General features: G+C 64.1%; 101 protein-coding genes, 3 tRNA genes, 1 rRNA gene and 1 pseudogene (1 of these 106 only partly in view). 49 read left to right on the plus strand and 57 right to left on the minus strand.

Annotated elements, in window-relative coordinates:
• Positions 1–399 (minus strand): 16S ribosomal RNA (locus Q7J44_RS03680); the annotation flags it as partial.
• Positions 400–1,364: 965 nt separating this feature from the next.
• Between Q7J44_RS03680 and Q7J44_RS03685 the strand changes: the two genes are divergently transcribed.
• The 6 genes from Q7J44_RS03685 (at position 1,365) to Q7J44_RS03710 (ending at position 7,642) form a co-directional block, all read left to right on the plus strand.
• Positions 1,365–2,381, plus strand: coding sequence for an ABC transporter ATP-binding protein (locus Q7J44_RS03685; RefSeq protein WP_304878011.1), 1,017 nt, complete (start codon positions 1,365–1,367; stop codon positions 2,379–2,381).
• Entirely contained in the window at positions 2,374–3,438 is a 1,065-nt protein-coding gene (locus Q7J44_RS03690) for an ABC transporter ATP-binding protein (RefSeq protein ID WP_304877088.1), read from the plus strand. The genes Q7J44_RS03685 and Q7J44_RS03690 overlap by 8 nt, the downstream gene beginning before the upstream one ends.
• Positions 3,435–5,135, plus strand: a complete 1,701-nt coding sequence (locus Q7J44_RS03695; protein ID WP_304877090.1) for a peptide ABC transporter substrate-binding protein — start codon at positions 3,435–3,437, stop codon at positions 5,133–5,135. Before Q7J44_RS03690 ends, Q7J44_RS03695 begins: the two co-directional genes overlap by 4 nt.
• A gap of 153 nt (positions 5,136–5,288) precedes the next feature.
• A complete protein-coding gene (locus Q7J44_RS03700) occupies positions 5,289–6,296 on the plus strand; it encodes an ABC transporter permease (protein WP_304877092.1) in 1,008 nt (335 codons plus the stop codon).
• Positions 6,289–7,209, plus strand: a complete 921-nt coding sequence (locus tag Q7J44_RS03705; RefSeq protein WP_304877093.1) for an ABC transporter permease — start codon at positions 6,289–6,291, stop codon at positions 7,207–7,209. Before Q7J44_RS03700 ends, Q7J44_RS03705 begins: the two co-directional genes overlap by 8 nt.
• Before the next feature lie 91 nt (positions 7,210–7,300).
• Positions 7,301–7,642, plus strand: coding sequence for a helix-turn-helix transcriptional regulator (locus tag Q7J44_RS03710; RefSeq protein ID WP_304877094.1), 342 nt, complete (start codon positions 7,301–7,303; stop codon positions 7,640–7,642).
• A gap of 8 nt (positions 7,643–7,650) precedes the next feature.
• Here Q7J44_RS03710 and Q7J44_RS03715 read toward each other — a convergent pair whose 3' ends face one another.
• Positions 7,651–8,388 (minus strand): SDR family oxidoreductase, encoded by a 738-nt coding sequence (locus Q7J44_RS03715; protein ID WP_304877095.1) that lies wholly within the window; start codon positions 8,386–8,388, stop codon positions 7,651–7,653.
• Positions 8,389–8,451: 63 nt separating this feature from the next.
• A complete protein-coding gene (locus tag Q7J44_RS03720; RefSeq protein ID WP_304877097.1) occupies positions 8,452–8,721 on the minus strand; it encodes an usg protein in 270 nt (89 codons plus the stop codon).
• A 193-nt stretch (positions 8,722–8,914) separates the two neighbouring features.
• On the opposite strand from Q7J44_RS03720, the gene gyrA reads away from it, so the two are divergent.
• From gyrA to gluQRS, 5 genes are read left to right on the plus strand one after another with little or no spacing between them, the layout of a single operon-like run.
• The gene (gene gyrA, locus Q7J44_RS03725; protein ID WP_304877099.1) at positions 8,915–11,623 is read left to right on the plus strand and encodes a DNA gyrase subunit A; all 2,709 of its coding nucleotides are present in this window, start codon (positions 8,915–8,917) and stop codon (positions 11,621–11,623) included.
• Complete coding sequence (locus tag Q7J44_RS03730) at positions 11,616–11,915, plus strand: hypothetical protein (RefSeq protein WP_304877101.1); 300 nt, start codon at positions 11,616–11,618, stop codon at positions 11,913–11,915. The genes gyrA and Q7J44_RS03730 overlap by 8 nt, the downstream gene beginning before the upstream one ends.
• A 51-nt stretch (positions 11,916–11,966) precedes the next feature.
• Positions 11,967–12,317 (plus strand): DUF6614 family protein, encoded by a 351-nt coding sequence (locus tag Q7J44_RS03735; RefSeq protein ID WP_304877103.1) that lies wholly within the window; start codon positions 11,967–11,969, stop codon positions 12,315–12,317.
• 44 nt (positions 12,318–12,361) lie between these two features.
• On the plus strand, positions 12,362–13,693 hold the full coding sequence (trmFO, locus tag Q7J44_RS03740; RefSeq protein WP_304877105.1) for a methylenetetrahydrofolate--tRNA-(uracil(54)-C(5))-methyltransferase (FADH(2)-oxidizing) TrmFO: 1,332 nt from the start codon (positions 12,362–12,364) through the stop codon (positions 13,691–13,693).
• Positions 13,681–14,559 carry a tRNA glutamyl-Q(34) synthetase GluQRS gene (gluQRS, locus tag Q7J44_RS03745; protein WP_304877107.1) on the plus strand — a complete coding sequence of 293 codons (879 nt, stop codon included), beginning with the start codon at positions 13,681–13,683 and terminating at the stop codon, positions 14,557–14,559. The genes trmFO and gluQRS overlap by 13 nt, the downstream gene beginning before the upstream one ends.
• Positions 14,560–14,624: 65 nt before the next feature.
• Here gluQRS and Q7J44_RS03750 read toward each other — a convergent pair whose 3' ends face one another.
• The 5 genes from Q7J44_RS03750 to Q7J44_RS03770 all read right to left on the minus strand — a co-directional run bounded on the left by Q7J44_RS03750 (position 14,625) and on the right by Q7J44_RS03770 (position 20,364).
• Positions 14,625–15,173 (minus strand): sarcosine oxidase subunit gamma, encoded by a 549-nt coding sequence (locus Q7J44_RS03750; RefSeq protein WP_304877109.1) that lies wholly within the window; start codon positions 15,171–15,173, stop codon positions 14,625–14,627.
• Positions 15,166–18,174: a sarcosine oxidase subunit alpha family protein gene (locus Q7J44_RS03755; protein WP_304877111.1), complete on the minus strand. Its 3,009-nt coding sequence runs from the start codon at positions 18,172–18,174 to the stop codon at positions 15,166–15,168. The genes Q7J44_RS03750 and Q7J44_RS03755 overlap by 8 nt, the downstream gene beginning before the upstream one ends.
• Positions 18,171–18,494, minus strand: a complete 324-nt coding sequence (locus tag Q7J44_RS03760) for a sarcosine oxidase subunit delta (protein ID WP_304877113.1) — start codon at positions 18,492–18,494, stop codon at positions 18,171–18,173. Before Q7J44_RS03760 ends, Q7J44_RS03755 begins: the two co-directional genes overlap by 4 nt.
• Positions 18,495–18,569: 75 nt before the next feature.
• A complete protein-coding gene (locus tag Q7J44_RS03765) occupies positions 18,570–19,034 on the minus strand; it encodes a hypothetical protein (RefSeq protein ID WP_304877114.1) in 465 nt (154 codons plus the stop codon).
• 82 nt (positions 19,035–19,116) lie between these two features.
• Complete coding sequence (locus Q7J44_RS03770; RefSeq protein WP_304877115.1) at positions 19,117–20,364, minus strand: sarcosine oxidase subunit beta family protein; 1,248 nt, start codon at positions 20,362–20,364, stop codon at positions 19,117–19,119.
• Between the two features lie 227 nt (positions 20,365–20,591).
• On the opposite strand from Q7J44_RS03770, the gene ccmI reads away from it, so the two are divergent.
• The 3 genes from ccmI to Q7J44_RS03785 are packed head-to-tail and all read left to right on the plus strand — an operon-like array spanning position 20,592 to position 22,527.
• Positions 20,592–21,821, plus strand: a complete 1,230-nt coding sequence (ccmI, locus tag Q7J44_RS03775; RefSeq protein WP_304877116.1) for a c-type cytochrome biogenesis protein CcmI — start codon at positions 20,592–20,594, stop codon at positions 21,819–21,821.
• Positions 21,818–22,300 carry a Holliday junction resolvase RuvX gene (gene ruvX, locus Q7J44_RS03780; RefSeq protein WP_304877118.1) on the plus strand — a complete coding sequence of 161 codons (483 nt, stop codon included), beginning with the start codon at positions 21,818–21,820 and terminating at the stop codon, positions 22,298–22,300. The genes ccmI and ruvX overlap by 4 nt, the downstream gene beginning before the upstream one ends.
• Positions 22,297–22,527 (plus strand): DUF1289 domain-containing protein, encoded by a 231-nt coding sequence (locus Q7J44_RS03785; protein ID WP_304877120.1) that lies wholly within the window; start codon positions 22,297–22,299, stop codon positions 22,525–22,527. Before ruvX ends, Q7J44_RS03785 begins: the two co-directional genes overlap by 4 nt.
• A 14-nt stretch (positions 22,528–22,541) precedes the next feature.
• Here the strand turns inward: Q7J44_RS03785 and Q7J44_RS03790 are convergent, their stop codons facing one another.
• Positions 22,542–23,000, minus strand: a complete 459-nt coding sequence (locus Q7J44_RS03790; RefSeq protein WP_304877121.1) for a DNA polymerase III subunit chi — start codon at positions 22,998–23,000, stop codon at positions 22,542–22,544.
• 6 nt (positions 23,001–23,006) lie between these two features.
• Entirely contained in the window at positions 23,007–24,479 is a 1,473-nt protein-coding gene (locus Q7J44_RS03795; protein WP_304877123.1) for a leucyl aminopeptidase, read from the minus strand.
• Between the two features lie 162 nt (positions 24,480–24,641).
• Between Q7J44_RS03795 and lptF the strand changes: the two genes are divergently transcribed.
• From lptF to rsmA, 6 genes are all read left to right on the plus strand, one after another.
• Positions 24,642–25,787, plus strand: coding sequence for an LPS export ABC transporter permease LptF (lptF, locus tag Q7J44_RS03800; protein ID WP_304877125.1), 1,146 nt, complete (start codon positions 24,642–24,644; stop codon positions 25,785–25,787).
• Positions 25,784–26,881 (plus strand): LPS export ABC transporter permease LptG, encoded by a 1,098-nt coding sequence (gene lptG / locus Q7J44_RS03805; RefSeq protein ID WP_304877127.1) that lies wholly within the window; start codon positions 25,784–25,786, stop codon positions 26,879–26,881. Before lptF ends, lptG begins: the two co-directional genes overlap by 4 nt.
• A 29-nt stretch (positions 26,882–26,910) precedes the next feature.
• The gene (locus Q7J44_RS03810; protein ID WP_304877129.1) at positions 26,911–29,064 is read left to right on the plus strand and encodes an LPS-assembly protein LptD; all 2,154 of its coding nucleotides are present in this window, start codon (positions 26,911–26,913) and stop codon (positions 29,062–29,064) included.
• Between the two features lie 86 nt (positions 29,065–29,150).
• A complete protein-coding gene (locus tag Q7J44_RS03815; RefSeq protein WP_304877132.1) occupies positions 29,151–30,383 on the plus strand; it encodes a peptidylprolyl isomerase in 1,233 nt (410 codons plus the stop codon).
• Positions 30,380–31,354 carry a 4-hydroxythreonine-4-phosphate dehydrogenase PdxA gene (gene pdxA, locus Q7J44_RS03820; RefSeq protein ID WP_304877133.1) on the plus strand — a complete coding sequence of 325 codons (975 nt, stop codon included), beginning with the start codon at positions 30,380–30,382 and terminating at the stop codon, positions 31,352–31,354. Before Q7J44_RS03815 ends, pdxA begins: the two co-directional genes overlap by 4 nt.
• A 70-nt stretch (positions 31,355–31,424) precedes the next feature.
• Complete coding sequence (rsmA, locus tag Q7J44_RS03825; protein WP_304877135.1) at positions 31,425–32,267, plus strand: 16S rRNA (adenine(1518)-N(6)/adenine(1519)-N(6))-dimethyltransferase RsmA; 843 nt, start codon at positions 31,425–31,427, stop codon at positions 32,265–32,267.
• 874 nt (positions 32,268–33,141) lie between these two features.
• On the opposite strand, the pseudogene Q7J44_RS03830 reads toward rsmA, so the two are convergent.
• The 3 genes and pseudogenes from Q7J44_RS03830 to prfA all read right to left on the minus strand — a co-directional run.
• A pseudogene (locus Q7J44_RS03830) lies at positions 33,142–33,397 on the minus strand (DUF4167 domain-containing protein); the annotation flags it as partial.
• 270 nt (positions 33,398–33,667) lie between these two features.
• Positions 33,668–34,519 (minus strand): peptide chain release factor N(5)-glutamine methyltransferase, encoded by an 852-nt coding sequence (gene prmC / locus Q7J44_RS03835; protein WP_304877137.1) that lies wholly within the window; start codon positions 34,517–34,519, stop codon positions 33,668–33,670.
• Complete coding sequence (gene prfA, locus Q7J44_RS03840) at positions 34,516–35,571, minus strand: peptide chain release factor 1 (RefSeq protein WP_304878013.1); 1,056 nt, start codon at positions 35,569–35,571, stop codon at positions 34,516–34,518. The genes prmC and prfA overlap by 4 nt, the downstream gene beginning before the upstream one ends.
• Before the next feature lie 164 nt (positions 35,572–35,735).
• Here prfA and Q7J44_RS03845 point away from each other — a divergent pair, with 164 nt between their 5' ends.
• On the plus strand, positions 35,736–36,896 hold the full coding sequence (locus Q7J44_RS03845; protein WP_304877139.1) for an AI-2E family transporter: 1,161 nt from the start codon (positions 35,736–35,738) through the stop codon (positions 36,894–36,896).
• 9 nt (positions 36,897–36,905) lie between these two features.
• On the opposite strand, the gene Q7J44_RS03850 is transcribed toward Q7J44_RS03845, so the two are convergent.
• The 6 genes from Q7J44_RS03850 to Q7J44_RS03875 form a co-directional block, all read right to left on the minus strand.
• Positions 36,906–37,343 carry an NUDIX hydrolase gene (locus Q7J44_RS03850; protein WP_304877141.1) on the minus strand — a complete coding sequence of 146 codons (438 nt, stop codon included), beginning with the start codon at positions 37,341–37,343 and terminating at the stop codon, positions 36,906–36,908.
• A 31-nt stretch (positions 37,344–37,374) separates the two neighbouring features.
• Complete coding sequence (locus Q7J44_RS03855; RefSeq protein WP_304877144.1) at positions 37,375–37,836, minus strand: GNAT family N-acetyltransferase; 462 nt, start codon at positions 37,834–37,836, stop codon at positions 37,375–37,377.
• 10 nt (positions 37,837–37,846) lie between these two features.
• Positions 37,847–38,290, minus strand: a complete 444-nt coding sequence (locus tag Q7J44_RS03860) for a DUF1499 domain-containing protein (RefSeq protein ID WP_304877146.1) — start codon at positions 38,288–38,290, stop codon at positions 37,847–37,849.
• An 8-nt stretch (positions 38,291–38,298) separates the two neighbouring features.
• Complete coding sequence (gene speB / locus Q7J44_RS03865) at positions 38,299–39,264, minus strand: agmatinase (RefSeq protein WP_304877148.1); 966 nt, start codon at positions 39,262–39,264, stop codon at positions 38,299–38,301.
• Between the two features lie 141 nt (positions 39,265–39,405).
• Positions 39,406–40,557: a glycosyltransferase family 2 protein gene (locus Q7J44_RS03870; protein ID WP_304877150.1), complete on the minus strand. Its 1,152-nt coding sequence runs from the start codon at positions 40,555–40,557 to the stop codon at positions 39,406–39,408.
• Between the two features lie 292 nt (positions 40,558–40,849).
• Entirely contained in the window at positions 40,850–42,013 is a 1,164-nt protein-coding gene (locus Q7J44_RS03875) for an amidohydrolase (RefSeq protein WP_304877152.1), read from the minus strand.
• Positions 42,014–42,070: 57 nt separating this feature from the next.
• Here Q7J44_RS03875 and mazG point away from each other — a divergent pair, with 57 nt between their 5' ends.
• From mazG to Q7J44_RS03890, 3 genes are all read left to right on the plus strand, one after another.
• On the plus strand, positions 42,071–42,901 hold the full coding sequence (gene mazG, locus Q7J44_RS03880) for a nucleoside triphosphate pyrophosphohydrolase (protein ID WP_304877155.1): 831 nt from the start codon (positions 42,071–42,073) through the stop codon (positions 42,899–42,901).
• 82 nt (positions 42,902–42,983) lie between these two features.
• A complete protein-coding gene (locus Q7J44_RS03885) occupies positions 42,984–43,991 on the plus strand; it encodes a Fe(3+) ABC transporter substrate-binding protein (protein WP_304877157.1) in 1,008 nt (335 codons plus the stop codon).
• A gap of 299 nt (positions 43,992–44,290) precedes the next feature.
• Positions 44,291–45,238 (plus strand): nucleoside hydrolase, encoded by a 948-nt coding sequence (locus Q7J44_RS03890; protein WP_304877159.1) that lies wholly within the window; start codon positions 44,291–44,293, stop codon positions 45,236–45,238.
• Positions 45,239–45,245: 7 nt separating this feature from the next.
• Here the strand turns inward: Q7J44_RS03890 and Q7J44_RS03895 are convergent, their stop codons facing one another.
• Positions 45,246–46,265 (minus strand): ATP-binding protein, encoded by a 1,020-nt coding sequence (locus Q7J44_RS03895; protein ID WP_304877163.1) that lies wholly within the window; start codon positions 46,263–46,265, stop codon positions 45,246–45,248.
• A gap of 181 nt (positions 46,266–46,446) precedes the next feature.
• On the opposite strand from Q7J44_RS03895, the gene Q7J44_RS03900 reads away from it, so the two are divergent.
• Positions 46,447–46,812: a hypothetical protein gene (locus tag Q7J44_RS03900; protein WP_304877165.1), complete on the plus strand. Its 366-nt coding sequence runs from the start codon at positions 46,447–46,449 to the stop codon at positions 46,810–46,812.
• Here the strand turns inward: Q7J44_RS03900 and Q7J44_RS03905 are convergent.
• From Q7J44_RS03905 to Q7J44_RS03915, 3 genes are read right to left on the minus strand one after another with little or no spacing between them, the layout of a single operon-like run.
• Positions 46,809–47,330, minus strand: a complete 522-nt coding sequence (locus Q7J44_RS03905) for a gamma carbonic anhydrase family protein (protein ID WP_304877168.1) — start codon at positions 47,328–47,330, stop codon at positions 46,809–46,811. The two genes, Q7J44_RS03900 and Q7J44_RS03905, sit on opposite strands and share 4 nt — an antisense overlap.
• A complete protein-coding gene (gmk, locus tag Q7J44_RS03910; RefSeq protein WP_304877170.1) occupies positions 47,327–47,962 on the minus strand; it encodes a guanylate kinase in 636 nt (211 codons plus the stop codon). Before gmk ends, Q7J44_RS03905 begins: the two co-directional genes overlap by 4 nt.
• Before the next feature lie 2 nt (positions 47,963–47,964).
• Positions 47,965–48,861: a YicC/YloC family endoribonuclease gene (locus Q7J44_RS03915; protein WP_304877172.1), complete on the minus strand. Its 897-nt coding sequence runs from the start codon at positions 48,859–48,861 to the stop codon at positions 47,965–47,967.
• Between the two features lie 220 nt (positions 48,862–49,081).
• Between Q7J44_RS03915 and Q7J44_RS03920 the strand changes: the two genes are divergently transcribed.
• Positions 49,082–49,702 (plus strand): PAS domain-containing protein, encoded by a 621-nt coding sequence (locus Q7J44_RS03920; RefSeq protein ID WP_304877174.1) that lies wholly within the window; start codon positions 49,082–49,084, stop codon positions 49,700–49,702.
• A gap of 69 nt (positions 49,703–49,771) precedes the next feature.
• On the opposite strand, the gene Q7J44_RS03925 is transcribed toward Q7J44_RS03920, so the two are convergent.
• On the minus strand, positions 49,772–51,142 hold the full coding sequence (locus Q7J44_RS03925; protein ID WP_304877176.1) for a class II 3-deoxy-7-phosphoheptulonate synthase: 1,371 nt from the start codon (positions 51,140–51,142) through the stop codon (positions 49,772–49,774).
• 157 nt (positions 51,143–51,299) lie between these two features.
• Here Q7J44_RS03925 and Q7J44_RS03930 point away from each other — a divergent pair, with 157 nt between their 5' ends.
• From Q7J44_RS03930 to Q7J44_RS03965, 8 genes are all read left to right on the plus strand, one after another.
• The gene (locus Q7J44_RS03930; RefSeq protein ID WP_304877178.1) at positions 51,300–52,316 is read left to right on the plus strand and encodes a GlxA family transcriptional regulator; all 1,017 of its coding nucleotides are present in this window, start codon (positions 51,300–51,302) and stop codon (positions 52,314–52,316) included.
• 144 nt (positions 52,317–52,460) lie between these two features.
• Positions 52,461–53,642, plus strand: a complete 1,182-nt coding sequence (locus tag Q7J44_RS03935) for an ABC transporter substrate-binding protein (RefSeq protein WP_304877180.1) — start codon at positions 52,461–52,463, stop codon at positions 53,640–53,642.
• Between the two features lie 113 nt (positions 53,643–53,755).
• Entirely contained in the window at positions 53,756–54,538 is a 783-nt protein-coding gene (locus tag Q7J44_RS03940; protein ID WP_304877183.1) for an ABC transporter ATP-binding protein, read from the plus strand.
• Positions 54,531–55,241 carry an ABC transporter ATP-binding protein gene (locus Q7J44_RS03945; protein WP_304877185.1) on the plus strand — a complete coding sequence of 237 codons (711 nt, stop codon included), beginning with the start codon at positions 54,531–54,533 and terminating at the stop codon, positions 55,239–55,241. The genes Q7J44_RS03940 and Q7J44_RS03945 overlap by 8 nt, the downstream gene beginning before the upstream one ends.
• Positions 55,242–55,244: 3 nt before the next feature.
• Positions 55,245–56,255: a branched-chain amino acid ABC transporter permease gene (locus tag Q7J44_RS03950; RefSeq protein WP_304877186.1), complete on the plus strand. Its 1,011-nt coding sequence runs from the start codon at positions 55,245–55,247 to the stop codon at positions 56,253–56,255.
• On the plus strand, positions 56,252–57,586 hold the full coding sequence (locus tag Q7J44_RS03955) for a branched-chain amino acid ABC transporter permease (protein ID WP_304877189.1): 1,335 nt from the start codon (positions 56,252–56,254) through the stop codon (positions 57,584–57,586). Before Q7J44_RS03950 ends, Q7J44_RS03955 begins: the two co-directional genes overlap by 4 nt.
• A 253-nt stretch (positions 57,587–57,839) precedes the next feature.
• Positions 57,840–58,682 (plus strand): PhzF family phenazine biosynthesis protein, encoded by an 843-nt coding sequence (locus tag Q7J44_RS03960; RefSeq protein WP_304877191.1) that lies wholly within the window; start codon positions 57,840–57,842, stop codon positions 58,680–58,682.
• Between the two features lie 182 nt (positions 58,683–58,864).
• Positions 58,865–61,285: an FAD-dependent oxidoreductase gene (locus Q7J44_RS03965; protein WP_304877194.1), complete on the plus strand. Its 2,421-nt coding sequence runs from the start codon at positions 58,865–58,867 to the stop codon at positions 61,283–61,285.
• A 177-nt stretch (positions 61,286–61,462) separates the two neighbouring features.
• Here Q7J44_RS03965 and Q7J44_RS03970 read toward each other — a convergent pair whose 3' ends face one another.
• A complete protein-coding gene (locus tag Q7J44_RS03970; RefSeq protein ID WP_304877196.1) occupies positions 61,463–62,500 on the minus strand; it encodes a DUF2332 domain-containing protein in 1,038 nt (345 codons plus the stop codon).
• Positions 62,501–62,811: 311 nt separating this feature from the next.
• Here Q7J44_RS03970 and Q7J44_RS03975 point away from each other — a divergent pair, with 311 nt between their 5' ends.
• Complete coding sequence (locus Q7J44_RS03975) at positions 62,812–63,396, plus strand: nucleotidyltransferase family protein (RefSeq protein ID WP_304877199.1); 585 nt, start codon at positions 62,812–62,814, stop codon at positions 63,394–63,396.
• On the opposite strand, the gene Q7J44_RS03980 is transcribed toward Q7J44_RS03975, so the two are convergent.
• From Q7J44_RS03980 to Q7J44_RS03995, 4 genes are all read right to left on the minus strand, one after another.
• A complete protein-coding gene (locus tag Q7J44_RS03980; RefSeq protein ID WP_304877202.1) occupies positions 63,382–65,943 on the minus strand; it encodes a Hint domain-containing protein in 2,562 nt (853 codons plus the stop codon). The two genes, Q7J44_RS03975 and Q7J44_RS03980, sit on opposite strands and share 15 nt — an antisense overlap.
• 213 nt (positions 65,944–66,156) lie before the next feature.
• Complete coding sequence (locus Q7J44_RS03985) at positions 66,157–68,829, minus strand: Hint domain-containing protein (protein WP_304877205.1); 2,673 nt, start codon at positions 68,827–68,829, stop codon at positions 66,157–66,159.
• A 758-nt stretch (positions 68,830–69,587) separates the two neighbouring features.
• Positions 69,588–69,672 (minus strand) — tRNA-Leu (locus Q7J44_RS03990).
• Positions 69,673–69,752: 80 nt separating this feature from the next.
• Complete coding sequence (locus Q7J44_RS03995; protein ID WP_304877207.1) at positions 69,753–70,595, minus strand: neutral zinc metallopeptidase; 843 nt, start codon at positions 70,593–70,595, stop codon at positions 69,753–69,755.
• Positions 70,596–70,718: 123 nt separating this feature from the next.
• Here Q7J44_RS03995 and Q7J44_RS04000 point away from each other — a divergent pair, with 123 nt between their 5' ends.
• Both Q7J44_RS04000 and Q7J44_RS04005 read left to right on the plus strand, forming a co-directional pair.
• A complete protein-coding gene (locus Q7J44_RS04000; RefSeq protein ID WP_304877209.1) occupies positions 70,719–71,297 on the plus strand; it encodes a YqaA family protein in 579 nt (192 codons plus the stop codon).
• A complete protein-coding gene (locus Q7J44_RS04005; RefSeq protein ID WP_304877210.1) occupies positions 71,297–71,770 on the plus strand; it encodes a disulfide bond formation protein B in 474 nt (157 codons plus the stop codon). The genes Q7J44_RS04000 and Q7J44_RS04005 overlap by 1 nt, the downstream gene beginning before the upstream one ends.
• A 4-nt stretch (positions 71,771–71,774) precedes the next feature.
• Here Q7J44_RS04005 and Q7J44_RS04010 read toward each other — a convergent pair whose 3' ends face one another.
• Entirely contained in the window at positions 71,775–72,980 is a 1,206-nt protein-coding gene (locus Q7J44_RS04010) for a deoxyguanosinetriphosphate triphosphohydrolase (protein ID WP_304877212.1), read from the minus strand.
• 75 nt (positions 72,981–73,055) lie between these two features.
• Here Q7J44_RS04010 and Q7J44_RS04015 point away from each other — a divergent pair, with 75 nt between their 5' ends.
• The gene (locus Q7J44_RS04015) at positions 73,056–73,388 is read left to right on the plus strand and encodes an iron-sulfur cluster assembly accessory protein (protein ID WP_304877214.1); all 333 of its coding nucleotides are present in this window, start codon (positions 73,056–73,058) and stop codon (positions 73,386–73,388) included.
• A gap of 87 nt (positions 73,389–73,475) precedes the next feature.
• A complete protein-coding gene (gene xth / locus Q7J44_RS04020; RefSeq protein ID WP_304877216.1) occupies positions 73,476–74,255 on the plus strand; it encodes an exodeoxyribonuclease III in 780 nt (259 codons plus the stop codon).
• Here the strand turns inward: xth and rarD are convergent.
• The 5 genes from rarD to Q7J44_RS04045 all read right to left on the minus strand — a co-directional run bounded on the left by rarD (position 74,239) and on the right by Q7J44_RS04045 (position 78,392).
• Positions 74,239–75,201, minus strand: a complete 963-nt coding sequence (rarD, locus tag Q7J44_RS04025; protein ID WP_304877218.1) for an EamA family transporter RarD — start codon at positions 75,199–75,201, stop codon at positions 74,239–74,241. The two genes, xth and rarD, sit on opposite strands and share 17 nt — an antisense overlap.
• Before the next feature lie 58 nt (positions 75,202–75,259).
• Positions 75,260–75,676, minus strand: coding sequence for a cupin domain-containing protein (locus tag Q7J44_RS04030; protein ID WP_304877220.1), 417 nt, complete (start codon positions 75,674–75,676; stop codon positions 75,260–75,262).
• 83 nt (positions 75,677–75,759) lie between these two features.
• Entirely contained in the window at positions 75,760–77,037 is a 1,278-nt protein-coding gene (gene eno / locus Q7J44_RS04035; RefSeq protein ID WP_304877222.1) for a phosphopyruvate hydratase, read from the minus strand.
• Positions 77,038–77,076: 39 nt separating this feature from the next.
• Positions 77,077–77,976, minus strand: a complete 900-nt coding sequence (locus Q7J44_RS04040) for a DMT family transporter (protein WP_304877224.1) — start codon at positions 77,974–77,976, stop codon at positions 77,077–77,079.
• Positions 77,973–78,392, minus strand: a complete 420-nt coding sequence (locus tag Q7J44_RS04045) for a Fur family transcriptional regulator (protein ID WP_304877227.1) — start codon at positions 78,390–78,392, stop codon at positions 77,973–77,975. The genes Q7J44_RS04040 and Q7J44_RS04045 overlap by 4 nt, the downstream gene beginning before the upstream one ends.
• A 589-nt stretch (positions 78,393–78,981) precedes the next feature.
• Here Q7J44_RS04045 and Q7J44_RS04050 point away from each other — a divergent pair.
• Complete coding sequence (locus tag Q7J44_RS04050) at positions 78,982–82,677, plus strand: vitamin B12-dependent ribonucleotide reductase (RefSeq protein WP_304877230.1); 3,696 nt, start codon at positions 78,982–78,984, stop codon at positions 82,675–82,677.
• A 69-nt stretch (positions 82,678–82,746) separates the two neighbouring features.
• Here Q7J44_RS04050 and Q7J44_RS04055 read toward each other — a convergent pair whose 3' ends face one another.
• The 4 genes from Q7J44_RS04055 to Q7J44_RS04070 all read right to left on the minus strand — a co-directional run bounded on the left by Q7J44_RS04055 (position 82,747) and on the right by Q7J44_RS04070 (position 88,888).
• Positions 82,747–84,582, minus strand: a complete 1,836-nt coding sequence (locus Q7J44_RS04055) for a response regulator (RefSeq protein WP_304877232.1) — start codon at positions 84,580–84,582, stop codon at positions 82,747–82,749.
• The gene (locus tag Q7J44_RS04060; RefSeq protein ID WP_304877234.1) at positions 84,572–85,435 is read right to left on the minus strand and encodes a protein-glutamate O-methyltransferase CheR; all 864 of its coding nucleotides are present in this window, start codon (positions 85,433–85,435) and stop codon (positions 84,572–84,574) included. The genes Q7J44_RS04055 and Q7J44_RS04060 overlap by 11 nt, the downstream gene beginning before the upstream one ends.
• Complete coding sequence (locus Q7J44_RS04065) at positions 85,432–88,575, minus strand: response regulator (RefSeq protein ID WP_304877236.1); 3,144 nt, start codon at positions 88,573–88,575, stop codon at positions 85,432–85,434. Before Q7J44_RS04065 ends, Q7J44_RS04060 begins: the two co-directional genes overlap by 4 nt.
• Before the next feature lie 223 nt (positions 88,576–88,798).
• Positions 88,799–88,888 (minus strand) — tRNA-Ser (locus Q7J44_RS04070).
• A gap of 272 nt (positions 88,889–89,160) precedes the next feature.
• Here Q7J44_RS04070 and Q7J44_RS04075 point away from each other — a divergent pair.
• Genes Q7J44_RS04075 through Q7J44_RS04105 form a run of 7 tightly spaced genes read left to right on the plus strand, consistent with a single transcriptional unit; the run spans position 89,161 to position 95,535 of the window.
• Positions 89,161–89,967: an SPOR domain-containing protein gene (locus tag Q7J44_RS04075; protein ID WP_304877238.1), complete on the plus strand. Its 807-nt coding sequence runs from the start codon at positions 89,161–89,163 to the stop codon at positions 89,965–89,967.
• Between the two features lie 15 nt (positions 89,968–89,982).
• A complete protein-coding gene (locus Q7J44_RS04080) occupies positions 89,983–91,149 on the plus strand; it encodes a D-alanyl-D-alanine carboxypeptidase family protein (RefSeq protein ID WP_304877248.1) in 1,167 nt (388 codons plus the stop codon).
• A gap of 12 nt (positions 91,150–91,161) precedes the next feature.
• A complete protein-coding gene (tmk, locus tag Q7J44_RS04085) occupies positions 91,162–91,785 on the plus strand; it encodes a dTMP kinase (protein ID WP_304877249.1) in 624 nt (207 codons plus the stop codon).
• The gene (locus tag Q7J44_RS04090; protein WP_304877250.1) at positions 91,785–92,912 is read left to right on the plus strand and encodes a DNA polymerase III subunit delta'; all 1,128 of its coding nucleotides are present in this window, start codon (positions 91,785–91,787) and stop codon (positions 92,910–92,912) included. Before tmk ends, Q7J44_RS04090 begins: the two co-directional genes overlap by 1 nt.
• Before the next feature lie 7 nt (positions 92,913–92,919).
• Positions 92,920–93,732 (plus strand): TatD family hydrolase, encoded by an 813-nt coding sequence (locus Q7J44_RS04095; protein WP_304877251.1) that lies wholly within the window; start codon positions 92,920–92,922, stop codon positions 93,730–93,732.
• A complete protein-coding gene (locus Q7J44_RS04100; protein ID WP_304877252.1) occupies positions 93,729–94,544 on the plus strand; it encodes an MBL fold metallo-hydrolase in 816 nt (271 codons plus the stop codon). The genes Q7J44_RS04095 and Q7J44_RS04100 overlap by 4 nt, the downstream gene beginning before the upstream one ends.
• A 52-nt stretch (positions 94,545–94,596) precedes the next feature.
• Positions 94,597–95,535 carry an AEC family transporter gene (locus tag Q7J44_RS04105; RefSeq protein ID WP_304877253.1) on the plus strand — a complete coding sequence of 313 codons (939 nt, stop codon included), beginning with the start codon at positions 94,597–94,599 and terminating at the stop codon, positions 95,533–95,535.
• A 22-nt stretch (positions 95,536–95,557) separates the two neighbouring features.
• On the opposite strand, the gene Q7J44_RS04110 is transcribed toward Q7J44_RS04105, so the two are convergent.
• The 6 genes from Q7J44_RS04110 to Q7J44_RS04135 form a co-directional block, all read right to left on the minus strand.
• Complete coding sequence (locus tag Q7J44_RS04110; protein ID WP_304877254.1) at positions 95,558–96,511, minus strand: ABC transporter permease; 954 nt, start codon at positions 96,509–96,511, stop codon at positions 95,558–95,560.
• A 5-nt stretch (positions 96,512–96,516) separates the two neighbouring features.
• The gene (locus Q7J44_RS04115; RefSeq protein ID WP_304877257.1) at positions 96,517–97,779 is read right to left on the minus strand and encodes an ABC transporter permease; all 1,263 of its coding nucleotides are present in this window, start codon (positions 97,777–97,779) and stop codon (positions 96,517–96,519) included.
• Positions 97,780–97,836: 57 nt separating this feature from the next.
• Positions 97,837–98,913 carry an ABC transporter substrate-binding protein gene (locus Q7J44_RS04120; protein ID WP_304877259.1) on the minus strand — a complete coding sequence of 359 codons (1,077 nt, stop codon included), beginning with the start codon at positions 98,911–98,913 and terminating at the stop codon, positions 97,837–97,839.
• A gap of 73 nt (positions 98,914–98,986) precedes the next feature.
• Positions 98,987–100,162, minus strand: a complete 1,176-nt coding sequence (locus Q7J44_RS04125) for an ABC transporter ATP-binding protein (RefSeq protein ID WP_370692947.1) — start codon at positions 100,160–100,162, stop codon at positions 98,987–98,989.
• Between the two features lie 205 nt (positions 100,163–100,367).
• A tRNA-Leu gene (locus Q7J44_RS04130) sits at positions 100,368–100,454 on the minus strand.
• Between the two features lie 109 nt (positions 100,455–100,563).
• A complete protein-coding gene (locus Q7J44_RS04135; RefSeq protein ID WP_304877263.1) occupies positions 100,564–102,036 on the minus strand; it encodes a peptidoglycan-binding domain-containing protein in 1,473 nt (490 codons plus the stop codon).
• Between the two features lie 100 nt (positions 102,037–102,136).
• Here Q7J44_RS04135 and lipB point away from each other — a divergent pair, with 100 nt between their 5' ends.
• On the plus strand, positions 102,137–102,829 hold the full coding sequence (lipB, locus tag Q7J44_RS04140; protein ID WP_304877265.1) for a lipoyl(octanoyl) transferase LipB: 693 nt from the start codon (positions 102,137–102,139) through the stop codon (positions 102,827–102,829).
• A gap of 106 nt (positions 102,830–102,935) precedes the next feature.
• Here lipB and urtE read toward each other — a convergent pair whose 3' ends face one another.
• The 8 genes from urtE to Q7J44_RS04180 all read right to left on the minus strand — a co-directional run bounded on the left by urtE (position 102,936) and on the right by Q7J44_RS04180 (position 111,338).
• Entirely contained in the window at positions 102,936–103,631 is a 696-nt protein-coding gene (gene urtE / locus Q7J44_RS04145; RefSeq protein WP_304877267.1) for an urea ABC transporter ATP-binding subunit UrtE, read from the minus strand.
• Positions 103,628–104,377 carry an urea ABC transporter ATP-binding protein UrtD gene (gene urtD / locus Q7J44_RS04150; protein ID WP_304877269.1) on the minus strand — a complete coding sequence of 250 codons (750 nt, stop codon included), beginning with the start codon at positions 104,375–104,377 and terminating at the stop codon, positions 103,628–103,630. The genes urtE and urtD overlap by 4 nt, the downstream gene beginning before the upstream one ends.
• On the minus strand, positions 104,374–105,606 hold the full coding sequence (gene urtC / locus Q7J44_RS04155; RefSeq protein ID WP_304877271.1) for an urea ABC transporter permease subunit UrtC: 1,233 nt from the start codon (positions 105,604–105,606) through the stop codon (positions 104,374–104,376). The genes urtD and urtC overlap by 4 nt, the downstream gene beginning before the upstream one ends.
• 121 nt (positions 105,607–105,727) lie before the next feature.
• Entirely contained in the window at positions 105,728–107,701 is a 1,974-nt protein-coding gene (urtB, locus tag Q7J44_RS04160; RefSeq protein ID WP_304877273.1) for an urea ABC transporter permease subunit UrtB, read from the minus strand.
• Between the two features lie 73 nt (positions 107,702–107,774).
• Positions 107,775–109,052: an urea ABC transporter substrate-binding protein gene (urtA, locus tag Q7J44_RS04165; protein ID WP_304877277.1), complete on the minus strand. Its 1,278-nt coding sequence runs from the start codon at positions 109,050–109,052 to the stop codon at positions 107,775–107,777.
• 409 nt (positions 109,053–109,461) lie between these two features.
• A complete protein-coding gene (gene ureG / locus Q7J44_RS04170) occupies positions 109,462–110,106 on the minus strand; it encodes an urease accessory protein UreG (RefSeq protein ID WP_304877279.1) in 645 nt (214 codons plus the stop codon).
• A complete protein-coding gene (locus Q7J44_RS04175) occupies positions 110,103–110,738 on the minus strand; it encodes an urease accessory protein UreF (RefSeq protein WP_304877281.1) in 636 nt (211 codons plus the stop codon). The genes ureG and Q7J44_RS04175 overlap by 4 nt, the downstream gene beginning before the upstream one ends.
• A 6-nt stretch (positions 110,739–110,744) precedes the next feature.
• Positions 110,745–111,338 (minus strand): urease accessory protein UreE, encoded by a 594-nt coding sequence (locus Q7J44_RS04180; protein ID WP_304877283.1) that lies wholly within the window; start codon positions 111,336–111,338, stop codon positions 110,745–110,747.
• Between the two features lie 109 nt (positions 111,339–111,447).
• Between Q7J44_RS04180 and Q7J44_RS04185 the strand changes: the two genes are divergently transcribed.
• Entirely contained in the window at positions 111,448–111,627 is a 180-nt protein-coding gene (locus Q7J44_RS04185) for a hypothetical protein (RefSeq protein WP_304877285.1), read from the plus strand.
• A 7-nt stretch (positions 111,628–111,634) separates the two neighbouring features.
• On the opposite strand, the gene ureC is transcribed toward Q7J44_RS04185, so the two are convergent.
• The 4 genes in view from ureC to Q7J44_RS04205 are tightly spaced (at most 16 nt apart) and all read right to left on the minus strand, a layout consistent with a single transcriptional unit that may run on beyond the window.
• A complete protein-coding gene (gene ureC, locus Q7J44_RS04190) occupies positions 111,635–113,386 on the minus strand; it encodes an urease subunit alpha (protein ID WP_304877287.1) in 1,752 nt (583 codons plus the stop codon).
• A 16-nt stretch (positions 113,387–113,402) separates the two neighbouring features.
• Positions 113,403–113,717 (minus strand): antifreeze protein, encoded by a 315-nt coding sequence (locus Q7J44_RS04195; protein ID WP_304877289.1) that lies wholly within the window; start codon positions 113,715–113,717, stop codon positions 113,403–113,405.
• A gap of 11 nt (positions 113,718–113,728) precedes the next feature.
• On the minus strand, positions 113,729–114,034 hold the full coding sequence (locus Q7J44_RS04200; RefSeq protein ID WP_304877291.1) for an urease subunit beta: 306 nt from the start codon (positions 114,032–114,034) through the stop codon (positions 113,729–113,731).
• Positions 114,035–114,044: 10 nt separating this feature from the next.
• Positions 114,045–114,312 carry the 3' end of a HupE/UreJ family protein gene (locus tag Q7J44_RS04205; protein WP_304877293.1) on the minus strand. It continues 305 nt past the right edge of the window, so the window shows 268 of its 573 coding nt (coding positions 306–573); its start codon lies beyond the right edge, outside the window — the gene reads right to left on this strand; its stop codon occupies positions 114,045–114,047.

Genomic DNA, 114,312 nt, shown 5'->3' on the forward strand with positions numbered 1-114,312 from the left:
TTACAACCCTAAGGCCTTCATCGATCACGCGGCTTGGCTAGATCAGGGTTTCCCCCATTGTATAAGATTCCCCACTGCTGCCTCCCGTAGGAGTCTGGGCCGTGTCTCAGTCCCAGTGTGGCTGATCATCCTCTCAAACCAGCTATGGATCGTCGGCTTGGTAGGCCATTACCCCACCAACTACCTAATCCAACGCGGGCCAATCCTTTGGCGATAAATCTTTCCCCCGAAGGGCACATACGGTATTACTCCCAGTTTCCCGAGGCTATTCCGTACCAAAGGGTATGTTCCCACGCGTTACTCACCCGTCCGCCGCTAACCCCGAAGGGTTCGCTCGACTTGCATGTGTTAGGCCTGCCGCCAGCGTTCGTTCTGAGCCAGGATCAAACTCTCAAGTTGAAACATCCGAAGATGTATCCTTGACGTCGAACCTCTGCACATCTGCATCATGACCAATCAAGGCCATGACATCATCTTCTGTCCAACGTGCTTCAGTTGTCGAAACAACAAAAGCCGCCAAACAGTGAAGCTGACACCCAGATCATCGGACCGAAATCCTACTGGGCCGATATGCGTCGGTATCATCGTCGAAACGACCAAACCGCCCGCATATCCCTTCATTCATCAAATTTTCAAAGAGCACGAAGACACAAACAAAGATAGATGAACTCAAGTAGCGAGCCCAGCCTACCATGTTGCCTTCTCTTGTCGCCTGCGAAGCTGCCTTTCAGCGAACCCTGCTTCCCGTCCCTTCCGCTTCTTTCGAACCGTCCGTTTCGGTGAGGCGGTATTTAGGCCGGGGCGCTCGGAGCCGCAAGAGAAAAAACGCACCCCGTCATCATTTTGTTTCAGATCTCAGGTTTACTGGGCTTTTTGAAAGTCTGTCGACACATGTTTCAGCGATCTCTGTGGATAAGTCTCGGGTTTTGTGGATAACTTTCACGCTGCCTTGGCGAATCTCCTTCTCAAACACCGCGATTCTCTCGCGGTGGGCACGAAGGGACGCCATCACCGGCTATGGCCGAGTCGGCCATTCAGCTGGATGCGTCAATCCAGACGCCCAACGCATCGGGTTGCGTGATCTGTTTCCCCATCCCCAGAGCACTTGACGATGTATGGCCTTGGAACACTGCCTGAGCTTGGGCAGGCCCAGGACCTTGGGCATCCGAACTTTTTCATATGAAAAGCAAGGCGCCGCAAATGGTTCGCGCCTAAATGCTGCGCTGCCGCGTCAGATGACGCCTGCCCGTGCGGAAGGCTCGCGAAAGGTTGTTGCGGCATTTCTAAATATCGCTAACACTCGGTCCACTGTACTGGCGGGCTCGATCCCGTCTGACAAAATAACAAACGCTGGGGAGCGACATATGCCCGATCGGGCGCAGCCTGTCCTTGATGTGAGGGGTCTGAAAACTGTTTTCAGAACCCGTGGCGGCGAAATTCACGCCGTGAATGACGTAAGCTTTGATCTTCGACCCGGAGAGCTTCTGGGCGTGGTCGGCGAAAGCGGATCGGGCAAATCGGTTACGATGATGTCGCTTCTGGGGCTGTTGCCGTCTCCGCCAGCCATGAACAAGGGTGGACAGGTGCTGTTCGAGGGGCACGACCTGTTGCGTGTCGAGCCTCAGCATCTGCGGCACGTACGCGGCGGTCGTATCGGTTTCATATTTCAAGACCCGATGACCAGCCTGAACCCTGTGTTTACTGTAGGCTATCAGATCGCCGAGCCCCTTCGCCGGCATATGGGCCTGACACGCGCCCAGGCTGCGATCCGCGCTGCCGAACTGCTGGATCTGGTGGGCATCCCCGATGCACGCAGCCGTCTCAAGGATTTTCCTCACCAGTTTTCCGGCGGAATGCGACAGCGGGTAATGATCGCCATCGCGCTGGCCTGTGATCCCAAGGTGCTGATCGCCGATGAACCGACCACAGCGCTGGACGTCACGATTCAAGCTCAGATCATCGAATTGATCAAGGGTTTGCGGCAAAAACTGGGGATGGCCATCATATGGATCACCCATGATCTGGGCGTGATTGCGGGGATCGCGGACCGCGTGATGGTCATGTACGGCGGCCAGGTCGTCGAAATGGCCCCTACCGCCGACCTGTTCGCACGTCCGCGACATCCCTACACGCAGGCGCTGCTACAAACGATTCCCGCTCTCCGCGGCGCACGCGAGGCCCGGCTGAAGGTCATCGAAGGCCAACCACCCATCATACGCGCGGTGCCGTCTGCCTGTCCGTTTACCAACCGCTGCGTCCATGCCACCCCGCTGTGTGCGCTGGAAAACCCCCGGCGCCGGAACCTGACGCCGGGCCATGATGTGGCCTGCCACCGCGCCGAAGAACTGGCCGTCGTAACCCGAGGGCCTGCCCATGCGTGATGTCACCCCGCCTGCCCTGCGCGCGCTGGTCGAGGTCCGTAACCTGAAGATGTATTTTCCCATCACGGCCGGCCTGCTTCGCCGCAAGGTTGGCGATGTGAAGGCCGTTGATGACGTATCCTTTGCCATCTACGAGGGCGAAACCCTTGGTCTTGTCGGCGAATCGGGCTGCGGCAAGTCTACTTGCGGGCGGGCCATCTTGCGGCTCTATGATCTGACGGCCGGGTCGGTGGTCATTGACGGCAAGGACATTGCAACCCTGTCTGCCAACGAGCTGCGAAAGATGCGGCCCACCATGCAGATGGTGTTTCAGGACCCTCAGGCCAGTCTGAACCCCCGCATGACCGTTGCAGGGATCGTCGCCGAGCCGCTGGAAGAACACACCAAGCTGTCGCGCGCCGACAAATTGGCCCGCGTCTATGAACTGATGGACGCCGTCGGCCTGAACCGCGCCTTTGCGCACCGCTATCCGCATGAGTTTTCCGGCGGCCAACGGCAACGTATCGGCATCGCGCGCGCATTGGCGCTGAACCCGAAGTTCATTGTCTGCGATGAACCGATCGCCGCGCTGGACGTGTCCATACAGGCGCAGGTGGTCAACCTGCTAGAGGATCTGCAGGCGAAGTTCGGCTTGACCTATCTTTTCATCAGCCACGATCTGTCGATGGTGCGCCATATCGCCGACCGGGTGGCGGTGATGTATCTGGGCCGCATCGCCGAGCTGTCGCCGCGCGACGCGCTCTATGCCCGCCCGCTGCACCCCTATGCCGAGGCGCTGCTGTCAGCCGTGCCCGAACCCGACCCGACGCTGGCGCGGTCGCGCCAACGCATCATTCTGCAAGGCGATGTGCCCTCGCCCGCCAACCCGCCAAAGGGATGCAATTTCTGCACCCGCTGCCCAAAGGCGTTCGATCTGTGCCGTCAGGTCAAACCCGAGCTGGCCGAGGTTGAACCGGGCCGCTTTGTCGCCTGCCACCTGTATTCCGCTACAACCGTCGCCGGATCAACCGGCACACCCGAGGCCAAAGAGCACAACCAACAAGGAGTGTCCCTATGAAACTGAAAACCGCCCTTCTGGGCGCCGCCGCCACGCTGGCCTTTGCGCCTGCCGCTTTTGCGGAACGCGGGGCCGATGGCAACGTCAATGTCCTGTATTCACAGGCCGTGTCGATCATGAACGCCTATCTGTCTTCGGGCACCAAGGATGTCGAAGTGGGCTCTCTGGTGCTGGAGCCGCTGGCCGGCTTTGACGAGGAGGGCAATGTCATCCCGCGTCTGGTGACAGAGATCCCGTCGGTGGAAAACGGCGGCATTTCCGAGGATCTGACCACCATCACCTGGAAGATCACCCCCGGCCTGCTGTGGTCGGATGGCACGCCGGTGACATCGGCCGATGCGCTGTTTTCGTATCAGTATTGCACCGATCCTGCCGGTGGCTGTGCACAGGCCGCGCGCTATGAAGGCATTGAAAAGGTGGAAGCGCTTGACGATCTGACCGTCAAGATCACCTGGACCGCGCCGAAGCCGAACCCGTTCACCGCCTTTGTCGGCTCTACCTCGCCCATTCTGCAGGCGGCGCAATTTGCCAATTGCCTGGGCACCGCAGCCCCGACCTGCACCGAACAGAACTTCCGCCCCATCGGCACCGGCCCGTTCATGGTCACCGATTTCAAGGTGAATGACGTCGTCGAACTGGCCGCCAACCCGAACTACCGTGACGCGGCCAAACCGGCCTTTGCCACCATGATCGTCAAGGGCGGCGGCGATGCGGCTGGCGCTGCCCGCGCCGTGATGGAAACCGGCGAATTCGATTACGCCTGGAACACCCAGATCAACCCCGAACTGCAGGCCCAGATGGAACGGGGCGGCAAGGGCGTGTTCGTGTCCGCCTTCGGCACCCTGGTCGAGCGGATCGAGATGAACATGACCGACCCGTCGCCGGACCTGCCGGAAGGCGAGCGCGCGACAGCCGCGCATCCGCATCCGTTCCTGTCGGACATCCGCGTGCGCAAAGCGCTGTCGATGGCAATTGACCGCAGCCTGCTGGTCGAGGTCGGCTATGGCAACGCAGGCCAGCCGACCTGCAACCTGGTGCCGGCGCCCGCGACCTTTGCCTCGCCCAACACCGACTGCATCGAACAGGACATGGACGGCGCCAAGGCCCTGTTGGATGAGGCAGGCTGGACCGTGGGGGCCAACGGCATCCGCGAAAAGGACGGCAAGCCGCTGAAGGTCCTGTACCAGACCTCGGTCAACGCCGTGCGTCAGGATTTCCAGGCCCTGATCAAGGGCTGGTGGAACGAATTGGGCGTCGAGGTCGAGCTGAAATCGATTGACGGTGGCGTGTACTTCGGTGGCGATCCGGGTTCGCCCGACACCTTCCAGAAGTTCTACGCAGACGTTGAAATGTATGCCAACAACTTCGACGGCACCGATCCCGAGCCCTACCTTGCGCAATATCTGTGCGACAAGGCCCCCAGCCCGGCCAACGGCTGGCAGGGTGAAAACGTTAACCGCTACTGCGACCCGGCCTATGATGCGCTGGTCGCCGAACTGGCCGCGACCCGCGATATGGAAAAGCGCGGCGAAATCGCCATCCGCCTGAACGAGATGCTGACCAAGGACAGCTATGTCATCGTGCCGCTGGTGCACCGCGGCCGGTTGTCGGCCCATTCCACCACTCTGGGCGGTGTGGTGCTGAACACCTGGGATTCCGAGCTGTGGAACGCAAGCGACTGGTTCCGCATCAAGTGATCTGACCTCAGGGGCGCGCCGGGCACGAATTTTCTGCGAAAATTCCGCACGGTGCGCCCCCCCTTTTTTCCATCCTCTTCCTCAACCCTCGTGCAGGTCTGAATTTTCGCAGAAAATTCGTGCCCGTCCGACTGTTCAACCGAGGCGTCGCCCATGCTCACCTTCACGATCCGCCGGTTGCTGCTGGCGATCCCGACGCTTTTGTTCATCTCGCTGGTGATCTTCCTGCTGGTCGATTTCGCCCCCGGCTCGCCGATGAGCCAGATCCCCCTGACCGTCCCCCCCGAAGTGCGCCTGAAGATCATCGAGGCCATGGGCGCGAATGAGCCGATCCTTGTGCGCTATCTGCTCTGGCTCAAACAGTTTTTCTGGGTCGAACCGCTGGTCATGATCGACGGCATGTTCGGCACCAGCTATTCCCACGGCATGCAGCGCATTGTCAGCTGGCAGTCGCGCAGCCCGGTGATGGATATCATCGTGCAACGCGTGCCGCAGACCCTGACCGTGGTCGGCTCCGCCTATGTGATCGGGGTGCTGATCGCGGTGCCGATCGGCATCTATTCGGCTTACAAGCAATACAGCTGGTTCGACCAGATCGGCACTTTCATCGCGATGATCGGCTTTTCGGTGCCGACCTTCTTTACCGGCGTGGTGCTGATCCTGGTGTTTTCGGTCAACCTTGGCTGGTTCCCGTCGATCTACAACACCTCGCTGCGGGTCACCAACTGGGAGACGTTTGTGCAGCAGGTGCGGCAGATGGCGATGCCGGTCGCGGTGCTGGCGCTGTACAACGCGTCGCAGATCAGCCGCTACATGCGGTCGTCCATGCTCGACAATCTGGCGCAGGATTACGTGCGCACGGCGCGCGCCAAGGGCATGTCGGAACGGGTGGTGGTGCTCAAACACGTGCTGCGCAATTCGCTGATCCCGGTGGTCACCGTGATTGCCCTTGGCATCCCCACCATTTTCGGCGGCGCGATCATCACCGAACAGGTGTTCAAGGTGAACGGTCTGGGTGCCTTGCTGATCAATGCCATACAGGGGTCGGACCTGCCGATGGTGCAGACGCTGACCTTCATCTTTGCCGTGCTGATCGTGATGTTCAACCTGATTGCCGATGTGCTCTACGGCATGCTCGACCCGAGGATCCGCTATGACTGACACATCTGTCGTTGAGAAACCCCGCAGCCAGTGGTCGGATGTCTGGTCGCAGTTCAAGACCCACAAGGGCGCGGTTGCGGCGCTGATCGTCTTTGTCACGCTGATCCTGTTCGTCACCATCGGGCCGCTGATCTGGACCGTGGACCCGACCTACATCAACCCCAACGCCGCCGAGATGATCCGCACCCGCAACAAGCCGCCCAGCTGGCAGTTCCCGCTGGGCACCGATCAGCTGGGCCGCGATATGCTGGCCCGGATGATGAAGGGCGGTCAGGTGTCCATCGCGGTGGGACTGGTGGCGATGGCGATCTCTATCCTGCTGGGCACGCTGGTGGGGGTTTCTGCCGGGTATTTCCGCCGACTTGACGGGCCGCTGATGCGGCTGACCGATCTGTTCCTCGCCCTGCCCCTGCTGCCCTTGCTGCTGGTGATGGTCATGCTGTTCCGTGATCCTCTTGCCCGCGCCATGGGGCCAGAGGGCGGCACCTTCCTGCTGATCGTCTTTGCCATTGGTGTGACCAGCTGGATGCAGGCCGCCCGCATCGTGCGTGGCGAGGTGCTGGCGCTGAAAGAGCGTGAATTCGTGCTGGCCGCCCGGTCGATCGGCACGCCGTCGCGCCGGATGATCCTGCGCCATATCCTGCCCAATGTGGTCAGCCCGATCATGGTCTCGGCCACGCTGGGCATCGCCTCGGCCATCATCACCGAATCTGCACTGTCCTTCCTCGGCCTTGGCTTTCCGCCCGATTTTCCGACCTGGGGGCGGTTGCTTTTTGATGGGGTGGACTACATCCAGCAGTACCCCGAACGGGTGATCTGGCCCGGCGTCGCCATCTCGCTGACGGTGTTGTCGGTCAATTACATCGGCGACGGCTTGCGCGACGCGCTTGATCCGCGCATCCGGGGGCGCTGAACGGTGCAACTCTTGTCTTAACCGGCCCTCACCCCTTACATAGGGCGCACCAACCCCCGTCAGGCAAACCAAAGGCAGCTGCGTGGACCCGATGACAGATCACAGCCCGGTACATCCCGCGCAAGTGCCGCCGCCCGAGCAGATGGAGGCGCAGGCCGCCCTTGCCGCCGCCTTTCTCAAGGCGCTCAGCCATGAGGGGCGGCTGATGATCCTGTGCCACCTGTCCACCGGCGAAAAGACGGTGACAGAGCTGGAACACCTGCTGGGCAGCCGTCAGGCCGCCGTCAGCCAGCAGCTTTCCCGCCTGCGGCTGGAGGGGCTGGTGTCATCCCGGCGTGAAGGCAAGGCGATATTTTACGCCATAGATGACCAGAAGGTCAGCCGCACCATCGGGCTGATGTACACCCTGTTCTGCGAACCGGAACAGGGCTGACTGCCTTATCAGCCGCGCCCCAGATAGGGCATGTCGCGCGCCATGATGGTGATGAAGGGCACGTTCACATCCAGCGGCAGATTGGCCATATGCAGCACCGCCTCGGCCACATGCACCACCGGCATCAGGGGTTCTGGCCGCATCTCACCGCTGGCCTGCGGCATGCCCGACGAGAACCCGGCTGTCATCTCGCTGGCGGCATTGCCGATGTCGATCTGGCCACAGGCAATGTCAAACCGCCGCCCGTCGACGGCGAGGGTCTTGGTCAGCCCGGATACCGCATGTTTTGACATGGTATAGGGTGCCGATCCGGGACGCGGACGATCAGCGCTGATCGACCCGTTGTTGATGATCCGCCCGCCCTGCGGGCTTTGCCGCCGCATCAGGCCAAAGGCCGCGCGGGCGCACAGGAACATGCCGGTGATGTTCACGTTCGACAGTGCCAGCCAGTCGGCCACCGCAATCTCGTCAATCGGCTTGCCGGGCAAGGACATGCCCGCATTGTTGAACAGCACATCCAGCCGCCCGAAGCGCGCTGCAACCTGCGCAAAGGCGGCGTCGACCTGCCCCTCATCGGTCACATCCGTGGGCAGCACCAATGCCTCATGCGTGCCTGCGGTTTCGCGCAAAGCGTCCTCACGCCGGCCGACCAGCGCCACCTGCCAGCCCGCCGCAATAAACGCCCGTGCCGTCGCCCGCCCGATGCCCGACCCTGCCCCGGTGATCAGAATGCTGCGCTGTGCCATGTGGTCTCCTCCCTGTTACGGGGGCGACCTTAGCGCCCGATGGGCAAGGGTGCCAGAGCGCGCTTAATGCAGGCGGAACTCTCCCACCACATTGCGCCATTCGTTCGGGCCGATCAGCCGCTTGTGGCTGAACCGCACCGAATGCAGCGGGCCTTCGATCTGGTCCTGCCAGTATTCGATGAACTTGAACAATCGCGGATAATCGGGGGCAAGATCATAGTCCTGCCAGACGAATGTGTTCAGCACATTGCGGTAATCGGGCATCCGGTAGACCATTTCCGCCGTGGTCAGCCCATAGCCTTTCAGCATCAGTTCCGTTTCAGTTCTTTCCACCTAACTCTCCTGCATGATCGCCCCCCAAAGGAATCATGCCAGCTTCAGATTAAAAATCAATGATTTCAATTTGTTATCACTGCGCCTCTCCGGCTGCCAAAAGGTGCGGCGTGGCGGCATTGCACCCCACTGCTTGCATGGTGTAAGGTTGCGCCAACAAGATATAGCCCCCCGTAAGGAAGGCCACGGCACCATGAGCGATACGCCCGAAGACACTGATAAAACAGCCGAAAAGCCGGTCCACACCGGCCCGCAGATCGACATCGCCGCCGAGATGAAGACCGCCTATCTGGATTACGCGATGAGCGTGATCGTCAGCCGCGCGATCCCCGATCTGCGCGACGGGCTCAAACCCGTGCACCGCCGCATTCTGTTCGCGATGAGTGAATCGGGCAACAGCCACGACAAACCCTACCGCAAATCGGCCCGCCCTGTGGGCGACACCATGGGGAAATACCACCCCCATGGCGATAGCGCGATCTATGACGCGCTGGTGCGGATGGCGCAGCCGTTTTCGATGTCTTTGAAACTGCTGGACGGTCAGGGCAACTTCGGCTCGATGGACGGCGATTCCGCCGCCGCGATGCGTTATACCGAAGTGCGGATGGACAAACCTTCCGCCTTTCTGCTGGCGGATATCGACAAGGAAACCGTTGATTTTCAGGACAATTACGATGGCAAGGACCGTGAACCCACGGTCCTGCCCGCGCGGTTCCCGAACATGCTGGTCAATGGCGCGGGCGGTATCGCCGTCGGCATGGCGACCAACATCCCGCCGCACAACCTTGGCGAAGTGATCGACGGCACGCTGGCCCTGATCGAAAACCCGGATCTCTCGTCCGAAGCGCTGATGGAGATCATCCCCGCCCCCGACTTCCCCACCGGGGCCACCATCCTCGGCCGGTCCGGCGCGCGCAAAGCCTATCTGGAGGGGCGCGGCTCGGTCATCATCCGGTCCAAAACCCATATCGAAGAGGTCCGCAAAGACCGCTACGCCATCATCATTGATGAGGTGCCGTATCAGGTCAACAAGGCCGCGATGATCGAAAAGATCGCCGAACTGGTGCGCGAAAAGCGGATCGAAGGGATTTCGGCGGTCGCTGACGAATCCGACCGCATCGGCATCCGCGTGGTGATCGAACTCAAGCGTGATGCGACGCCGGATGTGGTGCTGAACCAGCTGTTCCGCTTCACGCCGATGCAGACGAGCTTTGGCTGCAACATGCTGGCCCTGAACGGCGGCCGCCCCGAGCAGCTGACGCTGCGCGATTTTCTCACGCATTTCATCACCTTCCGCGAAGAAGTTGTGGCCCGCCGCACCGCGTTCGAGCTGCGCAAGGCGCGCGAACGCAGCCATATCCTCTGCGGTCTGGCCGTCGCCGTGTCCAACGTGGATGAGGTCGTGCGCACCATCCGCGCAAGCGCCGATGCGGCGGAAGCCCGCGAAAAGCTGATGACCCGCCGCTGGCCCGCCGCCGATATCGCGCCCTATATCCTGCTGATCGACGATCCCAGCCACACCATGAACGACGATGGCACCTATAACCTGTCGGAAGTGCAGGCCCGCGCCATTCTGGAACTGCGCCTGCAGCGCCTGACAGCGCTTGGCGTCAAGGAAGTCACCGACGAGCTGGAAGAACTGGCCGGCAAGATCAAGGAATACCTTGAAATTCTGGGATCGCGCGACCGGATCATGGCGATCATTTCGGACGAGCTGCGCGAAGTGCGCGCCCTGTTCGCCGTGCCCCGCCGCACCGAAATCGTCGACTGGGCCGGCGATATGGAAGATGAAGACCTGATCGAGCGTGAGGATATGGTCGTGACCATCACCTCCGGCGGTTACATCAAGCGCACGCCCTTGGCCGAATTCCGCCAGCAGAATCGCGGCGGCAAGGGCCTGTCGTCGATGGCGACGAAAGAAGACGACGTGGTGACGACGCTTTTCGTTGCCAATACGCACACTTGGCTGCTGTTCTTCACAACCGATGGTATGGTTTACAAACTGAAAACCTGGCGTCTGCCGCTGGCAGGCCGCACCGCCAAGGGCAAGGCCATTGTCAACATCCTGCCGATCCAGCCGCGTGTGTCGATCGCTGCGCTGATGCCGGTCGATGTGCCGGAAGATGAATGGGCCAGCCTGCAGATCGTGTTCGCGACCAGCGATGGCGATGTTCGGCAGAACGACCTGTCTGACTTCACCAACGTCAAGCGCAACGGCAAGATCGCGATGAACCTGCCCGAAGGTGTGTTGCTGGTGAACGCCGCGATTGCGGATGAAAATGACGATGTGATGCTGGTCACCGCCCTTGGCCGCGCGATCCGCTTTTCCACCACCGATATCCGCGTGTTCAAATCGCGCGGATCGACCGGGGTGCGCGGCATCCGTCTGGCCGATGGCGACAAGGTCGTGTCGATGGCCATCATCCGCCACTTCGAGGCGACGCCGGAAGAACGCGAAGCCTACCTCAAGCAACGCCGCCTGATGGCGGGCGCGACAGAGGATGACGCAGAGGCCGATGAAGACGAAGAAACCGTGGCGGTGGGCCAACTTAGCCCCGAACGTTACAGTGAAATGTCAGCCATCGAAGACCTGATCCTGACCATCACCGCAGGCGGCGCGGGCAAGCTTTCCTCCAGCCATGGCTATCCGGTGCGCGGGCGTGGCGGCATGGGCGTGATGGCGATGGACAAGGCGATGCGCGGGGGCCGTCTGGTCGCCAGCTTCCCGGTCGATCCATCGGATCAGATCATGCTGGCCACCTCCACCGGCCAGTCGATCCGGGTGCCGGTCGATCAGATCAGCTTCCGCTCGCGCTCTGCTGGTGGCGTGCGGGTGTTCAACGTGGGCAAAGACGAGGTCGTGGTCTCGGTCGCCCGCGTCGCCGAACAGGCGGATGAATGAGCTTGAGGCCCGGCTGGCGGCGCTTGCCGCCGCCGGGCAGACGGTCACCTACGGTGCCTTGGCCCGCGATCTCGGCTGGCGCATGGGCCAGCTTACCGCCGCACTGGAAGCGCTGATGGAAACCGACGCAGCACACGGCCAGCCGTTGCGCGCATCTTTATGTGAGGCGCGGCTTGGCAACGGCCTGCCCGCGCAGGGCTTTTTCGAAAAAGCGGCAGCGCTGGGGTTTGATGTGTCAGACCCCGCCGGTTTTGTCGCATCGCAGCGGCGCAATCTTTCTGCCCCCGATTAAGAGTTCTGAAACGGTCCGGGCGCTATCCTTTTCAAACGGATGGAGTCGCGGATGAACCTGTATCACTGTATGATCGAACTGCGGCAAGACAGCCGCGCATTGTCTTTCGCCAAGGCGGTTGATGGCTGGATGACCCATCTGCAAACGCGGGGTCTGATCAGCGGCTGGCGGCTGATGCGGCGCAAATTCGGCCTCGCCTCGGGCGCCCACCCCGATTTTGTGCTGGAGGTGGAGGTGCCGGGCATGGCCGCGCTGGATGATGCCTTTGCCGCGCTCGCCGCCGCCGATGATGAGGCGACGCGGCGCTATGACCTGATGCATCAGATGATTGCGCATGTCGATGTCGGCCTCTACCGGCCCTACCCCGACGCCACTCAGCGCGAACGTATCGCGCTGGTGTGACGCGCCCGCTTGAAAGCGGGGGGCGGGCGGGATATCTCCCGCGCATGAACAAAACACTTCACATCATCGGCGGCGGCATGGCCGGATCAGAGGCGGCATGGCAGGCCGCGCAGCAGGGCATCACCGTGGTGATCCACGAGATGCGGCCGAAGGTCGGTACTTTTGCCCACCGTACCGGGCATCTGGCCGAAATGGTCTGCTCCAACTCCTTCCGCTCGGATGATGATGAAAGCAACGCCGTCGGCCTTTTGCATTGGGAAATGCGCGCGGCTGGCGGGCTGATCATGGAACAGGCCGCCGCCCATCGCCTGCCCGCAGGCGGCGCGCTGGCGGTGGACCGTGACCCGTTTGCCCAAAGCGTCACCGCCCGCATTCTGGCGCATCCGCTGATCTCGGTCTCGTATGAGGAGATCACGGATTTGCCGACAGGTGGCCACTGGATCATCGCCACCGGCCCGCTGACCTCTGGTGCCTTGGCCGAAAGCATCCGTGCCGCCACCGGGGCCGAGGCGCTGGCGTTTTTCGATGCCATTGCCCCCATTGTCTATGCTGACAGCGTCGATATGTCGGTGGCCTGGATGCAGTCACGCTATGACAAGGGCGAAACGCCGGAAGAGCAGACCGCCTATATCAACTGCCCGCTGACCCGCGAGCAGTATGAAGATTTCATCGACGCCCTGCTGGCGGCAGATAAAACCGAATTCCATGAAGGTGAAACCGCAGGCTATTTCGACGGCTGCCTGCCGATCGAGGTGATGGCCGAACGCGGCCGCGAAACCCTGCGTTTTGGCCCGATGAAGCCGGTCGGCCTGACCAACCCGCACCAACCCGATGTGAAGGCCTATGCCGTGGTGCAACTGCGCCGCGACAACAAGCTGGGCACGCTGTTCAACATGGTCGGCTTTCAGACCAAGATGAAATACGGCGCGCAGACGGATGTTTTCAAACGCATTCCCGGCCTGACCAACGCCAGCTTTGCACGTCTGGGCGGCATCCACCGCAACACTTTCATCAACTCACCCACGCTGCTGGATGATCAGATGCGGCTGAAATCACACCCGCATATCCGATTTGCCGGGCAGATCACCGGGGTTGAGGGCTATGTCGAAAGCGCGGCCATGGGCCTCTTGGCAGGCCGGATGGCGGCGGCCGAGATCAAGGGCGAAACCCTGCCGCCACCGCCGCCCGACACCGCCACCGGCGCGCTGATCACCCATATCACCGGCGGGGCCGAGGCGAAAACCTTCCAGCCGATGAACGTCAACTTCGGCCTGTTCCCCCCGATTGACGCCAAAGGCGGGCGCCGGGGCCGCAAAACCCGCTACAAAGCCTATACCGATCGCGCCAAAGACGCCTTTACGGCATGGCTGGGCTGACGCCTCCCGCGCAGCGGGGCTTTGTCACCCGCTTCGCCCCCTCTCCCACCGGCCCCTTGCATCTGGGTCATGCCTACTCCGCCATCCTCGCGCATGACATGGCCCGCGCCGCCAGTGGCCAGTTCCTGCTGCGGATGGAGGATACCGATACCGAGCGCAGCAAATATGCCTATGAAACCCAGATCCTCGACGATCTGGCATGGCTTGGCCTCACATGGGATGGCCCGGTGCAGCGCCAGTCCGACCATCTGGCGCAGTATACCGCGCGGCTGAAACCCCTTGCGGAACAAGGCCTGCTCTACCCCTGCTCCTGCACCCGGTCCGATATCCGCGCGGCCCTCTCCGCCCCGCAAGAAGGCACGGTGCACCCGTTCTACCCCGGCACCTGCCGCGGCCGCCCGATGAGCGCGCGCCAGCCCGGCGATGCGCTGCGCATCGACCTTGCCGCCGCCCTCGTCCAGCTTCCGCCCGGGCTTGGCTTCACCGAAACCGGCACCGCCCATGCCGGTCAGCACATCCTCAACCCAACCGATGCCATCACCCGCATCGGCGATGTGGTCCTGTCGCGCAAGGGTGAAGATATCGTCGCCTACTTCCTCGCCTCGGCGCTGGATGATGCCGATCACGGCGTCACCCATGTGATACGGGGCGAGGATCTGTTCGACTTCACCGCGGTGCAGGTCATCCTGCAGCACCTCCTGGGCCTGCCCACGCCGATCTACCACCACCACCGCCTGATCCGCGATGATCAGGGCAAGCGCCTTGCCAAACGCGACGATGCCCGCGCCCTGTCAAAATACCGCGCCGACGGGGCCACGCCGCAGGATATCCGCGCCCTCGTCGGCCTGTCGCTTCATCTTGACTGAAATACTCTCCGGGGGTCTGGGGGTGGAAAACCCCCAGTACACCGCCAGCACCGCAGCGCACCGCCTTACAGCTCAGCCCCCGGCCGCGCCGAAACGCTCAAGAGCCCTATCACATAGCCCGCGACCGACCGGAAGCACACCAGCGTGAACCCAGCCTCTTCAGCCCAGAACGCCGCCGCCACCTGTGCCGCGCGGCTGCGGCGCAGCTCGCCCGGTTCCAGCCGGTCGAAATCCACCGGCGACAGCTTGCGCAGCACCTGATCGGCGCGCGGGCCCTCCACGCGGAATACCGCGCGGGCGTCGGACACATCGACCGCCAGATGGTGCTGACCCTGCAAAGCCTCGGCAATGCCGGACAAAACCGCCGCAACTTCGGCATAAGGCACGATCAGCAGCAGCTCATCCGGGCTCATCCAGCCCGCCGCCCGCGCGCCCTGTCGGATAATCCGGCGCACTGCAGGCAAGGCGCAGCCGGTGGCGGCCAGCACCGCCGCCTCCAGCCCCGGCGTGCCGGTTCTGGCGCGCAGGGTAATCATGCCCAGGGGGCCAATCTCGCGCACCTGCGCGAACCCGCCATAGCTTGCGCCGCCAAGCGCGCTGACCGGATCAGACATTCGGCTTCTCCCCGTCCTTGTCATAGAACACCGGGTTCACCACCCGGGCCTGTGTTACGCCGCCGTCGATTCTGGTGAACTCCACCACCTCGCCCATCCGCGCCGGGCCCTGCCGCAGCAGGCCCATGGCAATGCCGCGCCCCAGCGTCGGCGAGTGGTAGGTCGAGGTGACGCGCCCCTGCACGCGGCGCTGGTTGTTGGCGTTCATCCCCGCTTCGGGAATATAGGCGCCATCTTCGATCACAGATCCGTCCAGCGTCTCGAACCCCACCAGTTTCCAACGGTCAGGGTTCGCAAGGAAGCTGCGTTCCTGCCCGCGTTTGCCCAGAAAATCCGTCTTTTTCTTCGAAATCGCCCAGTCCAGCCCCAGATCCTGCGGAATGATGGTGCCGTCGGTTTCATCGCCGATCATGATGAAGCCCTTTTCGGCCCGCATGATATGCAGCGCCTCGGTGCCGTAAGGCATCGCGCCAAACGCCGCCCCCGCCTCATGCAGCATGGCCCAGAACGCGGCCCCATGGCTGGCGGGAACGGCGATTTCATAGCTCAGCTCGCCCGAAAAACTGATCCGGTACACCCGGCACGGGAAGCCGCCAAGGGTGCCATCAGCCCATTGCATGAAGGGCAGCGTGTCTTTCGACACATCTATGCCGCCGATCGACTCCAGCAACTGCCGCGCATTCGGCCCCACCACCGCGACCTGCGCATATTGCTCGGTCACATTGGCGGTGAAGACCTGCCAGTCCCACCATTCGCATTGCAGCCAGTCTTCCATCCACGCATGAATACGGTCTGCCCCGCCCGATGTGGTGTGGCACAGCCATGTGTCATCGTCGATCCGCGCCACCACGCCGTCGTCGGACAGGAAGCCCTGTTCGTTGCACATCAGACCATAGCGGCATTTGCCGATGGGCAGGCTGCTCATCACATTGGTGTAGAGCATATCAAGGAACCGCCCGGCATCCGGCCCCTTGACGATGATCTTACCCAGTGTGGAAGCGTCAAGCAAACCAAGGGCTTCACGCGTGTTCTTTACCTCACGGTGCACCGCCTGTTCCGGCGTCTCGCCGGGGCGCTGGAAGCAATAGGGCCTGCGCCAATGGCCGACGGGTTCAAAATACGCCCCATGGGCGATGTGCCAGTCATGCATCGGCGTCTTGCGCAGCGGCTGGAAGATATCGCCCCGCGCCTCACCCGCCAAGGCCCCCAACGGCACCGGCGTATAGGGCGGGCGGAAGGTGGTGGTACCGACCTGCGGGATCTGTGCATTCAGACTGTCAGCAAGCACCGCCAGACCGTTGATATTGCTCAGCTTACCCTGATCTGTCGCCATGCCCAGCGTGGTATAGCGCTTGGTATGTTCCACCGATTCATAGCCTTCGCGTGCGGCCAGCTGCACGTCTGACACCTTCACATCATTCTGGAAATCCAGCCACATCTTGGACCGCAGCGCAATGCCTGCGCCTTGCGGCATGATCCAGACCGGCTCCAGCGCGGCCTCTTCCGGCACGGACTGCACCGGGGGCAGATCGTCAGACTCCTGTGCAAAACCAAGCTCTTGCAGTGCGATCTTCACCTGATCATCAGCGTCCGCCACAGCGCTCCGCAGCGCGCCATTGGCGGCCCCAGCGCAGAGCACCATGGCCGATCCATCCTGATGCAGCGGCGGACGGCTGGCATCGGGGCGGAACATCGCCTCATCCTCGTCCCAGATCAGCTTACCGCCGCAATGGCTCCACAAATGCACCACCGGCGACCAGCCGCCGGACATCGCCACCGCGTCGCAGGGCAGCGTCGTGCTGGCCATGCCTTCGCCCGCCTGATGGCAGATCTCGACCGCCTCCACCCGTTTGCCGCCCTTGACCCGCGCAATGGCGCGTCCGGTTTCGACCCGGATGCCAAGCGCGCGGGCGCGTTCCGGCAAGGCCCCGTTGGCAATGGGGCGGGCGTCGATGACCGCCGCCACTTCCAAGCCCGCCTGATGCAGCGCAATCGCAGTGCGGTAGGCGTCGTCGTTGTTGGTGACCACCACCGTGCGGTCGCCGGGCGAGACTGCCCAGTTCACTGCGTAATCACGAACAGCCCCTGCCAGCATCACGCCCGGTATGTCATTGCCGGCGAAGGACAAAGGCCGCTCAATCGCGCCGGTCGCCGCCAGAATCTTGCCCACCCGCATCCGCCACAGCCGGTGCCTTGGCCGCCCGTCGCCGGGGGTGTGGTCGGCCAGTTTTTCATCCAGCAGCACATAGCCGTGGTCATAAGACCCCGCCGCCATGCAGCGCAGGCGCAGGGTTACAGTGTCCATCGCCGACAGTTCCAGCACCGCCGCCTCAACCCAATCGCCCGCAGGCATACCACCCACCACATCGCCATCCACCGGCGCGCGCCCGCCCCAATGGGCGGTCTGTTCCACCAGCCAGACCCGCGCCCCGGCGCGGCCCGCGACCAGTGCGGCCTGCAACCCGGCCACGCCACCGCCGACGATCAGCAGATCGCAGAACGCATAGGCCTGTTCATAGCGGTCGGCATCGCGGTCCTTGGGTGCCGAGCCGAGGCCCGCCGAATGCCGGATGATCGGTTCAAACAGATGCTTCCACGCCGCACGCGGGTGGATGAAGGTCTTGTAGTAGAACCCCCCCGGCAGGAACCGCGCGGCATAGTTGTTCACCACGCCGACGTCGAATTCCAGTGACGGCCAGTGGTTCTGGCTGCGCGCCTCCAGCCCGTCGAACAGCTCGGTCGTCGTCGTGCGCTGGTTCGGCTCCAGCCGCCCGGCCTTGCCCAGATTGACCAGCGCGTTCGGCTCTTCCGCTCCGCTGGCGACAATCCCGCGCGGGCGGTGATATTTGAACGACCGGCCCACCAGCATCTGATCATTGGCCAGAAGCGCCGAAGCGAGGGTATCGCCCGCACAGCCGCGCAGGCGTTTGCCGTTGAAGGTGAATTCGACCGGCGACGAGCGGTCGATCAGCCGGCCGCCGGATTTCAGACGCGTGCTCATGAAAAGCCCTTCCACTCGGGGCGCTTGGCCTTGATTTTGTCGATGATGTCTGCGGGCGGCTCGGTCGTTTGTGCAGGATAGGTGCCGAACACTTCCAGCGTGGCGGTGCAGCGGGCGGCCAGAAACCACTTGCCGCAGCCATAGGCATGCCGCCAGCGTTCAAAATGTACGCCCTTGGGGTTCTTGCGGGCGAACATGTAGGCCTCGAACGCATCATCATCGGACCCCGGCCCGAACCGCTTCAGATGCGCCTCTCCACCGGGGGAAAGTTCGGTTTCTTCGGCGCGCACGCCGCAATAGGGGCATTCGAGGATCAGCATGGCGCACCTGTGAACATGAAAAAGGCGGGCGCTGAACAGCGCCCGCCTTGCAGGAAAGAGAGAGGTTGGAAAGGATCAGTTCCCGGTTGGCGGCGGCGTAGCGGTGCCAGCGTCAGGTGCCGGAGCAGTTGCGTCAGGCGCAGGTGCCGGGGCAGTTGCATCAGGCGTGGTTGTGGTCGGTGCGGTTGCATCCGGGGCTGCCGGAGCGGTTGCATCAGGCGTGGTTGCCGGCACATCGGGTGCGGGAACAACGCCCGGAACGTCAGCGGCTGGCGGCGATTCGATGGTAACGTTGTTGCTGCCTGCGGGCGTTGTGGTCGTGGCAGTGTTGTTCCCGCCGGACAGCATCCAAGCCACGATACCGACGACAATGACGGCACCGCCAAGCAGATAGGCGAACCAGTTGGTCGGCTTGGTTTCGTGGACGTGCGTGGTCGTGTTGGCGTTGGTCGGATAGGACGGGTTTGCGCCCGGTGCACCCGGGGTGGTGTGGGGCGGCGCTCCGAGGGGAGCTGTTGGTGGAATACGCGGGTCGGCCATGACTGGTCCTCCTTGCAATACGTGATTGCAGGACAAACGCAGCTGCCGCCGCTCGGGTTCCCGAAAATTTTGCCGGGCAAAGTCAATGTGCCACCCCGGCTGCCACCGACTCGTCGATGAACCGCCCTTCGCGGAAGCGCCACATGTCGAATTCGGCGGCCAGTGGTCCCGGCTCGCCGCGCGCCATCAGGTCGGCCATCGCCCAGCCGGAACCGGGGATCGCCTTGAACCCGCCGGTGCCCCAGCCGCAGTTGATAAAGCAGTTGCCCAGCGGGGTTTTGCTGATGATGGGTGAGCGGTCCCCGGTCATGTCCACGATGCCGCCCCATTGCCGCAGCATCTTGAGCCTTGAAATCATGGGGAAAGTTTCAACCAGCGCGCGCAGCGTCTCTTCGATGTGGTGGAAAGACCCGCGCTGGGTATAGTTGTTGAACCCGTCAGTGCCGCCGCCGATCACCATTTCGCCCTTGTCGGACTGGCTCATGTAGCCGTGCACGGTGTTGGCCATCACCACCACATCCATGCAGGGTTTGATCGGTTCAGACACCAGCGCCTGCAGCGCCAGCGATTCCACCGGCAGGCGGAAACCGGCCATATCGGCGACCTGGCCCGAATGGCCCGCCACCACGATGCCGAGCTTTTTCGTGCCGATGTAGCCCTTGGAGGTTTCCACCCCCGTCACCTGCCCGTTTTCGGACCGGACGCCGGTGACTTCGCATTGCTGGATGATGTCCATCCCCATTTCCGAACAGGCCCGCGCATAGCCCCAGGCCACCGCATCATGCCGCGCCGTGCCGCCGCGCGCCTGATACAGCGCGCCAAGGATCGGATAGCGCGGCCCGTCGATGTTGATGATCGGCACCAGCTGCTTCACCCGCTCGGGCCCGATCCATTCCGTGACCACGCCTTGCAGGTTGTTCGCATGTACCGTGCGCAGATAGCCGCGTACCTCGTGATGGGTCTGCGCCAGCATCAGCAGGCCGCGCGGGCTGAACATGATGTTGTAGTTCAGGTCCTGCGACAGGGTTTCATACAGGCTGCGCGCCTTTTCATAGATCGCGGCAGACGGGTCCTGCAGGTAGTTCGAGCGGATGATCGTGGTGTTGCGCCCGGTGTTGCCGCCGCCCAGCCAACCCTTTTCGATGATCGCCACATTGCGCAGGCCATGGTTCTTGCCAAGGTAATAGGCGGTGGCCAGCCCATGCCCGCCCGCCCCGATGATCACCGCGTCATAACTGGCCTTCGGCACCGGCGATTTCCACGCGCGTTCCCAGCCCTGATGGTGGGTCAGCGCCTCACGCGCGATGGCAAAGACCGAATAGCGTTTCATGGCAGCATTCCTTCGGACTGGCAGGCAGTTGCCTCTGTCTGACGTGATACCGGATTGCCGCCACCACCCCAAGCGGCACAACAGGGAAAATTGCGACATCCCCGCCGATTGCTGTCGCAGACCAGTGTCGCAGCCCCGTGTCGCAGATCAGCCTGCGGCCAATTCGCGCCTTTTGTCCGGGGCACTGACAGCTTACATGGGAAGGAACTGGAAAAAGAGGGCTTGTGATGGAGGTGTGGGGATTCTGGGCAGCGGCGGCCATTCTGGTGGCGGGCATTGTGGCCACGCTGTTGCGTGCCATGGTCAGCGCCCGGGCCGAGACACGCGGCGCGCGCGACTTTGACCTTGCCGTCTACCGCGACCAGTTGACCGAGATCGAGCGTGATATCGCGCGCGGCACCATCCCCGCCGAGGAAGGCACCCGCCTGCGCACAGAGATTCAGCGCCGCCTGCTGGACGCCGACCGCACAGCGCGCAAAACTGCCCCCGCCACTGAGACCCGCGCCGGCACCGCCGTTGTGGCGGGTCTGATCGCGGTGGCGATGGCGGCAGGGGTCTACGGCTACTGGCAGCTGGGGGCACCCGGTTACCCCGACATGCCGCTGCAGGCCCGCTTTGCCCTGTCCGAAGAGTTGCGCACCAACCGTCCCACGCAGGCCGAGGCCGAGGCACAGATCCCGATCTCACCGCCGCGCAGCGATATCGACCCGTCCTACCTTGAGCTGATGACAAAGCTGCGTCAGGCCGTGCAGGACCGCCCCGATGATCAGCGCGGGCTGGAACTGCTGGCCCGGAACGAGGCTGCAATGGGCAATCTGACCGCCGCCAAGGACGCACAGGCCGCCCTGCTCGCGCTCAGGGGGAATGCGGCCACCGCCGAAGATCACGCCGCCCTTGCCGAGCTGATGATCATGTCGGCGGGTGGCTATGTCTCGCCTGAGGCCGAACAGGTGCTTGCCCGGTCGCTGGCGCTTGATCCGGCCAATGGCACCGCGCGCTATTACACCGGCACCATGTTCGCCCAGATCGGGCGGTTTGACCGCACCTTCATTTTATGGCGCCGCCTGCTGGAACAAAGCCCGCCCGATGCGCCATGGGTGGCACCGCTGCGCGCCCAGTTGCCGGACGTGGCAGACCGCGCAGGCGTGCGCTACACCCTGCCGCCCGCCGCAACCGCCCCCGGCCCCACCGGTGCCGACATCGCCGCCGCGGCAGAGATGACCGCGCAGGACCGTCAGGCGATGATCGAAGGCATGGTCGACCAATTGGGCGCGCGGCTTGCACAAGATGGCGGCCCGGCCGAAGATTGGGCGCGGCTGATCACATCGCTTGCGCAGATTGGCCGCACCGAACAGGCGCGCGAAATCTATGCCGAGGCGCAGACCCGCTTTGCCGGGCGCACGGTGGAACTGTCCGGCCTGCGTCAGGCCGCGGTCGAGGCCGGGGTCGGCGAATGATCTTGCCTGATATCGCCGCCTTCATCCCCACCCTGCCCCGGTCCGGCGGCATCGCGGGCCTTGATCTGGGGGACAAGACCATCGGCGTCGCCCTGTCCGACCTGCGCCGGTCGGTCGCGACCCCCGTAGAGGTGATCCGGCGCGAGAAATTCACGCTCGACGCCACCCGCCTGCTGGCGCTGCTGACCGCGCGCGGCGCCGTTGGCATCATCCTTGGCCTGCCGCTGAACATGGACGGATCGGAAGGCCCCCGCGTGCAATCCACCCGCGCCTTTGCCCGCAATCTGGAAAAGCTGACCGCCCTGCCGATCACCTTCTGGGATGAGCGTCTGTCCACCGTCGCCGCCGAACGCGCGCTGATAGAGGCGGATACGTCGCGCAAAGGTCGCAAAGAGGTGATCGACAAGGTCGCCGCCAGCTATATCCTGCAAGGGGCGCTGGACCGGATGACGTATATGGCAAGGCTGGACGAACAGTGACGGATGAGATCTGGAAACGCGATGAAATCGCCTCGCCTTGCGTAAAGCTCTGCGTCATCCACCCCGAGGCGCGGCTGTGCGTCGGCTGCCTGCGCAGCATTGACGAGATCACCATGTGGTCGCGCATGTCGCCCGACGCGCGCGATGCGATCATGGCAGAGCTGCCCGCCCGCGCGCCGCAAATTGCCAGACGCCGGGGTGGCCGCGCGGCCCGGCTGCAGGGCTGACCGCAGCGGCCCTGTCAGCCCTTTTCGGCCTTTTTTTCCCATTTGCCGGACTCTTCCGACCAGTATTGCGCCGGCAATCCGGCATCGGTCAGCTGTTTCCACTGGCCCCGCGCCTGTGACAGCCGGTCCGGATTGCGGCCATCAAACAGCACCCAGACCCGTTCCAGCCCCAAAGCCTCTGCCGCCTCAACCTCGGCCCCGTCGATCAGCAGCAGCCCTTTGGCGCCATTGGTGACCGGGCCAGTGCCCAGCAGCACCGGCTGGCGGGCGTCATGCGGCCCGCCCTCCATCCCGTGCGGCAAAAAGCTGTCTTCGGGGGTTGACCACAGCCTTGCGTCCAGCCGCTTCAGTTCGGCCCCATCGGTGCCCCGGATCATCAGCCGCCAGCCCTGCGCAAGTGCGCGCGCCAGCAGCACCCGCGCGGTCTGTTCCGCCGTGGAGCCGGTCAGCTGATAGAACATCACGACGCCCATGGCGGGTTACTTGCCCTCAAACCTGTCGCGGATCAGCCGGTCCAGCGCCATCACGCCCCAGCCGGTGGCACCCTTCGGTGCAAGCGTGCTGTCAGCCTTCAAAAGCGCCGTGCCCGCAATATCCAGATGGCACCACGGCACATCGGGCTTCACAAACCGCGCCAGAAACTGCGCCGCGGTGATCGCGCCGCCATCGCGGCCGCCGACGTTCATCATATCGGCAATGCGCGATTTCAGCTTGGCATCATAAGCCTCCCCCATCGGCAGGCGCCATGCGCCTTCGCCTTCCGCCTTGGCCGCCGCAAGGAAGGCATCGCACAACCCGTCATCATTCGAAAACACGCCCGTATTCTCATGCCCCAAGGCAACGATCACCGCCCCGGTCAGGGTGGCAAGGTCGATCATGCCCGTCGGCTTGAACCGCTCCTGCGCGTACCAAAGCACATCGGCCAGCACCAACCGCCCTTCGGCATCGGTGTTGATCACCTCGATCGTGTCGCCCTTCATTGACCGCACCACATCGCCGGGACGTTGCGCGCGGCCATCGGGCATGTTTTCCACCAGCCCGACCAGCCCCACCACATTGGCCTTTGCCTTGCGCAGGGCCAGCGTGCGCATCACACCCGCCACCACACCGGCGCCGCCCATGTCCATCGTCATATCCTCCATCCCGCCCGCAGGCTTGATGGAAATGCCGCCCGTGTCGAACACCACGCCCTTGCCGACCAGCGCGAACGGGGCCTCACCTTTCGGCCCGCCGTTCCACTGCATGACCACAACCTTCGAGGGGGTTTCCGACCCCATGCCAACCCCCAGCAGCGCGCCCATGCCAAGGGCGTGCAGGGCGTCTTCCTCCAGAATCTCGACCTCCAGCCCCAGCTCGTGCATGGCGGCCAGACGGGCGGCGAAATCATCTGTGGTCAGCACATTGGCGGGTTCGTTCACCAGATCGCGGGTGAAGAACACGCCTTCGGCCACCGCAGCCCCGGCATTGGCCGCCGCCGCCACCTGCTCGGGTGCAGCTACCATCACCGTCACCTGCCCCATCACCTTGGCCGGGCTGGTCTTGTGCGGGGTGAAATCATAGGCCCGCAGCGCCAGACCAAAGGCGATATCCGCCGCCCGTGGGTGGTTTTCCGCGCATACCAGCGTTTCCACCGCCGACAGGCCGCGCCCCACCGCCGCCCCGGCCTTACGCGCCTGTTCCTGCGTCGCCTTGCGCGGCAGGCGCAAAATCTGCACCGACTCTGCCACCAGCCCCGTCGGAAAGCCCAGATCCAGCGACTCGCCCGGTTTCAGCTTGTCAAACGCCTCCGACCCCACAGCCCGCGTCACAGCCCCGCGTGTCAGCTTGTCCAGCTTGCGTGCAAGCGCAGGCAGCGCCGCCCCGGCATCGGCCAGAACCGCAATCCGCCCCGGTTGGGTGGCAAGACGTTCGGCATCACTTTCGCAAAACTTGATCGGCACAGGTTGGGTCATTGTCGTCCTCGGGCATGTGGCGGGCGCATCGGCACCATTGGCGGCAAAGGCTAGCCCGCCCCCCCGGCAATGACCAGAGACCAGTTGCCCCAGTTACCGGTTTTCAACGCCGCGCAATTGGCCTAGTTTGCCGCCATTAAGGGTGAGGGAGCGACACAGGCCGTGCCAAGATTTGACAGATACCTGCTGTCGCAACTTCTTGCGCTGTTCGGCTTCTTTTCGCTGTTGCTGGTGTCTGTCTACTGGGTCAACCGCGCGGTGGGCCTGTTTGACCAGCTGATCGGTGACGGGCAGTCGGCGCTGGTGTTTGTGGAATTTTCCTTGCTGACCCTGCCCAATGTCATCCGCCTTGTGCTGCCGATTTCCACCTTTGTGGCGGCGGTCTACGTCGCCAACCGGCTGATGGGCGACTCGGAACTGGTGGTGATGCAGGCGACCGGGTTTTCCTCGTTCCGGCTGGCGCGTCCTGTCATTATGTTCGGCCTTGTGGTCATGCTGATGATGTCAGTGCTGACCCATGTTCTGGTGCCCGTCAGCCGCGCCGTGCTGGCCGAACGCAGCGCCGAGATTGCCGATAACGTCACTGCCCGCTTTCTGCGCAGCGGCCAGTTTCTGCATCCGGCCACCGGGCTGACGCTGTATATCCGCGACATCACCGACACCGGAGAGCTGCGCGATATCTTCCTGTCGGATGACCGCGATCCGGGCACCACGCTGACCTATACCGCACGCCGCGCCCTGCTGGCCCGCAGTGATGAGGGGCCAAAGCTGCTGATGTTTGACGGGATGACGCAGGATCTGGACCGCGCCAGCCGCCGCCTGTCGGTCACCCGCTTTGCCGATGTGACCTATGATCTGGGCGGTCTGCTGGGCGATGGCCGTCAGGGCACCCGCAGCATTGACGAGGCGTCTACGCTGGAACTTCTGCGCTCGGACGCCGCGCTGGTGGCCGAGCTTGGCTCGCCCCGCGCCAATCTGCTGCAGGAAGGTCACAGCCGCATTGCGCAGCCGTTTCTGGCGGTCGGCGCAGCGCTGATCGGCTTTGGCGCGCTGCTGTTGGGCGCGTTCAGCCGCTTTGGCCTGTGGCGGCAGATCGGGGTGGCGGTGGTGCTGCTGATCGTGGTGCAGATGATCAACACCCAAGGCACCGGGCTGGCAATCCGGTCCGAGGCTGCATGGCCCGCCGTCTACGCCGCCCCCCTCGCGGGCATCGGCATCGGCGTGCTGCTGCTCTGGATGTCGCAACGCCCGCGCTGGCTCAGCCGTGAGCAGCGGGCCGGCATCGCATTGGAAGGCACGGGCGCATGATCCTGTCACGTTATATCGCCGCGCGGTTTCTCTGGGCCTACGCGCAGGTGCTTGGCAGCTTCTGGGCGATCATGATGCTGATCGACATGGTCGAACAGCTGCGCCGGTTTTCCTCGCGCGGGATCAGCACGGCGGGGGCGCTGCATCTGGCGGCGATGAACACCCCGGCCAGCCTGTACCGCATTCTGCCGCTGATCATCATTCTGGCCGCGATCACGCTGTTTCTGTCGCTGGCGCGGTCGTCGGAACTGGTGGTGATCCGCGCGGCGGGGCGCTCAGCGCTGCGGTTTCTGGTGGCGCCGGTGCTGATGGCGCTGCTGATCGGCGGGCTGACGATTGCGGTGTTCAACCCGCTCGTGGCGGCCACGCAAAAGGAATATGACCGGCTGTGGGCGGCGGCAGCAGACGGGGCGCAAAGCACACTGTCGCTGGCCGACAGCGGGCTGTGGCTGCGCCAGGGCACCGATGACGGCCAGACCGTGATCCGCGCCGTGCGCTCCAACGTCGACGGGACCGAGCTTTACGGCGTCACCTTTCTGCGCTTTGGCGCCGATGGGCTGCCCGATGAGCGGATAGAGGCCGACAGCGCCCGCCTGATCCCCGGGGCGTGGGCATTGACGGGGGCCAAGCGTTGGGACATGTCAGGCGCAAACCCTGAACGAGAGGCGACGCTTCTGTCCCCCGATGCCACCCTTGCCTCGAACCTGACCGCAGCCCGCATCCGCGACAGCTTCGGCGACCCCTCGGCGGTGCCGTTCTGGGGCCTGCCCGCCTATATCGCGGGGCTTGAACGCGCGGGGTTTTCGGCCCGTGCGCACAGGGTCTGGTATCAGATGGAACTGGCGCAGCCGCTGCTGCTGGCGGCGATGGTGCTGATCGCGGCGGGCTTTACCATGCGCCATGCCCGTGCTGGCAAGACCGGCATGTATGTGCTGCTGGCAATCCTGGGCGGGTTTTTCATCTTCTTTCTGCGGAATTTCGCGCAGGTGCTGGGCAACAACGGGCAGATCCCGATCCTGTTGTCAGCCTGGGCCGCCCCGGTTGCCGCCATCCTTCTGGCCCTGGGCCTGCTGTTGCATCTGGAGGAAGGCTGATGCGGGGATTTTACCCTCCGGGCCGCCCCATGCGCCATCTGCTGACCGCCGTGGCCTGCGTGGCCCTGCTGTCGCTGGTCCCGGCACGCAGCACCTCGGCGCAGGATATGGCCGCGCTGGTGGCCAATTCGGTGCGCATCGACGCGGGCGGCCAGCTGATCGCCGAAGGCGGGGTCGAGGTGTTTTATCAGGGCCGCACCCTCAGCGCCGCCCGCATCGTCTATGACCGCGCCGGCGACCGGCTGACCATCACCGGCCCCATCGTGCTGGTGGACGGGGCCAACACCATTCTGGTCGCCAATCAGGCCGACCTTGCCGCCGACCTGACCGAAGGGGTGCTGACCAGTGCCCGGCTGGTGCTGAACCGCGAATTGCAGCTGGCCGCCAACCAGATCCAGCGCGTCGGCGGGCGCTACACCCAGCTGGACAACGCCGTCGCCTCGTCGTGCAAGATCTGCAGCACCGCGCCGCCTTTGTGGGAAATCCGCGCGCGCCGGGTGGTGCATGACCAACAGGAACGCCAGATCTATTTCGACCACGCGCAGTTTCGCGTCTCGGGCGTGCCGGTGGTGTATTTCCCGCGCCTGCGGATGCCGGACCCGACGCTGGAGCGTACATCGGGCGTGCTGGCCCCCAGCATCCGCACCACATCCGGTCTGGGCACCGGCATCAAGGTGCCCTACTTCGTCACCCTCGGGCCGCACCGCGACCTGACGATCACGCCCTATCTGTCGACCAAATCGGGCCGCACTGTGGAGTTGCGCTACCGGCAGGCCTTTGCGACCGGCGATATCGAACTGAACGGTGCCCTGTCGCGCGATGAGCTGGTCGCGGGCGAAACCCGGCATTACCTGCGCGCCATCGGCGCATTCACCCTGCCGCGCGATTTCCGGCTGACCTTCGACGGCATCCTGGTCAGCGATCCGGCTTATCTGCTGGATTACGGCCTGCCCGCCGCCGACCGCCTGACCAGCCGGATCGAGGTCAGCCGCACAAGGCGCAATGAACACATCTCGGGGCGGCTGATCGGCATCCGCTCGATCCGCGCGGGTGAGGTGAATTCCACCCTGCCCACCATCATCACCGATCTGACCTGGCACCGCCGCTTTTCCGGCGGTCCGCTGGGCGGCGAGGCCGGGCTGCGGCTGCAGACCCACGGCCATTACCGCAGCTCGACCGATTCCACCGACCCCGATGGCGCGGCAGGCCCGCTGCCATCCTTCGGGCGCGATGTCACCCGCGCGTCCTTGCGGCTGGACTGGCGGCGCAACTGGGAGCTTCCCGTCGGCATCATGGCCAGCACGCTGGGCGAGGTGACCGCCGACGGCTACCGCATCGGCAATGACGACAGCTTTGGCGGCAGGCCGTCGCGGCTGCACGGCGGCATGGCGGTGGAGCTGCGCTGGCCATGGGCCAAATCCGGGACGAACGGCGTGGGCCATGTGATCGAGCCGGTGATGCAACTGGTCTGGGCCCCAAAGGGCACTGAGGCGCTGCCGAATGAAGATTCCGTGCTGGTCGAATTTGACGAGGCCAACCTGTTTTCCATCAACCGCTACCCCGGGTCAGACGCGACCGAGCGCGGCGGGCGGCTGAATCTTGGCGTCACCTATACCCGCGTCGATCCGGCGGGCTGGACCCTGTCAACCGCGCTTGGCCGGGTATTCCGCACGGAAGATCTGGGCCAGTTCACCGCAGCGTCGGGACTTGATGGCCGCCGGTCCGACTGGCTGGCTGCGGCGCATCTGACCCTGCCGATGGGCATGGGCATCAGCCAGCGTCTGCTGATCAGTGATGACCTGACCATGACCAAATCCGAAACCCGGCTGGCCCTGACCGGCGAGCGCTACGGCCTGTCCGGATCATACGTCTTTCTCTCCGCCGATCCGGTCGAGGAACGGCCCGCCGATATTGCCGAGCTGGCCTTCGACGGCAGCTACAAACTCAACCCGGTCTGGACCGCCCGCGCCGGGGCCCGCTATGACATCGAAGCCAGCCGCGCCAACCGGGCCGGGCTGGGGGTTCAGTTCCGCAACGAATGCGTTTCGGTCGATCTTTCTCTCTCGCGTCGGTTCACATCCTCGACTAGTGTGAAACCGACAACGGATTTCGGCCTTTCGGTCGATCTGGTCGGCTTTGGGGCCGGAACCGGGGCCGGCCCGTCGCGCAGTTGCAGACGCTGACGCGGGCACGGCAAGGATCAGTCCCGCAAGGCAGACCCATCGGACGCAAGACGCAGAAAGGCGCAAGAGCAGTGACGGCAGACCTCATGACCAGACCCCTCTCCTCCCTCCTCCGGGCGCTTTGCCTGTCGGCAGCCCTGACCGCCCCGCTGATCGTCCTGCCGCACAGCGCAGCCGCGCAGGCCGGATCGCCGTTTGAAGCGGTGATGCGCATCAATGACTCGGTGATCACCCGGTATGAGCTGGAACAGCGCAAGCTGTTTCTGAAACTGCTGCGCGTCCCCGGCGACCCGCAGGCCGAAGCGATGAAGGGCCTGATGCAGGACCGTCTGGCCATTGCCGAGGCCAAGCGATTCAACCTGCGGCTGACGCCTGCGCAGACCGCCGCCGGGATGGAAGAATTCGCCGGCCGCGCCAACCTGTCCACGGAAGAGTTCATTCAGGCTCTGGCGCAGGCCGGGGTCGAGCAGGAAACCTTCCGCGATTTCGCAGGCAACGGCATTTTGTGGCGCGAGTTGGTGCGTGGCCGCTATGTCGGGTCTTTCACCATCAGCGATGCGGAAATCGACCGCGCCATCGCCAACGGCACCGTGAACACCGCGATGCAGCTTTTGCTGTCCGAAATCATCCTGCCGGTCGAAGGCGACCCCGAGGCGCAGCAGGCCCTTGCGCGCCAGCTGCGGGCGGACATCACCACCGAAAGCGGCTTTGCCGCCGCGGCTCAACGCTATTCCGCCTCGCCCTCTGCCGGGCGCGGCGGGCGGCTGGACTGGACGCCGACATCGGAACTGCCGCCGCAGATTGTGGAACTGGTGCTGGCGCTCGGCCCCGGTCAGGTGTCTGAACCTGTCACGCTGCCCAATGCGGTTGCCGTGTTCCAGCTGCGCGACGTGACCGAAGACCGCACCGCAACCGCCCCGGCGGTGCAACTGGAATACGCCCAATTCCTGCTGCCCAACACGCCCGATGTGCTGGCACAGGCCGCAGCGCTGCATGCCCGGATCGACGGCTGCGCCGATCTTTATACCGAAGCGCGTGGCCTGCCCGCAGACCAGCTGACGGTAGAAACCCGGGTTGCATCCGCAGTGCCTGCCGATGTGGCCCTGCAACTGGCACAGCTGGACCCGGGCGAATATTCCACCGCCATCACCCGGGGGGGTGCCCGCGTGTTCCTGATGCTGTGCAGCCGCGCCCCCGTGGTCGAAGGCGAAATCAACCGCGCGGCGATCCGCGAACAGCTGATCTCGCGCCGCCTGACCCTGCTGGCCGAAGCGTATCTCGAAGAGCTGCGCTCGGAAGCCATCATCACCACGCCGTGACCCAGGCCCCGCTTGTCATGACCTGTGGCGAGCCGGCCGGGATTGGCCCGGAACTGGCGGTGCGCGCCCGCGCAGTTCTGGGCGCGGCCGTGCCCTTCGTCTGGCTGGGCGACCCGCGCCACCTGCCGCCGGGCACCGACTGGATCGCGGTCGATACCCCACAAGCCGCCGCCAACGTGCCCGAAGGGCGGCTGGCGGTGCTGACCCACCGCTTTGCCGCCCGCGTCACCCCGGGCCAGCCCGAACCCGCCAATGCGGCAGGCGTGATCGAGGTGATCGCCCGCGCCGTCGCCCTTGTGCAGTCCGGCGCGGCCTCGGCCATCGTCACGGCCCCCCTGCACAAAAAGGTGCTGAAAGACGGCGCCGGTTTCGCCTTTCCCGGCCATACCGAATACCTGTCGCATCTGGCGGGCGATGTGCCGGTGGTGATGATGCTGGCCTCGCCCCTGCTGCGGGTGGTGCCCGCCACCATCCACATCCCGCTGGCAGCTGTGCCCGCCGCCCTGACGCCCGCGCTGCTGGAACAGGTGATCCGTCTGACACATGCCGGGCTGATCCGCGATTTCGGCATCCCGGTGCCGCGCATCGCGGTCGCGGGCCTGAACCCCCATGCGGGTGAAGGTGGCGCGATGGGGCATGAGGATGCATCGGTGATCGCCCCCGTGATCGCCCGCCTGCAGGCCGAGGGGATGGCGCTGACCGGCCCCCTGCCCGCCGACACCATGTTCCACCCGCGCGCGCGCGCACAGTATGACGCCGCCGTCTGCACCTATCACGATCAGGCGCTGATCCCGATCAAGACGCTGGATTTCGACGGCGGGGTGAATGTGACGCTGGGCCTGCCTTTTGTGCGGACATCGCCCGACCATGGCACCGGGTTCGACATTGCGGGCAAGGGGGTGGCCTTGCCCGATTCACTGGTTGCGGCGTGTCGGATGGCATGGGACATGGCAGCGGCGCGCTTTGCGTAAGTGTCGGACTGGGGCTCTGCCCCAGACCCCGGGATATTTATGAACAGATGATAAGATAGGGTGCGCGGATATGGCGACGATTGATGGATTGCCGCCGCTGCGCGAGGTGATCCGGGCGCATGATCTGGTGGCGAAAAAGCAGCTGGGGCAGAACTTCCTGCTCGACCTGAACCTGACCGCCAAGATCGCCCGGCTGGCGGGGGATCTGTCGGGGTGTGATGTGCTGGAGGTCGGCCCCGGCCCGGGCGGGCTGACGCGCGGGCTGCTGGCAGAAGGTGCGCGCCGGGTGTTGGTAGTGGAAAAAGACCCACGCTGCGTGCCCGCGCTGGAAGAAATTGCGGCAACCTATCCGGGGCGGCTGGAGATTGTGCAGGGCGACGCGCTGGAGATTGATGTGGCGGCGCGGCTGAATGCCCCGATCCGCATCGTGTCAAACCTGCCCTATAACGTCGGGACGGAACTGCTGATCCGCTGGCTGTCGCCCGGCGTCTGGCCGCCGTTCTGGACCTCGCTCACGCTGATGTTCCAGAAAGAGGTGGCCGAACGCATCGTGGCAAAGCCCCGCAGCGACCATTACGGGCGCCTTGCCCTGCTGACGCAATGGCGGGCGGAGCCCAGAATCGTCATGCACCTGCCGCCCGAGGCCTTTACCCCCGCGCCACGGGTGCATTCGGCGGTGGTGCATCTGACCCGGCTGGATCAGCCCCGGTTCCCGGCGGATGCGGCGGTGCTGAGCCGCGTCACCGCCATGGCCTTCAACCAGCGCCGCAAGATGCTGCGGTCCAGCCTGAAGGGCCTTGGCGGCGATGTCGAGGCATTGCTGGAAGGGGTGGGCATCAAGCCCACGCAGCGCGCCGAAGAGATCGGGCTGGAGCAGTTCTGCGCCCTGGCGCGGGCCGTGGCGGCGCGCTGAGGCGCAGGGCCGTCGCAGCACCTGTGGCATAAAGAAACGCCGCCCCGAAGGGCGGCGGATCTGGGATCTTATTCAGCAGCCTCGCGCGGGCCGCCTTCTTTGGACCCTTTGTCATCGGCTGGCTTGTCGCTGGCCTCCCCTGCCTCTTTCGGCTTTCGGGGCGCGCGCGGACGGCGGACCTTTGCCTCGCCTTCCGGTTTTGCCTCTGGCGTCGGGGCGGGCGTTGCGGCTTCTGGCTGACGGGCCTCTGGTTGGCGGGCCTCTGGTTGACGGGCCTCTGGCTGCGGCGCGTCGGCTTTTGCCGGGGCGGGTTGTGCTGCGGTCTCGGCCTGTGCTGCGGGCCGATCCTCGGAACCGCGCTCGGCACTGCGGTCAGGGCGCGGCGGGCGCGGGCCACGGGTGTTGCGGTTCGGGTTGTCTTCGCGGGTGCGGTTACGCTCACCCTCGGGGCGGTCATTGCGGCGCGGGCGATCTTCGCGGCGTGCGGCGTCGGTTGCCGGACGCGCCTCGGGCGTTTCGACCAGACCGCTGGCGTCGCCGCGCGGATCGTCGATCAGAGCGCTGTCGGGCTGATCGCCCTGCCCGGCATCGGTCACCCGGTCATCGCGCCAGTTGCGGGTGTTGCCGCCATCGCGATTGCTGTTGTCACGGTTGCCATCACGGTTGCCACCGTCACGGTTGCCACCGTCGCGGTTGCCCCCGTCACGATAGCCATCACGGTGTCCGCCATCGCGGTTGCCCGCATAGCTGCCTTGGGCATTGCCTTGCGGGTTGCCGTTCTGGCCACCGGCATAAGTGCCGTTGTTGTTGCCATTCTGGCCACCACTCTGCTGGCCGCCGCTTGGCCCGAACTGCTGCTGGCGCTGTTCCTGCTCAGCGGCCATCTCGCGCTGTGCCTCGCCCAGCATGCGGGTGTAATGCTCGGCGTGCTGCAGGAAATTCTCTGCCGCCACACGGTCATTCGACAGCTGGGCATCGCGCGCCAGCATCTGATATTTCTCGATGATCTGCTGCGGGGTGCCACGCACCTTGCCTTCGGGGCCCGAGCTTTCGAACACCCGGTTGATGATATTGCCGAGCGTGCGCGGGCGGTTCTGCTTGGAACGCGAACGGGACTTGGAAGAGCGCATCTTGTCCTTTGATCCGACTGTCCGACTTGCCCGGATATGAAGCACCCGGATGGCGCGATCCCTGAAAAGGGTCTAACAGGCAAGGTCGGGTTTAAGCACCGTCTGAACGGGGGCCGCAAGGCCCGCCGCGCTTTGACAGCGCCTGATATTGAATAATCATGGCACAGCGCGCCTGACAAGCCGATTCTGCGTCAATTTCACAGGATCGGCGGTTCTGTGTTGTTTTTTCCCTGCGACAAGCGGGGCGGCAAAACGCTTCAGGCAGCCGCGTCAGGCAGGGGCTACCGCCGCCACCACCCGGTCGCGCCCGTCCAGATCGGGCAGCACCCGCACCTGATCCAGACCGGCATCGCGCAGCATCTGCGCCACCGGCACGCCTTGCGTCGGCCCAATTTCCAGCAACAGCCGCCCCGCCGGGGCCAGATGCGCCGCCACACCGGCAGCAATGGCGCGGTAGGCGTCCAGCCCGTCGCCGCCGGGGGTCAGCGCCAGATGGGGTTCAAACAGACGCACCTCGGGCGACAGACCGGCCAATTCGGCCTGCGTGATATAGGGCGGATTTGACACGATCAGGTCAAAGTGCCCGTCCACCGGACCAAACCATGAGCCTTGCGCGAAACGGCAGCGCCCGGCCAGCCCCAGCGCATCGGCATTGCGCTGCGCCACCGTCAGTGCCGCCGCCGACAGATCGACGCCCAGACCTTCTGCCGCGTCGCGTTCCGCCAGCAGCGACAGCGCAATCGCCCCCGATCCGGTGCCCAGATCCAGCACCCGGGCAAAGGGCGCAGCGAGGGCCTCGGCCACCAGTGTTTCGGTCTCGGGGCGCGGGTCCAGCACATCGGGCGTCACGATGAACCGTCGGCCCCAGAACAGCCGCCCGCCCACCAGATGCGAGACCGGCTCGCGCGCGGCGCGGCGCGCGATCAGCGTGGCGAAACCTGCAAGCGTGGCCTCGGATGCCGCCTCCTGCAGATGCAGGGTCAGCCGGTCGGGCAAGATGCCTGCCGCATGGGCCAAGAGCACCCGCGCATCCCCCGCCGCATCGGGCACACCGGCCGCGCGTAGATCGCGCACCGCCTGCACCAGCGCGGCAGACAGCGTGGTCACAGGCTGGGTGGTCACAGTCCGGCCTCGGCCAGTTTCTGCGCCTGATCTTCGGATTGCAGCGCGTCGATTATGGCGTCCAGATCCCCCGCCATCACCTGGGCCAGTGAATAGAGCGTCAGGTTGATGCGGTGATCGGTCATCCGGCCTTGCGGGAAGTTATAGGTGCGGATGCGTTCAGACCTGTCGCCGGACCCCACCTGCGCCTTGCGGTCGGCGGAACGGGCGGCATCAATTCGCTCGCGTTCCAGATCGAACAGCCGGGCGCGCAGCACCTGCATCGCAATCTCGCGGTTGCGGTGCTGCGACTTTTCGGAACTGGTGACGATGATGCCGGTCGGCAGATGGGTGATGCGCACCGCGGAATCGGTGGTGTTCACGTGCTGGCCCCCGGCACCCGACGCGCGCATGGTATCAAGGCGGATGTCGCTGGCCGGGATGTCCAGATCGACCTCTTCCGCTTCGGGCAGCACCGCCACGGTGGCGGCAGAGGTGTGGATACGGCCCTGCGCCTCGGTTTCCGGCACGCGCTGCACGCGGTGGGTGCCGGCTTCATACTTCAGGCGGGCGAACACGCCTTCGCCCTTGACATGTGCCGTCACCGATTTGATGCCGCCAAGGTCAGAAAGCTGCTGCTCCAGAATGTCAAAGCTCCAGCCCTTTGCCTCGGCATAGCGCTGATACATCCTGAGCAGGTCGCCTGCGAACAACGATGCCTCATCCCCGCCGGTACCGGGGCGGATTTCCAGAATGGCAGGCCGCGCATCGGCGGCATCACGCGGCAGCAGTGCCACCCGCAGCGCCTGTTCAATCTGCGGAATGCGGGCGCGCAGACGGGGCAGCTCTTCCTCGGCCAGGGCTTTCATTTCGGGGTCGGCCAGCCAGCCCTCAGCCTCGGCCATATCATCCAGCCCCCGGCGATAGGCGGCGATCTGGTCGACCACGGGTTTCAGCTCGGAATATTCGCGGCTCAGCCCCGCAATATCGCCGGGGGCTGCCCCGGCATTCAGCTTCGCTTCGAGAAACTCGAACCGCTGGGTGATCTGGGCAAGCTTGTCAAACGGAACCATCCGCGCGGTGTCGCCCGATTGCGCGGGCGGGTCAAGAGCGGGCAACGGCAGCCCGGCGGCGCGCCGCAAAAAACCGAAAGCCCCAAGGGAACCGGCACGACAGTCGCGCGTTTCATACCGCACCGTTCCGGCTTCCGGCGCGGATTCTGGGGGAAGCGGTCACGATGACGCCTGTCAACTATCAAGCGGTGCACAAGTTCCCCATCACCCCCGGGCCTGACATTGACCGCCGCCCGCCGCCGTGGCCGCTGGTGGGTCTGTTCCTGCTGGCGATGATCGCGGCCATCGCGTTTGCCCGCGATTTCCTGATGCCGATCACCTTTTCGATCCTGCTGTTCTTTGTCTTCGTGCCGGTCCGCCGCCGCCTCACCCGCTTTGGCGTGCCCCCCGGCATTACGGCGGCCGCCATCGTGCTGTCTCTCTTGCTCAGCATCGTGGCGCTTGTCTGGTCGGTTTCCGGCCCCGCCGGCCAGCTGATCGCCGACATGCCCGAGATCCAGTCCGCGCTCAGCGAAAAGCTGCAGCGCCTTCGCGGCACCTTCGAGACGATCGACACCGCCATGACCCAGATCGAGGCCGAAGCCACCGCCCCCGAATCCGACCCCACTGCCGGCATCGACGTGGCCTCGGCCATTCTGGACGGGCTTTACACCACGCCCGGTGTGCTGGGCCAGATCGCGCTGACGCTGTTCTTGCTGTTCTTTCTGATCGCCTCGGGCGATCTGATCTATCTGAAAATCGTGCAAAGCTTTGATTCGATGCGTGAAAAGCGCAACGCCTATTCCGCCCTGCGCGAGATAGAGGAAAGTCTGGGCAGTTATCTTGGGGCCATCACCCTGATCAACGCCTGCCTTGGCATTGCCATCGGTCTGGCGATGTGGGCGCTTGGCATGCCGTCGCCGCTGCTGTTCGGTCTGGTGGCCTTTGCCCTGAACTTCATTCCCTATCTGGGGGCAATCACCGGGGTTGGCATCGCGCTGCTGGTCGCATTGGTCACGTTTACCGATGTGTTCTGGCCGGTGATGGTGGCCCTGACCTATCTGACCCTGACCACGCTGGAAGGCCAGCTGATCACCCCCTATTTCGTCGCCCGCCGTTTGCAGATGAATGCAGTGGTGGTGTTCCTGACCGTGGCGCTCTGGGCCTGGCTGTGGTCGGTGATCGGGATGATCATCGCCGTGCCGCTGCTGGTGGTGATTTCGGTAATCTGCGATCATGTGCCGGGGCTGGAGAAACTGGGCAACTTTCTTGCCGGCGACGATCCCGTTCCGCTGGCCGAGGAAGAGCCGGAGCCCAAGGCAGGGCTGACATCCGACCCGACCTGAGCGGCGACACTACCCCAGTCTGGCAGCCTGACGGGCCACGCTGGCCACGTCCAGGCTCAGGTCTGCCTGATCCTCGATCTGGTCCAGATCAACCCAGCGCGCATCCAGCGCATCATCCGCCGCAACCGGCTCGCCCTGCTGCCACCGGCACAGCACCGCGATCAACACGAAATGCTGCCGCACTGTGCCATCTTCGGCCAGATCATAGGCATCCACCGCCGCAAAAACCCGCTCGGCAAGCGCTGTGACCCCGGTTTCCTCGCGCAGTTCACGCGCGGCTGCGGCCAGCAGAGTCTCGCCGAAATCAACCTTGCCGCCGGGAAAGCCCCAAAACCCGGCATCCGGCGGATTGGCGCGCTGCACCAGCAGCACCTGCGCCGCACGGATGACAACCGCGAGAACGGCAGGGACAGGATGCAGCGGGGGCGGCGACAAAGGCAGGGGCATGTGTGCGCTATGTTCCAAAACGAGGGCCACCTTACCCCTGCACAAGGTGCAGTTTGTAGCCCACATGCGACGCCTCAAACCCCAGCGCATCGTAGAACCGGTGCGCATCGGGCCGGGTCTTGTCGGTCGTCAGTTGCACCAGAGTGCAACCCTCCGCCCGGCAGGTCGCAATGGCCCAGTCAAACATCGCCCGGCCCACGCCTTTGCTGCGCTGGTCACCCGCCACCCGTACCGCCTCGATCATCCCCCGTTTCGCACCGCCCCGCGAAAGACCTGGAATGAAGCTCAGCTGCAGGGTGCCGACCACCTGCCCGTCCTCCTCGGCCACGCACAGAAACTGATTGCGGTCGGCCTCAATCTGCTCAAACGCGCGCTGATAGGCGGTCAGATCGCGCGACGCATCTTCGCGCTGCCGCCCAAGATCATCATCCGCCAGCAGGCCGACAATGGTTGCCAGATCGCCCGCGCGGGCCTTTCGGAAAATCAGTGCCATATCCGCCCCCTCACATCGCCGCCAGCCAGGCCCGCAGCCGGTCGGCGTTCACCCCCATATCCTCACGCCCAAAGCGCAGGCGGGCGTGGATGTACAGCCCATCCTCGCGCGCCTCCGCCGTAGTGTAATCGGGAAAGCCCCACAGGGCGGACCGGGTGACGTAAGTGATCCGCCCCTCTGCCACCGACCCGGCCAGCCGCCGGGTGCGGGGCGTCGCCAGTGCCATATCGTCCAGCCGCGCCAGCAGATCAACCGGCGCAGCCTTCGCGGCGGACAGCCGCAGCCGCGCCGCCCCGGTTTCCGACAAGACCGCATCCCACGGGGCCTTGGCCCAGCCCGCCCCATCCTGCGCCACATGCCAGCGGGCCGGATCATCCGGGGCCAGCCGCACAAAAGCCATCAGCCCCAGCACGGCCACGATCAGAGCGGCAAAGATCAGACCCATCATACGCATACCTTATGTCACCTGCGGAATTTCGCCCAGTGGTACAGGCAAATCAGCTCATGCGCCACATGCGCCCCGGCAATCGCGGTGGCCCCTGTGGTGTCATAGGCGGGCGACACCTCGACAATATCGCCCCCCACCATGTTGATCCCCGCCAGATCGCGCAGACACGCCGCCGCCTGCCAGCTGTGCAACCCGCCCCAGACCGGGGTGCCGGTGCCGGGGGCCACCGACGGGTCCAGACAATCAATGTCAAAGGTCACGTAAACCGGCCGGTCACCCACAATCGCTTTTGCCCGCGCCACCGCTTGCGCCGTTCCCTGCTCGTGCACGGTGCGGGCGTCGATGTAGTCGACCCCCAGATAATCGTCGCAATGGGTGCGGATGCCGATCTGCACGCTGGCCGTGGGGTCGATCACCCCCGATTTCACCGCCTTGTAGAAAAACGTGCCATGGTCGATCCGGTCCATGTCGTCATCGGCCCACAGATCGGAATGCGCATCGAAATGGATCACCGCCATCGGGCCATACTTCTCGGCATAGGCACGCAGGATTGGCAAAGTGATGAAATGATCGCCCCCCAGCGTGACCGTGCCCACATCGGCCGCCAGAATGGTGCGGATGTGGGCGGTCAAAAGCCCCGGAAAGCTGGGCGTATGGGCGTAATCAAACGCCAGATCGCCATAGTCTATGATCGCCATCTCTTCCAGCGGGCTGGTGGGCCAGCCATAAGGCGGATCGAACGGCTGCAACGCAGACGCCTCGCGGATCGCGCGCGGGCCGAACCGGGTGCCGGTGCGGTGCGTCACCGCCTGATCGAACGGCACGCCGGTGATCGCCAGATCCACCCCGGTCAGATCCTTGGTATAGGTCCGGCGCAGAAAACTGGTCGCGCCGGCAAAGGCATTTTCAAACGCCAACCCCTTCAACCCCTTGCGGGTAAAAGCCCCGTCGACATCTTTTTTCGCATCTTCCAAAGCCATATCGAAACTCCCGTTTGTCAAACGGTCGTCATTCTGTCCCTCGGAGACGCGCCAGATCCGGTTGACCGGAATTGGCCAGAGCGGCACGCGGCTGTCAAGCACCCTCGCCCGGCTCAGGCCACGTCTGGGTTTGGTCTCAGCTCAGGCCAGACTGTTCCGACCGGAACCGGCACTGGCCGCCCGCGCCTTGCTGCGCCCGCCCTCGGTCGGCAGTTCGTTGCCTGCCTGTGGCACGGGCGGCGCGCCTGCCGGTCGTTTGTCCCGGATATAGATGATCGTGCCCGTCGGCGTCGCGCCCGCCTGTTCCGGCAGCTGCGCGCTCGGGTCGGTCACGCACCGCTGATACAGCTGGCGTGCCCAATCTTCGGCCATCACCGTTTCGATCTCTTGCAGGTGATGCGCACGGGCCTGCTGCGTCAAAGCCGCCAGCTTGCCCCCGGTCAGCTGATCCATCTGCTGCATCGCCGCCTTCAGCCTTGGTGCCAGTGCGGCCAGCCGGAGATCTTCAGACCCGTTCCGGTTGCGGCCCCGCCAATAGCGGTGATCAATTTTGCGGTTGGCCTGATGCGCGCTGCCCTTGGCGCTTTTCAGGATAAAGCTCGATGCGTCCCGCACGATATAATGATTGACCTGCGCAAACCGCTGCAATCCGGGGTCCGAGCATTGAAAATTCCGGGTGATGAACGCGTCGGGCGACAGACCTGATCCGTTGACAATGCGCAGATCATCCGGCCCTGTCTCAAGCGCGCGCGGCACATGCACACCGGGGCGCGCGTAAGCGGCGCGCCGGAACAGCGCTTTGAAGGCCTCTACCCGTTTCGCCATATCCGCGCCGGTTTCACAGCGCGTGAATGTTTCGGTCAGCAGGCCACCCTGCGGCGTGACAAACCCCGAATTGCCGAATTTGCGCCAGTTGATATAGGCGCAGTCAAACGCGGGCATCGCTTTCAAAAGCGCGGGTAAAGTGCCATCCCCGGCGTGAATCACCAGAAACTCATCCAGATCCAGCGCCATGACCCAATCAGCGGCCAGGTAGCCGGGCTGCCGGGTCGCGCGGGTATAGGCCCGGACCTGATGACAGCCCCGCGGGGCGCGGTTGTATTTATACGTCACCAGATTATGACGCGCCAATTCAGCCAGAATTTCATGTGTGCCATCGGTCGAGTCATTCTGAAAAATGATGATATCATGAAACCCGATCATCCGGTGATAGGCGACCCATTCCCACAAATAAGGACCTTCATCCTTTACGGTCGCAACCAGCGCGAATGTGCCTGCCCCGTCAGCGGGCACTGATGCCCCTTCCCGCAATTCCGCCATATGACCCTCGCATCCTCAATGCAGCGCCCTGTTTTCCGATCCATGCTGCACGCATGTCACGGACCAGAACGCCATTTTAAAGATAGGATAGGGGTCGGGACTCGGACGGATCAATCAAAAACGGGCCGACCGCCCGACCGGACCGCCGGAATGCCCCTTGCCCTGCGACACATAAGTCACAGGACAAAAGTCGGGAAACCCCGGCATCCAAAACCTGACAGGTTGATTTCAAACAAGATCACCCGCTGCAGCAGAGGGAGAAACCCTATGCCAGCGGTTGCGCCCGTTCGACCAGCCGGGCAAAGAAGCTGGCCCCGATGGGCGCTGCCTCGTCATTGAAATCGTAAGCCGAGTGGTGCAGCCCTGCCCCCGGCCCGATCCCCATGAACAGATAGGCCCCGGGCCGGGCCTCCAGCATATAGCTGAAATCTTCCGACCCCATCTCGCGGTTGGCCCGCGCATTCACTGCCGCCTCACCCGACACCTCTGCCGCCACAGCCGCAGCGAAATCGGCCTCTTCGGGGTGGTTGACGGTGGCCGGATAGCCCCAGTCATAATCGACCCCGGCCTCTACATTGAACGCCGCCGCATGGCCCGCCACAATCTCGTGCACCCGGCGTTTCAGCAGCTCGCGCACCTCTGGCCGGAACGCCCGGATCGTGGCGCAGAAGGTGGCCACCTCGGGGATGATGTTCGATGCCGTCCCGGCATGAATCTGCGTGACCGAGATCACCGCCTCATCCATTGCGTACACATTGCGCGGGATGATGGTCTGCATCGCCTGCACCATGGCCACCACCGCGACCACCGGGTCGATGCATTCATGCGGCGTCGCCCCATGCCCGCCCTTGCCGGTCACCGTGACCCAGGCGGTATCGACCGACGCCATCAGCGGCCCCGGCGTGGTCTGGAAATGCCCCAGCGCCAGATTGGGCGCATTGTGGATGCCGAAGATGCGGGCGATGTCGAAACGGTCCATCACCCCTTCCTGCACCATCACATTGCCGCCGCCGCCCTCTTCCTCGGCGGGCTGGAACAGGATCGCGACGCGTCCGGCAAAATTCCGGGTCTCGGCCAGATATTTCGCTGCCCCCAGCGCCATCGTCACATGCCCGTCATGTCCGCAGGCATGCATCCGCCCCGCAATGGTCGAGGCATAGTCGGCGCCGGTAATCTCCTGAATCGCCAGCGCATCCATATCGGCGCGCAACCCGATGGTCGGCCCCGCGCCCTGCCCGTTGATGATCGCCACCACCCCGGTTTGCGCGATGCCCTCATGAATCTCATCCACCCCCATCTCGCGCAGACGCGCCACGATGAAGGCGGCGGTGGTGTGGCAGTCGAACGCCAGCTCGGGATTCGCATGCAGGTGCCGACGCCAGCCCTTCATTTCTTCGGCAAAAGCCGCGATACGGTTCAGGACGGGCATGGGTCTTCTCCTATGGACTTCGGCCTTTGATCAAATCGGAAAACACTGGTGCCCGCAATGCCCCTCCCCTCAGATGACCTGATCCATAACCCCGATGGCGGCTTGCCGCGCCTGCGCGCGATCATGGCCTGCTTACGCGACCCCGCCACCGGCTGCCCCTGGGATCTGGAACAGGATTTCGCCTCCATCGCGCCCTATACCATCGAAGAGGCGTATGAGGTCGCCGATGCCATTGAACGGCAGGCATGGGATGATCTGCGCGGCGAACTGGGCGATCTGCTGTTCCAGTCGGTGTTCCATGCGCAGATGGCTGAAGAGGCCGGGTATTTCGACCTGAATGACGTGATCCGCAGCATTTCCGACAAGATGGTCGCCCGTCACCCGCATGTCTTCGGCAGCGAATCGCGCGATAAATCCGCCGACCAACAGACCGCCGACTGGGAAGCGCTGAAAGCGCAGGAACGTGGGAAAGCCCGCGCGCTCGACGGTGTGGCGCTTGGCCTGCCCGCGCTGATGCGGGCGGTGAAGCTGCAAAAGCGCGCCGCCCGCGTCGGGTTCGACTGGCCATCGACCGATCAGGTGGTCGCCAAGATCGCCGAGGAAGCGGCCGAACTGGTCGAGGCCCGCGACACCCTGACGCAAGCCGAGGTGACCGAGGAATTCGGTGACCTGCTGTTCGTCATGGCCAACCTCGCCCGGCACCTGCATGTCGACCCCGAAGCCGCCCTGCGCGCCGCCAATGCCAAGTTTACCCGCCGTTTCCAGCGGATCGAGGATTGGCTGGCCGAGGATGGCCGCACGCCGGACCAGTCCGGTCTGGCAGAAATGGATGCCCTGTGGGACCGCGCCAAGGCTGAGGAAAAGGCCGGCAAGGCGCAGCAGGGGTAACCAAAGTTTTTCACTCAACTATTGACCGAAGCGATTTTGTCGGGTTTATGGGCTGCATAATTTCCGACCAAAGGACTCAACCATGACTTTCCGTCTTTCCCTTGCAGCCCTTGCCCTTGGCTCTGTCGCGATGCCCGCGCTGGCCGATGAGATCAACATCTATTCCCACCGCCAGCCCGAGCTGATCCAACCGATCATCGACGCCTTTACGGCCGAAACCGGCATCACGGTGAACATCGCCTTTGTCGACAAAGGCATGTCGGAACGTCTGGTGGCTGAAGGCGACCGCTCGCCCGCCGATCTGGTGCTGACCGTCGACATCGCCCGTCTGACGCAGGTGGTCGATGCCGGTGTGACCCAAGCTGTCGACTCCGAGGTGCTGGCCGCCAACATCCCGGCAGAGCTGCGCGACGAGGCCAACCACTGGTTCGGCGTCACCACCCGCGCCCGCATCATCTATGCCAGCAAAGACCGCGTGGCCGAGGGCGAAGTGACCACCTATGAAGATCTGGCCGATCCGAAATGGGCCGACCGTATCTGCATCCGCTCGGGCACCAACGACTATAACGTCGCCCTGACCGCCGCCGTCATCGCCCACCATGGCGAAGAAGCTGCGAAAACCTGGCTGGAAGGCGTCAAAGCCAACCTCGCCCGCAAACCCGATGGCGGTGACCGCGATCAGGTCAAGGCGATTGCGGCAGGCGAATGTGACATCGCCGTCGGCAACACCTACTACATCGGTCAGATGATGGCCGACCCGGAACAGCGCCCGGCAGCCGAAGCGGTGAATATCGTGTTCCCGACCTTCACGGATGGCGGCACCCATGTGAACGTCTCGGGCGTGGCGCTGACCAAAGCCGCACCGAACAAGGAAAATGCCATCAAGTTCATGGAATGGCTGACCGAAGACACCGCACAGAAGATCTATGCCGAAACCAACTACGAATTCCCGGTCAAGGCGGGCGTCGAGCGGTCGGAACTGGTGGCAAGCTGGGGTGAGTTCACCGCAGACACCAAGCCGCTGACCGAAGTCGCCAAGCTGCGCCCGGCCGCGCTGAAGCTGATCGAAGAAGTGAACTTCGACGGGTAATTCCCTGTTCGGGCAGGAGAAAGGCCCCGGAGCGATCCGGGGCCTTTTGTCATTGCAGCACCTCGACGCACAGAACCGTGGGCAGGTGGTCTTGCCAGCTTTCGCCGCCGTCGCGCGACCGGCAGCCCCCCTTGGTGCCGACCAGCAACGCATCCCCTGCCATGACACCCCCCACTCACGGTGATGAAGCTAAAACCCGCTGGTCTGAGGCTATCATCACACAGTTTTTCGGACAAATATTTTACCGTCTGGACAAATGCGCTATGCTCAGCTTGTTAGCCTCCTGACAGGAGAAGCCAATGTCTGACGCCCCGCGTAAAATCATCATCGACACCGATCCGGGGCAGGACGATGCCGTTGCCATCCTGCTGGCTCTGGCCAGCCCCGAAGATATTGAGGTGCTGGGCATCATCGCCGTTGCCGGGAACGTGCCGCTGGACCTGACGCAGCGCAATGCGCGGATCATCTGCGAACTGGCGGGCCAGCCCGGAATGCGGGTCTTTGCCGGCTGCGACCGGCCGATGGTGCGCCCGCTGGTGACGGCGGAATATGTGCATGGCAAGACCGGGCTGGATGGCCCGCAGATGGCAGACCCGACGATGCCGCTGCAGGATCAGCATGGCGTTGATTTCATCATCGAAACCCTGCGCCGCGAACCGGCACAGACCATCACCCTGTGCGCGCTGGGGCCCTTGACCAATATCGCAACCGCGATGGAACGCGCGCCCGATATCACCGGGCGCATTCAACAGATCGTGCTGATGGGCGGTGGATATTTCGAGCAGGGCAATGTTACCCCGGTTGCCGAATTCAACATCTATGTCGACCCGCAAGCCGCTGATATCGTGTTCAGATCCGGCGTTCCGCTGGTGGTCATGCCGCTGGATGTGACCCATAAGGCGCTGACCACCGGCGCGCGGGTCAAGGCGTTCCGCGCGCTTGGCACCGAACCGGGGCGGATGGTGGCGGAATGGACCGATTTCTTTGAACGTTTCGACAAGCAGAAATACGGCAGTGACGGCGCGCCGCTGCATGACCCTTGCGTCATCGCCTGGCTGATCCGGCCCGAGCTGTTTCAGGGCCGCAAGATCAATGTAGAGATCGAGACCCAGTCCGAGCTGACCATGGGCATGACCGTGGCCGACTGGTGGGGGGTGACGGGGCGGCCGTCGAACGCCCTGTTCATCGGCTCGGTCGATGCGGATGGGTTTTTCGCGCTGCTGACCGAGCGGATCGCCCGGCTCTGACCCCTGATCACTCCAGCGGCAGGATGACGGCGAAGGTGCTGCCCTTGCCCTGCTCGCTGGCGATCTGCAACCGGCCCCGGTGGCGCTGGACGATGTGTTTCACAATCGCAAGGCCAAGGCCGGTGCCGCCCTTTTCGCGCGAGCGGTGGCTGTCGACGCGGTAGAACCGTTCGGTCAGGCGCGGCAGGTGGCGGGGGTCGATTCCCTCGCCCTGATCGATGACCTCGATCCGCAGCGCGGATGATTTCGGCAGGCTGTCGGGCGTCAGCCGCACCACCACCTCGCCCCCCGCGCCGCCGTATTTCACCGCGTTTTCCATCAGGTTCTGGAACACCTGCACCAGCTGATCGGCATCGCCGGGCACCTGAGTGCTCAGGCCCTCGGCCAGGTCCAGCCGCACCGTCACGCCATTGGCTTCGGCCAGTGGCCGCAGGGTGGCCTTGGTCGATCGCAGGATTTCCACCATCTCGACCAGCGCTGTCGGGCGGACACGTTCTTCGGCCTCCACCCGGCTCAGGTGCAACAGGTCGCGGATCAGCCGGTTCATCCGGCCCGCCTCACGCTCCATGATCGACAGGAACCGCTCACGCGCGACGGGGTCGTCTTTCGCCGCCCCCTTCAGCGTCTCGATAAACCCCGACAGGGCGGTGAGCGGCGAGCGCAGCTCGTGGCTGACATTGGCCACGAATTCGCGCCGCATCTGGCCCATCTGCTCCACCTCGGACAGATCCTCCAGCACGCACAGCACCCCCGCCTCTTGCGGCAGCGGCGTCACCGTCACCCGGTGCACCGCATCCTGCGACGGGCCCGGCACCACCTGCCGCGCCACCCCGCCCTCGGCCGCGCGCAGGGCGCGCATCAGCGCCGCCTGCACCTCGGGATGGCGCAGCGCAATCGCGTGGTGCCGGCCCAGCATCGCGGCCCCGAACATCGCCACCGCCGCCGGGTTCATCACCGTGATCCGCTCATCCGGGCCGACGATCAGGGCCGGCAGGGGAACGCCGCTCAGAACTGCTGCTTCGATCATGGTATGCCCCGGTGCGTTTGCTGTCGGGTTTCCCTTACGGTCTTTGACGCAGGAAAGCGAGACGCACGCTTGATCTGCAGCGATTCCCGACTAAAGTTCCATTGGTGCCTTCCGTTACGTCACCGTGTTCCCGGGGGGTCTTCCCCGACAGTACCAGCGCCGCCTTTTACAGGAGTTTCCCGTGACACTTCCCCATGCAACCTCAGACCCGGACAGGCCCGGCCTGCGCAGGTCTTCCGGCCCGCTGATCGGCATCGGCCTGCCCCAAGCGCTTGCGCTGCATCTGGCCGACAAGAAACGCCCGGTGGTGGCTTTGCTGCCGCAGGATATTGCGCTTGCCGGGCTGGACCAGATTGAAAATGCGCTGATCGGCTGCCTTTTGCTGGGCGGCGAGGTCGATGCGCTGGATATTCTGGCCGATCTGGCCGCTGCAGGCTATCGCGGCGCGGTTGTTGTCATCGCGCCGCCCCTGCCCGATCTGGCGATGGTAGAGCGTGAACTGAAACGGGCCGCGCGGGGCATGACCGTTTCGCTGGTGGTGCTTTAGACCAAGGGCCGCAACCTGGCCCGGAACCGCGCGGCATTGGCGCGGTAGCTTTCCGCTGACCGCAAAAGCCGCGCCTGCGCCTCGGCATCCAGCGTGCGCACCACCCGGCCGGGACTGCCCATCACCAGACTGAAATCGGGGATCTCCTTGCCTTCGGTGATCAGCGCGCCCGCCCCGATCAGGCAACCGCGCCCGATCTTCGCACCGTTCAGCACCGTTGCCCCCATGCCGATCAGCGCGCCCGCCCCGATGGTGCAGCCATGCAGCATCGCCTTGTGACCGATGGTGCAATCGGCCCCGATGGTCAGCGGATAGCCCATATCGGTGTGCAGCACGCAGTTTTCCTGCACGTTGGACCCATGGCCGACATGAATCACCTCATTGTCGCCGCGCAAGGTCGCCCCGAACCAGACCGAGCTTTCCGCCTCCAGCACGATGCGCCCGATCACATTGGCATCCGGTGCCACCCAGGCAGTGGGGTCGATGACGGGGGCGATATCGCCAAGGGCATAGATCATCTTTGCTCAAACTCCCGGTTCAGGCCGCGCACGAAATCCGACAGCGCAGGCTGGCGGTCGCGGCGCATCCGCTCTGCTTCAAGAATGGTCAGCAAGCTGTTGAAAGAGATCTCAAGATCGTCATTCACCAGCACATAATCGTATTCCGCCCAATGGCTGATCTCATCGCGGCTTTTCGCCATCCTGCCGGCGATCACCTCCTCCGTATCCTGCGCCCGGCCGCGCAGGCGGCGGTCCAGTTCGGCAATCGACGGCGGCAGCACGAAGACCGATACCACATCGCGCCCCAGCGCCGAGTTGCGGATCTGCTGGCCGCCCTGCCAGTCAATGTCGAACAGCGTGTCGCGCCCCTCGCGCATCGCGTCTTCAACCGGGCCACGCGGGCTGCCGTAGAGGTTGCCGAACACTTCGGCATGTTCCAGCATATCGCCATCCGCGATCATCGCTTCAAACGCCGCGCGGTCGCGGAAGTAATAGTGCTGGCCGTCCACCTCACCCGCGCGTGGGGACCGGGTGGTCGCGGAAACCGAGAACCGGATCGTCGGGTCCCACGCCATCAGCCGCCGCGCGAGGGTCGACTTTCCCGCCCCCGACGGCGATGACAAGATCAGCAAAAGACCACGGCGCTGCATCGTCACTCCACGTTCTGAACCTGCTCACGCATCTGGTCTATCACGGTTTTCAGGTCAAGCCCGATCCGGGTCAGCGCCAGCGATTGCGCCTTGGAACACAAGGTGTTGGCCTCGCGCATGAATTCCTGCATCAGGAAATCGAACTTGCGCCCCACAGCACCCGGCTCGGCCAGCAGGGCACGCGCGGCGGCGATATGCGCGGTCAGACGGTCCAGCTCTTCGGTCACATCCTGCCTGACCGCGATCAGCGCCAGTTCCTGCGCCACCCGACCTTCGTCCGCGCCCTCGGCATGGTCCAGCACCCGGGCAAGCGCGCTGCGCAAGGTTGCCGCCGCCGTGTCGCGGCGCAGATCGGCCTCGGTCGCGGCGGCTGCGGTCAGCGCGGCGATCTGGTCAAGCTGCCCCGCAATCACGCCTTGCATCGCCGCGCCCTCAGCCGCGCGCATCGCGGCAAACTCGGCCAGCAATGCGGGCAGATCGGCCAGCAGGGCGCTGCGCAGCGGCCCGGTATCCTGTTCTGCACTCGCGGTTTCAAGCACGCCGCGCACCGCCAGCACATCGGCGGCCGTGGCCTGCGCCAGCGTCACCCCGGCCTGCATCGCCGCCCCTTCCACCTGCTGCAACGCCGCCAGCACGGCGGCCAGCACCGGCGGGTTCACCTGCAACCCGGTCCCGGCCTCGGCCCCTTCGGCGGTGAGTTTCAGCGACAGGCTGACATTGCCGCGCGACAGCGCCTGTTGCACCTGGCCGCGCACCGGCAGTTCCAGCCCGTCCACCCAATCGGGCAGCCGCAGCCGCAGGTCCAGCCCCTTGCCATTGACCGACCGGATATCCCAGGCCCAGACAAAGCCCGCGCCCTGCCCTTTGCGGGCGGCAAATCCGGTCATGGATATGGTCATCAACGCTCCCCCCGCCCTCCGGCGGCATTTACCATTTGTTTAGAATCCCACCCAATCTGCCCCGGTTTTGGTGTAGCTTAACACCTGAGTAAGGACGTTGAGTCGGCATCCGGCACGCAAGCCCGCCAAGCGGCCCACCGCCCGGACCACATATCATGGCCAGAAAGGCCGGGGCAACCGGGCACCACGGGCGACCCGCGCAATCACAGGGGAACAGAACATGACATCTGGCAAAAGCGGGCGCACCTCCGACGGGTCTGATCACCGGGGTCCGGGCCGGATTGCCGGGTTGCGCGCCTATTGGGAGGCGCTGCGCAGCGGCGATCACCTGCCGCGCCGCGACCGGGTCGATCCGCGCGGCCTTGCCGACGCGCTGGAGCACAGCTTTCTGATCGAGCGCATCGCGCCGGGCATCGCCCGGTTTCGCATCGCCGGCACCGCCTACAATGATCTGATGGGCATGGATGTGCGCGGGATGCCGCTGTCGTGCCTGTTTCTGGGGGCCTCGCGCGACCGGCTGCCGCTGGATCTCGAACGGGTGTTCCGCGCGCCGTCAATCCTGACGCTGGACCTGCGGGCCGAGGTCGGCCTGATCCGCTCGGGCCTGACCGGGCGGATGCAGATCCTGCCGATGCTGGATCAGGATGGCGCGGCAACGCTGGCCATCGGCTGTCTGGATCTGACCGGCACCATCGGCCGCGCCCCGCGCCGGTTTGAGGTCACGCAAGCCGCGCTGGAGCCGCTGACCACCACCACGCCGGTGCAGGACAGCACCCCCGCCCTGCCGCAGCCGCCACGGGCAAAGCCCGGCGTGCCCTATCTGCGGCTGGTGAAGGCGTAGGCCAGGGCTGGCAACAAAAAGGGGCGGCACAACGTGCCGCCCCCGAATTTTCGCAGAAAATTCGTGCCCTTACAGCGCGACGCGGTGACCGACTTCCCGAAACGCCAGCAGCTCTTCGGCCACCAGAAACGCCAGTTCCAGCGATTGGCTGGCATTCAGGCGCGGGTCGCAGGCGGTGTGATAGCGGTCCTGCAGGTTTTCATCCGTCACCGCACGCAAGCCGCCGGTGCATTCGGTCACATCCTTGCCGGTCATCTCGAAATGCACGCCGCCGGGGATGGTGCCCTCGGATTTGTGTACCGCAAAGAACTCGCGCACCTCTGACAGCACCGCGTTGAACGGCCGGGTCTTGTAGCCTGACGGCGATTTGATGGTGTTGCCGTGCATCGGGTCGCAGGACCAGACCACATTCGCACCCTCTTCGCGCGCGGCCTTGACCAGACGCGGCAGGTGTTCCGCCACCTTGCCCGCGCCAAAGCGCGCGATCAGGGTCAGACGGCCGGCCTCATTCTGCGGGTTCAGCTTGGCCATCAGCACCTTGAGGTCTTCGGCCGTGGTGGTCGGCCCGCATTTCAGCCCGATCGGGTTCAGCACGCCGCGGCAGAATTCCACATGCGCGCCATCCGGCTGCCGGGTACGGTCGCCGATCCAGAGCATATGGCCCGACCCGGCCACGTTCTGCCCCGAGATACTGTCGACCCGGCACAGCGCCTCTTCATATTCCAGCAGCAAGGCTTCGTGGCTGGTGTAGAAATCCACCGTGGTCAGCATATGCGCGGTATCGGCATTCACGCCCGCTGCGGTCATGAAGTCCAGCGCGTCGGAGATGCGGTTCGACAGCTCGCGGTAGCGTTCGGCCTTGTCATGCTCGGCAAAGCCCAGCGTCCAGGAATGCACCCGGTGGATATCGGCGAAACCACCCGTGGAGAACGCGCGCAAAAGGTTCAGGCTGGCCGCCGCCTGCGTATAGGCCTGCAGCATCCGGGCCGGGTCGGGCTGGCGCGCCTCTGGCGTCGCCTCGAACCCGTTGATGATGTCGCCACGATAGCTGGCGTATTCCACCCCGCCGATCATTTCGGTCGGCGCAGAGCGTGGCTTGGCGAACTGCCCCGCCATCCGGCCCACCTTGATCACCGGCACTTTCGCGCCATAGGTCAGCACGATGGCCATCTGCAGCATCACCCGGAAGGTATCGCGGATGTTGTCGGCGCTAAATTCGGCGAAACTTTCAGCACAATCGCCGCCCTGCAACAAAAAGGCTTTGCCTTCCGACGCCAGAGCCAGCTGCTTTTTCAGCCGCCGCGCTTCACCGGCAAACACCAGTGGCGGATACTTGGCCAGCTGCGCCTCGACGGCGTTCAGCGCGGCGCTGTCCATATAATCAGGCATCTGCACCCGCGGTTTCGCGCGCCAGTCCGATTTCTGCCAGCCTTTGGTCATGGCCTTCTCCCTCCCACTCCGGGGTCGCTCACGGTATCGCGCCGTTGTATACGGTTTGCACCGCAGATTGCAAAGGCCCAAACGCCCCATCTGCCCCCTTGCGAAACGGCTGAAATCCTGTCTCATGCGTCCGTATCCGACATGAACAGGTCGCAAGATGTCCACGCCACCCACCCGTGCCCAGAAAACCGATGCGACGCCTGCGACAAAGCGCTTTGTCTTCGTGTTGCTGGACCGCTTTACGATGATGTCATTTTCCTGCGCGATCGAACCGCTGCGGCTGGCCAATTACGTGGCGGGCAAGCCGCTTTATGACTGGATTCTCGCCGGTGAAGGCGGGGTCGAGGCGACCTGTTCCAACGGCGCCACCTTCAAGCTCGACATCGGGCTGGAGGACGTGGACCGCGAAGACACCATTCTGGTCTGCGGCGGCATCGACATTCAGCGCGCCACCACCAAGCCGGTGCTGAACTGGCTGCGGCGCGAGGCGCGGCGCGGCAATACCATCGGGGGCATGTGCACCGGGGCCTATGCTTTGGCCAAGGCCGGGCTGCTGGATGGCAAACGCGCGACCATTCATTGGGAAAATCAGGACGGATTTCTGGAGGAGTTTGAGCAGGTCAAGCTGACCAAATCGGTGTTTGTGATGGATGGCAACCGGCTGACCACGGCGGGCGGGATCTCGTCGATCGATCTGGTGCTCAAGATCATCGCCGCCGATCACGGGCAGGATCTGGCCAATACGGTCGCCGATCTGTTGATCTATTCCGCCATCCGCACCGATCAGGACACGCAGCGCCTGTCGATCCCCACCCGCATCGGGGTGCGGCACCCCAAACTGTCACAGGTCATCCAGATGATGGAGGGCAATATCGAAGACCCCCTGTCACCCGCCGATCTGGCCGATCAGGTCGACATGTCGACCCGCCAGCTGGAACGGCTGTTCCGCCGCTACCTCAACCGCAGCCCGAAGCGCTATTACATGGAGCTGCGACTGGGCAAGGCGCGCAACCTGCTGATGCAGACCGATATGAGCGTGATCAACGTGGCACTGGCCTGCGGCTTTGCCAGCCCGTCGCATTTTTCCAAATGCTACCGCAGCCATTACAACACCACCCCCTACCGCGAGCGCGGGTCACAGGGCCCGACGCCGCCGACCCGGCTGTCGATCTGAGGACTGGCCCGTGCGCACGCGCGCGCAGCGGCCCGGCTCACCCTACGTAATCCTGCAAAAATGCCGCTCATAAGGCACTTTTCATTTACTTAACGGCCCTCTAACCTGCCGCGCAGGATAACAGTCCGACATGGGAGACATAGAATGAAGAAACTGCTTCTTGCCACCGCCGCCACCGCGCTGATCGCCGGGGCCGCACAGGCTCAGGATGTCAAAATGGGCATCATCCTTGGCTTTACCGGCCCGCTGGAATCGATCACGCCGAACATGGCGACCGGGGCTGAACTGGCCATCACCGAGGTCAACGACTCGGGCAAATTCACCCTTGGCACGGTTGTACCGGTCCGGGCTGACAGCACCTGCATCGACGCCGCTGCCGCAACCGCCGCTGCCGACCGTCTGATCACCGCCGAAGGCATCAAGGCCATCATGGGCGCTGACTGTTCGGGCGTGACCTCGGCCATCCTGCAGAATGCCGCCCGCACCAATGGCGTGGCGATGATCTCGCCTTCCGCCACCTCGCCCGCACTGTCCACCGCCGAAGATGACGGGCTGTTCTTCCGCACCGCCCCTTCTGATGCGCGCCAGGGCGTGGTGATGACTGAAATCCTGATGGACAAGGGCATCAAGACCGTGGCCCTGACCTATACCAACAACGATTACGGCAAGGGTCTGGCCGACAGCTTCGCCGAAGCCTTCACCGCAGCCGGTGGCACCGTGACCATCAACGCCCCGCATGAAGATGACAAGGCCGACTATTCGGCCGAAGTCGCGTCGCTCGCCTCGGCTGGTGGCGAAGTGCTGGTCGTGGCGGGCTATACCGACAAGGGCGGCAAGTCGATCATTCAGGCCTCGCTCGATTCCGGCGCGTTCTCTACCTTCGTGCTGCCCGACGGCATGGTCGGCCAGAAGCTGGTCGATGACATCGGTTCGGGCCTGAACGGGTCGTTCGGCCAGTATCCGGGCACCGACAGCGAAGGCGCCGAACTGTTCCAGGCGCTTGCCACCGCCGCCGGTTTTGACGGCACCTCGGCCTTTGCGCCCGAATCCTATGACGCAGCTGCGCTGATCATGCTGGCCATGGCCGCTGCCGGGTCGACCGAGTCTGCAGACTGGGCCCCCAAGGTGATGGATCTGGCCAACGCCCCGGGCGAGCCGATCCTGCCGGGTGAACTGGGCAAGGCACTGGAACTGATCGCGGCAGGCACCGACATCGACTACGTCGGCGCGACGGCTGTGGAACTGATCGGGCCGGGCGAAAGTGCCGGCAACTACCGCGAGATTGAGATCAAGGACGGCAAGATCGAAACCATCCGGTTCCGCTGATCACGGCCAGAACAACCAAAGCACGGCCCGGAGCATTCCGGGCCGTTGCCACAAGACAAAGCCTCCGCGCCCGGAAAACCGGACATCGCGACGGAAGGTTCAGGGGATGAAAGATGATCAAGGTTGATAACCTGCACCGCCATTTCGGCGGGTTCCGGGCGGTTGACGGCGCATCGCTGGAGATTGCGGCGGGCTCTGTCACCGGGCTGATCGGCCCGAATGGCGCGGGCAAGACCACATTGTTCAACGTGATCGCCGGGCGGCTGAAGCCGACCAGCGGCAGCGTGCAGATGGCTGGCGAAGACATCACCGGCCTGCCGCCACATGAATTGTTCCACAAGGGCCTGCTGCGCACCTTTCAGATCGCGCATGAATTCGGCTCGATGAGCTGTGTCGAGAATCTGATGATGGTGCCCGGCGCGCAGATGGGCGAGACCCTGTGGAACGCCTGGTTCCGCCGGGGCGCGGTGCGCGCCGAGGAAGAACGGCTGCGGGCGAAAGCCCATGATGTGCTGAAATTCCTGACCATCGACCATCTGGCCGGTCAGAAGGCCAGCCAGATTTCCGGCGGGCAGAAAAAGCTGCTGGAACTGGGGCGGACGATGATGGTCGACGCGAAAATCGTGTTTCTCGATGAGGTGGGTGCCGGGGTGAACCGCACCCTGCTGAACACCATCGGCGACGCGATCCTGCGGCTGAACGCCGAACGCGGTTACACCTTCTGCGTGATCGAACATGACATGGATTTCATCGGGCGGCTGTGCAACCCGGTGATCTGCATGGCCGAAGGCCGCGTGCTGGCGCAAGGCACGGTCGAAGAGGTCAAGAATGACGAACGGGTGATCGAGGCCTATCTGGGCACCGGGCTGAAGAACAAGGTGGTGGCGCATGGCTGAACCCTTCCTGATCGGCGAAGCGATGACCGGCGGTTATGGCGGCGCGGACATATTGCACGCCTGTACCATCGCGGTAGACCCGGGCCAGATCGCCGTGATTGTCGGGCCGAACGGTGCCGGCAAATCCACCGCGATGAAGGCCGTCTTCGGCATGCTGTCCTTGCGCAGCGGCGCGGTGCGCCTGAAAGGCGAAGATATCACCGCCCTGACCCCACAGGCGCGGGTGGCCAAGGGCATGGCCTTTGTTCCGCAGACCAGCAACATCTTCACCTCTATGACGGTTGAGGAGAACCTTGAAATGGGGGCCTTCCTGCGCCGCGATGACATCAAGGCGACGATGGAGCAGGTCTACACCCTGTTCCCGATCCTGAAAGACAAACGCCATCAGGCGGCGGGTGAGCTGTCCGGCGGCCAACGCCAGCAGGTCGCCGTGGGCCGCGCGCTGATGACCCAGCCAAGCGTGCTGATGCTGGATGAACCCACCGCCGGCGTGTCGCCCATCGTGATGGACGAGTTGTTCGACCGCATCATCGAAGTGGCCCGCACCGGCATTTCCATCCTGATGGTGGAACAGAATGCCCGCCAGGCGCTGGAGATTGCCGACAAGGGCTATGTTCTGGTGCAGGGCGCCAACCGCTTCACCGGCACCGGACAGGCCCTCTTGGCCGACCCCGATGTGCGCAAATCATTCCTCGGGGGCTGAGCCATGGATATCCTCAACGCCCTTGTGGCCTTTCTCAACTTCGTCTTCATCCCCGGTGTGGCTTACGGCGCGCAGTTGGCGCTTGGCGCGCTTGGTGCCACGCTGATCTATTCGATCCTGCGGTTTTCCAACTTTGCCCATGGCGATACCATGGCCATCGGCACCGTGTTCGTGATCCTGCTGACCTGGGGGATGCAGGCGATGGGGGTCAGCTTCGGCCCCCTGCCCACCGCCCTGCTGGCGCTGCCCTTCGGCATCGTGCTGACCGCCCTTCTGCTGCTGGCGACCGACCGGGTGGTCTACCGCTATTACCGCCGCGTCAAGGCTGCCCCGGTCATTCTGGTGATGGCCTCGCTGGGTGTGATGTTCATGCTCAACGGCATCACCCGCTTTATCATCGGCACCAGTGACATCAGCTTCACCGATGGCGAGCGGTTCATCCTGACCGCAGGCGATTTCCGCACATGGTCCGGTCTGGCCGAGGGGCTGGCGATCCGCACCACCCAAGGGGTCACCCTTGTGGTCGCCATCATCGCGGTGGCGCTGCTGTTCTGGTTCCTGCAGAAAACCCGCACCGGCAAATCGATGCGCGCATTTTCCGACAACGAAGACCTGGCCCTGCTGTCGGGCATCAACCCTGACCGGGTGGTCGCGGTGACATGGATCGTGGCGGCAGCGCTCGCCACCACCGCAGGCACGCTTTACGGTCTGGACAAGGGGTTCAGCCCCTTCACCTATTTCCAGCTGCTGCTGCCGATCTTTGCCGCGGCCATCGTCGGCGGCCTTGGCAGCCCGATTGGCGCGATTGCCGGCGGCTTTGTCATCGCCTTTTCCGAGGTGATGGTGACCTATGCCTGGAAAAAGGTGGTCACTTACCTCGTGCCCGAGTCGATGGCCCCCAGCGGGCTGTTGCAGCTGATGTCCACCGATTACAAATTCGCGGTCAGCTTCGTGATCCTGATCATCGTGCTGCTGGTGATGCCCACCGGGTTGTTCAAGGGAAAATCGATATGAGTGGCGCACAGATGACCTCACAAGCCACAAGCACCGGCCCCGCGCGCGGGCTGTTGCTGGCCGCATTCGTGGCATGCCTGTTCATCGGCACCGGCCTGTTCCAAAGCTGGACGCTCGCTTTGCTGATCGTGAACATGGCGCTGATTTCGTCGATCATGGCGCTGGGGGTGAACATCCAATGGGGCTATGCCGGGCTGTTCTCGGTTGGCACCATGGGGTTTGTGGCGCTTGGCGGGCTGTCGGTGGTGCTGGTGTCGTCCTCACCCGCGCCGGGCGGCTGGTCGGCGGGGGGGCCGGGCATTGTGCTGGGCCTTTCGATGGGGGCAGCGACGATTGCCGCCGCCGTGATGGCCGCCACCAAACTGCCCGCCGGGCGCAGGCGCACCCTGATTGTCGCGGCGATCCTGATCATCGGCTTCATCGTCTTCCGCGCCATCTTCGACCCCGCCGTACAGGCGGTCGAGGCGAACAACCCCGCCGCCCATGGCAACCTTGGCGGCCTGGGCCTGCCGGTGCTGCTGGCCTGGCCGGTGGGCGGCCTGCTGGCCGCTGCCGCCGCATGGGCCATCGGCAAGACCGCGCTTGGCCTGCGCTCGGACTATCTGGCCATCGCCACGCTGGGCATTGCCGAAATCATCCTCGCCACCCTGAAGAACGAAGACTGGATGGCGCGCGGCGTCAAGAACGTCATCTCCCTGCCCCGCCCCGTGCCGTACGAAGTTGATCTGCAACGCACCCAAGGCTTCGTCGACTGGGCCACCAGCTGGGGCTTTGACCCCATCACCGCGTCGTCCATCGTGGTGCGGCTGATGTATTCCGGCCTGTTCGTCGTGGTGCTGCTGGTGCTGATCTGGCTGTCGCAGGCGGCGCTGCACAGCCCTTGGGGCCGGATGATGCGCGCGATCCGCGACAATGAAGTGTCGGCCGAGGCGATGGGCAAGGATGTGACCCGCCGCCATCTGCAGGTCTTCATCCTCGGCAGCGCCGTCATCGGCATCGCGGGCGCGATGATGACCACGCTCGACAGCCAGCTCACCCCCGGATCGTATTCGCCCTTGCGCTTCACCTTCCTGATCTGGGTGATGGTCATCGTCGGTGGGTCGGGCAACAACTGGGGCTCGGTGCTGGGCGGTTTCCTGATCTGGTGGCTGTGGGTGATGGTGGAACCGATCGGCAACTGGCTGATGGTGGTGATCACCTCCGGCATGGCCGATGGCTGGCTGAAAGGTCACCTGATCAACTCTGCCGCCCATATGCGCTTGCTGACGATGGGGGTGATCCTGCTTCTGGTGCTGCGCTTTGCGCCGAAGGGGCTGTTGCCGGAGAAATGACGGCAGGCGGAGGCACCACACAGGTGCCCCCGCTTTTCCTGACCCGGTGGCCAGGCGTCACACGGCTCCGCACAAGATCACCCGTCGCGGTTCAGCAGTGCGGCCGACCCGCAAACGGGTTCAGCGGCGGCACTCTTTTCTTCAAATGCCGAAGACTTCACAAGTGATGTATGCGTCTCGGCCCGGTCAGATCCTGAAGGTCTTTCCGTCATTGGCCACTATTTTCCAAACCTGCTACAGACAGGAGAGACTGATGAAAATTCAAAGAATTGCCGCCTTCAGCCATGATGGCAAGGGCGGAAACCCCGCCGGTGTCGTGCTGCTCGACGCGACTGTAGCCGGGGCCGAGATGGCGCGGGTCGCCGCCGATGTGGGCTATTCTGAAACCGCCTTTGCCGTTGCCCTGGATGCCAGCCGAAAAAACTGGCAGGTGCGCTACTTCTCCCCCGAATCCGAGGTGCCGTTCTGCGGCCACGCCACCATCGCGCTGGGGGCCGTCCTGGGCCAGACTTTTGGTCCGGGCACCTATGCGCTGACGCTGAACACAGGCTCCATCACGGTAGAGACCGACAAGTCTGGCGATGAGATGACAGCGACGCTGCTCTCGCCCCCCACCCACAGCGAAGGTGTGACTCCCGACGCATTGCACGATGCCCTGACGCTTTTTCAGCTGACCCCGGATGATCTTGATCCGCGCCTTCCCCCCGCCCGCATCCACGGCGGGGCCGATCATCTTGTCCTGCCGCTCCGGTCGCGCGCCCGGCTGGCCGCCATGGCGTACGATCTGGATCATGGGCGTATGGTGATGCGCAAGCATGGTCTTGTCACGGTGATGCTGGTCTTTGTTGAAGCAGATCAGACCTTTGTGGCCCGAAACGCCTTCGCCTCGGGTGGGGTGTTCGAAGATCCGGCAACGGGTGCGGCAGCGGCGGCCTTTGCCGGATACCTGCGCGATCAGGGCTGGCCGCATGGCGGCAGCCTCACCATCCGTCAGGGCGAAGACATGGGCAGCCCCTCGCTGATCTCGGTCTCGCTCGACACGGTCAAGGGCGCCCCCGTCCGCGTGTCAGGCACGGCGCGCCGCATAGACCCATGATCGGGCGGCGGCACGCGGGCGGGCCGCATTCTGCGGCTGCGCCGCATGTCGCTTGCTGCAAGCCAAAGCCAGACCACCCGCCCCCGCCCCACCGCCCATCCGCGACATTTCCTGTCGCGGCCTGACATGCCGCCGCCGCCATGCCCCGCCACTCTGAGCCTCAAAGGCAACGGAGTTCCCAGATGAAAACCCATACCCGCGTGGTCGTGATCGGCGGCGGTGTCGTCGGCTGTTCGGTCCTCTATCACCTCACCAAACTGGGCTGGTCCGATGTGACCCTGATCGAGCGGTCAGAGCTGACCTCTGGCAGCACATGGCACGCGGCGGGCGGCTTCCACACCCTGAACGGCGACACCAACATGGCGGCGCTGCAGGGTTATACCATCCGGCTGTACAAAGAGTTGGAGCAGATCACCGGCATGAACTGCGGCCTGCACCACGTCGGCGGCATCACCCTGGCCGACAATGAAGCGCGGTTTGAACAGCTGAAGGCCGAGCGCGCCAAGCACCGCTACATGGGTCTGGATACCGAAATCCTCGGCCCGGAAGAGATCCGCAAGCTGACCGATGGCATGGTCAACCTCGAAGGCATCCTCGGCGCGCTTTATGATCCGCTGGATGGCCACCTCGACCCGTCAGGCACCACCCACGCCTATGCCAAAGCGGCCCGGATGGGCGGGGCGGAAATCATCCTGCACAACCGCGTGCTGGAAACCAACCCGACCAAAGATGGCTGGGAAGTCGTCACCGAAAAGGGCACCATCACCTGCGAACATCTCGTCAACGCAGGCGGCCTCTGGGCGCGCGAAATCGGCGCGATGGCGGGGGTTTACCTGCCGCTGCTGCCGATGGCGCATCAATACCTCGTCACCGATGACATCCCCGAAATCGTCGAGATCCTGAAACGGGGGCGCGAATTCCCGCATGTGATGGACCCGGGCGGAGAATCCTACCTGCGGCAAGAGGGGCGCGGCCTCTGCATCGGCTTCTACGAGAAACCCTGCGAGCCATGGGCAGTCGACGGCACCCCGTGGGACTTCGGCCATGAGCTGCTGAACGAGCAGTTCGACAAGATCGAAGACTCGGTCAATTTCGCCTACCGCCGCTTTCCCGTCCTCGAACGCTCCGGCGTGAAACGCGTGATTCACGGCCCCTTCACCTTCGCCCCCGATGGCAACCCGCTGATCGGCCCGGTCCCCGGCCTGCGCAATTACTGGTCCGCCTGCGCCGTCATGGCAGGCTTTTCGCAAGGCGGCGGCATGGGCCTTGCGCTGGCCCAATGGATGATCGAAGGCGAGGTTGAACGCGACCCGCGCGGCTTTGACGTCGCCCGCTTCGGCAGCTGGACCAGCCCCGGCTACACCGTGCCCAAGGTGATTGAGAACTACCAGATGCGGTTCAACGTGTCCTACCCGAATGAGGAACGCCCCGCCGCGCGCCCCTTCCGCACCACGCCGATGTATGACGTCTTCGACGGCATGAACGCGGTCTGGGGCCAGCAATACGGGCTGGAGGTGGTGAATTACCACGCCCTGCCCGGCCAGCCCCGCCATGAAGAGCCCAGCTTCAAACGCTCCAACGCATGGGAGGCGACCGCGCAGGAGGTCATGGCGGTGCGCAATGGCGTGGGCATCAACGAGCTGCAGAATTTCGGCAAATACCTTGTCAGAGGCCCCAACGCCCGCGACTGGCTCAACCGCATCATGGCGGGCCGCATCCCCAAACCGGGCCGGCTGTCGCTGACCCCGATGCTGGCGCATTCCGGCAAGATCATCGGCGATTTCACCGTCACCTGCCTGTCGGAGACCGAATTTCAGCTGACCGCCAGCTATGGCGCGCAAGGCTGGCACAGCCGCTGGTTCGACCAGAACGCCATGCCCGGCGTCACGGTCGAAAACATCTCCGACACCCGGTCGGGCTTCCAGATCGCCGGGCCGAACGCGCGCGCGCTTCTGTCCCGCGTCACCCGCGCCGATGTCAGCGCCGCGGCGTTCAAGTTCATGGATGCCAAACGCCTGACCATCGGCATGGCAAACTGCCTTGTGCAGCGCGTCAGTTACACCGCCGATCTGGGGTATGAGATCTTCACCGATCAGATGTCGGTCCGCCATCTGTGGGATATTCTGAACCTGCATGGGCAGGATCTTGGCCTGCGCCCCTTCGGCATGCGCGCGATGATGAGCCTGCGGCTCGACAAATGGTTCGGCAGCTGGGGCCGCGAGTTCAGCCCCGACTACACGCCGGCGGAAACCGGGCTTGACCGCTTCATCCAATGGACCAAACCCGAAGACTGGATCGGCCGCGCCGCCGCCACAGCGGAAAAGGCCACAGGCCCGAAACGCCGCCTCACCCAGTTCATCGTCAACGCCACCGACGCCGATGTGGTGGCGTGGGAGCCGATCTGGCTGAATGGCGCGGTGCAGGGCTACTGCACCTCGGGCGGCTACAGCCACACCACCGGCCAGTCGGTCGCCATGGGCTTTTTGCCCGAAGGCAGCATCACCGATGGCCTGCAGGTCGAGATCGAAATCCTCGGCCACCGCCGCCCCGCCCGCGTCCACCTTTGCCCGCTGTGGGACGATGCAGGCCGCATGCGGGCCTGACCGCATTTTCAGTCCGGAAACATCCTCAAGGGGAAAGGCGCGAAGCGACGAGGGGGGGGCGAGCCCCCCCTGCGCGCAAGACCTCTGGCGATGCGTGTATGCGCGCAGAGCGCCCCCGGCACCCCCAAGTGTAGCGCGGGGTTCACCCCGCCGCCCCGCAAGGGGACTGCACCCGCCTCAGCCGTCCATGCCACGCCAGTCGACCCATTCGCCATGAAACCCGGCGCGTCCCAGCGTCACCCGCAGATCCCCCGGCCAGAGCCGCAGCGTCACCGCCGCCCCCGGGCCTGCGCCATCCGCCTCCATCCCCAGCCAGCACAGCGGCGCGTCCGCACTGGCCCGCGCCCCGGCAGCAACCATTGCCGCCTCGATCCGCGTTTGCACCGCAGGCGGGAAATACTGCTGCGCAATGGTGTGGCAGACCAGATGCGCCTGCCCCGGATGCGCCATCTGCAACCGCCGCTCCAGCCAGTCTGCCGCGTCGCCCGCATCCACCACACCGCCCCCGGCCAGCCCCAGCGCCGCCTGCAGCCGCGCCAAACGCCCGGTCTGATCGGCCCAGACAAAGGCCAGCAGCCGCGCGCCATCCCGCTCCGGGTCCAGCGGGTTCAGGTCCACCCCGCGCCGGGCGGCAACGCTCACCGGCACCATGGGCGGGGTCCCCCCCCACCAGTCGGGCCGCAGGGTCACCGCGCTGCCCGCAGCGCCGATCACCCCGCCCGGAACCTCCAGCGCATAGCGGTCAAACCACAGGTTCAGCCCGGCGCTCGCCCCCAGTTCCGACACCAGCAAGGGCAGACCAAAGCGGGCCGTCACCTCGGCAGCCCCCGCCAGCAACACTGCCGACCGCCCGACCTCATTGGTCTGCGGCGCGGTGCGCACCCAGTCGCACAGGAACGCATCCTCGCGCTGCAAAGCCTCCGCCAGCTCTGCCGCCAATGTTGCGGCATCACAGACCGCTGGCGGATAGCACGCTGCCAGCCCCGGCACCCGCCCGGCCCGCACCAACCCGTGCAGCCCCCCGGCAATCCTCAACGGCACCGATGCCGCGCGCGGCCCCAGATCGCCCGGCCAGTCTGCCACCTTGCGCGCCAACGCCGTGTTGTACGGCCAGACCTGCAAAAGCGCCTGCAACAGCAAGGCGGTAAAGGGTGACCCCATGCTGGCACAGGCCTGCGCCTGCTCTTCCACCGCTGTGACAAACTGGTCCTGCATCCCGGCCCCCTGCGTTATGATGCTGATCAACTGTGCCGCGATCCGGCAAAAGGGTCAATACAATTGACCCTTCTCCACCGTACCGCGTCGCAGACACAGTGTCCTTTCCCTGATCCGCATCCTGATGTAGCACAGTCAGAACGCGCTCTCTCTGACCATCCACATTCTGCCCTTGCAACGGGTCCGCAAGACCGGATGCACCACGCTCAACCGTTAAAATGTGTTGGATCAGGTTTGCCAAACTCTTGATATAAAACACCTACACGAGCTGTAACACAGGGGGAACCCAGATCACCACGCGCCAACCCGACATGACCATCCTGATCCTCGCCGCCGGGGCCTCCAGCCGGATGCGCGGGGCTGACAAGCTGCTGGAGCCGGTGGCGGGCCAACCCCTGCTGCGCCACCTTTCCGCGCAGGCGCTCGCCACCGGCCTGCCCGTCACTGTCGCCCTGCCCCCCGACCGCCCCGCCCGCGACGCGGCCCTGCGCGGCCTGCCCGTTGCCTGCGTCACCGTGCCGGATGCGAGGCTTGGCATGGCCAGCAGCCTGCGCGCGGGTCTGGCCAGCCTGCCGCCCCAAGCGGCCGTGATGGTGCTGCTGGCCGACCTGCCCGAGATCACAACCGATGATCTGCTTTTGATGGCGAAGGCCCATGCCGCCACGCCGGACCATATCCTGCGCGCCACCGATGCCAGCGGCCAGCCCGGCCATCCGGTGATCTTTCCGCCGGATGTCAGGGCAGATCTGATGCAGCTGTCCGGCGATGATGGGGCCCGCGCCGTGCTGAAGCGTCATGCCAGCCTGCTGCGCCTGATCGCCCTGCCCGGCCAGCACGCCACCACCGACCTTGACACGCCCGAAGCCTGGGCGGCGTGGCGCTCAGGCCGCGAGTAGCACCCGCGCCTCATGCGCGCGCAGCGTGGCCCGCGCCGCCGGATAGGCCAGCGCCCCCTCGGCCAGTTCCGGGAACAGCGCCAGCATCTCGTCGCGCTGTGCCGGTTCCATCGACCGCAGAGTGGCAATCCCCGGCTGAAAGCTTTCGGTCCACGCGCCTTCGGCCTGCATAATCTCATGCTGGCTGCACATCACATGAATATAGCTGACCCTCCGCGCCATGACCCGCGCGATCCCCGGCAGACCCACCAGATTGAGCGCTGCCACCAGCACCTCACGCTCGCCGAACAACAGCTCGGCCCGCGCGCCCTCGATCAGCATGCGGTGCTGGGGCGAGACCAGCATGTCGCGCCGCGGCAGCCCGCCACCAAGCGCGCCCGCCGCAATCCGCACCGGGCGCAGCGCCGGGTTGGCCAGCAGATCGGCCAGCCCCAGATCGCGCCGACCGGCCCAGCAGATGTCCTGAAAGCCAGAGTCGCGGGTCAGGATCTGATCGCCCGGTTGCAGATCCTCCACCGGGCGCAACCCTTTGGGCGTGGTGATCAGCGTGCCGGGGGTAAAGCAGGGCACCACATTTTCGATGCCGGAAAAGAACAGCGTGCCCGAAACCGAGCCATCAGAGGTCAGAAACTCGACCCTGCCGTTTTCACGGTTGTCGGCATCATAGATGATATTGGTCGCAGCCTTGCCCCAGGCCTGCAGGTCAAGCGTGTCATAGTCATCGCCGCCCTCACCGCCAAAGATGGTGTCGCCGGGACCGCCAAAGAACAGATCGCGGCCATCGCCGCCATCCAGCAGATTGGCCCCGTCGCCACCATAAAGCGTATCATTCCCCGCGCCGCCATACAGCGTATCATTGCCCGCGCCGCCGAAGATCAGGTCATCATCGCCCTCGCCCCACAGCACATCATCGCCGTCGTCGCCATAAATCGTGTCATTGCCGCCCCCGGCCCAGACCGTATCATTGCCGTCGCCGCCATAGATCAGGTTGTCGCCCGGCAACTGGCTGCCCGCCACATCGTCGATGGTATCATCGCCTGCGCCGCCAAACACCGTGTCATTGCCTGCGCCGAAATAGATGGTGTCGTTGCCCGCGCCGCCATAGCTGACATCATCGCCCGCGCCGGCGTTCAGAAGATCGTTGCCATCGCCACCGAACAGGGAATCGTTGCCCGCGCCGCCAAACAGCTGGTCATCCCCGGCCCCGCCATAGAGCGTGTCATTGCCAATACCACCGATGATCGAGTCGGCCCCGTCACCGCCATACAGCAGATCATCATCGCCTGTGCCGATATAGCCGGAATCGAGCCGTTGCGCATAAAGGCCGGTATCTGCCGTGTCCACCGATGTGAGCGTGATCGAAGTGATCGGCCCGCTGGTCAGAAGCTGCGAATCGGCGTTGATCTCATACTCCGGCGCCAGAAACACCCGGCCATCGGTCAGCTGGATCACCACGGCGGTGATCTGGCCGGTGCTGCCATTCGCAAAGGTGACGGTGGCGTTGTAAACCTGCGTGGAATCGAGATAGGCCTGCACGCCGTCGATCAGGAAATGCTCGGCATTTCCCGCGTTGTTGTTGTCATTGTCGGCAAGGATGCCATCGCCGTTCAGATCCACCGCCGTCGCCCGCACAATTGCGCCGGACAAGGGGGCATTGGCGCTGCCAAAGGTGCGCAGCAGATCGGCGGCATTTTCGGAACTGCCGTTGCTTTCGGTCGGGTCGATATCGGCAAAGGTGCCAAGCGAGATCAGGTTATAAGTCAGCGACGGCGCGTTGGTGGCATAATGCGCGCCGTCATCGCTGCCGCCGATGATGGTGTCATTGCCCGCCCCACCGAACACCGTGTCATTGCCGGCCCCGGCGTTGATCAGGTCATTGCCTGCGCCGCCGTCGATCAGGTTGGCGTCGTTGCTGCCGGTCAGGGTGTCGTTGAACCCGGTGCCGACGATGTTTTCGATCGAGCTGAGGCTGTCGGTGCCCGATGAGCTGCCGGTGGCAACCCCGGTGTTCAGGTTGACGTTCACCGCCGCTGTCTCGGACGCATAGGTGACGGTATCGGTCCCGCCGCCACCGATCAGCGTGTCATTGCCCGCGCCCCCGTCCAGCAGGTCATCGCCCAGACCGCCGTCGAGCGAATCCGCATCCGCCCCGCCATACAGCGTGTCATTGCCCGCGCCGCCGAACAGCCGGTCCGCCCCGGCCTCGCCATACAGGATATCGTCGCCGTCCTGACCGTTCAGCGTGTCATTGCCGGTGCCGCCATAAAGATGATCGTTGCCGATGCCGCCTTCGAGCGAGTCCGCATCCGCCCCGCCATACAGCGTGTCATTGCCCGCGCCGCCGAACAGACGATCCGCCCCGTCCTCGCCATACAGGATGTCATCGCCGTCCTGACCGTTCAGCGTGTCATTGCCGGTGCCGCCGAACACCGTGTCATTGCCGCCCCCCGCATTGACCACATCATTGCCGCCATAGGCGTCAATCCTGTCGGCCTCATTGGTGCCGGTCAGGGTGTTGCTAAGCCCGTTGCCGGTGATGTTTGCCATTCGGGCGTGTCCACTGAATTTTACTTGAATTGTGGATACTTGCGGAACAGGGCGCGACTTTGGCAGAACGTGGCCAAAAGGTGGCTGAAGGCGGGTCTGTTGCGGGCGCGGCAATACCCCGGAACGCCCGCGCAAATAAACAAAGGGGCCCCTTGCGGAGCCCCTTTGCCGGCGAAACCTGGTGTGATCAGGTGCCGCGCTGCATAACTGGTATCAGCGCGCCAGCAGGCGGGCTTCGTGCTTTTTCAGCGTTTTGCGGGCGGCCTGATAGGCCTCTACCCCGGCGGTGGCTTTCAGTTCGGGGAACAGCTCCATCAGCTCATTGCGCTGTGAATTGCCAAGACCTTTGAGCGTGTAATCGCCCGGCTGGAAGCTTTCGGTCCAGGCCCCGTTCGACAGCACGACTTCGTGCTGGTCGAACATGAAGTGGAAATAGGTGGTGCCCACCGAGTCTACCTGCTGAATGCCCCGCCCGCCGATCAGATGCTTGGCCGCGACCAGCACTTCATGTTCATCAAAATACAGCGCAGTCCGGTCATTGGCGACCAGCACGCGGTGGTTGGGCGACAGCATCATGTCCCGCTCTGGCAGGCCGTTGCCAAGGCTGCCGGCCTTGATCATCACCGGGCGCAGATGCGGGTTGCCGGCAAAATCATGCCAGCCCATCTGCTTGGCCCCCATCCAGCGGATTTCCTGAATGCCGTTGTCGCGGGTGATGACCTTGTCACCAAGGCGCAGGTTCTCCACCGCCACCTCACCCTTCGGGGTCGCGATCAGGGTGCCGGGGGTAAAGCAGACGATGCTTTCGATATTGGTGAACTCTGACCGGCCCAGGACATTGCCGTCTTCGTCCAGATATTCGACATAGCCGTCCCACCCATTGCCGTCGCTGTCGACATTGGTGCGCACCACATTGCGCGGGCCGGTGCCGCGCAGATCCAGCGTGTCGAAATCATCGCCTTCGGACCCGCCAAAGACGGAATCGCCGATCCCGACGCCGGTAAAGGTATCACGGTCGGCCCCGCCAAAGGCCCGGTCGCCAAACCCGTCCGGCGCGCCGGTCACCGGATCACCAAGGTGGAACAGGTCATTGCCGCTTCCGCCGAACAGCGTGTCCGCGCCATCGCCCCCAATCAGGGTGTCATCGCCCTCACCGCCGAACAGCAGATCATTCCCGGTGCCGCCGTCCAGCAGGTCATTCCCGCTGCCGCCTTCAAGCGTGTCACGCCCGGCGCCACCCAGCAGCGCGTCATCCCCTTCTTCGCCCAGCAGGATGTCATCGCCATCCCCACCATCGAGCAGATCGTTGCCGGTGCCGCCATCCAGCAGATCATTCCCGATCCCGCCAAAGATGTTGTCATTGCCGGAACCACCATACAGCGTGTCATCGCCATGATCGCCGTACAGCGTGTCGTCACCGGCCCCGCCATAGACCAGATCATTGTCAACACCGCCATAGATCAGGTCATTGCCGGTCCCGCCAAAGAGCGTGTCGTCGTCATCCATGCCATAGATGGTGTCATTGCCCGCGCCGCCGCTGATATGGTCGGCGTTGTTCTGCGGGCGCAGATCGCCTGCATCATTGGGGATGTTGATGGCATCGGGGAAAGACAGATCCAGCCCGCCAAAGATCAGATCATCACCGTCGCCGCCGTCGATGACGTCATTGCCTTCGGACCCGATGATCGTATCGTTGCCCGCACCGCCGAAAACCGTGTCATCATCGACGCCGGCGTCGATGTAATCGTCACCTTCGCCGCCATAGATCAGGTCGGCATCGTCGCCCGAGAAAATCGTGTCATTGCCCGCACCACCATAAATGGTGTCGCGGTTGTTGAACGGGTCGGCATCGGCCGGGTACAGGCCGGGATAGTCGACATCTGGCATCGGCAACCCGCTGCGGGTGTCGATCAGATCGTCGCCGTCGCCGCCATAAATCTCATCACGGCCCCCGCCGCCGTAAATTGTGTCGTTGCCGTCTTCACCATAGACCACATCATCGCCGGGTCCGGCATAGATGCTGTCATTGCCGGTGCCGCCAAAGATCGTGTCATTGCCCAGACCGGCAAAAATCGTGTCATCCCCGTCGCCCGCGACGATCCGGTCGTCATTGGGTCCGTCCCCCGGGATGATCGCATCATTGCCGTCAACCACATCGCCATCGAACGGATCGACATAAGCCGCGTCGATCAGGTCATCGCCATCGGTGCCGCGCACGATGCCGTCGCGGTCCACGCCGACCGGCGGGTTGTCGACCGAATCCGAGATCGAGAAAAACGCGACCGATCCTGCGTAATGCTGGTCAAGGTTCTGCAAGGTGCCCGCAGGCGATGTTGACTGCCCGGCACCGATGATCCAGTTCTGATTTTCCGCGCCCATGTTCATGGTCAGGGTTTCGGGAACGGTGTCGTTGAATGTGTCGCCGGTGGTCAGGTTGCTCAGCTGCACAAAGCCGCCGGTGCCCGTGGCATCCCAGGAATAGGTCAGGTTGATCTCATCACCGGGGTTCTGGAAGCCGGGGGCGGTCTCATAAACGGTGGTGCCGGTCGCACTTTCATGGCTGATGCGCACGGTGCCATCCGGCAGGGACTGAACCCGGAACCCGCCGGGGGTTTCCCCGGCACTGTCGCGCGACAGAATGGTGCGCGGTTCGGTCAGCGGGGTGCCGTCATCAAGACTGAACTGAATTTCAAGTGTGCCGCGATCCATCTGGAACACCGGATCCACAAGGATCTTGACCATGTCATCGACCCCGTCGAGCACGGCACGGCCGTCGACCGATGCCGCCCCGCCATAATATCCGCCATATTGAATGCCGTTGTCGGTCGCGCTGTCTTCTGCGCTGTCGGACGGATCATTCAGATTATAAAGCGCGATAACCGGCATCGTAGAATTCCTTAAATCGACTGGGCACAACCTTGCCCCGACAGACCACTTTTTGCCGACTTTGAATAAAGCCGGCACACTGGCGTTCTGCCCCGGGACCATTGCCCCGCGCATCACGCCCCGCGACCTGACGTCCGACCAAGGGGAAGCGGCCCGTCACCGGCACGTGCCCGGACGGATCATTCCCTTACGGACAACGGACCGATGAACCCATCAGACCGAAACCCGTGTCAAAGCGAAGAGTGCCTGGCAGCACACTGTCACCGGACGACCGCCCCCACGGCCATTTGTCTTACCCAGCAAGACAGTCAAATGACTACCTTCCCTCGTGCCTAACGGAAAGTAAAAAAGGCAAAAATGCAGCCGGTTTGTCGTAGCGGTGCGTGTGCCTGCGTCACAAAAAACACGCTAAGCGTGCAAAGTGCAGCGATCCGGATGAACGCCCGCCGCACGTTTGTTTCCAGGAACGCAACGGCACAACGCGCCGGATTCAGGGATTTCTTGGGTTTTTACGGGTGTGGATGGGTTGAAAGGCGGCCCGGCGAGGGGTTCGCCGAGGCACAGGAAACAATGCGCCCCCGGGTCAGAGCGCGCCGGGCCTCACCGCAGTCGCGACATCATTTTGCCTGCATCAAGGCAGCGGGGTTTCTGAAAGTGAGACAATCGGGCAATTTGATGGCATTTGAAGCGAATCGTTCCGACCCGCCCGACCCTTTGCGGGAATCAGGCTCTGCCGGCTTTCGATCATACAAACAGGATGGTGCCCGAGGTCGGACTCGAACCGACAAGCCTTGCGGCGGCGGATTTTGAATCCGCTGCGTCTACCAATTCCACCACTCGGGCAACTTGTCAAACCGTTTAGCCGCCCCGTAGGGCGGCGTCAACAGGGTCAGATCACGCCGGTCATAGGTTACAGATCATCGTTACAGCTTATCGGTGGCAAAGGTATCGCAGGCGGCAATCTGGCCGGACTGCAGCCCGGTGATGAACCAGCGCGCGCGTTGCTCGGACGTGCCATGGGTAAAGGTGTGCGGCATCGGGCGCTGACCGGCGGCCTTTTGCAGCGTGTCATCGCCGATCTGGCGCGCGGCATTGACCGCATCCTCGATATCGCCCCGGCTGATCGAGCCGAAGTTCTGCGACGCGGTCCGCGCCCAGACCCCGGACAGGCAGTCGGCCTGCAACTCGATGCGCACGGAAATGGCGTTGCTGTCAGCCTGGCTGACCTGCTGGCGCAACTGGTTGGCCTGCCCCAGAATGCCCAGTTCATTCTGCACATGATGCGCAATTTCATGCGCCACCACATAGGCGGCGGCGAAATCGCCCTTCGCCCCCAGCCGTTCTTCCATCACGGTAAAGAAATCCGTGTCCAGATAGGCTTTCCTGTCGCCCGGGCAGTAGAACGGCCCGGTGGCCCCCGACGCGCCGCCACAGGGGCTTTGCGTCACGCCCTTGAACAGCACCAGCGTGGCAGGCCGGTATTCCCGCCCCAACTGTTCGCGGAACAGCTGCGCCCAGACCTCTTCGGTATCGGCAAGGGTGACCGACACAAACTCGCCCGCCGCAATGTCGGCCGCTGTCAGTTCCACCGGGCCCGAGTTTTGCGGCCCGGTTTGCTGCAACAAGGGTGTCACATCGATGCCAAGGAAATAGCCGACGAGAAGAACGGCGATCACCCCCACCCCGCCGATACCGCCCGCTTTTGCGCCAGAGCTGCTGCGACGGTCCTCGATATTGCGGCTGCCCCGCCGTCCACGCCATTCCATCGCCACCCACCCCTTGACTCGTTTTCTGCCGCCACAGTAGCGAGATGCGGGCGGGCCGGAAAGCGTCCTTGACCTTGGCGCATCATCATGGTGCAAGCACCGCAACAGCAGTGGGAAAACCAGATGATCCGCGCCTTGTATGACTGGACGATCCGGCTGGCAGAACACCCGCGCGCGCTTTGGGCACTGGCCTTTGTGGCCTTTATCGAAAGCTCGGTCTTTCCGATCCCGCCCGATATTCTGATGATCCCGATGATCCTTGCCGCCCCGCGCCGGGCGTTCCTGATTGCGGGCGTGGCCACTGTCTCTTCGGTGCTGGGCGGCATGTTCGGCTATTGGATCGGCGCGGTGCTGTATGAAAGCGTCGGGCTGCCGGTGCTGGAATTCTACGGCAAGACCGATAATTTTGAGGTGTTCAGTCAGACCTACAACGAATGGGGGGCCTGGGCGGTGCTGATCGCCGGGGTGACGCCGTTTCCGTACAAGGTGGTCACGATCCTGTCGGGCAGCACCGGGCTGGATCTGATGGTGTTCACCTTTGCATCGGTTCTGGCGCGGGGGTTGCGGTTCTTTGTGGTGGCGGCACTGCTGTGGAAATTCGGCGCACCGATCCGTGATTTCATTGAACGGCGGCTCGGCCTTATGTTCACGCTATTTTGCCTGCTGCTGGTGGGCGGCTTTGTCCTGCTGAAGGTGTTGTGATGCTGAAAACCCTGTCCTCCCGTGTGCTGGTCGCGGTTGCCGGTGCCGGATCTGCCGCTTTGCTGGCCGGGGCCTTTGCGTTTGAGCACATCGGCGGCATGGCCCCTTGCGTGCTGTGCCTGTGGCAGCGCTGGCCGCATGCGGCGGCGGTGGTGATCATGGCTTTGGCCCTGCTGTTCCCGCATCGCGGATTGATGGTGCTGGGCGCACTGGCGGCACTGACCACGGCGGCGATCGGCGGCTTTCACATGGGCGTCGAATACGGCTGGTGGCAGGGTTTGGCCACCTGCGGCGGCAGCGCCATCACCGGCATCAGCATAGATGATCTGCTGAACCCGGCCGCAAGCGTCGGCACGCCCGCGCGCTGCGATCAGGTGGCATGGTCGCTGGCCGGCATCTCGATGGCCGGGTGGAACATGGTGCTGTCGCTGGGCCTTGCGGGCCTGTGGCTGCTGGCAGCCCGCCGCGACTGAAGGCTCAGGACGGGAACGCAGGGCCGGTGTGGGTTTCGACCAGGGCACCGCCGCACAACCGGCCATGTTCCTGAATGGCAAAGCGGTCGGTCATCCCCGCCACGTAATCGGCCACCGTGCGCGCCAGTTCGGTCTGATCGCTGCAGGCCTGTACCGCATGTTCCCATTCCGCAGGCAGCAGGCCGGGGTCGGCCAGATACGCCGCGAACAGATCCTGCACCACCTGCGTGACCAAAGCCCGCACCTCCATCACCGAGGGCGCGCGGTACATGCGTTGAAACAGAAAGCTGCGGATCGCCTTCAGCTCCTGGTACAGCGGTTTGGAAAAGCGGATGATGGTGGTGCCCATCATGCGGATATCATCAACCGACTGCGGCTGCGCCGCCTCCAGCCGCCCTTGCGCCACCGCGATCACATCCTCAACCATGCGGCCAAACACCCGGCGCAACGCCTCGTGCCGGCGCCGCATCGGGTCCAGCCCCGGGTAGATCGCATCCACCTCGGCAAAGGCCGGGCCGGTGACGGGCAGCTCCATCAGATCGGCCTCATCAAACAGGCGCGAGCGCAAGCCGTCATGCAGGTCGTGGTGGGAATAGGCCACATCATCGGCAATTGCCGCGACCTGCGCCTCGGCACTCGCATGGGTGTGCAGGTGCAGATCCCACTGGGCATTCACCTCGGCCAAGGCATAGGGCAACGGTCCGGCGTGCTTTTCATCGGCATTCGGTCCGGTCACCGGGCCGTTGTGCTTGGCGATGCCTTCCAGCGATTCCCATGTCAGATTCAGCCCGTCGAAATCGGCGTAGTGCCGTTCCAGCCGGGTCACGATGCGCAGCGCCTGCGCGTTGTGGTCAAACCCGCCATAGGGCGCCATCAGCGCCCCCAGCGCATCCTCGCCGGTATGGCCAAACGGCGTGTGGCCAAGGTCATGCGCCAGTGCGATACATTCGGCCAGATCGGTGTTCAGCCCCAGCACGCCCGATATGGTGCGCGCCACCTGCGCCACCTCGATCGAATGGGTCAGGCGGGTGCGGTAATAGTCGCCCTCATGCTCGACAAACACCTGCGTCTTGTGTTTCAGCCGCCGGAAGGCCGAGGAATGAATGATCCGGTCCCGGTCGCGCTGATAGGGCGAGCGGAAGGACGACATGCGTTCTTCAAACAAACGGCCCTTGGAGGCATCGGGTTGGCAGGCAAAAGGCGCAAGCATGGAACTGCCCGTTCTTGTTGAAGTCTTCATCAACGCTTATATTGCACGCAGACCCCCAAGGATATGTGAAAAATCATGGACCTGACCCTTCCCCCCCGCGTCACGGACCGCGCCTTTGCCCGTCTGGCCGAAATTGCCGAGATGACGGGCGAGCATAAATCGCTGCGCGTCGCGGTCGAAGGCGGCGGCTGTTCCGGCTTTCAGTACGAAATCAAGCTTGATGATGCCGCCCCCGACGATCTGGTGCTGGAGAAAAACGGCCAACGGGTTCTGGTCGATGCCGTGTCCCTGCCGTTTTTGCAAAACGCGGTGATCGACTTCACGCAGGAACTGATTGGCGCGCGGTTTGTGATCGAAAACCCCAACGCCAGCAGCAGCTGCGGCTGCGGTGTGTCGTTCTCGATGTAACGCCCGGGCGGATGACTCTGTGGCACGCCTTGCCATAGCCGCTGCGTTGCCCGATAGCTGGGACCGCAACACCGAAAGGCTGGCCCCATGCGCATCGCGACATTCAACATCAACGGCATCAAGGCCCGGATCGAGGCGCTGCCGCGTTGGCTGCTTGCACAAACGCCCGATGTGGTCTGCCTGCAGGAAATCAAATCGGTCGATGAAGGCTTTCCGCGCGCGCTGTTCGAAGACATGGGCTACCGCGTGGAAACCCATGGGCAGAAAGGCTTCAACGGCGTCGCCATCCTGTCGCGCCTGCCGCTGGAAGATGTGACGCGCGGCCTGCCCGGCGATGACACCGATGAACAGTCCCGCTGGATTGAGGCCACGGTGTTGGCCCCCCGCCCGGTGCGGCTGTGCGGGCTGTACCTGCCCAATGGCAACCCGGCCCCGGGGCCGAAATACGATTACAAACTGGCATGGATGGCGCGGATGGAATCCCGCCTGCGCGCCCTGCTGGACCTGGAAGAGGCATTCGTCTGCGCCGGTGATTACAACGTCATCCCGCAGGCGATGGATGCCGCCCGGCCCGAGGCATGGGTCAATGACGCGCTCTATCTGCCGCAAACCCGCGAGGCGTTCCGCCGGATGCTGAACCTTGGCCTGACCGATGCCTTCCGCGCCCGCGAACAGGGTGCCGGGCATTACAGCTTCTGGGATTATCAGGCCAATTCGTGGGAGCGCAACAACGGCATCCGCATCGACCATCTGCTGCTGTCGCCCCAGGCGGCTGACAGGCTGACCGGCGCAGGGATAGACCGCGAGGTGCGGGCGGGCGAAAAGCCGTCAGATCACGTGCCGGTCTGGATCACGCTGGCGGAGTAACTTGGGGCGGACTGACTTGGGGCGGAGTGACCCCGGCCGCCTCGCGCGCGCGTCCCCGCGCCCGCAGCATCGACACGGTATAGATCACCAGCGCCGCCCAGATCATCGGGAAAGCGATCAGCCGGACCGTGCCGAACGGCTCGCCGAACACGAACACCGCGATCAGGAAAATCAGGGTGGGCGCGATATATTGCATCATGGCAATGGTCGACAGCCGCAGCTTTTTGGCCCCGTTGGCATAGATCATCAGCGGCACGGCGGTGACCACGCCGGTGCCGATCAACAGCAGATCATCACGCCCCACCCCCTGCCCAAGATGCCCGACCCCCTGCACCTGCGCCCAAAGCAGATAGCCAAGCGCAAGCGGGGCCAGCAGCATCACCTCCAGCGTGAAGCCCTGATTGGGGCCGATGGGCAGCGACTTTTTCAGATAGGCATAAAAACCCCAGGTCACCGTCAGCCCAAGCGCCACAACCGGCACCCGCCCGGCCTCAAAGGTCAGCAACAGCACCGCCGCCGCAGCAAGGCCAATCGCGGCCCATTGCGCGCGCGTCAGCCGTTCTTTCAACAGTACCCGGCCCAGCAGCACCGAAAACAACGGGTTGATGTAATAGCCAAGCGCCGCTTCCAGAGCGAAACCCGCACCAATGGCCCAGACATAAATCCCCCAGTTGACCGAGATCAGCGCCGCCGTCGCCGCCCCCATCATCAGCGTGCGCGGGGTCTGGAATGCCTGTCGCAGATCCTGCGTGCGGCCCAGCCAGAGGATCACCCCCAAGGCAATCGGCAGCGACCACAGCACCCGGTGCGCAATCACCTCAATCGGCGGGATATGCGCCACCATCTTCATATAGAGCGGCAAAAACCCCCACATCACATAGGCGGTCAGCGCATAGAAAAATCCGGCGCGGCTGTCTTCGTTCGGGGCAAGGGGTGCGTCAGTCATGATGCCCGCATAGCGGTTTGGCAGCGGGGCCACCAATGCCAATTTGTGACGGGAACAATCAGCGCGGCAGCTCGAACCCCGGACCTGCCAGCACAAACCCGGCAAAGTCAAAGCCCGGGCTGACGGTGCAGGACACCAGAGAATAATCACCCGTAGACCGCGCCGCCTGCCAGTCGCCCGCAGGCACCACGACCTGCGGCATCTGCCCCGCCAGCACTTCCGGCCCCAGCAGATGATCGACCGCTACCTCGCGCCCCACCGACAGCACCACCGGTGCCCCCGCATGCCAGAGCCAGATTTCATCGGCATCGACATGATGCCAGTGGCTGCGGTCCCCCGCTTTGAGCAAAAACAGGATCGCCGTGCCGCTGGCCCGCCCGTTCACAACCGGCCCCACCCATGTCTGGCGATACCAGCCGCCTTCGGGGTGCGGGGTCAGGCCCAGACGGGCAATGATCTGGTCAGCCACGTCCATGCCCTGCCCCCTTCATCTTGACAAAAATACTCCCGCCGGAGGCGTCCGGCCTCTGCCGCAAACGCCCCCGCCGGAAAGCCGTCTCAGCCCTTCAGAACCGACCGCCCGGCATATTCCGCCGTCTCGCCCAGCATTTCCTCAATCCGGATCAGCTGGTTGTATTTCGCCAGCCGGTCAGACCGCGACAGCGACCCGGTCTTGATCTGGCCGCAGTTGGTGGCGACCGACAGATCCGCGATGGTGCTGTCTTCGGTCTCGCCCGAGCGGTGGCTCATCACATTGGTATAGCGCGCGCGATGCGCCATATCGACCGCCTGCAGCGTTTCGGTCAGGGTTCCGATCTGGTTGACCTTGACCAGCATGGAGTTTGCCACCCCCTTCTCGATGCCTGTCGCCAGACGGCGCGGGTTGGTGACGAACAGATCATCCCCCACCAGCTGGATCTTGTCGCCGATGGTGTCGGTCAGCAGTTTCCAGCCTTCCCAGTCATCTTCGGAACAGCCGTCCTCGATGCTGATGATCGGGTAATCCTTGGCAAGCGCTGCAAGGAAATCGACGTTTTCAGAGATGGTTAGCGAGCGACCTTCACCCTTCATCTCATACTTGCCGCCTTTGAAGTATTCGGTGGCAGCGCAATCAAGGGCCAGATACATATCCACCCCCGGTTTGAACCCGGCTTTTTCGATGGATTTCAGAATGAAATCAAGCGCGTCACGGGCAGAGTTCAGGTTGGGTGCAAAGCCGCCCTCATCGCCGACATTGGTATTGTGGCCAGCCTGTTGCAGCTCTTTTTTCAGGGTGTGGAACACTTCAGACCCCATGCGGATGGCGTCGCGGATGTTGTCCGCGCCGACCGGCATGATCATGAATTCCTGAATATCAATCGGGTTATCAGCGTGTTCGCCGCCATTGATGATGTTCATCATCGGCACTGGCAACACGCGGGCAGAGGTGCCGCCGATGTAGCGGAACAGCGGCTGCGCGGTGAATTCTGCGGCGGCCTTGGCCACGGCCAGCGACACGCCCAGAATGGCATTGGCCCCCAGACGCGCTTTGTTCGGGGTGCCGTCCATCTCGATCATGGTGCGGTCGATGCCGACCTGTTCGGTCGCGTCATAGCCCACCAGTTCTTCGGCCAGCTCGCCGTTGACGGCGGCGACGGCTTCCAGCACGCCCTTGCCCATATAGCGGGACGTGTCGCCGTCGCGCCGCTCATTGGCCTCATGCGCGCCGGTCGAGGCACCCGAGGGCACGGCGGCGCGCCCCATGGCGCCGCTTTCCAGCGTCACGTCCACCTCAACAGTGGGGTTGCCGCGGCTGTCGAGGATTTCGCGGGCGTGAATGTCGATGATCGTGCTCATGGGGGCTCCGTATTGCGGAAGATGCTCTCGGCCCCGTCTTTACCTTGGACCGGCCTTTATGGAAAGGGCGCGCTTCAGCCTTGCCTCGCGCGCGAAGGTGTAAAGCCCCGATCCGATCACCAGTGCGGCGCCGGTCAGCATCCAGGCATCGGGGCGTTCGCCAAGGAAAATCATCGCCAGAATCATCGCAAACACCAGCCGGGCATAGCGGAACGGGGCCACGACTGAAACTTCGCCCAGACGCATCGCCGCCGTCACGGCATAATAGCCAAGCAGCCCGGTGATCAGCGCGCCGGTCAGGTCAAACCATTGCGACGGAGCAATCGCCTGCAGCGACTGCCCCTGCACCGCCATCAGGATCAGCCCCGCCGGCACCAGCGACAGATAGGCCCATGTGGTCAGCTGGAACGTGCCGATGCTGGCGTCCATCACCCGCGTCGACAAATCCCGCGCCGCCATAAAGGCCACGCAGGCCACCGTCAGCAGGCCCGCGATGCGAAAGCCGTCGGTTCCCGGTTGCAGGATGACCAGAACCCCCACAAACCCCACCGCAATCGCGCCGCAGCGCCGCCAGCCCACCTTTTCGCGCAAAAACAGCGCCGCCCCCATGGTCACCACCAGTGGCGAGGCTTGCAGCAGCGCCGAATTGACCGTCAGCGGGATCAGCGCAAGTGCTGTGATATACAGCATGGCCGCCAGCGCCTCGGACAGGCTGCGCAGCGCGGCCGCCCCGGTCAGGGCGCGGCGCGTCAGGATCGGCTGGCGCAGGCGGGCGGCGATCAGCCAGAACACCACAGCCCCCGCCGCCCCCATCATCGCAATCACCTGCCCCGGCGGCATCGTGGTGGCCGCCCGCACAAGGAACAGGTCTTCGAACGCAAAGGCCGCCATGCTGGCCACCATCAGCCCCGCGGCCCGCGGGTTATCGGCGCTGCTCATGTCTTTGGCGGTTTGTTGACCGGCACGCCCAGCAGTTCCAGCCGGTGCCCGATCAGGCGATATCCCAGCCGCGCGGCGATGCGTTCCTGCAATTCCTCGATCTCGGGGTCGACGAATTCGATCACCTCACCCGAGTTCACGTCGATCAGATGGTCATGGTGATCGCGTTCGGCGTCTTCATAGCGTGCCCGGCCATCGCCGAATTCCAGCTTTTCCAGCAGCCCCGCCTCTTCGAACAGTTTCACCGTCCGGTACACCGTGGCCAGCGAAATGCGCGGATCAAGCTTTGCGGCGCGGGCGTACAGCTCTTCGACATCGGGGTGATCTTCAGCCTCGCCGACGACTCGGGCAACGATGCGCCGCTGTTCGGTCATTCGGAGGCCCTTGGCCTCACAACGGGCGATGATGTCGGTCATGGGCTTGCTTTGCGGTGACTGTGTCTTCCCGCTTTAGCCGAGTGGCGCATCGCGCGCCACCCAAAAGCCGGTCTGAAGGGCACGGCCCGGAAACCGCGCAAACGCGTGCAGGGGAATCACTGCGCGACAGGCCTGGCGCGGGCACCCCCGGTGCTGCCCGTTCGCACCGGACCTTAGGTCACGGGCACAACCCTAAGGGTTTGAACGGGAATCCGTGCGGTCTTGTCCGCGCGGTGCGTGCCCCCTCCACATGGCCCGCGCGCCCTGTGCCTCAGCGGCGTTTCACGCGACCCCGCACACCCGAGCCGTCAAGCTATTTTTTGTGACGCAATTTTAAAAAAATGGTTGATCCAAGCCCGTCCTTACGACAGTTTGACAGCCGAACCTGACGGAACACTAAATATGGTGTCGCCTTAGGTGCAGCAAAGACAGTGTGACATGACGGTGCAGCGCCATGGGGCGATGGTGTTCTGTTTGCGAAAGCAGGCAGGCACCCGTCTTCCGTTTGCCGCACCCGGCAGGGCAAAGATTTGGACCAACAGGCCGCAACCGGGCGTCAACCGGGGCCATAAAAACAAAGGCGGGGCAGATGAAGATCGAGCGGAAGTTTACGAGCGAAGCCACCGGGGCCTATGGCGCAATGGCGTTCACCACCACGGTGTCGGAAATCCGCAACCCTGACGGCACGGTCGTGTTCCGCAATGACGCGGTCGAGGTGCCGGAAGGCTGGAGCCAGGTCGCGTCGGACGTGCTGGCGCAGAAATACTTCCGCAAGGCCGGGGTGCCTGCCCGCCTGAAACGCGTCAAGGAAAAGGGCGTGCCGGAGTTTCTGTGGCGGTCGGTCGCCGATGACGCGGCGCTTGAGGGTCTGCCGCAGGATCAGCGCATTGTCGGCGAGACCAGCGCCAGACAGGTGTTTGACCGTCTGGCCGGGGCCTGGACCTATTGGGGCTGGAAAGGCGGCTATTTCAGCGCAGCCTCCGACGCGCAGGCCTATTATGACGAAATGCGCTTCATGCTCGCGCGCCAGATGGCCGCGCCCAACAGCCCGCAATGGTTCAACACCGGGCTGCATTGGGCCTACGGCATCGACGGCCCGTCGCAGGGGCATTTCTATGTAGACCACAAGACGGGCAAGCTGACCCGATCTACCTCTGCCTATGAACACCCGCAACCACATGCCTGTTTCATCCAGTCGGTCAAGGATGATCTGGTGGGTGACGGCGGCATCATGGATCTGTGGGTGCGCGAAGCGCGGCTGTTCAAATACGGCTCGGGCACCGGCACCAACTTTTCCAGCTTGCGCGGTGAGGGCGAAAGGCTGTCGGGCGGCGGCAAGTCGTCGGGCCTGATGGGGTTTCTGAAGATCGGCGACCGTGCGGCAGGCGCGATCAAATCGGGCGGCACCACGCGGCGGGCGGCCAAGATGGTGATCTGCGACATGGATCACCCCGATATCGAAGCGTTCATCAACTGGAAGGTGATCGAAGAACAGAAAGTCGCCAGCCTTGTCGCCGGATCGAAACTGCATGAGGTGCGGCTGAACGAGATTTTCACCGCGATCCGGCAGTGGGATGGGTCTGCCGAAGACTCGGTTGATCCGGCAAAGAATGCGGCGCTGAAGGCGGCGATCAAGGCGTCGAAAAAGTCGATGATCCCCGACACCTACACCAACCGCATCCTGCAATATGCGCGTCAGGGCTACACCTCGATCGAATTCCCGACCTATGATGTGGACTGGGATTCCGAGGCTTATGTCACCGTGTCGGGCCAGAATTCCAACAACTCGGTCCGCGTCACCGATGCGTTCCTGACGGCGGTGAAGGAAGATGCCGACTGGGCGCTGATCCGCCGCACCGATGGCAAAGCCGCCAAGACCATCAAGGCGCGCGATCTGTGGGATCAGGTCGGCCATGCCGCCTGGGCCTGCGCCGACCCCGGCATCCAGTTCCACGACACCGTCAACGCCTGGCACACCTGCCCCGAAGACGGCGCGATCCGCGGGTCGAACCCGTGTTCGGAATACATGTTCCTGGACGACACCGCCTGCAATCTGGCGTCGATGAACCTGCTGACCTTTTTCGCCCATGGCAAGTTCGATGCCGAAGCCTATATCCACGCCACCCGGCTGTGGACTGTGACGCTGGAAATCTCGGTGATGATGGCGCAGTTCCCCAGCCCCGAAATTGCCCGACGGTCCTATGATTTCCGCACGCTGGGGCTTGGCTATGCCAATATCGGCGGGCTGCTGATGAATATGGGCCTTGGCTACGACTCGCATCAGGGCCGGGCGATGTGCGGCGCGCTGACCGCGCTGATGACAGGTGTCTCCTATGCGACCAGCGCCGAAATGGCGAAAGAGCTGGGGCCATTCTCGGGCTATGCCCGCAACCGCACCCATATGCTGCGCGTCATCCGCAACCACTGCGCCGCCGCCCATGCGACAGGCGGATATGAGGGCGTGAACGTCAACCCGGTGGCGCTGGACAGCATGAACTGCCCCGACCAGCGCCTTGTTTCGCTTGCGAAATCGGCCTGGGACGAGGCGCTGCAACTGGGCGAAGAGCACGGCTTTCGCAATGCGCAGACCACCGTTATCGCCCCCACCGGCACCATCGGTCTGGTGATGGATTGCGACACCACCGGGATCGAGCCGGACTTTGCGCTGGTCAAGTTCAAGAAGCTGGCAGGCGGCGGCTATTTCAAGATCATCAACCAGTCGGTTCCGGCCGGGCTGGAGGCTTTGGGCTACCCCGGCCACCAGATTGCCGAAATCGTCGCCTATGCCGTCGGCCACGGGTCCATCGCGCAGGCCCCCAGCATCAACCACACCGCGCTGGTCGGCCACGGTTTCGGTCCGCGTGAGATTGAAAAGATCGAAGCTGCCCTGCCATCGGCCTTCGACATCCGTTTCGTGTTCAACCAATGGACGCTGGGCGAGGATTTCTGCAAAGGTGCCTTGGGCATTCCCGCCGAAAAGCTGGCCGATCCGACATTCGACCTGCTGCGCCACCTTGGCTTTACCCGTGCCCAGATCGACGCCTGCAACGACCATGTCTGCGGCACGATGACTCTGGAAGGTGCGCCCTACCTGAAAGAACAGCACTATTCCGTCTTCGATTGCGCCAATGCCTGTGGCAAGAAAGGCAAACGTTATCTGTCGGTTGACAGCCATATCTACATGATGGCCGCCGCGCAGTCCTTTATCTCGGGTGCGATTTCCAAGACCATCAACATGCCGAATTCGGCATCCATTGAAGAAACCCTCGCGGCCTATGAGCTGTCGCATTCGCTGGGCATCAAGGCCAATGCGCTGTACCGCGACGGATCGAAACTGTCACAGCCGCTGGCATCGGCGCTGATCGAGGATGATGAGGAAGCCGAAGAAATCCTCAGCTCAGGCTCGTTGCAGGAAAAGGCGATGGTGATCGCCGAGAAGATTGTCGAAAAAGTCATCGTCAAGGAAATCGTCCGCAGCCACCGCGAAAAGCTGCCCGAACGGCGCAAGGGCTACACGCAAAAGGCCATCGTCGGCGGGCATAAGGTGTACCTGCGCACCGGCGAATATGCCGATGGGCAGTTGGGCGAGATCTTCATCGACATGCACAAGGAAGGCGCAGGCTTTCGCGCGATGATGAACAACTTTGCCATCGCGGTCAGCGTCGGCCTGCAATACGGCGTGCCGCTGGAAGAGTTCGTCGAGGCCTTCACCTTCACCCGCTTTGAACCGGCGGGCATGGTGCAGGGCAATGACAGCATCAAGAATGCCACCTCGATCCTGGATTACATCTTCCGCGAGCTGGCGATTTCCTACCTCGACCGCACCGATCTGGCCCATGTCAAACCCACCGGCGCATCGTTTGACGATCTGGGGCGCGGCGATGATGAGGGCAAGCCCAATCTGGCCCCGATGACCGACGCCGCCGCCACGCGGGGGCTGGAAGTGCTGCGCCAGATCTCGTCAACCGGCTATCTGCGCAAGCGGTTGCCGCAGGACCTGGTGGTGCTGCAAGGCGGGCTGGGGGCGACAGCGCTGGCCAATGGCACCGACCCGGTGTCGGTGCTGAACACGCTGATGCCACAGGCGCGGATGGCCGCCTTTGCCGAAACCACCTCGACCCACGCCATCGCCACGGCCACAGGCACCGGCATGGACCTGCGCACCAAGGCCCGGATGCAGGGCTATGAAGGCGACCCGTGCGGCGAGTGCGGCAACTACACGCTGGTGCGCAACGGCACCTGCATGAAGTGCAACACCTGCGGCGGCACCAGCGGCTGCAGCTGATGCATAACCGGCAGGCGTCATGGGTGCATCGCCCATGACGCCTACCGTCTGACGACCAGCTTAGCCCTGTCAGACCGTCGCTACAACCTCGGGGGCCGAAACCATTTTTTGCAGCACAGCGCGCAGTTTCAGCGGATCGACCGGCTTTTGCACGATCGGCACGGTGATGAAATCTGCCGGAAGGTGTTCGCGGCCATAGCCGGACACAAAACAGAACGGGATACCCCGCCGCCGCAGGATCGCGGCCACCTCATCCACCTTTTCGCCGCCCAGATTGCCATCCAGCAGGGCAAGGTCGATGCGCTGCTGTTCAGCCGCCACCAGCGCGTCGCGCAAGGTGCGCGCCACCGCGACCACTTCGGCCCCCACATCTTCCAGCTCATAGCTCAGGTCCATGGCCACCAGCGGTTCGTCTTCGATCAGCAACACCCGGCGGCCCTTGAGGGTCGCTTCGACAAGGATGGCGGGCGGGGCCGTGGTCTGGACCGGGGGCGCGCCCGCCATCGGCTTGACGCCCTGCGCCAGCCGGATGGTCCAGATCACGCCCTGCGGCTGCCAGTCCACCTCGACGCTGCCATCGTCACCCGCCGCACTTGCGCCGATCAGCGCCAGACCAAAGCCGCTGCGCTGCGGGGTGCTGACCGGCGGGCCGCCGCGTTCCTGCCACTGCAACACCAGCCCGTCGCCTTCGCAGGTCCAGGACAACAGCACTTCGCCGCCAGAGACCGACAGCGCGCCGTATTTCTGCGCATTGGTGCCCAGTTCATGCAGGGTCAGCGCCAGACGCAGCGTGCTTTCGGGCGAGATCTGAACCTTTGGCCCACAGCGTTTCAGCCGGTCGGCGGCCAGCGTGCCCGCCTTGATCTGATCTTCGATCAGATTGTCCAGGGGTGCGCTGGACCATGTGGCATCGGACAGGATCGAATGCGCCCGCGACAGCGCCTGCAGGCGGCCCGAGAAACTGCGGTCAAAATCCTGCAATCCGGCGGACTGGCGCAGGGTCTGGCGGGCAATGGCCTGCACATTGGCCAGCGTGTTCTTGATGCGGTGGTTCAACTCACCGATCAGCAGCGAGCGCATCGCTTCGGCCTGACGGCGTTCGGTGATGTCCAGCACCTGCAGGGTCAGTGATTTGTGCTGGCCCTCGGGTTCGGACAGCGACGAGGCATAGATCTCGCAGGCGATCTCGCGGCCATCGGCATGACAGGCAACCGCCTCGGTCGCATAGCGCGGGGCGGCGTCCTGCGCGTCGTCCGCCGCGATCCAGCCGCGCAAGGTGTCGATGGTTTCCGCCGGCAGCCAGCCGGTCTGATCCACCGGCCTGCCCACCATGTCGCGCGCCTTGTGGCCGAAAATCCGTTCGGCCCCCTGCGACCAGACCCGCAGGGTCAGGCTGCAATCCATCTCTATGGTGGCCAGTGGCGAGTTGTCGGAATGGGCTTTCAGCCGCGCCATCGCCCGGTCGCGGTGCTGCGCGATGGCGCGCATCTCGTCGCGCTGCCGTGCCAGATCGCGCGCCTGTTCGCCAAGCTGGAAGAACACTTCGCATTTCGACTTCAGGATCACCGGATCAACCGGCTTGAAGATGAAATCGACCGCCCCCGCCTCATAGCCGCGGAACCGGCGGGTTTCATCCATATCGGCGGCGGTGACAAAGATGATCGGCAACCGCCGCGTCCGGTCGGTGCCGCGCATCAGTTCTGCCAGTTCATACCCGTCGGTATCGGGCATGTGCACATCCAGCAGGGCCAGTGCGTAGTCGTTCACCAGCATCAGCTCCAACGCCTCGGCGGCTGACTGGGCCTTGTGAATTTCCAGCCCGTCACGTCGCAGCAATGCCTCCAGTGCCACCAGATTTTCCGTGATGTCATCGACCAGCAGAAAACGGATCACTCTATGCGGCATGGTTCACCTCTGGAACAGCGTTGCGGCGCCAAATGCGCTGGGACTCGTCAAAGCCGGAAAACAAATGCGAATGTGCCGAAAACCGCAGGGTTTCATGGGTGCCAAGCCCAAGAAAGCCACCACGCGCCAGCGAATCCGCAAACAGACCAAGCGAGCGGTCCTGCAAGGAGTTGTCGAAATAAATCAGCACGTTGCGGCATGATACCAGATGCACTTCGGAAAACACCTGATCGGTGGCAAGGTTATGTTCGGTAAACACCGTCTTGCTGCGCAAGCTGCGGTCAAAGGCGGCGCGGCCATAGGCGGCGGTGTAATAATCCGACAGGGATGCGCGCCCCCCCGCCTGCTGATAATTCTGCGAAAACCGCGCCATCCGGTCCAGATCGTAGACCCCGGCCTCGGCTTTGGCCAGGGCACGGCGGTTGATCTCTGTGGCGTAGAACAGGGTGCGGTCAAACAGCCCCTCTTCGCGGAACAGGATGGCCAGCGAATACAGCTCTTCGCCATCGGCACAGCCCGCCACCCAGACCTTGAGCGACGGAAACGTGCTCAGATGCGGAATGACCTCCCGGCGCAGCGCCAGATAATAGGCCGGGTCGCGGAACACCTCGCTGACCTGCACGGTCATCGCGTCGATTACCAGCGGCAGCACCGATGGTTCGTGCACCAGCCGCCGCTGCAGATCGGACAGCGTGGCACAGTTCAGCCGGGCGCGCGCCAGATCGGCGCGCCGGTGCAGAGACACCCGGGAATAGGACCGGAAATCATAGTGATACAGCCGGTAAAGCGCTTCCAGCAGCAGATCAAGCTCCACCTCATTGGGGGCCGGAACGGGGATGGTTGCATAAGTCATCGCGGCATCCAGACACGGGCGAGTGACAGCAGTTTGTCCACGTCGAGCGGCTTGGACAAGTAATCATTCGCCCCGGCGGCAAGACATTGGCTTTGGTCATCCGCCATTGCCTTGGCGGTCAGCATGATGATCGGCAGGGTCTTCCAGCGCTCGATCTTGCGGATCTCGCGGGTGGCGGTCATGCCGTCCATTTCGGGCATCATCACATCCATCAGCACCAGATCGATTTTCGGCTGCGCCCCGTCGGCAATGCGGCCCAGCACCTCCAGCGCTTCGCGCCCGTTGCGGGCGATCTGCACGGTGGCACCGTGCGGCTCAAAGATGCCGGTCAGGGCATAGACGTTGCGGATGTCATCCTCGACCACCAGAATACGGCGCCCTTCCAGCATGGCATCGCGGTTCAGCGAGGCCGCCAGCATCTCGCGCTGCTTTTCGGGCAGGTCGGACACCACCTGATGCAGGAACAGGGTCACCTCGTCGATCAGACGTTCGGGCGATTTCGCCCCCTTGATGATGATCGACTTCGAATGCCGCCGCAGCCGCTGCTCTTCCGCCTCGGTCAGCGACCGGGCGGTGTAGATGATCACCGGGGGGAAGCTGGGATCATCGTCCGAATCCAGCATTTCCAGCAGGTCAAAACCGCTGGCATCGGGCAGGGTCATGTCCAGCACGATGCAGTCCACCGGCTGGCTGCGATACGCAGCCAGAGCTTCGGCGGCGGTCGCGGCCCCCACGGCCTCAACCTCGCTGTTGCCCAGCAGGGCCTTCAGCCCTTCCAGCTGCGCCGGGTCGTCCTCGACAATCAGCACCCGCCGCACGCTTTGTTCCAGTCGCTGTTCCAGCCGCTGAATGGCCTGCGCCAGCTCGTCGCGCTGCACCGGCTTCAGCATATAACTGATGGCCCCCTGCGACATCGCTTCATGGATGTAATCCTCGGCCGATACCATGTGAACCGGGATGTGGCGGGTGGCTATCCCGCGCTTGAGCTGATCCAGAACCGACAGTCCGGAATGGTCAGGCAGGCCCACGTCCAGCACGATGGCATGCGGCAGATAGAACCGTGCCGCCAGCACAGCCTCGTCCGCGCGCCCGACGCACAGACACTTGAACCCCAACTCGCCCGCAAGGCCGGTCATCACCTGCGCAAAGGCCGGGTCATCCTCGACCACCAGCATCACCCGGTCGCCCGGTGCGAGGGTGTCTCGGTCATCTGTCACGCCGGGCAGCGGCGTCAGCCGGGGGGCCTCGACCTGCGCCCTGTCAGCCGGAGCCACCGCCCGCGGCGGGGCAGGCATCTGGCGTTCGCCGGGCACCGCCGCCATGCGACCGGCAGCATCCGCCGCCGGAAGGTCTCGCGGCAGGTCTCGCGGCAGGGTCAGCGTGAAGGTGCTGCCCTGCCCCGGCACGCTGGCCAGAGTAAGCGTGCCGCCCAGCAAATCCGCCAGCTCGCGTGAGATGGACAGGCCAAGACCCGTGCCGCCATAGCGCCGTGAGATCGTGCCGTCTGCCTGACGGAACGCGTCAAACACCGCCTCATGCTCGCTGTCGGCAATGCCGATCCCGGTATCCTGCACCGAAAAGGCCACGCCATCGGGCACCGGCGCGATGCGCAGCGACACCCGCCCGCGATCGGTGAACTTCAGCGCGTTGGACAACAGGTTGCGCAGCACCTGTTCCAGCCGGTTGGTGTCGGTCTGGAACACCCCGATGCCCGGCGCCACCTCTGCGGTCAGTTGCAGGCCCTTGGACCGCGCCTGCACCTCAAAGCTGCGCAGCAGCTTGCGCGTCACCGTCTGCGGGTCGACCTCGGCCCGGATCAGGTCCAGCTTGCCCGCCTCGATCTTTGACAGATCAAGGATGTCGTTGATCAGGGTCAGCAGATCCTGACCCGAGCTTTCGATGGTCTGCGCCCAGCGGACCTGCTCTTCGGTCAGGGTGCGGCCCCGGTTTTCGGACAGCAACCGCGACATGATCAGCAGCGCATTCAGCGGGGTGCGCAATTCATGCGACATGTTGGCCACGAATTCAGACTTGTAGCGGCTTTCGCGTTCCAGTGTCCGGGCCTGATCTTCAAGCGATTTGCGCGACTGTACCAGCGCATTGCGCTGCTCTTCCAGCAGCTGGGTCTGGTTTTCCAGCTGGGCGTTCTGCTCTTCCAGCTCTGATTGCTGATGTTCCAGCAGTTGCTGGCTTTCCTTCAGCGCAACAGTCTGTTCTTCCAGCTCTTCATTGGTAGCGGCAAGTTCTTCGCTGTAGCTGCGCAGCTCTTCGGCCTGACGGCGGCTTTCTTCCAGCAGCTGGTGCAACTGGCTGCGGTAATGCGCCGACCGGATCGCCACCCCCACCTTGTCACCCACCCGTTCCAGCAACCGCGCCGCCTGTTCCGGCAGCGGATGGTCCAGCCCGATTTCGATCACCCCATTGCAGGACACCCCGTCATGGGTCGGGATGATCACGCTATAGGCCGCCCGCCCGCGCAACAGCCCCGATCCCCAGCCAAGGGCGGTTTGCGGATCGGCCTTCAGGCTGACGATGGTGTTGGTCTGCACGGCACGTGTCAGGTGGCCGTCGCCTTCCGCGATGGTCTGCGGCAGCGACGCCGCGTCGCCGCCCCATTGGCCGCACCGCTCAAACCCGTGGCCCTGCCGCACGTAAATCACCGCTGCCCGCGCGCCAAGCTTTTCGGCCAGCAACCCAAGCACCTGCGCGCCCAGCTTTTCCAGCGTCAGTTCACCCTGCACGGCACGGGCAACCTGAACCTGCCCCTGCTGCACCCAATCCGCTGCATCCAGCCGGATCTTGCTGGTGATCAGCCGGTGCCCCGACCATCCCAGAACAAACCCCACCGCCGCCGCCATGCTCCGGTTTGCCGCCGCCACCGCAGGGTCCATCACCGCGGCGTCCGTCGCCGTAAAGCCCCCGGCAAGGTCGAGGAAAAACCCGGCCAGCAAGGCCAGCGCCATCACCCCCGACGCGGCCACCGGCAAGGCAGGGCGGGACGAGGCAAAGCTCAGCACAAGCGGCAGGAAATAGCCAAGCCAGACCGCCGTTCCCAAAGGAAACATCAGATCGGTCAGAAACACCGCCACCATCGCGCCGCCCACCAGAGTGACGACGCCGACATCTTTCGCTGACCCCACGATACCCGTCCCCTTCACGGCCGCCACACCCGGCTGGCCGGCATTTGTTCTTATGATCCGAAGGGCGGAACGCATCAGATCGTGGCGGGTTCCCTGAAAACTGAAATATTTTTGCCGTTTCAGCGCATAGACCTGATTTTCCGCCTGCCATCTTTCACCGGACGTGCAGACAAGGCTTTGCAGCACCAGCCCGCACCCGATTTTCGCAGTCCTTTGAAGGTGATGGCGGAAGCGGTGGGATTCGAACCCACGGTACGGTTCCCCGCACGCTAGTTTTCAAGACTAGAGCCTTAAACCACTCGGCCACACTTCCAGCAGCCCCCGATTAGCCGGGCTGCGTGGCGAATTCAAGCCGGGGAAATGCCGATTGGTCAACTGTGCGTGTCGATCTGTGCCGAAAGTTCCGCATACCCTTTCCTCGCGACACGCAGAACGGTATGATACATATGCAAATCAGGCGAAGCATCGGGCATGGCGTCAGCACAACGGCATCACCACGGCGCGGCCAAGGGACATAAGCGCAGGATAAACCTGCGTCATCGGGGGCAAGACATGGCACAGGCACGGATCAGGGCGCTTATCCTGATGACAGTCGCAAGCACGGCACTGGCGGCTTGCGTCGATGGCGCAAACCCGTTCCGCGGGGCCGCGAAAGAGGGCGGGGCGACGGCGTCGACCTCCACCCGGCTGGTCGACCGCGATGTCGAAGCCCCCGAGGTGTTCCAGACCAAGGACAAGGCGCTGTGGGATGGCCGGCCGTCACTCGGCGGCGTCTGGGTCGCCTCGCCCGATGCGAAAGACCCCGAGCGGGTGATCATCCGCAACACTGCCAATGGCAAGTTCGTGATCGGCGCGCTGTTCCGGCGCGAGATTGAAAATCCGGGGCCAAAGCTGCAGATTTCGTCCGATGCCGCCGCCGCCCTTGGCATGCTGGCCGGTGCGCCCGCCGATGTCAGCGTGATCGCCCTGCGCAGGGAGGAGACGCCGGTGACACCCGATGCCAACAAGCCGATCCTCGATTCGTCGGAAACGGTGGAAACCCGGTCGCTTGACCCAGTCGCCGGGGCCGCAGCGGCAATTGCGCGGGCAGAAGATGCCCCGGTCGCCCCGACCCCCGCAGCCCCTGTGGTCCGCGCTGCCGCGCCTGCCCCGGCTGCCGCTGCCGCTGCTCCCGCCACCGGCGGGCGTACCATCCAGATCGGCATCTTCTCGGTCGAGGCCAATGCCACCCGCGCCGCCGCCTCGCTGTCGCAAGCCGGGCTGCAAGGCACCGTCCGGCGTGAGGAAAGCAAGGGCAAGCCGCTGTGGTCGGTGACCACCTCGGGCGATGCAGCGGCGCTGACCCGCGTAAAGGGCGCGGGCTTTCCCGATGCCTATTTCCTGAACCGCTAGACCGACGGAGATCCGATGCGCCCCCAGTTTCTTGCCCTGATCCGCCCCGCTCTGGTTCTGATCCTGTCGCTTGCCGCCCCGATGGCGCAGGCGTTTGAAACCCGGGCCACCGCCGCCTGGGTCTATGATGTGACCACGCAGACCGTGCTGATGGACAAGAACGCCGATGAAGCGTTGCCGCCTGCCAGCATGTCAAAGCTGATGACCATCAACATGCTGTTCGAGGCCTTGCGCGATGGCCGGGTCAGCATGGACACCGCCTTTCCGGTTTCTGCCCGCGCGGCTGCGATGGGCGGCTCGACCATGTTCTTGCAGGAATCCGACCGGCCCACGGTCAGCGATCTGATCCATGGCATGATCGTGAATTCCGGAAATGACGCCTGCGTCGTGGTCGCCGAAGGGCTGGCCGGGACCGAAGAAGCCTTTGCCGACCAGATGACGCAACGCGCGCGGGCGCTGGGGATGCAAAGCTCGGTGTTCCGCAATTCCTCTGGCTGGCCTGCTGCCGGGCATGTGATGTCGATGCGCGATCTGGGCATCCTGTCGCGGCGGTTGATCGTCGATTTCCCCGAGCTTTACACGATTTTTGCCGAAACCACCTTCGACTACAAAAACCGGGCGCCCGCCAATGCGAACAACCGCAACCCGCTGCTGGCGCTGGGGGTTGGGGCTGACGGGCTGAAAACCGGCCACACCGCCGAGGCGGGTTATGGTCTTGCCGGGTCGGCGGCGCAGGGCAACCGGCGGGTGATCTTTGTGATCACCGGCCTGACCAGCGAACGCGAACGGGCGGAAGAGGCTGAACGCATCGTGTCCTGGGCCTTTCGCCAGTTTGCGCAAAAAACGCTGGTGACCGCCGGGCAGCGCGTGGCCAGTGTGCCGGTCTGGATGGGGGCCGCCGATACCGTCGGTCTGGTGCCCGCCGCCGATGTGCGCCTGCTGGTGCCCGCGCTGGTGCAGGAAAGCACCACGGCCGAGGTGGTGTATACCGGCCCGCTGAATGCCCCGCTGACCGCTGGCACCCCGGGCGGAGAGCTGATCATCCATATCCCCGGCCTGCCCGATGCCCGGGTGCCGCTAGTGGTGGAAACCGATGTCGCGCGCGGCGGCTTTGGCAAGCGGCTGCTGACAGCGGCGGGGGCCTTGCGCGCGCGCTATCTCGACGGGCCGCCCGCCTCCTGATAGGCGGGGGCCATGGCGGGATTTTTCATCAGTTTTGAAGGCATCGACGGGTCGGGAAAATCCACCCAAGCGCGCCTGCTGGCCGACGCCTTGCGCGACCGGGGGCATGGCGTGACCCTGACCCGCGAACCGGGTGGCAGTGCCGGGGCGGAAGAGATCCGCCGTCTGGTGCTTGAAGGTGCCACCGACCGCTGGTCACCGGAAACTGAAATCCTGCTGTTCACCGCCGCCCGCCGCGACCATCTGGAAAAGACCATCCGCCCGGCCTTGTTGCGCGGCGACGTGGTGATCACCGACCGCTTTGCCGACAGCACCCGGATCTTTCAGGGCATCACCCGGGGTGATCTGACCGCCATGGTTGACACACTGCACGCGCTGATGATCGGGGTGGAACCTGACCTGACCCTGCTGGTCGATCTTGACCCTGCCGAGGGCTTGGCCCGCGCCACCGCCCGCGCCGGGGATGAGATGCGGTTTGAAGACATGGGGCTGGCGTTCCAGACCCGGGCGCGCGCCGGTTTTCTGGCGCTCGCCGCCCGCCACGCGCGTTTTCGCGTGATTGACGGCGCGCGCAGCCCCGAAGCGGTGGCCGCCGATGTGCTGGCGCAGACCCTGACGGCGATCGGGGGCCGCTGATGGCCGCCGCTGATCTGCCCGAACCCGACCGGATCGAAGGCGCGCCCCACCCGCGCGAAACCCTGCGGCTTTATGGGCATGACGACGCACAAAGCGCGTTCCTCAATGCCTTTACCTCGGGCCGGTTGCACCATGGCTGGCTGATCACCGGGCCAAAGGGAGTGGGCAAGGCCACGCTGGCCTGGCGCATCGCGCGGTTTCTGCTGGCGACGCCGGAAGACGATGGCGGCATGTTCGCCGCCCCGCCGCCCGACAGCCTGACCATCCCCGCAGACTCGCCCGTCGCCCGGCGCATGCTGCAACTGGCCGAACCGCGCCTGTTCCTGCTGCGCCGTGGCGCGAATGACAAGGAAACCGCCCTGTCTGCCGATATCCGCGTGGATGAGGTGCGCAAGATGAAGTCGTTCTTCGCGCTGTCGGCAGCTGATGGCGGGCGGCGGGTGGCGATCATCGACGCCGCCGATGATCTGAACACCGGGGCCGCCAATGCCCTGCTGAAACTGCTGGAGGAACCACCATCGGGCGTGACCTTCCTTGTCATCGCGCACCAGCCGCACCGATTGCTGCCCACCATCCGCTCACGTTGTCGCGAGCTGCGGCTGACCGCCCTGCCGCCCGAACCGCTCGCACGCGCGCTGGAACAGGCGGGGGGCGCTGTTGATCCGGATGATGTGCAGGCCCTTGGCGAGCTGGCCGGCGGGTCCGTGGGTGAGGCGTTCCGGCTGACCAATCTGGACGGGCTGAAAACCTATGCCACCCTGACCCAGCTGTTCACCACCCTGCCCCGGCTGGACCGCCCGCGCGCGCTGGCACTGGCCGAAACCGGCGCTGGCAAGGGCGCGGAAGAGCGGTTTGACCTGATCATCACCCTGCTTGATCTGTTTCTCGCACGCCTCGCCCGCGCGGGAACCCTGCGCCAGCTGCCGCCCGAAGCCGCCCGTGGTGAGGGCGATCTGTTCGCCCGTCTGGCCCCGACTGAGACCGCCGCGCGCGGCTGGGCCGACCTTGCGCAAACCCTGTCGCTGCGGGCGCGCCGGGGTAAGGCGGTCAACCTTGACCCTGCCGCGCTTCTGATGGATAGCTTGCTCAAAATCGACGAGACGGCGGGACAGCTCGCCCAGAGATGAGCCTTTTATGCCCTTCAGCAAGACCCCCGAAATCGTAGACAGCCACTGCCACCTCGACTTTCCTGATTTTGAGGGCGAGCTGAATCAGGTCATCGCCCGCGCCCGTATCGCAGGCGTCACCCGTCTGGTCACCATCTGCACCCGGCTGCGCAACGAACCGACCGTGCGCGCGATTGCCGAGGCACACCCTGCGGTGTTCTACGCCGCCGGCACCCATCCGATGAGCGCGGCGGAAGAGCCGATGGCCACGGTCGATCAGCTGGTGGCACTGGCGCAGCACCCGAAATTTGTGGGCATCGGCGAGACGGGCTTAGATTACCACTACACCGCCGAAACCAAGCCCGCGCAGCAGGAAAGCCTGCGCCTGCACATCACCGCCGCACAGGAAACCGGGCTGCCGCTGATTATCCATGCGCGCGGGGCGGATGAGGATATGGCGGCGATCCTGACCGAAACCTTTCGTGTGCGGCCCTATTCCTGCGTGATGCACTGCTTTTCCAGCAGTGCGGAGCTGGCAAAAGCCGCGCTGGATCTGGGGTTTTACCTCTCGATGTCGGGCATCGCCGCCTTTCCGCGCAGCGAGGATCTGCGCAAGATTTTCGCGGCCGCCCCGGTGGACCGTATCCTGCTGGAAACCGACAGCCCCTATCTGGCCCCGCCGCCGCATCGCGGGCGGCGCAACGAACCGGCCTACACCGCCTATACCGCCAGGGTCGGGGCCGGTCTGTTTGGCCTGACCGAGGCAGAGTTTGCCGCGCAGACCACCGCGAACTTCGACCGGCTGTTCACCCGCGCCCGTCTGCCGGACCAAGCGGCATGACCGACCGCCTGCGCTTTACCATTCTGGGCTGCGGCTCGTCTGGCGGGGTTCCGCGCCTTGGGGTGCAGGCCCCGGACTGGGGGGCCTGTGATCCGGCCAACCCGAAAAACCGCCGGACCCGCTGTTCGATGCTGGTGGAACGCATCGGAACCGCGGGCACAACACGGGTGCTGATCGACACCTCGCCCGACATGCACGCGCAACTGCTGGCAGCGGGGGTGGGCGTGCTGGACGCCGTGGTCTTCACCCATGCCCATGCCGACCACACCCATGGCATCGATGATCTGCGGCAAGTGGTGTTCAACACCGGCCGCCGCCTGCCGGTCTGGGCCGATGGGCCAACGCAGGATGCGCTGATCTCGCGCTTTGGCTATGCCTTTGTGCAGCCCGCTGGCAGCCCCTATCCGCCGATCCTCGACGTGCATGGCATCACCGATGACACGCCCTTTACGGTTCCCGGCGCGGGTGGCGATCTGACCTTCACCCCGTTTCTGTGCGAACATGGCAGCATGGATGCCCAAGGCTTTCGCATCGGCGCGCTGGCCTATCTGCCCGACGCGGTGGCGATCCCTGAAAGGCACTGGCCACTGCTGAGCGACCTTCAGGTCTGGGTGGTCGACGCCTTGCGCCGCAAGCCGCACCCGACCCATGCCCATCTGGCCCTGACGCTGGACTGGATCGCCCGCGCGCAACCCGCACGCGCGGTGCTGACCAATATGCACAACGATCTGGATTACGTGACCCTGCAGGACGAGCTGCCCCCCCACATCCGCCCCGCCTTCGACGGTATGGTGATCGAGATCGCAGCATGAGTGCGCTGCTCGATGTGATCCTGCCGGCCTTCATGACGATCAGGATCACAACATGACCGCTCTTCTGGATGTCATCGTCCCGGTTTTCCTTGTGATCGGCTTTGGCTACGCCGCCGCGCGCTTTGGGCTGTTTTCCGACTCGGCGGTCGACGGGTTGATGCGCTTTGCGCAGAATTTCGCGGTGCCTTGCCTGCTGTTCCGCTCTATCGCCACGCTGGATCTGTCGGGGGCCTATAACACCGGCTTGCTGGTGTCGTTCTATGTCGGCGCGTTCAGCGGCTTTGCCCTGTGCTTTGCCGGTGCCCGCTGGCTGTTCAAGCGACCCCTGACCGATTCCGTCGCCATCGGCTTTGCCGGGCTGTTTTCCAACTCGCTGCTGCTGGGCCTGCCGATCACCGAGCGTGCTTACGGTGTCGCGGCGCTGCAGGGCAACTTCGCCATCATCTCGATCCACTCACCCATGCTCTATGGCTTTGGCATCGGGCTGATGGAATGGGCCCGCTCGCGCGGGATGGGCATGTCGGCGGCGGCCCTGTCGCGCCAGATCGGGCAGGCGGTGTTCTCGCAACCGCTGGTCATCGGCATCACGCTGGGGTTCATCGTCAACCTCAGCGGACTGCCGCTACCGGGTGCGTTCTGGTCCGGCGTCGATCTGATGACCCGCGCCGCCATTCCCGCCGCGCTGTTCGGTCTGGGCGGCGTTCTGTTCCGCTATAAGCCCGAGGGCGACAAGGCGACCATCGCCATGGTCTGCGCCGCATCGCTGATCGTGCATCCGGGGGTGACATGGGTGCTTGGCACGCAGGTGTTTGCCCTCGACACCGCCAGCCTGCGTTCGGCGGTGGTGACGGCGGCGATGGCCCCCGGCGTCAACGCCTATCTGTTCGCGCATATGTATGGCGTGGGCAAGCGTGTGAACGCCTCGGCGGTGCTGATCGCCACCGCGCTGTCGATCGGCTCGGTCTGGATGTGGCTGGCGATCCTGCCCTGACAGGCACGGATTGCCCGTGCCCCTACTGCGGCGTCACACCACGCAGCCGTTCCGACCGCCGCCGCAACACTTCCAGCGTGGCCAGCATCCCGATGGAGATCACCACCAGGATCGTCGCCACCGACAGGATCGCCGGGCTGATCTGTTCGCGGATACCGTTCCACATCTGGCGCGGAATGGTCTGCTGGTCATGGGCGGCCACGAACAGCACCACCACCACCTCGTCGAACGAGGTGACAAAGGCGAACAGCGCGCCGGAAATCACGCCGGGCAGGATCAGCGGCATCGTGACCTTGAAAAACGTGGTCGCAGGCGGCGCGCCAAGGCTGGCCGCCGCCCGGTTCAACGACTGGTCAAAGCCGATCAGCGTCGCTGTCACGGTGATGATCACAAAGGGAATTCCCAGCGTGGCATGGGCCAGCACCACGCCGGTATAGCTGCTGGTCAGCCGCCCGCAGTACTGCGACAGCCCGGTCCAGCCGATCAGCGCGCAAGGTGAGGAGTAGAAAAAGAACAGCCCGGTCGCCGTGATGATGATCGGCACGATCATCGGCGAGATCAGGATCGCCATGATCAGCCGCCGGTTCGGCATTTCCGGCCGCGACAGGCCAAGGGCTGCAATGGTGCCCAGCACCGTGGCCACGATGGTCGCGAAAAACCCGATGATCACCGAGTTCTTCGCTGCCCGAACCCAGGCACTTTCGCGCCAGACCTGCCCCCACCACGCCGCATCGCGCGGCACGTCATTGGGGATCGAGGGCTGGGTCAGCAGCAGATCATACCAGCGCAAGCTGTACCCCGCAGGATCAAAGGCCAGCATCTTTTCGGTAAAGGTAAAATACGGCTCGGCGTTGAACGACAGCGGCATGATGATCAGGATCGGCGCGATCAGGAACAGAAAGATCAGCGCGCAGATCACCAGCCGTGTGTAATGCCAGACCCGTTCCAGCGGGGATGCGTAGATGGGAAGTGCCATATCGTTTACCCCAGCTTCAGGTTGTCAATGCCGACCAGCCGGTCGTAGATCCAGTACAGCACCAGCACCGCGCCCAGGAGCAGCGCCGCAAGCGCCGAGGCCAGTGACCAGTTCAGACTGCTTTGCATATGAAAGGCGATCAGGTTGGAGATCAGCTGCCCGCTCGCCCCGCCGACCAGCGCGGGCGTGATGTAATAGCCCACCGCCAGAATGAAGACGAGCAGCGACCCGGCCCCCACCCCCGGCAGGGTTTGCGGCAGATAAACCCGGCGGAACGCAGTCCAGCTGGTGGCCCCCAGCGACCGTGCGGCGCGCACATAGGTCGGCGGGATCGGGCGCATCACCGAATACAGCGGCAGGATCATGAACGGCAGCAGGATATGCGTCATCGCAATGATCGTGCCCATCTGGTTGTAGATCATCTGGATGCGACCATCATCGCTGATGATCCCCAGCGCCACCATCGTGTTGTTCACAACACCCTGTTGCTGCAACAGCACCATCCAGCTGGTGGTCCGCACCAGAAGCGAGGTCCAGAACGGCAGCAGCACCAGTATCATCAACAGGTTGGACCATTTCATCGGCAACGTCGCCAGCAGATGCGCAATCGGAAAGCCCAAGAGGAAACAGGTGAAGGTGATCAGCCCGGCCAGCAGAAAGGTTTTGACGAACAGGCTGACATAGATCTGCCGGTCTTCGGGCATCGGCACGATCTTGCCGTTCACATCGCGGGTCATGTCGAGTGCTGCAAGAAAGAAGTTCGCGCTATAGGCATCCGACACCTGCCGCATGGTGCCCCACAGATTGAGGTCGGCCCATTTGGCATCTGCCTCCAGCAGCGCCTCGCGGTACGGCGGCTCGAACCGGGCGGCCCCCCGCGCGGTTGAGGTGAACAGCGACCGGGTGCCCGACATCTCGTAATTCACCCGGGTGCCGACCACGCCCACAGACCGCGCGGCGGCGGCGTCTTTCAGATCCAGCGCAAGCGCCTCAAACGCGATGTCGTCCGGCGCGGTGCCGGGCGGGTTTTCGACGAACCATGCCGTGGTGCGCGGCATGTTGGCGGAAAACCCGTCATTATAGACCGCCTGATGCATCAGCTGCCCGATGGGAATGATGAAGGTGATCACGATGAACGCCAGCAGTGGCAGCACCAGCAGAAAAGCGCGGCGCCGGGCACGCTGTTGCGCGGTGGCCAGCGCCGATTTCAGCGGGCGGCCGTCGCTGGTGGTCAGCAGACCCCCGGCAGGTACAGAAATATCAGCCATCAACAGCCCCCTCGTGCAACGAACCGGGGCGGCGGTCACCCGCCGCCCCGTATCAGATCAGTTTGACGTCAGCCAAGCGTTGAACCGCTCGTTCAGCTCGGTGTCGCGGTCGACCCAGAACTCATACGAAGACGGCAGCGCATTGGCGAGGTTGGCGGCAGAGGTGGGCATGTTCGGGCCCATTTCGGTCTTGCCATCCATGAACAACCCGACCAGCGGGCCGGAAGAAACGCGCGCCGGACCATAGGCGATCCACTTGGCCTGATCGGCCAGTGCCTGCGTCGTGGTCGCATAGGTCAGGAACTGCAGGGCCGCTTCCATGTTCGGCGCGCCTTTGGGAATGGCGTAGCCGTCATATTCATAGACCTGCCCGTCGAACACCTGCACAAAGGGTTTGCCTTCGGTCACGGCAGCCGAGAAGAAGCGGCCATTGTAGCCGGTGGTCATCACCACTTCGCCATCAGCCAGCAGCTGCGGCGGTTGCGCGCCGGCCTCCCACCAGATCATGTCGCCCTTGATGGTGCCCAGCTTGGCAAAGGCCCGCTCCACACCTTCCGGCGTTTCCAGCAGGGCATAAACCTCATCGGCAGGCACGCCATCTGCCATCAGCGCCATTTCAAGGTTGACCTTGGCACCTTTGCGCATGCCGCGTTTGCCCGGATAGGTGGCGGTATCAAAGAAATCCGCAATCGTGGTCGGCGGGTTTTCGGGGAACTTGGACCCGTCATAGGCAAAATTGGTCGAGAACACGATTGTGGCGACGAAGCAATCGGTCACAGCACCCGGCAGAAAGTCATCCATCGCCGGGGTGCCATCGATGCCCGGGGCCAGAATGGCCGGGTCCAGCACTTCCAGCAGACCTTCGTCGCACATGCGCACGGCATCGGCATATTCCACATCGACCACGTCGATGGTGACGTTGCCGGCCTCTACCTGTGCCTTGATCGGGGCGGCCGGGTTGTCGGCATCGACGTTGATCACGGTGATGCCGGTTTCGGCGGTGAAGGGCTTGTGATAGGCTTCGATCTGGCTGGTGGCATAAGCGCCGCCCCAGGACATGACAGCGATTTCCTGCGCCGAAGCGGCAAGGCCAAAGCCGGACAGGGCCGTGCTGAGTACGAGAAGTTTCTTCATTGGCAGTCTCCCAAATTGGTTGTCGGTGGTTTTTTGGCCATGTCGCGGCCCTCCCCTTATGCCGGGGATGTCGTCAGACCGGGTCCAGCGCGCGGGCATCCTGCGGATGCCAGCCGACCTTGATCTGTTGCCCGGGGGTCAGACGGGTCTGCCCTTGGGTATTGCGGCATTTCATCACGAAATCATCCGATCCGGCAACCCGCAACCGCGTGCGCAGGATGTCGCCCATATAGATGACCTCCAGCACTTCGGCCCCGATCATATGGGCACCCTCTGGCATCATGTCGGTCTTGAACTCCACCCGTTCCGGGCGGATCGACACCATGGTCGCCTGCCCTTTTTGTGTGACGTTCACGGGGGTTGCGTCAATAAGTTCACCCGTCGCCAGCCGCACCAGCGCCTTGTCGCCCGACAGCTGTTCCAGCGTGCCGGGCAGCTTGTTGTTTTCCCCGATGAAGCCCGCGACAAAGCTGTTGTCAGGGCGTTCATACAGATCGGCAGGCGGGGCCAGCTGCTGGATGCGGCCATCGTTGAACACGGCGATCCGGTCGCTCATCGTCAGCGCCTCACCCTGATCATGGGTGACATAGACCACGGTGATGCCAAGGCTTTCATGCAGATGCTTGATTTCAAACTGCATATGCTCGCGCAGCTGTTTGTCCAGTGCGCCCAGCGGTTCATCCATCAAGACCAGCTTGGGATCAAACACCAACGCGCGGGCAAGGGCGATCCGCTGTTGCTGCCCGCCCGACAGTTGCGCCGGGCGGCGGTTGGCAAACGCCCCCATCTGCACCATGTCCAGCGCGCGCTGCACCTTGGCGTCGCGGTCCGATTTGCCCATCCCGCGCACTTCCAGCGGAAAGGCCAGATTCTCGCCCACCGTCATATGCGGGAACAGCGCGTAATTCTGGAACACCATGCCGATGCCACGCTTGTGCGGTGGCACGGCGTTGATATTGGTGCCATCCAGCCGGATCTCGCCATTGGTGGCGGTCTCGAATCCGGCCAGCATCATCAGACAGGTGGTCTTGCCCGACCCTGACGGCCCGAGCATGGTCAGAAACTCGCCCTTGGCGATGTCGAGGTTCAGATCTTTGACGACAAGGCTCACCCCGTCATAACTTTTTTGCACCCGGTCAAAGGCAACAAATGCGTCCCTGTGGCTTTCGCTCACCGCGCTGGTCTCCCCATGTGGTCCGGCAGATTTTCTGCACTCGTTATGCTGACTAAAGCCAAAGCCGCCCCGCATTGCAACCGGCTTGTCACTTTTTCAGGCATCTCACAGGACATGCGGGAAAATCAGTCATATTGCGCCGCATTCGCCGACTCTTGCGGCAGTTGGCAGGCAGATCGCGGGCCATTTGCCCGCCAGATCATCAGCCGTGCAGGCGCGGGAGACCCCAAAAGCCAAAAGGCACCCGGATCAGGGGTGCCTTTGGAGATTTGCCAGGACGTGGTGCGGATGAAAAGACTCGAACTTTCACTCCGATTAAAGAACAGCGACCTCAACGCTGCGCGTCTACCAATTCCGCCACATCCGCAGACACGACCTGGATGGCGGGCTTTTACCGAAGCCGCGCGACGAAGGGAAGGGGGATTTTACGCCCCTCCCCCGCTTTTAACAGACCCTGCGGTCAGGGGGCCTTCCGGTCAGTTGCCCAGCAGCAGGAACGGCAGCCGGGCGGCCGACATCACCACCCGCGCGCCTGCGGTGCCCGTCTCGGGGGCGGCATCGGTGTTGGCAACCACGGGCGCTGCCGGGGCCGCATCCGGCACCAGCGCAAACTGTGGCAGGCCCGCAGGCACCGCCGGGGCCAGATCGCCCGCGCGCCCCGCCGCCGTATAGGCGGCCTTGCGGATCACCGCCCCCCGGTCGCCGCCAAGGCCCGGCGCAAACACCGCCTGCCCCTGCCCGATCGCGGTCAGCCCCATGTCATACCAGTCCAGCGCCAGTTCTGGCCGCACCGTGGCACCAAAGCCCTGACTCAGGTGATGGCCCAGCAACTCGGCATAGCCCGCCTCACCCATCGCGGTCAGCAACAGCGCCGATCCGACCGCCACATCCATCGCGTCGGTGGTGTACCCTACCCCAAGGCAGACCTTGGCCGTGCCCGACAGTTGCGCAGGCGACATGCCTGATCCCATGATGAAGCCCTTGACCCCGGTCAGCACCTCATCGCGGGTTTTCATCGACAGGCTGGCCACATGTTCGGCCATCACCGGGGCGAACCCGGCGCATTGCTGGGAAATCTGCGCCGGTGTAAAGCCCGCCACCTTGCCCGCCAGCTCTTCGCCGGTGGCCATGGCATAGGTGCGCGCCAGACAGAACTGCTCACCCAAGGCGAATGTCGGGTCAGTCATGCTGGCTTCGGTCACATAACCGCCGTTGGTGTTGGTCATCAGGCTGATCTTGTTGCACTGGCTGGCGAGCGACACCTGCGCCGTGCCCGAGCCCATGAAGCTGGGCAGCGACGGCGCAGCGGCCATGGTGGCCGGTGCCTCTGGCATCAGCGACGGCAGCGCAGGCGCTGCCGCCATCACCTCTGCCGGGGCGGCGGGCGTGACCAGGACCGGCATCGGCGGGGCCATGGGGGCCACCGGCACCGACGGGGCCGCGACCATTGCCGGCGGAATCCCCGCCATTTCGTCGCGCTGCATCAGCAGCAGGCCCTTCATCCCCATCGGATGGGTCGCGGCGGCCTGCGCCACCACCGGCCCGCCCGCAATGGCGCGGTGATAGGCGCTGATCAGCACCGTGCGTTCATAGTCGGTCAGCTGCCCGGTGGGCGGATAGCCCAGCGTGGCCTGATAGCTGGAAATCGCGCTGCGGCTGCGTGGCCCGATGGCCCCGTCCGGCGTGCCGACCGGATAGCCGAAATGGTTCAGCGCCGTCTGCACTTCGCGGTTCGACTCGCGCTGCGCGCTGGAAATACCGGGTGATTTGGTCGACCGCCGCTGCGTGACAACGCGGCGTTTGTTCTGGTCATTGGCAATGGCGTGCCCGATGATGCCGCCGATCAGCGCCCCGGCAATGGCATCGCCCGCGTCGGCCTGAACCGGGTCTGCTGGCGTAAGACCAAGCCCCGCAATGATCCCGGCTGTTGCAATTGCTTTCAACTTCATCACATCTCTCCTCAAATGGCAGACTCAATCTGAATTGGGCAAAAGGCTATCACGATTGCGCGATATGCCTAGTCCTGTTTTCCTTACCGAAAGGCCTCCCATGCCCGAATGGCAGCATTTTTCCGGACTTTCGCCCTATCCGGAGACCCTCGCGGCCATGGAAGCGCGGGCTGAGGCCATCGCACGCGGTGACGCGCCCGAGGCGATCTGGCTGCTGGAACACCCGCCGCTTTACACCGCGGGCACCAGCGCGCGGGACGCCGACCTGACCGATCCGGGCCGTTTCCCGGTGCATGCGGTGGGGCGTGGCGGGCAATACACCTATCACGGGCCGGGGCAGCGGGTGGTCTATGTGATGCTGGATGTGGGGCTTCGTGGCCGCGATGTGCGCTGCTTTGTGCGGAGCCTGGAAAACTGGGTGATCGCCGCCCTGGCCGAGTTCAACGTGAGCGGAGAGGTGCGGCCCGGCCGCGTCGGCGTCTGGGTGCCGCGCCCTGAAAGGCAGGGCCCGGATGGCAGCGTGGCCGAAGATAAGATCGCCGCCATCGGCGTCAAACTGCGGCGCTGGGTCAGCTTTCACGGCATTTCCATCAATGTGGAACCCGATCTTGCGCATTTCTCCGGCATCATCCCCTGCGGCATCCGCGATTCCGGGGTGACCAGCCTTGTCGATCTTGGCCTGCCGGTCACGCTGGACGATCTGGACGTGGCGCTGAAATCCACCTTCCCCCGGTTTTTCCCCGATGGCGGGATGCAGCCGGACGGGAAGGCAGCGCCAGCCTGTAGCCGCTGAGCGGGGCAGACCGGGGAGCAAAGGTTAATTATTCCTTAACAGAAAAAACCAAGCCCTTGATTTCAAACACCCGAAACACCCTTCCCCCCGTGTTACGCGCCTGCCCTCACACCGAAACTGTGGCCTTCAGCACCTCTTTCGACAGGGTGGCCTTGTCGCCCTCCAACGCCACCTCGCCGCGTTTGAGGACATAGAAGCGGTCGGCCAGACCATAGGCAAAGTCGAAGTACTGCTCGACCAGAATGATCGCCATATCGCCCTTGCCCTTCAGATACTCAATCACCCGACCGATCTGCTGGATGATGTTGGGCTGAATCCCCTCGGTCGGCTCGTCCAGCAGCAGGACGCGCGGCTTCATGATCATCGCCCGGGCAATCGCCAGTTGCTGCTGTTGCCCGCCCGACAGATCGCCGCCGCGCCGGTGCAGGAAGTCTTTCAGGATCGGGAACAGCTCAAAAATCTCATCCGGGATGCGATGTTCTGCCCTTGGCAGCAGGGCATAGGCGGTCTCCATATTCTCGCGCACGGTCAGCAGCGGAAAGATCATCCGCCCCTGCGGCACCACCGCCAGCCCCCGCTTGGCCATCGCCTGCGGTGGCACCACCGACACCGCATCCCCGCCCAGCCACAGCTGCCCGCCCGAGCGCGGATGCGTCCCCGCCAGCGCCTTCAGAAGCGAGGTCTTGCCGACCCCGTTGGTGCCCATCACGCAGGTGACCTCACCGGCGCGGGCCTCCATGCTGATGCCGTGCAGGATCTGGCTGCCACCGTAATGCAGGGTCAGGTTTTCAGTTCTGATCATCGTTCGGACCGCCCCAGATAAACGTCGATCACCTGCGGATTGCGGGTGACATGGTCCAGACTGCCCTCGGCCAGCACAGACCCTTCATGCAGCACCGTGACCTTGCAGTTCAGGCGGCGCACGAATTCCATGTCATGTTCCACCACCACCACCGCGCGGGTTTTTGCCAGATCGACCAGCAGCCGCGTGGTATGCTCCCGCTCCGCGAGGGTCATCCCGGCTGCGGGTTCATCGACCAGCAAAAGCTGCGGTTCCTGCGCCAGCAACATCCCGATTTCCAGCCATTGCTTTTGCCCGTGGGACAGCTCGCCCGACTTGCGGGCCAGTGAGTCACCCAGGCCGACTTCCTCCGCCAGCTCCGCCACCCTTGCGTGGTCGGCGGGTTTGGGCGACCAGAACAGCACCGCCACCGGCCCGCGCGCGGCCTTGAGCGCCATCATCAGGTTGTCGGCAACGGTCTGATCCTCAAACACCGTGGGGCGCTGGAACTTGCGGCCAACACCTGCGCGGGCGATCTGCGCCTCTGACATCGACAGCAGCGACTGCAGCCGGTCGCCCCACAGCACCTTGCCCTCATCCGGCCGGGTCTTGCCGGTGACAATGTCCATAAAGGTGGTCTTGCCCGCCCCGTTCGGCCCGATGATCGCGCGCAGTTCCGCCGGACCAATGGAAAACGACAGATTGTTGATGGCGCGAAAGCCGTCAAAGGTGACCGACACGCCGGAGACTTCCAGAAGCTGGGTCATTCCTTGGCCTCCTTTTCCAGCAGCGATCCGTCATCCGGGCCAAGCTGTGCGCCCTTGCGGTCGGGTGCGCGCAAGCCTTGCCACAGATCGAACAGCCCGCCGATGCCCTTGGGCGCGAACAGGGTGACGCCGACAAAGGACAGGCCCAGCAGGATCAGCCACCAGTCGACCCAGTTGATGGTGTAAAAGCCAAGGTTGATTGAGGGTGCCCGCCCGCCGGTGAACCACGACGACAGCAAGGAAACAAAGGCCGCCCCGATCACCGCGCCATACAGCCGCCCGCGTCCGCCGATGGCGACCCAGACGGCAAGGTAGATGCTGGCGATGGGGGCCAGTTCCGCCGGGTTGATGATGCCCGCCTGCGGGTAATAAAGCGCGCCCGCAATGGCCGCGATAATCGCGGTCAGGGTGAAGATGAACAGCTTGTAGCCCTCCACCGAATAGCCAAGGAAGCGCACCCGCGCCTCGTCATCACGGATGGCGCGGATCACGCTGCCGAACTTGCCCGAGACCACCCAGGCCACCAGCAGATAGCCCAAGCCAAGCGCAAAGGCCGAGGCCCAGAGGAACCAGACCGAGATCCGGTCCTGCGACACCCCGTCCAGCCCGGGAATGTTCTGCAACCCCGAAAGCCCGTTGTTGCCGCGCAGGCCCGAGTCGTTCTGGAACAGATACAGCGCCAGAGCGAGGGTCATCGCCTGTGTCAGGATCGACAGATACACCCCCGTCACCCGGCTGCGGAACGCCAGCCAGCCGAAGATCAGCGCCAGCAGCCCCGGCACCAGCACCACAAGCATCAATTGCAGCGGCAGCGAATGGGCGAAGACCCAGACCGGGGGCAGCTCTGACGCGCCGACCACGCCAAAGATCTGGCCCGCGATGCCGTTCTGGATTTCCTGCGCGGTGGCGGGCAGCGCCTCGTTCGACAGGGCAGTGATGACGATGCCTTCGGTCCGGGCATACATCAGCCACATACCGATCATGTAGCCGCCAAGCGCAAAGAACGCCATGTGGCCAAGGCTTAGGATACCGGCATAGCCCCAGATCAGATCCATCGCGAGGGCGGCAAGGCACAAGCACAGGGTCTTGCCCAGCGTCTTGATGAAAGAGGTGGACAGGAAGGCAACGCCATAGGCTTCCGACAGAACGGTGACGCCCAGCGTGAACAGCGACAGGATCAGCAGGAACCACAGGACAGAGGGGTTGCGGGACAAATAGGTGCGGGTCATGTCATGCTCCTGCCGTCGGACCGGGGGGCCAGCCCCCCCAGTCCATTGGGTTCTCGGACCAATGGCGAAACCAATGGACTACCCCCGGGATATTTATGAACAGATGAATGGCAGGACATGCTCAATCCCCCGCCGCGCGGCCCTTGAGGGCGATGATGCCCCTTGGGCGGAACTGGATGAACAGGATGATGAACAGGATCATGTAGGTCTGGGCGGCAAGGGTGTTCGACGGGTTCAGGAACTCGATGCCCTTTTGCAGCGTGCCGATCATCAGCGCCCCTGCCAGCGTGCCCCAGATATTGCCCACGCCGCCGACCACCACGGTCATGAAGCTCTGCACGATATAGTCGTTGCCCAGTTCCGAGGTGACCTTGGCAAAGAGGCCGATGGCAATCCCCGCAATACCGGCGATGCCCGAGCCGAGGCCGAAGGTCAGCATGTTGATGCGGTCGGGGTTGATGCCCATGGACGCCGCCATCGACGGATTCTGCGTCACTGCGCGCACCTCCAGCCCCAGACGGGTGCGCTTCATCAGCCAGAGGAAGAACATCAGGAACAAGAGCGCCAGCACGAAGATCGCCACCCGGATATAGCTGATCGACACGATGTCGTTGAAGGTCAGCGCACCATCGAGCCAGGCGGGGGAGGTCAGAGGCCGGGCCTGGGTTCCGAACACGTTCTTGGCCAGCTGCTGCAGCGCAATCGAGATGCCGAAGGTGGCCAGCAGGGTTTCCAGCGGGCGCTTGTACAGGTGGCGGATCACCAGCCGCTCCATCGCGACCCCGGCGGCGAAGGTCACAAGGAAGGCCAGCGGCAGCGCCACGATCAGCGACAGGGTGTAATTCGGGATGAACAGCTGCACCACATAGCCGGTATAGGCCCCCATCATGATGAATTCGCCATGCGCCATGTTGATCACCCGCATCACGCCGAAGGTTATGGCCAGACCGATGGCGGCCAGAAAGTAGATCGACGCCAGCGACAGCGCATCCAGCGCCAGATCGGCCATCTGCATCGCGGCCAGCTTGATCTCGATGCCGGTCAGCACGGCCTGCGCGGCGGTGGTGACGGCACTGTCGGGTTCGGAATAGGTTTCCACAAAGCGATGACCGGCGACGATCTGCGTCACCTCTTCATCGGTGGCCGCAACCGGCACCGCCCCCGCCTCTTCCAGCGCGGTATAGGCGCGGTTGCGGGCGGCCTGGGTGTTCAGCTCGGCCAGCGGAATGCCTGCGACGGTGCCACCCTCAATATTGGCGGCGAGCGAGGCTTTCAGTTCAGCCGTGGTCAGCCGTGCGGGGGCGAGGTTGGCGGCGACCAGCAGGTCGTATGCCTCGGTCTCGGTCAGATCGCTGCCCGGGTCAAGTTCGCGGGCGATGTTGCCGGCAATCGCGGTGCCCACGGGCGCTGCCCGGCGGGTGGTGGCCAGCAGCGGGTTGAGCGCGCCGCGCAGATCAAGCCCCAGATCACCGGAGAAGCTGTCAATCGCGGCAATCCGCGTGGCGCTGTCTGGGTCAAAGCGCAGGGTCAGCAGGCGGTTCAGCCGGTCTTTTTGCGCGCGCAGGGCGGGATCGGTCTCGGCCTCGATCGACGCGCGCAGGGGGTCGAGCAATTCGGGGGCCGGGTCGCGGGCGATGGTGGTCAGCGCATCGGCGCGGCGGGCCCGGTCAGGATCGTTGAGCTGGAACTGCACCAGCGCCGTGGCGATCACCCCGCGCACCCCGGCGTTGGGGCGCAGTTCGGTGATGTCGGCGCGGGGGGCGGTGCCCGCATCGGTGCCGTCAAGCATGCGCAGGGCATAGCCATCCGCGCTTTCGGCAATCAGCACGAAGGCCCCATCAGATTTGCGGATGCCAAGCCCCCGGTTGGCCCATGCCGACAGGATCACCAGTGCCTGCGGATCGCCGCTGCCCGCAAGGGCGGTGATCACCGGGCCGATGGTCTGGCGCGAGGGCTTCTCGATCTGGGCGCGGTTTTCTTCGACGATTGCGGCGGCAGTGGCGGTGTCAGCCACGGGCGGGCTGGTCTGGGCAAGACCGCCAAGCGGGATCAGCGACAACAGCGCAAGAAAGACGGCAGCAAAGGCGGCGCGCATGGGTGGGCCTTGTTTTTGGGATGAGGGGTCGCGCAGAAAGGGCGGGAGGCTTTGGCCCCCCGCCCGGATGCGATCAGTAGTTCGATTTGATCTGAACGCAGGTCTTGGTTTCGGTGTTGTACATGCCGCAGTCCAGCTCGGCCCAGTCAGCTTCGAGCACAGCCGATTCCGGCAGGAAGTCGGTCCAGGCGTCGCCGGGGACCGGATCGGTGGACGACACGATGTCAAACTGGCCATCGGCGCGGATCTCGCCGATCAGAACCGGCTTGGTCAGGTGATGGTTCGGCAGCATCTTGGCAATGCCGCCGGTCAGGTTCGGGGTTTCCAGACCATACATCGCGGTGCGCACGGCATCGACATCGGTGGTGCCTGCCGCCTCGACCGCTTGCACCCACATGTTGAAACCAATCACATGCGCTTCCATCGGGTCGTTGAACACGCGGTTTTCACCGGCAAAGGCTTTCCATTTGGCGATCCATTCGGTGTTCAGCTCCGATTCCGCCGACTGGAAATAGTTCCACGCCGCCAGATGGCCGACGAGGTTGGAGGTATCAAGGCCCGACAGTTCCTCTTCACCAACCGAGAAGGCGACGACCGGAATGTCATCCGCGGAAATGCCTGCTGCGGCCAGTTCCTTGTAGAAGCCGATATTGGCATCGCCGTTGATGGTGGAAATCACGCCGACCTTTTTGCCATCAGCGCCCAGAGCCACCACATCGGCCACGATCTTGGACCAGTCTGAATGGCCAAAGGGGGTGTAGTTCACGAAGATATCGGCCTCGGCAATGCCCTTGGATTTCAGATAGCTGTCGAGGATGTTGTTCGTGGTGCGCGGATAGACATAATCGGTGCCGAGCAGCGCGAATTTCTCGACGCCCAGTTCCTCAAGGAAATAGTCGGTTGCCGGAATCGCCTGCTGGTTCGGGGCGGCCCCAGTGTAGAACACGTTCTTTGAGGATTCCTCGCCTTCATACTGCACCGGGTAGAACAGCAGCCCGTTCAGTTCCTCGATCACCGGCAGCACCGATTTGCGCGAGACGCTTGTCCAGCAGCCGAACATCACATCGACATTCGACACGGTCATCAGCTCGCGTGCCTTTTCGGCAAACAGCGGCCAGTCTGATGCGGGGTCAACCACCACCGCTTCAAGCTGTTTGCCCAGCACGCCGCCCTTGGCGTTCTGTTCGGCGATCAGCATCAGCATCACATCTTTCAGCGTGGTTTCCGAAATCGCCATCGAGCCTGACAGCGAATGCAGCACCCCTACCTTGATCGTCTCATCCTGTGCGATGGCCTGCCCTGCCGTCATGGCAATGGCAGAGGCCAGCAGCGCTCCCTTGAAATTCGACATGGTTTTCCCTCATTGGGCCGCGCAAGGCACAGGCCTTCCGTCACTCCGGGACGGCCTGTCTTTGTGCGGCAACGTTGTTGCACCCCGCGCCGTGATGGCGATGCGACCCTTCGCAGCCGCCACAGCACATTCTTTTTTCTTGTGCGGTCCAAAGCCGGACTGCCCTGTCACGAAAGCGTCATTGCCGCGGTGCGGCAAGCTGCGGCGCATCTCGTGCAGGCAAGGGCCGGAGCGCCCTTCGGTTTTGCTATCGGATTAAGCAGTATCGCAGGCAATCGCCCTGATTCGAGGCTAAATGCGGCAAGTGCCCACGACTCAGGCAGAGGATTTGATCATAAAGTGATCAAAGCAACAAAAAAAACCCGGACCAGCCGGGGTTTCGTTTCGCGGTGCGGGGATCAGGCTGCCGTCAGGCCCGTCTGGCGCTGACAAGCGCCGGGCGCAGGGCCAGACCGCCCTCCCGCTCCAGAAAGGCGACCACCTCGGCCACGCCATGACCATCGCGCAGGCGGGCCATGATATAGGGGCGGGTGCCACGGGCGCGGGCGGTGTCGGATTCCAGCAAAACCGGGTCCACGCCGACATAAGGCGCAAGGTCGGTTTTGTTCACGATCAGCAGGTCAGACCGCGTGACCCCCGGCCCGCGCTTGCGCGGAATGTCCTGACCGGCGGCGGTGTCGATGACGTAGATGGTGATATCGGCAAGCTCGGGGCTGTAGGTCGCAGCCAGATTGTCACCACCGGATTCGATCAGGATCAGGTCCAGATCAGGGTGCAGCGCGCGCAGATCGGCGATGGCGGCCAGATTGATGCTGGCATCTTCGCGGATCGCGGTATGCGGGCAGCCGCCGGTTTCCACGCCGCGGATACGGTCGGCAGGCAGCACCTGTGCGCGCAGCAGGTAATCGGCATCCTCACGCGTGTAGATGTCATTGGTGATCACCGCCATCGAACAGCGCGGGGCCAGCGCGCGCGCCAGATGTTCAGTCAGGGTGGTCTTGCCCGCGCCCACCGGGCCGCCAATTCCCACCCGCAGGGGGCCATTCACGCTCATGTCCGGTATATCCTTACGTCCATTGTTTCATGCGCCAGTGCCGACAGATCGGCCCCCATTGCCGACGACCCCAGATCATCGAGCGTCAGTTGCGCGACCTGCGCCGACAGCGCGTCGATCACCGGGTGCAGCGATGCCAGCACCCCCTGCCCCGCCTCTTGCCCCAAGGGCATGAATCGCATGGCGACCGAGGTCAGGTTGCTGGAAAACGCATGCAGATACAAGGCGGCGACCTGCGCTGCAGGCAGGTTCAGGGGGGCCGCCGCCTCTCCCACCGCGACCGGCAGGCAGCGGGCGGGCAAGGGGCGGCCCGTCAGGGCGGCGACCGTGCGGGCGAAAGCCGTGCCCTGTTCCAGCGTCTCGGACAGCCGCTCGGAAGAAGGCTGCAGCGCGCGGGCCAGATCGTCGAGCGCGTCAAGGTCCGCGCCGGATCGCAGCGCCTGTACCAGCAATATCGCATCCTGCCGCCCGGCCCCGAACTGCAACACCTCGGCCAGCCACTGGCGTAACTGGGGGGCACTTGCCACCTGCGCCGTCGATATCGCCTGCTCCAGCCCGTGCGAATAGGCAAAGCCCCCGGTCGGAAACGACGGGGACAGCCATTGCACAAGGGTCAGGAGGGGTTGGCTCATCGTGGGTCAGGTCTTGCTGTGGGGGTGGTGATGGTGGGTGTGGTCATGACTGTGGCTGTGACTGTGACTGTGACTGTGGTCATGATCGTGGCTGTGAGAATGGCTTTCCGCATGGCTGTGCGCCGCGGCATGGCTGTGCCCGCCCTCCGGCCCGTGATCATGCCCCATCGGGCGGCCCATGCCGTAAGCCCCGACCTCGGGCGCAAAGGGTTCGGTCAGCGCCCGCACCCCGGCCCCCAGCTGACGCAGCATCGCTTCCAGCACGTGATCAGCGCGGATCACCAGCCGCGCAGGCTCGACCTGACAGGGAGTATGGCGGTTGCCGATGTGCCAGGCATAGCGGGCGAGGTCAGGGCCGGTGATCTCTAGTACCGCCTCGCGCGCGGCGGTCACCCGGACGGTGCGGCCATCCTCCAGCTCGAACCCCCAGACCGCATCCAGATTGGTCACCTCGGCCAGATCGACCAGAAAGCCATCACCCATTGCCGTGACCAGCCGCTTGCGGCGCACAAGACGGTCGTCATAGGTCAGCACGACTTCGGCATCATGGGTGGCAGGGGCGTCTTTCAGCAAGCGGCGGACGGCGGGCAGATCGGTCATGTCTTATCCTCGGTTCGGAAAGAATTCGGGGTGGCAGAGAGATGGTAGGAAGTCATTAACCCGTTCGGGGCAAACTCGGGGAAGTGCAGGCCAAAAAGCGGAGGGGCGGATGCAAACCCAGGACCTTGCAAAAGAACTGACAGAGGTGCGGGCCCAGATTCTGCGGCTGAAAAAGCGCGAACTCCAGCTGCACAAGGAACTTCTGGCGGCCGAAGGTGCTGCGTCGGCGGTGCGCCCCGGCTGGCCGATCCGGCGCAAGCAGCCCGCCCTGACCCCCGCCCCGCACTGACGAACGGTCAGTACAGGAAATAGCGCTGCGCCAGTGGCAGCTCTGTCGCCGGTTCGCAGGTCAGCAGCACGCCATCGGCCCGCACCTCATAGGTTTCGGGGTCCACTTCGATGGTTGGTGTGGCCGAGTTCAGCTTCATATCGGATTTTTGCACGCCCCGGGTGCCCTTGACCGCCACCGTATCCTTGGCCAGCCCCAGCCGCGCGCCGATGCCATCCTCCTGCGCGGCTTGACTGGTGAAGATCACCGCGTTGCGTTCCACAGAACGGCCATAGGCGCCGAACATCAACCGGCTGTGCACCGGCTGCGGAGTGGGGATGCTGGCATTCGGGTCGCCCATCTGCGCCACCACGATCACGCCGCCCATCAGCACCATTTCGGGCTTGGCCCCAAAGAACGCCGGGCTCCACAGCACGAGATCGGCGCGTTTGCCGACCTCGATGCTGCCGATATGGTCACTGATGCCGTGGATGATCGCCGGATTGATGGTGTATTTCGCGATGTAGCGCCGCACGCGCAGGTTGTCATTCGCCCCCTGCTCACCCTCCATCCGGCCGCGTTGCAGCTTCATCTTATGCGCGGTCTGCCAGGTGCGGGTGATCACCTCACCCACCCGGCCCATGGCCTGACTGTCGGATGACAGCACCGAAAACGCGCCCAGATCGTGCAGGATATCTTCCGCCGCAATGGTTTCGCGGCGGATGCGCGACTCGGCAAAGGCCACATCTTCCGGCACCTTGCGGTCAAGGTGGTGGCAGACCATCAGCATATCCAGATGCTCTTCGATGGTGTTGACCGTGTAGGGCATCGTCGGGTTGGTCGAACTGGGCAGGATGTTCTGCGAGCTGACCACCTTTATGATATCGGGCGCATGGCCGCCGCCCGCGCCTTCGGTGTGAAAGGCGTGAATGGTGCGGCCGGCAATGGCCTTGAGCGTGTTCTCGACAAAGCCGCTTTCATTCAGCGTGTCGGTGTGGATCATCACCTGCACATCCATCGCGTCGGCCACCGTCAGGCAGCAATTGATCGCGGCCGGCGTGGTGCCCCAGTCTTCATGCAGCTTAAGGCACGACGCCCCGCCCCGCACCTGTTCCTCCAGCGCAGCGGGCAGGCTGGCATTGCCCTTGCCCGCAAAGGCCAGATTCATCGGCAGCGCGTCCGCTGCCTGCATCATCCGCCCCAGATGCCATGGCCCCGGCGTGCAGGTGGTGGCCAGCGTGCCATGGGCCGGGCCAGTGCCGCCGCCCAGCATGGTGGTCAGGCCGGAATGCAGCGCATCGTCAATCTGTTGCGGGCAGATGAAATGGATATGCGCGTCAAAGCCGCCCGCGGTCAGGATGCGCCCTTCCCCCGCGATGATCTCGGTTCCCGGCCCGATGATCACATCCACGCCTGCTTGCGTGTCAGGGTTTCCGGCCTTGCCGATCACCGCGATCTTGCCGTCACGCAGGCCCACATCGGCCTTGTAGATGCCGGTGTAATCGACAATCAGCGCATTGGTGATGACGGTATCCATCGCCCCCGCCGCGCGGGTGATCTGGCTTTGGCCCATCCCGTCGCGGATGACCTTGCCGCCGCCGAACTTCACCTCTTCGCCATACATCATGCCATTGGCACCAAAGGTTGCCGCCCCGCTGCGTTCGGCAATCAGGTCGCGTTCCACCTCGATGATCAGGTCGGTATCGCCCAGACGCAGCCTGTCGCCCACGGTCGGCCCGTACATATCGGCATAGGCGGCGCGGGAAAGTACGAAAGCCATGGGCGGAACCTTTCTGTCAGAACGGGTTTTTCGGCCCGCTGCGGGTCAGGCGGCGGGCATTGGCGGCAGTGGCGCGTTTGACCGGGGCAAGCGCTGCCTCGGCGATCTGGGTGGCCGAACCGCCCGCAAGAGCAGATTTCTGCGCGGCGGCCCCGGCCTTCAGTCCGGCGCGCATCTTTTCAGACACCATCCGGGCGTTTTCGGTGGGCGAAACGGTCCAGACCCCGGCCATCCCCATCATTCGCATGGCAATCACGCTTTGCGCCTGCACCAGCATGGTGGTGGTGTTCATCGACAGGCGCATCAGATCAAACGGGGAAAACGGCGGCATGGCACAGGCTCCTATAAAGCGCCCATCACATGGGCGTTGAAGCCGTAGACATGCCGTGTGCCAGCCAGCGGCACAAGGCGAACCTCACGCGTCTGACCTGGCTCGAAACGCACAGCCGTTCCTGCAGGAATATCCAGTCGCTGGCCGCGCGCGGCGTCGCGGTCAAACGACAGGCCGGGGTTGGTTTCGGCAAAGTGGTAATGGCTGCCCACCTGCACCGGGCGGTCGCCGGTGTTGGCCACCATCAGCACGGTGACGGGGGCGCCCGCGTTCAGGATCACATCGCCGTCGACGGGAAAAATCTCTCCGGGAATCATGCGCTTGCCCCTATGCAAAGGCGAGCGCGAGGCCCGCAATGGCAGTGCCTGCGCCAAAGGCCCGCGTCACCCCGCGGGCCGACAGCGCGTTCAGCGCCAGCCCAAGGCCAAGCCCGGCAAGGTGCAGCGCCATGGTCGCAAGCGCAAAGCCCGCCGCGTAGATCAACAAGCCGGAGGCAGGCCCTTCGGTGCCATGGGCATGGCCGTGGAACAGGCCGAATGCCGCCACAATCGCCACGCCAAGCGCCAGCGGGGCGCGCCAGGCAAGGGCCGCCAGC

This window comes from Pseudotabrizicola sp. (genome assembly GCF_030656345.1).
Taxonomy (GTDB): Bacteria; Pseudomonadota; Alphaproteobacteria; order Rhodobacterales; family Rhodobacteraceae; genus Pseudotabrizicola.

Bases quoted from the DNA above. Each gene is read 5' to 3' on its own strand.
- Q7J44_RS03685 (WP_304878011.1), top strand. From the start codon at position 1,365: ATGCCCGATCGGGCGCAGCCTGTCCTTGATGTGAGGGGTCTGAAAACT.
- Q7J44_RS03690 (WP_304877088.1), top strand. From the start codon at position 2,374: ATGCGTGATGTCACCCCGCCTGCCCTGCGCGCGCTGGTCGAGGTCCGT.
- Q7J44_RS03695 (WP_304877090.1), top strand. From the start codon at position 3,435: ATGAAACTGAAAACCGCCCTTCTGGGCGCCGCCGCCACGCTGGCCTTT.
- Q7J44_RS03700 (WP_304877092.1), top strand. From the start codon at position 5,289: ATGCTCACCTTCACGATCCGCCGGTTGCTGCTGGCGATCCCGACGCTT.
- Q7J44_RS03705 (WP_304877093.1), top strand. From the start codon at position 6,289: ATGACTGACACATCTGTCGTTGAGAAACCCCGCAGCCAGTGGTCGGAT.
- Q7J44_RS03710 (WP_304877094.1), top strand. From the start codon at position 7,301: ATGACAGATCACAGCCCGGTACATCCCGCGCAAGTGCCGCCGCCCGAG.
- Q7J44_RS03715 (WP_304877095.1), bottom strand. From the start codon at position 8,388: ATGGCACAGCGCAGCATTCTGATCACCGGGGCAGGGTCGGGCATCGGG.
- gyrA (WP_304877099.1), top strand. From the start codon at position 8,915: ATGAGCGATACGCCCGAAGACACTGATAAAACAGCCGAAAAGCCGGTC.
- Q7J44_RS03730 (WP_304877101.1), top strand. From the start codon at position 11,616: ATGAATGAGCTTGAGGCCCGGCTGGCGGCGCTTGCCGCCGCCGGGCAG.
- Q7J44_RS03735 (WP_304877103.1), top strand. From the start codon at position 11,967: ATGAACCTGTATCACTGTATGATCGAACTGCGGCAAGACAGCCGCGCA.
- trmFO (WP_304877105.1), top strand. From the start codon at position 12,362: ATGAACAAAACACTTCACATCATCGGCGGCGGCATGGCCGGATCAGAG.
- gluQRS (WP_304877107.1), top strand. From the start codon at position 13,681: ATGGCTGGGCTGACGCCTCCCGCGCAGCGGGGCTTTGTCACCCGCTTC.
- Q7J44_RS03750 (WP_304877109.1), bottom strand. From the start codon at position 15,173: ATGTCTGATCCGGTCAGCGCGCTTGGCGGCGCAAGCTATGGCGGGTTC.
- Q7J44_RS03755 (WP_304877111.1), bottom strand. From the start codon at position 18,174: ATGAGCACGCGTCTGAAATCCGGCGGCCGGCTGATCGACCGCTCGTCG.
- Q7J44_RS03760 (WP_304877113.1), bottom strand. From the start codon at position 18,494: ATGCTGATCCTCGAATGCCCCTATTGCGGCGTGCGCGCCGAAGAAACC.
- Q7J44_RS03765 (WP_304877114.1), bottom strand. From the start codon at position 19,034: ATGGCCGACCCGCGTATTCCACCAACAGCTCCCCTCGGAGCGCCGCCC.
- Q7J44_RS03770 (WP_304877115.1), bottom strand. From the start codon at position 20,364: ATGAAACGCTATTCGGTCTTTGCCATCGCGCGTGAGGCGCTGACCCAC.
- ccmI (WP_304877116.1), top strand. From the start codon at position 20,592: ATGGAGGTGTGGGGATTCTGGGCAGCGGCGGCCATTCTGGTGGCGGGC.
- ruvX (WP_304877118.1), top strand. From the start codon at position 21,818: ATGATCTTGCCTGATATCGCCGCCTTCATCCCCACCCTGCCCCGGTCC.
- Q7J44_RS03790 (WP_304877121.1), bottom strand. From the start codon at position 23,000: ATGGGCGTCGTGATGTTCTATCAGCTGACCGGCTCCACGGCGGAACAG.
- Q7J44_RS03795 (WP_304877123.1), bottom strand. From the start codon at position 24,479: ATGACCCAACCTGTGCCGATCAAGTTTTGCGAAAGTGATGCCGAACGT.
- lptG (WP_304877127.1), top strand. From the start codon at position 25,784: ATGATCCTGTCACGTTATATCGCCGCGCGGTTTCTCTGGGCCTACGCG.
- Q7J44_RS03810 (WP_304877129.1), top strand. From the start codon at position 26,911: ATGCGCCATCTGCTGACCGCCGTGGCCTGCGTGGCCCTGCTGTCGCTG.
- Q7J44_RS03815 (WP_304877132.1), top strand. From the start codon at position 29,151: ATGACCAGACCCCTCTCCTCCCTCCTCCGGGCGCTTTGCCTGTCGGCA.
- rsmA (WP_304877135.1), top strand. From the start codon at position 31,425: ATGGCGACGATTGATGGATTGCCGCCGCTGCGCGAGGTGATCCGGGCG.
- prfA (WP_304878013.1), bottom strand. From the start codon at position 35,571: ATGGTTCCGTTTGACAAGCTTGCCCAGATCACCCAGCGGTTCGAGTTT.
- Q7J44_RS03845 (WP_304877139.1), top strand. From the start codon at position 35,736: ATGACGCCTGTCAACTATCAAGCGGTGCACAAGTTCCCCATCACCCCC.
- Q7J44_RS03850 (WP_304877141.1), bottom strand. From the start codon at position 37,343: ATGCCCCTGCCTTTGTCGCCGCCCCCGCTGCATCCTGTCCCTGCCGTT.
- Q7J44_RS03855 (WP_304877144.1), bottom strand. From the start codon at position 37,836: ATGGCACTGATTTTCCGAAAGGCCCGCGCGGGCGATCTGGCAACCATT.
- Q7J44_RS03860 (WP_304877146.1), bottom strand. From the start codon at position 38,290: ATGCGTATGATGGGTCTGATCTTTGCCGCTCTGATCGTGGCCGTGCTG.
- speB (WP_304877148.1), bottom strand. From the start codon at position 39,264: ATGGCTTTGGAAGATGCGAAAAAAGATGTCGACGGGGCTTTTACCCGC.
- Q7J44_RS03875 (WP_304877152.1), bottom strand. From the start codon at position 42,013: ATGCCCGTCCTGAACCGTATCGCGGCTTTTGCCGAAGAAATGAAGGGC.
- mazG (WP_304877155.1), top strand. From the start codon at position 42,071: ATGCCCCTCCCCTCAGATGACCTGATCCATAACCCCGATGGCGGCTTG.
- Q7J44_RS03885 (WP_304877157.1), top strand. From the start codon at position 42,984: ATGACTTTCCGTCTTTCCCTTGCAGCCCTTGCCCTTGGCTCTGTCGCG.
- Q7J44_RS03890 (WP_304877159.1), top strand. From the start codon at position 44,291: ATGTCTGACGCCCCGCGTAAAATCATCATCGACACCGATCCGGGGCAG.
- Q7J44_RS03895 (WP_304877163.1), bottom strand. From the start codon at position 46,265: ATGATCGAAGCAGCAGTTCTGAGCGGCGTTCCCCTGCCGGCCCTGATC.
- Q7J44_RS03905 (WP_304877168.1), bottom strand. From the start codon at position 47,330: ATGATCTATGCCCTTGGCGATATCGCCCCCGTCATCGACCCCACTGCC.
- gmk (WP_304877170.1), bottom strand. From the start codon at position 47,962: ATGCAGCGCCGTGGTCTTTTGCTGATCTTGTCATCGCCGTCGGGGGCG.
- Q7J44_RS03915 (WP_304877172.1), bottom strand. From the start codon at position 48,861: ATGACCATATCCATGACCGGATTTGCCGCCCGCAAAGGGCAGGGCGCG.
- Q7J44_RS03920 (WP_304877174.1), top strand. From the start codon at position 49,082: ATGACATCTGGCAAAAGCGGGCGCACCTCCGACGGGTCTGATCACCGG.
- Q7J44_RS03925 (WP_304877176.1), bottom strand. From the start codon at position 51,142: ATGACCAAAGGCTGGCAGAAATCGGACTGGCGCGCGAAACCGCGGGTG.
- Q7J44_RS03930 (WP_304877178.1), top strand. From the start codon at position 51,300: ATGTCCACGCCACCCACCCGTGCCCAGAAAACCGATGCGACGCCTGCG.
- Q7J44_RS03935 (WP_304877180.1), top strand. From the start codon at position 52,461: ATGAAGAAACTGCTTCTTGCCACCGCCGCCACCGCGCTGATCGCCGGG.
- Q7J44_RS03940 (WP_304877183.1), top strand. From the start codon at position 53,756: ATGATCAAGGTTGATAACCTGCACCGCCATTTCGGCGGGTTCCGGGCG.
- Q7J44_RS03945 (WP_304877185.1), top strand. From the start codon at position 54,531: ATGGCTGAACCCTTCCTGATCGGCGAAGCGATGACCGGCGGTTATGGC.
- Q7J44_RS03950 (WP_304877186.1), top strand. From the start codon at position 55,245: ATGGATATCCTCAACGCCCTTGTGGCCTTTCTCAACTTCGTCTTCATC.
- Q7J44_RS03955 (WP_304877189.1), top strand. From the start codon at position 56,252: ATGAGTGGCGCACAGATGACCTCACAAGCCACAAGCACCGGCCCCGCG.
- Q7J44_RS03960 (WP_304877191.1), top strand. From the start codon at position 57,840: ATGAAAATTCAAAGAATTGCCGCCTTCAGCCATGATGGCAAGGGCGGA.
- Q7J44_RS03965 (WP_304877194.1), top strand. From the start codon at position 58,865: ATGAAAACCCATACCCGCGTGGTCGTGATCGGCGGCGGTGTCGTCGGC.
- Q7J44_RS03970 (WP_304877196.1), bottom strand. From the start codon at position 62,500: ATGCAGGACCAGTTTGTCACAGCGGTGGAAGAGCAGGCGCAGGCCTGT.
- Q7J44_RS03975 (WP_304877199.1), top strand. From the start codon at position 62,812: ATGACCATCCTGATCCTCGCCGCCGGGGCCTCCAGCCGGATGCGCGGG.
- Q7J44_RS03980 (WP_304877202.1), bottom strand. From the start codon at position 65,943: ATGGCAAACATCACCGGCAACGGGCTTAGCAACACCCTGACCGGCACC.
- Q7J44_RS03985 (WP_304877205.1), bottom strand. From the start codon at position 68,829: ATGCCGGTTATCGCGCTTTATAATCTGAATGATCCGTCCGACAGCGCA.
- Q7J44_RS03995 (WP_304877207.1), bottom strand. From the start codon at position 70,595: ATGGAATGGCGTGGACGGCGGGGCAGCCGCAATATCGAGGACCGTCGC.
- Q7J44_RS04000 (WP_304877209.1), top strand. From the start codon at position 70,719: ATGATCCGCGCCTTGTATGACTGGACGATCCGGCTGGCAGAACACCCG.
- Q7J44_RS04005 (WP_304877210.1), top strand. From the start codon at position 71,297: ATGCTGAAAACCCTGTCCTCCCGTGTGCTGGTCGCGGTTGCCGGTGCC.
- Q7J44_RS04010 (WP_304877212.1), bottom strand. From the start codon at position 72,980: ATGCTTGCGCCTTTTGCCTGCCAACCCGATGCCTCCAAGGGCCGTTTG.
- Q7J44_RS04015 (WP_304877214.1), top strand. From the start codon at position 73,056: ATGGACCTGACCCTTCCCCCCCGCGTCACGGACCGCGCCTTTGCCCGT.
- xth (WP_304877216.1), top strand. From the start codon at position 73,476: ATGCGCATCGCGACATTCAACATCAACGGCATCAAGGCCCGGATCGAG.
- rarD (WP_304877218.1), bottom strand. From the start codon at position 75,201: ATGACTGACGCACCCCTTGCCCCGAACGAAGACAGCCGCGCCGGATTT.
- Q7J44_RS04030 (WP_304877220.1), bottom strand. From the start codon at position 75,676: ATGGACGTGGCTGACCAGATCATTGCCCGTCTGGGCCTGACCCCGCAC.
- eno (WP_304877222.1), bottom strand. From the start codon at position 77,037: ATGAGCACGATCATCGACATTCACGCCCGCGAAATCCTCGACAGCCGC.
- Q7J44_RS04040 (WP_304877224.1), bottom strand. From the start codon at position 77,976: ATGAGCAGCGCCGATAACCCGCGGGCCGCGGGGCTGATGGTGGCCAGC.
- Q7J44_RS04045 (WP_304877227.1), bottom strand. From the start codon at position 78,392: ATGACCGACATCATCGCCCGTTGTGAGGCCAAGGGCCTCCGAATGACC.
- Q7J44_RS04050 (WP_304877230.1), top strand. From the start codon at position 78,982: ATGAAGATCGAGCGGAAGTTTACGAGCGAAGCCACCGGGGCCTATGGC.
- Q7J44_RS04055 (WP_304877232.1), bottom strand. From the start codon at position 84,582: ATGCCGCATAGAGTGATCCGTTTTCTGCTGGTCGATGACATCACGGAA.
- Q7J44_RS04060 (WP_304877234.1), bottom strand. From the start codon at position 85,435: ATGACTTATGCAACCATCCCCGTTCCGGCCCCCAATGAGGTGGAGCTT.
- Q7J44_RS04075 (WP_304877238.1), top strand. From the start codon at position 89,161: ATGACAGTCGCAAGCACGGCACTGGCGGCTTGCGTCGATGGCGCAAAC.
- Q7J44_RS04080 (WP_304877248.1), top strand. From the start codon at position 89,983: ATGCGCCCCCAGTTTCTTGCCCTGATCCGCCCCGCTCTGGTTCTGATC.
- tmk (WP_304877249.1), top strand. From the start codon at position 91,162: ATGGCGGGATTTTTCATCAGTTTTGAAGGCATCGACGGGTCGGGAAAA.
- Q7J44_RS04090 (WP_304877250.1), top strand. From the start codon at position 91,785: ATGGCCGCCGCTGATCTGCCCGAACCCGACCGGATCGAAGGCGCGCCC.
- Q7J44_RS04095 (WP_304877251.1), top strand. From the start codon at position 92,920: ATGCCCTTCAGCAAGACCCCCGAAATCGTAGACAGCCACTGCCACCTC.
- Q7J44_RS04100 (WP_304877252.1), top strand. From the start codon at position 93,729: ATGACCGACCGCCTGCGCTTTACCATTCTGGGCTGCGGCTCGTCTGGC.
- Q7J44_RS04105 (WP_304877253.1), top strand. From the start codon at position 94,597: ATGACCGCTCTTCTGGATGTCATCGTCCCGGTTTTCCTTGTGATCGGC.
- Q7J44_RS04110 (WP_304877254.1), bottom strand. From the start codon at position 96,511: ATGGCACTTCCCATCTACGCATCCCCGCTGGAACGGGTCTGGCATTAC.
- Q7J44_RS04115 (WP_304877257.1), bottom strand. From the start codon at position 97,779: ATGGCTGATATTTCTGTACCTGCCGGGGGTCTGCTGACCACCAGCGAC.
- Q7J44_RS04120 (WP_304877259.1), bottom strand. From the start codon at position 98,913: ATGAAGAAACTTCTCGTACTCAGCACGGCCCTGTCCGGCTTTGGCCTT.
- Q7J44_RS04125 (WP_370692947.1), bottom strand. From the start codon at position 100,162: ATGCGGGGCGGCTTTGGCTTTAGTCAGCATAACGAGTGCAGAAAATCT.
- Q7J44_RS04135 (WP_304877263.1), bottom strand. From the start codon at position 102,036: ATGAAGTTGAAAGCAATTGCAACAGCCGGGATCATTGCGGGGCTTGGT.
- lipB (WP_304877265.1), top strand. From the start codon at position 102,137: ATGCCCGAATGGCAGCATTTTTCCGGACTTTCGCCCTATCCGGAGACC.
- urtE (WP_304877267.1), bottom strand. From the start codon at position 103,631: ATGATCAGAACTGAAAACCTGACCCTGCATTACGGTGGCAGCCAGATC.
- urtD (WP_304877269.1), bottom strand. From the start codon at position 104,377: ATGACCCAGCTTCTGGAAGTCTCCGGCGTGTCGGTCACCTTTGACGGC.
- urtC (WP_304877271.1), bottom strand. From the start codon at position 105,606: ATGACCCGCACCTATTTGTCCCGCAACCCCTCTGTCCTGTGGTTCCTG.
- urtB (WP_304877273.1), bottom strand. From the start codon at position 107,701: ATGCGCGCCGCCTTTGCTGCCGTCTTTCTTGCGCTGTTGTCGCTGATC.
- urtA (WP_304877277.1), bottom strand. From the start codon at position 109,052: ATGTCGAATTTCAAGGGAGCGCTGCTGGCCTCTGCCATTGCCATGACG.
- ureG (WP_304877279.1), bottom strand. From the start codon at position 110,106: ATGAGCGTGAATGGCCCCCTGCGGGTGGGAATTGGCGGCCCGGTGGGC.
- Q7J44_RS04175 (WP_304877281.1), bottom strand. From the start codon at position 110,738: ATGAGCCAACCCCTCCTGACCCTTGTGCAATGGCTGTCCCCGTCGTTT.
- Q7J44_RS04180 (WP_304877283.1), bottom strand. From the start codon at position 111,338: ATGACCGATCTGCCCGCCGTCCGCCGCTTGCTGAAAGACGCCCCTGCC.
- Q7J44_RS04185 (WP_304877285.1), top strand. From the start codon at position 111,448: ATGCAAACCCAGGACCTTGCAAAAGAACTGACAGAGGTGCGGGCCCAG.
- ureC (WP_304877287.1), bottom strand. From the start codon at position 113,386: ATGGCTTTCGTACTTTCCCGCGCCGCCTATGCCGATATGTACGGGCCG.
- Q7J44_RS04195 (WP_304877289.1), bottom strand. From the start codon at position 113,717: ATGCCGCCGTTTTCCCCGTTTGATCTGATGCGCCTGTCGATGAACACC.
- Q7J44_RS04200 (WP_304877291.1), bottom strand. From the start codon at position 114,034: ATGATTCCCGGAGAGATTTTTCCCGTCGACGGCGATGTGATCCTGAAC.